We start from the raw sequence: 111,542 nt of genomic DNA on the forward strand, positions 1-111,542 counted from the left end.
ATACGAGATCCTATGACTCGTCTCGTGGGCTCGGAGATGTGTATAAGAGACAGCCCTGGACCCGCCCGCGCCTTCGCGCGCAGGCGTTCCCTTGGCACGGACCGGACCCTGCTTGGGAATGCCGAGTTCGGGCGGAATCGGGTCGAGGTCGAGCACGTCGCGAATGAAAAGGCGAAGCGATACCACCAGTTCAGCCGTTTCCACGGGCCGTCCCGCCACCATGTCGTTGGCCGCGCCGGCGGCAAGGCGCACCTGCGTCTCGGTGCCCAGCAGGATCACGTCGGACAGCGCCGCCTCGACCGTGTCCCGAGTGCGCCGGCGCCGGTCCGACGCGGCAAGGGCGGCGGCCTCGGCGCCTTCGCGCGTGCGCAGCTCGCGCAAGTGGCTGGGGTCCACCGACAGGTCCCCGGTGAAAGAGCCACCCAGCACCTTGTAGGCAGCGATGAGCGTCTTGAGCCGCTCGTTGATCTGGCGGTTCGCACGCTCGCGCCGTTGCTGCACGCCGTGCATCACGGCGAGGCGGATGCCCACGGCCACCAGGGAGACGACGATCAGGCCGAGCAGCGTGGTCAGCAGGCCTTGCCAGGAACTGAAGTCGAGTGAATTGCGCATGGTCCCGAACGATCATAGGCGCGCATGCCCCGGGGCAGCGCCCGGCGGTCGCAACCCGCGCCACGGTCCTACACAGCCGCGGGCGCGGCCGCCACCTCGGCCAGCGCCCTAGCGAACAGTTCGTTGCGGTGGTGCAGCCCCATGCGTTCGAAGGCGCGGTTGCGGTAGGTCTTCACCGTGCCGGCCGAGATGCCGAGGTCGGCGGCGATGCCGTCGTAGGTCCAGCCGCGCAGCAGCCGCTGGCACACCTCGCGCTCGCGGCGCGGCAGGTCGGCCAGCGCGGCGGGTTCGGGGTTGAGCGTGACGTCATGAGCCGCCTGCGTTGCTTCCAGGTGCTGCGGCGCCGTGAGCCGCAGATGCAGTTGCACCGTGGCCAGCAGCGGCGGCGCCAGGCTGCACAGCAGGTCGACCTCGTCGTCACGGAACGACGGCTGTTCCATGCCACGGTAGAGGTTCACCGCCAACACGCCGCCTGGGCCGCCGCCGCCGAGCGCATCGCCCGCCACCAGCGACACGCGCTCGCGCAGGCCGTGGCGGATGTAGATGGCCTTGCGGTGCTCCAGCGGAATTTCGCGCGCATGCCAGCGCGTGACCACGGCGTCGCCGCCCTCGGTGACCTCGCGGGCCGCGAGAAAGGTGCGGTCGCGGCTGTACAGGCCCTGGCGGTACACGCGCCACGAATCGCGCGTGCCGTCGGCGATGCCGAAGGCGCCGCCGCCGTAGCTCTGCGGCGGCGCATCGGGAAACAGCTTGTAGATCGACATCCAGCACATCGGCAGAATGCGGTTGAGCTCGATCAGCGCCTTGGCGCTGAAATCGGGCTGGCCGGTGCAGCCGATGACGCCGGCCAGCGCCAGGCTCGCGCGCTCCGACGCGGTCGCGAGGGGGGCCGGCGCGGGTCGGTGCTTGAGGGGTATCAGGTCCATGGGGCCAAGCTAGCGCGTGCCGCGTGTTCTTCCATCGGGATTGACCCTGTTCCAGCCTGTTCCGGCGGCCCTCAACGGCAACCGAAGCTGGCCGCGTCCTCGATGCTGCCGCTGCCGTTGTAGCGCGACTGCTTCGGCCATGCGCACAACGGACGCGTGCGGCCCGGCGTGGTCACCTCGCGGTTCTCGGGCCGGGCGCGCGCCACGATGCGCTCGGGCGGCTGGCCTTTCTCGACCCAGTTCACCAGCGCGCCCAGGCCGTCGTACTGGTCGGTGGCCGGGCCGCCCGCGCAGTGCGCCATGTTGGGCACGGTGAACAGGCGGGCCATGGCGTCGGTCCTGCCGCCGTAGCGGTCGCGCAGCTGGCCCAGGTAGCGCACCGTGTCCTTCACCGAGAACACCGGGTCGCTCACGCCGTGGAAGAAGAGCATCTTTCCGCCGTGGCGCGCAAAGGCGTCAACGTTCGGCGAATCGGCCACCTCCCATTGGATGGCCGACTGCGTGAAGGTGGCGTTCGACGCATGCACTTTGGCGCTGTCGCGTGCCACGTCGTAGGCCAGCGCGTGGCCGTAGAAATCGGCCGTCACCGTGGGCGGGGTACTGAAAACCATGGCCAGAGCGCCGGTCATCAGCGTGATGTTGCGCGCATTGGGCACGGCGCCAGGCGCGTCGCCGAACTTCCAGCGCGTCCACTCCTGCGAGTGCAGGCCGGCGTCGAAGGTCCAGTCGCTGTAGATCGGGCGGCCGTTCGCGTCCTTCGGGCCCGCGAAGGACTTCGCGAGCGCATCGACCTGCGTGCCGCTCAGGCATTGCGCGGTCTTGCCGCCGGTGCACCGCAGTGCCTCGGGCTTGAACTTGCAGGCGGGCCAGTTGTCGACGATGCCGTCCCGCAGGCCGTCGAGCGCGTCGCACTGGTTGAGCACCTCGGTCGTCAACAGCTTCATGTCGGCCGGCGAGAACGCGGCCGAGAGCACCGGGCGGCCGTTCACCAGGGGCGCATTCTCAGCGGCGGCCCTGGCGTAGAGCTGCGTGTCGTACACCGCCTGCACCGAGGCCAGCGGCACGCGGTAGGCCGGCGCGGAGGCGATCACGCCGTCGAACATGTCGGGGTACCGCTGCGCCATCATCAGGGCCTGCCGCCCGCCGTTGGAGCAGCCCACGAAATAGGAATGCTCGGGCGCCTTCGCGTAGTGCGCGGCAATCAGCGCTTTGGCCACGCGGCCGGTCTGCGCCATCGAGTTGTAGCCGTTGTCCAGCCGCGCCTGCGGGTCGAGGCCGAAGCGGTACGGGCCGTCGGGACCGGGCTCGTCGATGTGGCCCGTGTCCGTGAACACCACCGCATAACCCTGAAGCAAGGCGTTGCTCGTGTTGCCGCCGCCGGTGAGCTGGCCGACCGCGTCGCGCAAGGTGCCGTCGGTGCCGCCGCCGCCCTGGAAGAAGAAGCGGCCGTTCCAGGCCGCGGGCATGCGCAGGTCGAAGCCGATGGCGTAGGGCTTGCCGTCGATGCCGGTGCGCTCGTTGATCTTGCCCTGCACATGGCAATGCGCGGGCACCGGCGCCGTGGAACCGGGCGCGCCGGGCTGCACGCCGGTGAGCTGGATGTCGCCTGCGGGCACCGTCTCGCTGAGCGTGAGGCGCGTGCCCGTGGGCACTGCGGCGGCCAGCCGTGCGCAGGCCAGCGGCGCGTTCGATGCGCCCGTGGAGACGGACCCACCCGTGTCGATGCCCGAGCAACCCGCTACCAGCAGCACACCGGCCGCGAGAAGGTGCGCTCGCATGCTCAGTCTCCCTTGAAGCCGGTGGCCGCCACCACCTTCTGCCAGCGCACGGTCTCGGTGGCGATCATGCGGCGCGTGTCCGCCGCGCTGGTGCCCGCGATGCTGAAGCCGGCCTCCTCCAGCCGGCGGCGCACCTCGGGCGACTGCACGGCCGCCACCACCTGCACGTTGAGCTTGTCGATCACCGCCTGCGGCGTGCCCACGGGCACGAACAGCGCGAACCACGCCGAGAAATCGGCCTTGGGAAAGCCCGATTCGGTGAACGTGGGCACCGCCGGCAGCAGCGGCGAACGCTGCGGCGCGGTGGTGGCCAGCGCGCGCATCTTCTCGCCCTTGACCTGCGCCATGGCCAGCGCGGTGGACACGAAAGCCGCCTGCACGTCGCCCGCGATGATGGCCGTCACCGCATCGCCGGTCGCGCGAAAGTGCACCGGCTCCACCTTGAAGCCGCCCTGCTCCGCGAACATCTCGGCGCCGAAATGGCCGGGCGTGCCCGCGCCGAAGGTGCCGAAGTTGACCTTGTCCTTGTCCGCCTTGGCCATCTTCACGAAATCGGCCACCGTCTTCGCGGGCGACGAGTTGGGCACCACCAGGATGAAGTCCGTGCGCACCACCTCCGACACCGGCACCAGTTCGCGCGCCGGGTCGTAGGGCAGCCTGGAGAACGCGGCCGGCGCGATGCTGATGGCGCTCACGTCGGCAATGAGCAGCGTGTAGCCGTCGGCCGGGCTCTTGGCGACGAACTGCGCGGCGATCTGCCCGCCCGCGCCGGCGCGGTTCTCGATGACCATCGGCTGCCCGATGGTCTCGCCCAGCCGCTGGCCGAGCACGCGCGTGAGCACGTCGGGACCGGTGCCGGGCGCAAAGCCGACGGCCAGGCGCACCGAACGCGACGGGTAGGCCTGCGCGGTCTGGGCAAGGGCGAGCGGTGGGCAGGCCAGCGCCAGGGACGCCGCGGCGCCCGCGGTGAGGCACGCTCTTCTGGACATCGGCTTGGGGTTCATCGGTTTGTCTCCGTTGGTTCTTGAATCGAATGTGCGCGAAGGGCCGGGCTCACCGGCCCTTGTAGTCGGGGCTGCGCTTTTCCATGAAGGCGCGCGGCCCTTCGCGTGCGTCGGCGCTGGCGAACACGGCCTTCTTCGCACGGTCTTCGAGCCGGTAGCCGACATCCAGCGGCACGCCGTTGGCTTCCATCACCGTCTGCTTCACGGCCTGCACCGCGAGCGGCCCGTTGACGGCGATCTGCTGCGCGATCTCGTTCGCCTTGGCCATGAGCCGGTCCGCAGGAACCACGTGGTTGACCAGCCCGCACTGCAACGCGGCCTCGGCGTTCATGGGCCGGCCCGTGAGCATGAATTCCATCGCCCGCGCATGCCCGATCTGCCGCGGCAGCCGCACCATCGAGCCCGCGAAGGGAATCAGCGCGCGCTGCACTTCGGGCAGACCGAAGCTCGCATGCGCGGCGGCAATGCGGATGTCGGTGCCCAGCATCGTCTCGAAGCCCGCGGCCATGCAGGCGCCATTGATGGCCGCGATCACCGGCTTGTGCAGCGCGAAGTCGCGCAGCGACGAGGCCGCCAGCACCAGCGGGTCGGCGAGCATGCGGTGCTCGAAGGCATCGGCCGGCGCGCGGTCACCGGTCATCAGCGGCAGCGTGGTCGCCAGGTCGCCGCCCGCGCAGAAGGCCAGCTCCCCCGCGCCTGTGAGGATGGCCACGCGCAGGGCTGCGTCGGCGCGAAAATCGACGAAGGCGTCGGCCAGCAGGCACAGCATGCGCGGCGTGAGCGCGTTGCGCGCCTGCGGCCGGTCGAGCGTGATGGTGGCGACGTGGCCGTTCTTCTCATAGCGGATGTCATCGTTCATTCGACGACCTCCGCGCCGCGCACGGCGGTGCACTCTTCGACGCGCGCTTGCTCGGGGCGGCCCGGCGCGGCGCTCATGCCTCGGCTCCTTCGGCGGTGCCGACACGGCAGTTCAGCGCGAACACACCGAGCAGCCTGCGCACCTGCGCGGCGGTGCCGGGGTCGTCGCCGGCGAGCGTGCAATGCACCACCAGCCCCTTGCCCTCGGCGCGCACGTCGACGTGCACCTTCGACGCCAGCGCGCTGCGCGCGAGCCGGTCTTGCACCACCCAGCGGATCGCCATGGCGCGCAGCGTGGGCTTGTAGAGCTTGCCGATCGCGGTGACAGGTAACGCGTCGAGGATGAAGATGGCTTTCGGAAACGCGGGGCGCTCGGGAATGCGCGCCTGCGCGAACGCGGCCAGCTGCTCGCTGCCGACCGAGCGGCCCGGGCGCAGCGACACATAGGCCACCGGCACCTCGCCCGCGTATTCGTCGGGCGCGCCGACGGCCGCGGCCAGCAGCACGTCGGGGTGGGCCATGAGCGCGTCCTCGATCACCACGGGGTCGATGTTGTGGCTGCTGCGGATGATCAGGTCCTTCGAGCGCCCGGTGACGAACACCCGCCCCTGCGCATCGATGCGGCCGACGTCGCCGGTCACCAGCCAGCCACCCTCGACGAGCACGCCGGCGTTGTTGTCCGCATCGGTGTAGCCCGGCCCCACGTTCGGGCCTTGTATCTGCAGGATGCCCTCTTCACCTTCCTTGCCAGTCGCCAGTGGGGCGCCCGTGTCATCGGCCACGCGCACGCGGGTGAACGGCAGCGGCCAGCCGACCGAGCCCGCCACGCGCGGCGCGCCCACCGGCTCGATGGCGATCACGCCGCCGCACTCGGTCATGCCCAGGATGTTGCGCACCGCAATGCCCAGCCGCTGCTCGAAGGCCTCGGCCAGGTCCGACGGCAGCGGCGAGCCGCCCGTGAGCAGGCAGCGCACGCGCGACAGGTCTTCGCCGTTGCGCGGCACTCCCAGCAGCGTGGACATGACGGTCGGCACCGCCGCCAGCAGCGTGACGCGGTGCAGCGCCACGAACTGCCAGTAGGCCTGCATGAAGGCCGTGTTGCGCAGGCCCAGCAGCGTGGGCAGCACCACCTCGCCGCCTGAAAGCAGGGTCGACAGGCCGTAGACGAAGGAGCCCGCCACATGGAACAGCGGGAAACCGTTGAGCACCACGTCGTGCTCCGTGGTGCCGTACATGCGCGCCCCGCCCCAAGCCGCATGCAGCTGGTTGCCGTGCGTGTGCTGCGCGAGCTTGGGCCGGCCGGTGGTGCCGCCGGTGTGGAACAGCGCGGCGATGCGGTGGGCATCGGGTTGGCGCGTGCGCTGCAGCGGCGCGTCCGAGTGGGAGGCCAGCAGCGCATCGAAGTCGAGCGTTCCTTGCGCCCCTGCCGCACCTTCCGCACCTTCCGCTCCGCCGACCGCGATCACATGCGCCAGCGACCTGCAGCGGCTGCGCAGGCCGGGCACGCGGCGCCAGATGTCCAGCTCGGGGTTCGGCCCCAGCGCAACCAGCACGTTGACCTGCGCGGCGTCGATCAGTTCGGCGATGTGTTCCTCGCCCAGCAGGTAGTTGATGGGGCAGGCCACGCCGGCCGCCTCGGCGCCCCACAGCGTGAAGTAGGCCTCGGGAATGGCGGGCAGCAGGAAGGCGACCCGAGGCTCGGCGTCGCCGCACAGCGCGGTGAACGCACGGGCCGCGCGGCGCACCTGCGCCACCAGTTCCGCGTGCGTCCAGCGCGCGGGCGGCACCGAGGGGTCGGCGCTGCGGATGTAGGTGATGGCGGCCCGCTCGGGGTGCCGCCGCGCCGCGTCCTCCAGCGCATCGAGCACATCCGCATGCGGCATGAAGTCCGCATAGGGTGCATGTTCGATCCGCCGGATGTCTTCCAGGCTGCCGATGCCAGTTGCTGCTCTCAAACGCGCGCTCCCAAGTCGGGGGTGACCCGTTGCCGGGCAAATGTCTGACGGGAGCGTAAGCAGGCGGCGACGCGGCGTCTGTCCGCCGCGATGGGGACAGGCTTACCCTGGGACGGCCACGCCTTCGCTCGCACGCACGCCGTAGCGCGCCGCGGGCGCGGTGCTCGACAGCCGTGCCGACATCGCGCGGCGCGCCGCCTCGAAGGCGTTCCACTCGTCCTGGTCCGGCAGCGCGGGAATCGTGACCTGCTCGCCCAGGTCGAGCCCCGCGAGCGCCGCATCGACCATGTTCTCGGCCGTCATCACGATCTCGCTCGGCAGGTGCTGCACCGGCAGGCCGGCGATGCCCCAGAACTCGGTGGCCGTGGCGCCCGGCAGCACCGCCTGCACGCGCACGCCCTTGCCGGCCAGTTCGTGCTGCAGCGACTGGCTCAGTGCGAGCACGAAGGCCTTGCTGCCGCCGTACACGCCGTTGAGCGTTTCGGGCGAGACGGCCACGATGGAGGCGATGTTCACCAGCGTGCCCGCGCCGCGCGCCACGAAGCCCGGCACCGCCGCATACGTGAGCCGCGTGAGCACGTTCACGTTGAGCGCGATCATGTCTTCCATCTTGTCGATGTCGGACGCGAGCAGCGGTGCGGTGGCGCCCACGCCGGCGTTGTTCACCAGCAGCGTGATGTCGCTGCGCGTGCGCAGCACGGCCTCGACGCGCGCGATGTCGCCCTTGTTCCTGAGGTCCGCGGGCAGGACCTCGACCTTGCGCCCGGTCTCGCCCGCGAGCCGGTCCGCCAGCGCGGCCAGGCGTTCGCGGTTGCGCGCCACCAGGACCAGGTCGTAGCCGCGGCGCGCCAGGCGGTCGGCGTACACGGCGCCAATGCCCGACGATGCGCCGGTGATGAGGGCGGTGCCCTTTGTCGATGCAGTCATGAAAACTTCCTTTGTCGCCACACGGTGGTGCGGCCGTGGGGGAAGTTTGTTCCTTGGAGGCGATGGCGTAAATGTCATATAAGCCACCTTTCAGGACATCGGGTGTTTCAGGCCCCGGCCCCCTGCAGGCGCGCCACGCGGCGCACGCTCTGCGGCGGCTGGCCCAGCGTGCGCAGGAAGGCGCGGCGCATGCGCTCGGGGTCGCCGAAGCCGGTCTCGAGCGCCACCACGCCCAGCGCAAGGCTGCCTTCGTCGATCAGCGCACGCGCAGCTTCCACCCGCAGGTTTTCCACGGCGTGCGCGGGCGACTGCCCCGTCTCGGCCTTGAAGGCGCGGCTGAACTGGCGCGGGCTCAGGTGCGCCACCTCGGCCAGTTCTTCCACCGACAGCGCGTCGCGCAGGTTGGCGCGCGCATGCACCAGCGTCTGCTGGATGCGGTCGGAGCGGGGTTCCAGCGCCAGCAGCGCCGAGTACTGCGACTGCCCGCCCGCGCGGCGGTGGTACACGACCAGCTTCTTCGCGATGAACCGCGCCGCCTCCACGCCCAGGTCTTCCTCCACCAGCGCCAGCACCAGGTCGATGCCCGCCGTCATGCCGGCGGAGGTCCACACCGGCCCGTCGTTGATGAAGATGCGGTCGGGCTGCACCTTGATCGCCGGATGGCGCTTCTGCAGCTCCTGCGCAAAGGCCCAGTGCGTGGTGGCGCGGCGCCCGTCGAGCAGCCCCGCGTCGGCCAGCCCGAAGGCGCCCGTGCAGATGCTGGCCACGCGGCGCGCGCGGCGCAGGGCCGCGCGCAGGAAGCGGCACATCTTCTCGGAGGTGGGCTCGATGGTGAGCGCGCCGGTCATCAGCAGCGTGTCGAACCTGGCCGCGGTGAAGCGCTTGCTGTCGGTCGACAAGCCCGACGAGCTGGCCACGAGGCCGCCCTCTTCCGACAGCAACTCGACCTTGTAGAGGGTCTTGCCCGCATGCATGTTGGCAAGCTCGAACGCCGCGATGGCCGCAAGGTCGAGGATCTGGAAACCGGGGAAGACGAGCACGCCGATGCGTTTCATGGCCATGTCCTGAAAAGGGGGTTGTCTGTCATTCGCGACGAGAGGGTAAGCCTTGCCGCCCGACCGGGCCGGCGGCAGGGCCATGCGAAGCGCGCTTGCGCACAATGGCCGCATGCCCGATCTCCGCGAATTGACCCGCCAGTTTCCCCGCCCCGGCCGGCTCGACGCCGTGCTGCTGCGGCCCGCACGCCGTGCGCCCGTGCAATCGGTGGATGAAGCGGTCGCGCTCGAAGGCCGGGGCCTGCAGGGCGACCGCAGCAGCGGTGCGGCGCAGCCTGGCGGGCGCCGGCAGGTCACGCTGCTGCAGGCGGAGCACCTGCCGGTGATTGCAGCGATGTGCGCGCGGGCCGAGGTCGGGGCGGACGTGCTGCGCCGCAACCTGGTGGTGTCGGGCCTGAACCTGATCGCCGCGCGCTCGCTGTTTCGCGACCAGCCGCTGGTGCTGTGCATCGGCGCCGAGGTGCTGCTGGAAATCAGCGGGCCGTGCGAGCCCTGCTCGCGCATGGAAGAAGCGCTCGGGCCCGGCGGCTACAACGCGGTGCGCGGGCACGGCGGGCTGACGGCGCGGGTGCTGCGGGGCGGGGTCTTGCGGCGGGGAGATGCGGTGGTGTGCCGGCCGGGCGCAGCGGCGGGCATGTCCATGGAGGACAGCAGATCCACCGGGAACTGAACCGGATGTTCCGGCCTTCGCATCTGCGCCCGGGCTTGCAGACCGAGGCCCACGCCCCCCGCGATGGGTGCCGCCGCCATCCGGCAGGCGCCAACCGGGCCGCCGCGTCACACAATGGCCGCTCCCCATGACGCACCCGACCTCAACGAACGCGCCCGCGGCAGAAGCCGCAGCGGCCACCACCCCTCACATCCACACCCACATCCACTGGCAGCGCAACCTCGCGGTGTGCATGTTCGGCTCCTTCACCACCATCATCGCGATGACGCTGCTGCTGCCCTTCCTGCCGCTGTACGTCGAGCAGCTGGGCGTGAAGGACCATGCGGCCATCGTGCAGTGGTCGGGCGCGGCCTATGGCGCCACCTTTCTGAGTGCCGCGCTGGTGGCGCCGCTGTGGGGCCGGCTGGCCGACCGCTACGGGCGCAAGCCGATGCTCATTCGCGCGAGCCTGGGCATGTCGGTGGCCATGGCGCTGATCGGCCTGGCGGGCAACGTGTGGCAGCTCGTGGGGCTGCGGCTGCTGGCCGGCCTGCTGGGCGGCTATGCCTCGGGCTCGATGGTGCTTGTGGCTACGCAAACTCCCAAGGAGCGCACCGGCTGGGCGCTGGGCACCATGTCCTCGGCCATCATGGCGGGCAACCTGGTGGGGCCGCTGGTGGGCGGCGTGCTGCCGCCGCTCATCGGCATTCGCGCGACCTTCTTCGCGGCGGGCGCGATGATCTTCGTGGCCTTCCTGGCGACGGCCTTCCTCATTCGCGAAGACAGGAAGACGCCGGCCGGCAAGAAGCAGCCGCACGCCGCCGACAGCGGCTGGGCCGCCGTTGCGGACAAGCGCCCGCTCGTCGCCATGCTGTTCACCGGCATGCTGCTGATGCTCGCCAACATGTCGATCGAGCCGATCATCACCGTGTACGTGGCCACGCTGGTCGACGACCCGAACCGCGTGACGATGATGGCGGGCCTGGTGATGTCGGCCGCCGCGCTCGGCAGCATTCTTTCGGCCTCGCGGCTGGGCAAGCTGGCCGACCGCGTAGGGCACTGGAACGTGATCGTCGGCTGCCTGGCGGTGTCGGCGCTGCTGCTGGTGCCGCAGGCCTTCGTCACGGCGGGCTGGCAGCTGGTGGTGCTGCGCTTCCTGATGGGGCTCTCGCTCGGCGGGCTGCTGCCGTGCATTGCCAGCGTGATCCGCCACAACGTGCCCGAGCGCGTGGCCGGCAACATGCTGGGCTACTCGACCTCGGCGCAGTACACCGGCCAGGTCGCGGGACCGTTGCTGGGTGGCTTCGTGGGCGGGCACATCGGCATGCGCGCCGTGTTCCTCGGCACCTGCGTGCTGATGGCCGCGGGCGCCGGGTGGAACTGGCTGGCCAAGCGGCGTCATCCATAGCGAGACGGCGAGACGGCGAGACAGCGAGCGGCGCGCGCAGCTACTCGCGGATCGTCACGCTGCGGTAGGCCGCGTCGGCCTCGATCTGCGCTTGCGAGAACGGCATGCGCAGCCACTGCCCCGCGCTGTAGGCGCGCGTGTAGTCGGCGTGGTGCGCCGAGGCGGGGTCGTCCGACAGCGAGAAAGTCAGGAAGGTGTGGGCTTCCACACCGCCCTGAGGGAACCGCACGATCTGCATGTAGCTGTTGCCGTTCGGGTTGCCGTCCATGCCGTAGCCGCCCCGGTCGAGGCGGTTTTCCGAACACACGATGGTGAAGTAGCCCTGGTCGTCGCAGCCGCCCGACAGCGGAATCTTCCGGCCGTTGCGCGTCACGAACAGGGTGTCGCCGCGCGGGGCGTCCAGCGCGTAGCCGCTCGCCTGCACGCGCAGCAACGCCGCGCCGAAGGCCTGGCGCAGGTCCTCGGCGGCCGATGCCTGAAGACCGCGCGGCGTGCCGAGCGGGTCGCTCGCGCTGAAGGGCACGGCGTAGAGCCGGGCCGCGGGCAGCAGTTCGGCGCGCGCCCAGAACTCGTCCCACACGTGGGCGCCGCGCGCCGACGCCGTGCCGGTGTCGTTCCAGGCCTTCAGCACCGCGCAGGCGGGGCCGGTGTCGACGCTGCGCGGCGGCGAGAACGCCTCGCCGGTCTGCGGGTCGGCCTTGACCGCGATGCGGCGCACGTTGCACACCATGGCCAGCGCGCGGGCCTTGAACAGCTCGGCGGTGTAGGCGCGGCTGTTCAGCGCGGCCCGCTTCACGCCGTCGACCGTTGCGCCGTCAAGCGCCAGCCCCTGCGCGAGCAGATGGCCCAGCCGCGTGCGGAAGGTCTGCGCATTGCTGCCGGCCGGCCCGAAGATGTCCGGGTAGCCCATGAGCGGCGCCTTCGGGTTGGCGAGCCAGTGGCTGTCGTTCATGTTGGCGACGTAGTCGTCGCGCAGCAGGCCGGGCATGCGCGAAGGGCCGATGGCGCCCTGCTGCACCGAGTCGGCATCGCCTTGCCAGTCGCAGGCGCTGCGCGAGCCGTCCAACACCGGCACGCGCGGCATCGCCGCGCCGAGGGCCTGGCCGGCGGGCGGGGTGCAGTCCTTCACCTGCGCGCCCGACACGTTGGGCACCGCGCCGATGTCGGCGTACCAGGCCTGAGCGCTGCCGCGGCCCACGGCCACGGTGTTGACCCAGGGAATGGCGGCCTCTTCGCGCTGCACCGACATCAGCTCGTCGAGCGACTTCGCCTGCCCCCAGCGCAGCCAGGTGCGGAAGGTGCGGTAGTTGTCGGCGTTGATGTCGCGGATGGCGAATGCCGTGGCGGAGTTCCACGCGAGCGCCGGGTCGATCGCGCCCAGATTCACCAGCGGTCCGTAGGCCGAGGTGTAGAGCGTGCGCGTCACGGGCTCGACCGCGCCCGAGGGCTGCTTCACCTGCACCGTGATGACGCGGGCCTGCATCTTCACCGGGCGGCCGTCGCGCAGGTAGCGGGTGGCGTCGCCGGGCGCGAGCTGCAACTGGTACAGGCCGAAGCGCCGCGCCGCCGACACCGTGTGGCTCCACGCCACGTTCTCGTTGAAGCCGATGAGGATCACCGGCACACCCAGGAAAGACGTGCCGCTCACGTCGATCTGCCCCGGAATGGTGATCTGCGCCTGGTAGAAGCGGTCGGGCCCGCGCCAGTACCAGTGCGGGTTGCCGAACAGCAGCGGGCTCGCGTCGCCGGTGGCCGCGGTGCCGAAGCCGATCATGTTGCTGCCCACGCCGGCGGTGCCGCCGACTTCCATCGCCAACTGCCGCGGCGCCGTGTCGCTCAGGCCGTGCGACGACACCTGGGCGCCGGGCGGCACCGCGGTCGCGATGTTGGCGACGAAGTTGCTGTAGCCCGCCGCCAGGTTGGTGGCGTACATGCGGCGGTAGATGTCGCGGGCGGTCACGGGCCGCACCCATGTCTCGTTGCGGCAGGCGTCGTGCGCATGGGCATCGGTTGCCAGGTCGCGCAGATAGCGGTTGTAGCCGGCGGCAAAACCTTCGACCAGGCGCTGGATGCTGGCGGGTTGCGCGCGGGCCATGGCATCGACGTGCTCGGCGTCGAGCACGTGCCTGTGGAAGAAATCGGCATCGATGTTCTTCGGCTGGCCGATGGTGCTCCTGGCCGGCACCTGGGCCTCGGCGCCGAAGAACCGCGAGCGTTCCCCGCCGTAGCTCAGGAAGGCGTCGGCCAAGGTGCAGAGGTTGTCCTGCGCCTGCGCGTAGCCATAGCCATAGCCTGCACCGGCCCAGTCGTCGGCCTTGATGTGCGGCACGCCCATGGCGGTGCGGCGAATCTCGGCCTTGTAGGCGCCATGGGGCGCGGGCGCCGGACGATCGTCGATAGCCGCGCATGCCGCGAGGGCCAGGGCAACGGACACGAGAGAAAGCGGCCGAAGGCCGCGCGAAAATTTGGCGCGCATGCCTGCTGACGTTCTGGCTGCGCTTTTGTTCAGGCGACAGCGCCGCAGCCGGCGCCCAAAGCCTCAGTGCAACGCGCGCTGTCCCCAGGCGTGCGAAGCCTGCGCATCCGCCGTCACGCGCACCTGGCTCGCCAGGAAGGACGGCGCCAAGCCGAAGTAGCGCTGAAAGGTCCGGCTCATGTGCGCCGCGTCGGTGAAGCCGCTGACCAGCGCCACGTCGGTCAGCGCGCGCTGCCCGGTGAACTGCTGCACCGTGCGGCGCACCTTGGTCCACAGCGCATAGCGCTTGACCGACACGCCCACCTGCCGGGCGAACAGGTGCGTCAGCCGGTCGGGCGACAGGCAGGCCACGGCCGCCAGTTCGCGTAGCGCGATCTGCCCCGCGTGCGCGCGAATGGCCCGCAGCACGCGTTCGATGCGCGGGTCGACGGGCGCCTCGCACTCGGGCCCTTCGGTGATGGCCTCGACCATCTTCGCGCTGAGCATCTGCAGGCGGTCGTCTGCCAGGGCGCCGCACTGCGCCGGCGCGAAATCGTCGCGCAGGCGGCCGAAGCGCCGCGCGTCCAGCGGCTGGATGCCGTGGCCGCCCATGCGCCTGGCGAGCATGCGGTAGGCGACGGAGGCCGGGTCGAGGTTGAGCGAAAGCAGCCCGCAGCCGTCGACGTCGAGCCGGCGCGACACATGCGGCGCCACCAGCGCAGCGGTGCAGCGCACGCGCGTGCCGTCGACCGCCTCCAGGGTGAACGGGTGGCCGCTGACCGAGGCCAGCAAGGTGGCCGACGAGCGGGCCGTCAGGCCCGACTGGATCGCCGGCGTGATGTAGAGGAACCGGTCATCCCACAGATGCAGGAAGTTGTGCGTTGCCATGCGGTCTCGCTTCTGTCGTTGCTTTTGTCTTTGTCTCCAGCGGCGGATTCTCACGCATCGGCACCGCCACGGGCTGCACATGCTGGCGCACCGCCTCCAGCAGCAAGGTGGCCAGCCGGCTGGCCGGCGCCTCGGCGTGCGCCTGCGCGCGGTACAGCACGAGCGAGATCTGCGGCAGCGCCGGCAACGACAGCACCGAGCGGTCGAGCGTGCGCACATGCGAGGGCAGCCCGAACGGCGTGCGCACGGTCAGGCCCAGCCCGGCCGAGGTGGCGGCCCACAGCGCGGCCAGGCTGGCGCTGCCGAAGGCCCGGCGCCAGGGCAGGCCGGCGCGGTCGAGCGCGGCGATGACGATCTCGCGCAGCGGGCACGGGGCGTCGAGCATGACGAGCGGCAGCGGCTCCTTGCTCCGGGGCTGCCGCGCGCCGGGGCCGCGGTGCTCGCGCTCCGTCCACCAGGGGGCGTCGACCCGCTCGGGCGCCGTCGGGCCGATCCACAGGAGCGGCAGCTGCGCCACGCGCTCGGCATGCGGCGACAGCGGCTGGTCGCCCACGTCCCACGCCAGCGCCAGGTCGAGCTCGCCGAGCTCGAGCCGCTCGCGCAGCTCGCCGCTGCGCGCCACGCAGGCCTCGATGCGCACCTTGGGGTGGGCGCGCGCAAAACGGCCGAGCACGGCCGGCAGCAGCGTCTCGCCGAAGTCCTCCTGCAGGCCCAGCCGCACCCAGCCCTGCAGGTCGGCGCCGCGCATGGCGGCGCCGGCCTCGTCGTTGAGTTCGAGCATGCGGTGGGCGTAGGCCAGCAGGGTTTCGCCGGCGTCGGTGAGCGCCAGGCCGCGCCCGTCCTTGCGGAACAGCACGGTGCCGGCCTGCGCCTCCAGCTTCTTCAGCTGCGCGCTCACGGCCGAGGTCGAGCGGCCCAGCCGGTCGGCCGCGCGCGCATAGCTGCCGAGCGCGATGCCGGTGGAAAAGGTGCGCAGCACGTCGAGATCGAACATCACCTGGCTCATGTCGTGTCCTTGGAGGGGCTTGGAGGGGCCTGTTTGATCGTCCTGATTTTCAGGACGATAAGCGCATTATTTTCTGATTTTCAAAAGCTTTGCACCAGCGGACACTGCACCGCAACATGACAAATTCGCCCTCTTCCTTATCGCCATCGCCGCGCCACCGCTGGAAGGTGCTGGCCGCCGGCGTGGCCGCCAACGCTGCGTTTTCCGTGGCCTTCAGCGGCATCCCGATGACCGCCGTGCTCATGCGCACCGGCTACCGGCTCGACAACGCCACGCTCGGCCTGGTGCTGGGCCTCATGGGCCTGGGTATCGCGGTGAGCGAGCTGCCCTGGGGCCTGCTGACCGACCGCTGGGGTGACCGGCCGGTGCTGCTCATGGGGCTGGGCAGCACGGCGCTGGCGCTGGCGGCGATGGCGCTGTGGGCCGCGCCGGTGGCGGGGCACATTCCCGGCCTGGGCTGGCTGGCCGCGGGGCTGCTGCTGGTGGGCCTGCTGGGCGGCAGCGTGAACGGTGCGAGCGGGCGGGCGGTGATGACGTGGTTCGACGCCAGCGAGCGCGGCCTGGCAATGAGCATCCGCCAGACGGCCGTGCCGATGGGCGGCGGCATCGGCGCGCTGGTGCTGCCCTTCGTGGCACTGCACTTCGGTTTCGCCGCGCTGTACGGCCTGCTGGCGCTGCTGTGCGTGCTGAGCGCGGCGATGAGCTGGGCCTGGGTGCACGAGCCGCCTATAGCGCCCCGCACCGGCAAGACCGTGGAAGCCGCGGCACCGAAGAGCGGCCCGCTGCGCGACGCACGCGTGTGGCGCATCGTGGCGGGCATCGGCATTCTCTGTGCGCCGCAGTTCGCGGTGCTGTCCTTCGGCACCGTGTTCCTGCACGACTTCGGCCATGCGGGGCTGGCGACGATCACCGCCACCATGGTCTTCACGCAGGTCGGTGCGATGGTGATGCGCGTGTGGAGCGGCCGCTGGACCGACCGCCGGCGCAACCGTCCCGCCTACCTGCGCGCCTGCAGCGCACTCAGCGTGCTGCTGTTCGCCGGGCTCGCGGTGCTGGTGCTGGCCGCGGGCCATGCGAACGGCAGCGCCGCCGATTCACCGGCGCTGCGCATCGCGCTGGTCGTGCTTCTGGGGGTGAGCGGCGTGTGCGTGTCGGCCTGGCACGGCGTGGCCTACACCGAGCTGGCGACGATGGCCGGCGCGGCACGTGCGGGCACCGCGCTGGGCATGGCCAACACCAGCGTGTTCCTGGTGTGCTTCGTCACGCCTTTTTCCATTCCCCACCTGCTGGCGCTGCAGGGCTGGGCGCTGGTGTGGCTCGCGGCGAGCGCGTGCGCGCTGGTGGCGATGCCGCTGCTGGTGCCGCGGCCCGTTGCCACGGACGTCTCTGCAGATCAGAAGCTCGCGAAGACCGCGTTCAGCCGGTCGACGTAAGACCGCTTGGCGGCCTCGTCGATGAAGCTGCCTTCGAAGCTGTTGGCCGCAAGCTGCCAGGCGTGCCGCACGCTCAGGCCGGTGGCAGCGAAGGTCTCGAGAAAATTCTGGTTCATGTAGCCGCCGAAGTAGGCCGGGTCGTCCGAGTTCACGGTGGCGACCAGGCCCGCGTCGAGCAGCGTTCCCAGGTTGTGCTGCGACAGGTCGGGGAACACGCAGAGCTTGAGGTTGGACAGCGGGCACACGGTGAGCGGAATGCGGTCTTGCGCGAGCCGCGCCATCAGCGCCGGGTCTTTCGCGCTCTGCACGCCGTGGTCGACGCGCTCGACCTTGAGCACGTCGAGCGCGCTACACACATATTCGGGCGGCCCCTCTTCGCCCGCATGCGCGACGAGGTGCAGGCCCAGTTCGCGGCAGCGCGCGAACACGCGCGCGAACTTCTCGGGCGGGTGGCCCACTTCGCTGGAGTCGAGCCCCACGCCGATGAATTTTTCGCGAAACGGCAGCGCCTGTTCCAGCGTTTCGAAAGCTTCTTCCTCGCTCAGGTGGCGCAGGAAGCACAGGATGAGCGAGGCGCTCACGCCGAGCTTCGGTTGCGCATCGACGCACGCGCGGTGCAGGCCATTGACCACCGTTTCCATCGGCACGCCACGCGCGGTGTGCGTCTGCGGGTCGAAGAACATCTCGGTGTGCACCACGTGATCGGCCGCGGCGCGCTCCAGGTAGGCCCAGGCCATGTCGTAGAAGTCCTGCTCCTTCAGCAGCACGCTGGCGCCGGCGTAGTAGATGTCCAGAAAGGTCTGCAGGTTGGTGAAGGCGTAGGCGCGGCGCAGCTCTTCGACGCTGGCATAGGGAATGCTTACACCGTTGCGTTGCGCGAGCGCGAAGATGAGCTCGGGTTCGAGCGAGCCTTCGATGTGCATGTGCAGCTCGGCCTTGGGCATGGCGCACAGCAATTCGGGCAGGCGGTCGGCGGCAATGCGGTCGAAGCGCTCGTCGTAGGCGGGACGGAAATCGGTCATGGTGGGGAACGTTGGAACGGACAGCGTGAGGGTGGCGAACAGCATAAAGGCTGTGGTCCCCTGCGGCATACACGAAACCTTACAGCTTCCATCGATGGCAAACCCGCATTTTCAACAAATCGGACAAAGCTTCTATCCATAATCGGCCGCAGCACCGCCAATCGGGTGCTTCACCACTCCTCATCCCGCCCGCCCCTTCATGCGCGCCGAAAGCAGCCCCGTCCCGGCCCCAGGCCTGGCATTTCAACCGGCTTTCCAGCCCGCGGGTGAACCCGCGCCCAAGGACGGGCTCGGCTGCTCGGCCGGTCACCTGAGCAAGGACAGGGACCTGTCGGCCAACGGCGTGCGCATCTACCGCAAAACGGTGGACACGCAGGAGCGCCAGCACGTGGAGACGGCCGCAAGCGGACGCGGCGTGCTCGTGGGCATTTCGCTGCGCGACGGCCACCGCCGGCGGGTGCTGCACACGCACCACGCCGAGTGCCACGACTTCCGCCAGGGCGACATCTACATCCGCGACTTCTGCGACCGCTACCGCGCGGACATGCACAGCGGCTTCGACTTCGTGCTGCTCGAGATCTCGCATCCGGCGCTGGAGCGCGCCATCGACGACAAGCCGGGCCCGCGCGCAGGCGGCCTCGCGGCGGTGACGGCCGTGCGGGACGAGGTGCTCGCCCATCTCGCGCTCGCGCTGGCGCCCGCGCTCGAACACCCCGCGCAGGCCAGCCTGCTGTTCGTCGACCAGGTCTGCCTGGCCATGACCAGCCACCTGGTCGATGCGCACGGCCACACGGCACCGGCCGCCGAGCCCCGCACCCAGCGGGTGCTGTCTCGCTCGCACGAGGCACGCGCCAAGGAAATGCTGCGCGACAAGATCGACGGCACCATCTCCATCGCCGAGATTGCGGACGCCTGCAACCTGTCGCGCAGCTACTTCATCCACGCCTTCCGCGAAACCACCGGCCAGACGCCGCACCAGTGGCTGATCGCGCAGCGGCTGGAGCGCGCGCAGACACTGCTGATGGACTTCGAGCGCCCGCTGGCGGACGTGGCCGCGGCCTGCGGCTTCGCGGACCAGAGCCACTTCACGCGCGTCTTCTCGCAGTACACGGGCACGCCGCCGGGCACCTGGCGGCGAAAGATGCGGGTCGAGCGATAGACGGCCCTTCTTCCCACCCACTCACTCACCCTGCGAGGCCTTGATGAGCGCACTGCCCCACGCGAACCCCCTTCTCGTGCCCGACCGGGCCACCGAGCACATCCTCGGGCCTGACGCGGCCCCGGTCACCATCATCGAGTTCGGCGACTTCGAATGCCCCTCGTGCCGGCAGGCGCACCCGGCCGTGCAGCTGCTGCTGTCGCACTTCGCGCACCAGGTGCGCTTCGTGTTCAGGCACTTTCCGCTGCGCGAGGTGCATCCGCACTCGGAGCTGGCGGCCGAAGCCTCCGAGGCGGCCGGTGCGCAAGGCAAGTTCTGGCCGTACGCCGAACTGCTGTTCAACCACCAGAGCCATCTGGACGCCAGCCACCTGGACACCTATGCCAAGCAGCTGGGCCTGGACATGCCGCGCTTCGACAACGAGCTGAAGGACAGCGTGTACCGCCAGCGCGTGCAGGAGCAGATGGAAATCGGGCGCCGGCTGACCGTGCGCGCCACCCCCGCCTTCTATGTGAACGGCACCTTCACGGATGTGTCTTTCGGGCTACAGCAATTGCGCGACGCCGTCGAGCGCGCGCTGAAGTAGCAACGCTTCAACCGGTGGCCTTCACGGCCTCCACCAGGAAGCGCACGAAGGCCTTGCCCGCATCGGGCAGCGGCCGGCCGGCCATGGTCTCGATCTCGAGGTGGCGCTCGTTCATCTCGCGGTCTTTCAGGGGAATGGCCACCAGCGCCTTGCTCTGCAGCAGCGTGCGCATCGACAGCGCGCCATAGAAGGCGATGCTGCCGCCGCCGGCCGCCGCGAAGCTCAGCAGCGCATTCGCATGGTTGCTGGACATGGCCTGCGCATAGCGCAGCCCCTGCCGGGCGCAGCTGGCGTCGAGCAGGCGCCGTATCGAGCTGTCTTCCTGCGGCAGCCCCAGCGGGTAGGCCACCACCTGGCGCAGCGCCAGCTGCCGCTGCACCGCCAGCGGATGGTCCTTGGCCATCACGGCCAGGATGGGGCTGGGGTGCCGCAGCTCGATCTCGATGCCGGGCTCGGGCGCCGCGCTCAGGGTGATGCCCACGTCGGACTCGCCGTCGCGCACCCGCCTGGAAATGTCACCCGGCGAACACACCTCCAGGTGGAAGCGGATGCCCTCGTGCTTGCGCCGGAAGCGCGCGATCAGCGTCGGGATGAAGTCGAACGCGAAGCCCTCGGTGCTCGCCACGCGCACATGCCCGCTGCGCAGCCCGCGCAGGCCGGCGATGTCGTTGGCCACCCGCTCGATGTCGTGCTGCGCCCGCTTGGCGTGCGCGGCCAGCAGCTCGCCCGCGGCATTGGGCACCATGCCGCGCGCGTGGCGGTCGAACAGCAGCGTGTCGAGCTCGCGCTCCAGCCGCGCCACCTGCCGGCTCACGGCCGAGGGCGCGACGTTGAGCCTGAGCGCGGCGTCCTTCACGGAGCCGGTTTTCACGACCTCGAGAAAGTAGCGCACGGCGGTTTCCTGCAAGGCGCGAAGCGACATGAAGTGTCCTGTGTGCGGGGTCTGGTGCGACCCGTGTCGATTGCCGATTCGGCAACGCAGGATTCTAAACATTGCGCTTGTGGCAGCTGCCTGCGGCTCCTAGGATGGCCTTGCACTTCCCTCGATTCCCAGGAGTTAACCGATGAACCGTCTCCCGCTCATGGCTGGCATGGCACTGTTGTGCGGCCTTGAACTCGGCGCCGTGCCGCTGACCGCCGCTGCCGCCGAGACGGCCTTTCCCACGCGACCGATCACGCTGGTCATACCGTTTCCGCCCGGGGGCGCGACCGACGTCAACGGCCGCGTCATCGCGCAGCGGCTCGGCAAGGAGCTGGGCCAGCCCGTGGTCATCGAGAACCGCGCCGGCGCGGGCACCGTGATCGGCGCGAGCTACGTGTCGAAGGCGGCACCCGACGGCTACACGCTGCTGGTCAGCTCGGGCACCACCTTCACCGTGAACCCCGCCATCCGCCCCAACCTGCCGTACGACCCGGTGAAGGGCTTCGACCCGATCGGCATCGCCGGGCGCACCGGCCTCATCCTGCTGGCCAACAGCGACGTGCCGGTCAAGACCGTGCAGCAGTTCGTCGACTACGTGAAGGCCTCGCCCGGCAAGTACTCGTACGGCTCCTTCGGCACCGGCACCACCGCGCAGTTCGCCGGCGAAAGCGTGCTGCATGCCGCCGGCCTGAAGATGACGCACGTGCCCTACAAGGGCAGCGCCCCGGCCATGACCGACCTGATGGGCGGGCAGATTCCGTTCAGCATCGACACCGTGAGCGCGGCGATTCCGCAGCTCAAGAGCGGCAAGATCAAGGCCATTGCGCTCACCACCGCCAAGCGCTCCGCGCTGCTGCCCAACGTGCCCACCATGGCCGAGAGCGGCTACCCCGGCATCGACATGGACACCTGGCTCGCGCTGGTGGCCCCCAAGGGCCTGCCCGCCGACGTGAAGGCAAAGCTCGAGAAGGCGCTGGCCGTGACCATTGCCGACCCCGACACGCGCGCCAAGCTGCTGGCCCAGGGCCTGGAGCCGGCCTACAGCAACGCCGCCGCGACGAGCGAGCTCATCAACCGGGAGCTGCCGGTGATGCGCGCCGTGGCGGCGCGCGCGAACATCACGGCCGACTGATGAACCCGACCGACACATCGCACGACTCCGGCGCAACGGGCACCGAGCTCGTCGAGCAATCCGCCGTCGAGTTGCGCCGCCTGATCGGCACCAAGCAGGTCTCGCCCGTCGAACTGCTGGAGGCCTGCATCGCGCGCATCGAGCGCGTGAACCCCTTCGTCAACGCGGTGACCGCCACCTGCTTCGAGCGTGCGCGCACCGAAGCCGCAGCCGCCGAAAGCGCCGTCATGCGCGGCGACACGCTCGGCCTGCTGCACGGCCTGCCGCTGGGTGTGAAGGACCTGGAGCCCACCGAGGGCCTGCTCACGACCTGGGGCTCGGCCATCTACCGCGACCACGTGCCGACCGAGGACATCGAGCTCGTGGCGCGCCTGCGCCGCGCGGGCGCCATCGTGGCGGGCAAGACCAACGTGCCCGAGATGGGCGCCGGCGCCAACTCGCGCAACGAGGTGTGGGGCGCCACCGGCAACCCCTTCGACCCGAACCTCAACGCCGGGGGGTCGTCCGGCGGCTCCGCGGCCGCGCTGGCGTGCGACATGCTGCCGGTGTGCACCGGCTCCGACACCGGCGGGTCGCTGCGCATTCCGGCGGCCAAGTGCGGCGTGGTGGGCTTTCGGCCGTCGCCCGGGGTCGTGCCCAGCGTGCGCAAGCCGCTGGGCTGGACGCCCATCTCGGTGGTCGGCCCCATGGGCCGCACCGTGGACGACGCGTGCCTGCAACTGGCGGCCTCCGCCGGCATGCACGCCGGCGACCCGCTCACCTATCCGCTGGACCCGCTGTCGTTCCTGGCGCCGGCGCACGTCGACCTGGCCACCCTGCGCGTGGCATGGACCGAAGACTTCGGCACCTGCGCCGTGGACGACGGCATCCGCGCCGCCTTCCGCCAGAAGATCGAGGCCATGCGGCACCTGTTCCGCCGCTGCGACAAGGTCGAGTTCGACCTGGGCGAGGCGCACCGCTGCTTCGACGTGCTGCGCGCCGAGGCCTTCGTGGCCGGCATGCACGCGGCCTACGAGCGCGACCCCGACAGCCTGGGTGCGAACCCGCGCGCCAACTACGAGATGGGCGCGCGCATGAGCCTGCTCGACAGCGCCTGGGCGCAGGCCGAGCAGACGCGCCTGCTCAAGCGCTTCCAGGCCACCTTCGCCGACTACGACCTGGTGCTGTCGCCCACCACGCCGGTCACGCCCTTTCCCTGGACGCAGCCGTACGCCAGCCACATCAACGGCGAGCCGCAGGCCAACTACTACCGCTGGCTGGCGCTGACCTATGTGGTCACGCTGACCACGCACCCCGCCATTTCACTGCCCTGCGGGCTCGACCATGCGGGCATGCCGTTCGGGCTGCAGGTGGTGGGCGGCTTCAGGGCGGACCACCGGGTGCTGGGCGCGGCGCGGGCCATGGAAATGGCTTTCTCGGCGCATGCGCAGTTGCGCCGTCCGCGGCCCGACCTGTCGGCGTTGCGCGCGGCCGAGCCCGCGCTGACGTCGATCGTCAGGACACCGCCGATCTACCAGGGCGCGGGCACGGCGGCGGCCGCTATCTCGGCCGTTTGAAGGCCGTCTGAAGGCCGTCTGAAGGCCCGCCATTCAGCGCAGCAGGTGCGCCGCCACGTCCTCGCCCAAGGCCGCATCCACCAGATGGAAGTGCGCCACCTGCCGCCGCTGGATGGTCTCGGGCACGCCGTCCATCGACGCCGCGATGTTGGCGGCCAGCCGCTGCCGCTCGCCGTCGTCCATGCGCCGGTACAGCGCGGCCGCCTGCGCGTAGTCGCCCAGCCCCTGCCGGTCGTCGAAGCGCGCGGCATCGCCGCTCAACGGCAGCGCGGGCTCCGCCAGCCGGCGGTCGGGTCGCGGGCCGCCGAAGGAGTTGGGCTCGTAGTAGGCATCGGTGCGCGCCGGCACATCCATGCGCATGGCGCCGTCGGCGTGGTAGGTGTGCACCTCGGACCTCGGCCGGTTCACCGGCAGCGCCGCGTGGTGCGTGCCCACGCGGTAGCGCTGCGCGTCGGCATAGGCCAGCAGGCGTCCCTGCAGCAGCTTGTCGGGCGAGATGCAGATGCCCGGCACCAGGTGCGCCGGGTCGAAGGTGGCCTGCTCCACCTGCGCGAAATAGTTGTCGGGGTTGGCGTCCAGCGTGAGCAGGCCGAGCTCGACCAGCGGAAACGCGTCCTGCGGCCACACCTTGGTGGGGTCGAAGGGGTTGAAGGGCAGCCCCGCCGCCTGCGCCTCGCTCATCAGCTGCACATGCAGCGCCCAGCGCGGATGCTCGCCACGCTCGATGGCCTCGAACAGGTCGCGTTGCGCGCTCTCGCGGTCGCCGGCGATGGCTTCGCGCGCCTGCGCGTTGGTCAGGTGGCGAATGCCCTGCTGCGTCTTCAGGTGGAACTTGACCCAGGTGCGCTCGTTGGCCGCGTTGATCAGCCCGAAGGCGTGCGCGCCGTAGCCGTGCATGTGGCGGTAGCTCAGCGGCAGGCCGCGGTCGGAGAACAGCATCACGATCTGGTGCATGCTTTCCGGCGAGAGCGACCAGAAGTCCCAGATGGCGGTGGGCGAGCGCAGGTGGCTGACGGGGTGGCGCTTCAGCGCGCGCACCAGGTCGGGAAACTTCTGCGGATCGCGGATGCAGGCCACCGGCAGGTGGCTGCCGACCAAGTCCCAGTTGCCTTCCTGCGTGTAGGCCTTCAGCGCAAAGCCGCGCATGTCGCGCTCCGCATCCGCACTGCCGCGTTCGCCCGTGAGGCCCGAGAAGCGCACCAGCACCGGCGTGTGCTGGCCCGGCTGGAACACGCTCGCACGGGTGTGGCGCGCAATGTCCCCGGTGATGCGCAGCGTGCCGAAGGCGGCCGCGCCCTTGGCGTGCAGCACCCGCTCGGGAATGCGCTCGCGCGCCAGGTAGGCGAGCTTCTCGGCCATCTGGTAGTCCTGCAGCAGGATCGGCCCGCGCGGCCCCGCGGTGATCGAGTGCTGGCTGTTCGCCACGGGCGCGCCGCCGGTGGTGGTCAGGGTGGGCGGCCTGCTGCTTTCGGGGGGCATGGGATGGGCTTGGGTCGGTGGCTCGGGGCAGATGCCCGTGCGATGTGTACCGCGGGGCGGCCGGCGCGTCTTGAAGAAGAGTCGCGCGGGTTGAACGCCGTGGCCGGGGCGCTTCTCGGCGAGGCAAGCCATGCGAGCAGCCCCGCGCGCACGCCCATCGCCTGGTCAGCATGCGGTAAGCATCCGCAAACTAGTTTCGAGCGCGGCAGTCTGCGTCGCAGTGCCACCTTTTGTGCTTTTCGCGGACCGCCATCAAGATCATGAGTCGTCGTTTGCCCAGTGCCGGGAAGAATGCAGCCTCGCGCACCCGTCGCGCTGCATCCAACAGGCGAAACGCCGTGGCCGCTGCCTGCGGCACCGTCACCTGGGCCCTGCTTGGACCGGGCATCCTCGCCAGCGCGCCAACGCTCTCCCATGCCATGTCGGCGGAGGAGCTGTTCCAACGCGCGTCACCTTCGATCTGGGTCATCACCACGCTCGATCCCCAAGGCAAGCCTCTCAGCACAGGGACCGGCGTCGTGATCGAAAGAGGAAGGCTGGTCACGAACTGCCATGTACTCGCGAAAGCCGGGGCGATCATGGTGAAACACGAGAACGTGACGTTCCAGGCGCAACTCGAATATCCCGACACGGAACGCGACCTGTGTTCGGTCAAGGTCGACAATTTCACGGCGCCTGCCGTCACGACGGCGTCCGTTGCCACGCTGAGAGTGGGGCAGAAGATCTACACGATCGGCACCCCGCGCTCGCTCGAGCAAACCATGAGCGACGGCCTGGTCTCTGCGCTCCGGCGAAACAGCAGCGGAGCCATCGAGTACATCCAGATCTCCGCACCGATTTCGCCCGGGTCGAGCGGCGGCGGCTTGTTCGATGAACAAGGCCGACTGGTGGGAATCACGACGTCGGGCATCACCGGCACGGCCCAGAACCTCAACTTCGCACGACCGGCCGATTGGATTCTCGACCTGCCCGAGCGGGGCCGCCTCGCCCTGGCGGCGTACAACAAGCCGTCAAGCACGCTCCCGGTGGTGCAGCAAGGCTCGGCACGTCCCGAAGTGCCAGGTACACCCAGGTTGCACCTGGAGATGCCGATGCTGCTCGGCAAGACCTGGACGTATCGACATCCGCGCGATCCAGCGAACTTCGGCACCGTCGAGTTGACGTTTTCAGCCGGCCGCATCTATGCAAGGAACGCAAAGTCGACCGCATGGGGCTACTGGGAGGTGCGAGACGACACCATGTGCGCGACGTTCAACGCGCCCGGCTGGAGCCGTCTGTGCTACTACACCGTGAAGGATGGGGAGGACGTTCAACTGGTCAACGCTGCGAGCGGAGAACGAACGAAGCTGATCGTGCGATAGAGCGGGCCCTTTTCCCTTTGCGCGAGCGCGGCGCCGCAAATGTGCAAAGCGCAAGCCAACACGACAAGACCGCACTGGCGCCATGGCGCACCATTCACACCGCGCGCTGCGAGCTTCCTCGCCGCCCTCACGTGAAGGTCTTCCATGAAACCCACCCTGCCCCAGCTCATGAGCCTCAACGGCGGCTTCGTCGACACCGCGGGCTTCCTGGCGCTGCACGGCCTGTTCACCGCGCACGTGACGGGCAACTTCGTGACCATCGGCGCGGCGCTGGTGCACGGCACCTCGGGCACGCTGACCAAGCTGCTGGCACTGCCGGTGTTCTGCGTGGTGGTGATGCTCGCGCGCTGGCTGAGCTACGGCCTGCCCGGGTTCGGCCTGCCGGTGCTGCGCACGATGCTGATCCTGAAGGCCGCGCTGCTGCTGGCCGGCGGCATCCTCGCCATCCACTACGGCCCGTTCGCCGACGGCGACAGCGCCACCGCGATGCTCACGGGCCTGGTGCTGGTGTCGGCCATGGCCATCCAGAACGCGGTGCACCGCATCCACCTGGGCAGCGCGCCGCCGACCACCCTGATGACCGGCACCACCACGCAGGTGATGGTCGACCTGGCCGACCTGCTGCGCGGCGGACAGGCGCCCGAAGAAGCCGCCGCCGCACGCACGCGCATGCGGCGCATGGCGCTGGCCGTGGCCTGGTTCGCCGCCGGCTGCGCGGCGGCGGCGCTGATCTACGCGCGATGGAACGTGTGGTGCTTTGCGGTGCCGCCCGTGCTGGCCGCGCTGTCGGTGGTGCTCCAGCGCAGCACGCACGAGGGCGACCCCACCGCGCCACCGGCGGTGCCGGCACTCAAGGCCTCACCCGGTCACTTGTAGAGCCAGCGCGCCATCAGGCGCGTGTACCTGGGCATGACGACATACACCATCAGCCCGACGATGGCCGCCGAGGCAACAAGGTGCTCCACCCAGTAGTTCGACACCACCGGCACCGGCGCCAGCAGCCGGTGAAACACCGCCGGCACCGCCACGGTCAGCGGGTAGATCACCGACAGCGTCAGCAGGAACTGCTTGTAGCGCCTGGCCGGCGGTTGCCCGGCGGGCGGGTGAAACCAGAACTCGAGGCCGGTGCGCGTTTCGACCTTCTCGTCGGCGTCGAGCAAGGGAGCCACCTCTTCGACCAATTCCCGCCGCGCCCCCGAGGCGAACCAGTCCTGCGCGTGCGCGAGCGAATCGAAGCGGATGGTGATGGTGTACTGCAGGCCGCCCGCCGCCGGGTGGATGACGTTCACGCCGCGGTGCCCCGGAAAGCGTGCGGCGATCGGCACCACCTTCTTCAGCCATTGCTCGTAGGCGGCCACGGCCTCGCGCCTGACGGTCTGCTGGATCACGGCGGTGACGGTTTCGGCGCCGGGCAGCGCGCGCCCGGCAATCTCGTCCAGCGTGGCGGTGCGCAGCTCGGGGTGGCGGTCGTCGGCGGTCATGCGCGCGCTCCTTGTCAAAGGCCGAGCAGCGTGCGGCCCTCGTCGGCCAGCAGGTCGTGCGTCTCGGGGTGCGCACGCATGTAGGCGGCGAACACGGGGCACTGCGGAATCACGCGCAGCCCGCGCTCGCGCGCCGACGCCAGGCCCGCGAGCACCAGCTGCTTCGCAATGCCCTGCCCCTGCAGCGCCTCGGGCACCAGCGTGTGGATGAAGGTGATGACGTCGCCGTCCAGCGAATAGATGGCGACCGCGCGTTCGCCCTGCGACGCGTACTCGAAGCGGTGCTTCGCGGGGTTGTCCTGAACCGAAGAGGGCGTGGAAGAAGTGGTCATGAAAGATTCTCTATAGGGGCGCTTCAATGCAGATGCGGCAGTGGCCGCACGGCCTGCGGCGCCGTGGTTCCGGTGTCGCCATTGTTTCCGAACCGGTGCACCAGGTGGGCGCAGATGGCCAGGGCCAGGTGTTGCTGCACGGCCGATCCTTCGGGCTCGCGCCGCTCGAACAGGGCCAGCACGGCCGCGCCCAGGTTGCACATCACCGGATCGACCAGGCCCGGCGCGCAGGCCAGGCCGCTCACGCGCGCCAGGCCCGCCGCGTCGGCCACGCCGCGCACCAGCGCGCGCGGCACATAGAACTGCAGCGCGTCGAGCGGCGTGCCCAGGTAGCTCGCCACCTCGTCGCGCAGGTCGACGATGCTGATCGCGCCGGGCGCATAGCCGCGCACCACCGAAGGCCGCCCGCGCACCCAGAGTTCGTGGTGTGCCACACCGGCGAGATGCAGCGTGACCGCGAAAGCGTCTTCGGGCGGAATCTCCTGCTTCATGCCCAGCTGGTCGGGCAGGCAGGTGATGCGCGTGGCGACGAACGGCGTCGCGGATGCTGTCGGCAACATGACGAGCGCGGGCGCGCACGGCACTTCGAAGTACCGTCCCAGCAGGTCGCCGTAAGCGCCTGTCGCGTGCATCTGGGAAGACGGTCGCCTCAGATCTTCTCAGCCCTGGCGCACCGACTCGAACAGGAACCAGGTGCGCCGCTCGGCCTCGTCGATCCAGTTCTCCAGCACGCTGGCGGTGGCCACGTCGCCGTATTCGTCGCACACCGTGTGCGTGGCGCGCATGAAACCGGCCAGGCGCTGGTTGTCCTCGCGCAGCTCGGCCAGCATGCCGATGGGCGTCACGAAGTCGGCGTCGTTGTCGGACAGGCGCTGCAGCCGCGCGGCATGGCCGGTGGAGCGCAGCGTGGTGCCGCCCACCTTGCGCACGCGCTCGGCAATGGGGTCGACCGTGGCGAAGATCTGGTCGGCCTGCTCGTCGAGCAGCAGGTGGTAGTCGCGAAACGACGGGCCCGACATGTGCCAGTGGAAGTTCTTGGTCTTGAAGTACAGCGCGAACACGTCGGCCAGCAGCACGTTGAGCGCCGCGGAAATGTCGCGCGTGGCATCGGCGCCGAGGTCGCTGGGCGTATGCAGCGACGCGGTGCGGCGTGCCTTGGTGCTGCCGGCCAGTGCCTTGACGGACCTGGCTGTCTTGAGGGGTTTGGAGGTGGCCATGAGGTTGTTCCTTGGAGGTCTTGGGTTTCAGAGAGAAAGAAAGTGATGCACCACGGGCTTCTCCGGCCCGATGTGGAAGCGCACGGCCTCGCTTTGCAGATCGGCGTCGGCATGCGACACGCGGTGGTGCTGGCGCAGGTGCTCGGCCCACGACTCCACGAGGAACCACTCCATCACGCGCTCGGCGTCACCGGTGTGCTCGGTCACGCCCCAGGCGTAGGCACCGTCGCGGCGGCGCTCCAGCGACAGGCGCTTCATGGCGTCGAGGAAGGCCGGGCGGTCTTCCTTGCGGATGCGGTACTCGACCTGCACCATCACCGGGCCGCGGTCGTGCGCGATGGGTTCGGCCACCAGCGGCTCGGGCCAGTGGTTGGAGGCCTGCAGGTCCGACTCGCCCGTGGGCAAACGTGCGCGATGGAACAGCAGCGCCACGATGACGAGGCCGACGGCGCCGGCCACCAGCGTGTAAGGCACGCCGATTTCCTGCGCAACGAGCCCCCAGCCCAGGCTGCCGGCCGCCATGGCGCCGTTGAACACGGTGAGGTACACCGCCAGCCCGCGCCCGCGCACCCAGTTCGGCAGGATGGCTTGCGCCACGCCGTTGAGCGTGGTCAGCGCAATGATCCAGCCCAGGCCCAGCAGCAACAGCAGCAGCACGGCCAGCCACTTGGGCGGCGCGAACACCAGCGCGCCCATCACCGCGGCGGTGATCACCGAGGCCAGCAGCACCAGCCCGTCGGCGTCCAGCCGCGCGCGCAGCCGCGGCATGACCAGCGCACCGGCGATGGCGCCCGCGCCCACCGCGCCCAGCAGCACACCGTAGAAACCGGCCGTGCCGCCCAGCATCTGGCGCGCCACCAGCGGCAGCAGCGCCCACACCGAACTGGCGAACAGGAAGAACACGGCCGCGCGCAGCATCACGCGGTGCAGCTCCTTGCTGGCGCGCGTGTAGCGCAGGCCGGCGCGGAAGGCGCCCAGGAAGTTCTCCGACAGGCCGCTGTCCACCGCGGCCGGGCGCTTCCACCACAGCAGCGCCGCGATGACGAACACATAGCTGAGCACGTCGGCGCCATAGGTCATGGCCGCGCCGAAGCTCGCGAGGATCAGCCCGCCCGCGGCCGGCCCGATGGAACGCGCGATGTTGATGCCCAGCGAGTTCAGCGCCACGGCGCTCTTCAGGTCGGACCTGGGCACCAGCTCGGGCACGATCGACTGCCAGGTCGGCCCCATCAATGCCGCGCCGATGCCGCCGACGAAGGTCAGCCCGATCAGGTATTCGACGGTGAGCGAGCCGGTGTGCGACAGCACCAGCAGCGTGCCGCTGACACTGGCCAGCACCAGCTGCACGAAGATCAGGAAGCGCCGGCGGTCGAGGATGTCCGACAGCACGCCCGCCGGAATGGCGAGCAAGAAGATGGGCAGCGTGGCCGCCGTTTGAATGAGCGCCACCGCCGTCGGGCTGGCCGACAGGTCGGTCACCAGCCACGAACTGGCCACGTCGCGCATGAAGCTGCCGATGTTGCCCAGCACGGTGGCGGCCCACAGCACGGCGAAGACCGGCTGGCGCAGCGGCGCGAAGCTGCCGCCGGCCTTTTCGGCTTTTTTGGTCTTTGCGGTCGTGGCGGCCTCAGCCATGCGCACGCTCCTTCAGGTCGTGCCAGGCCACCAGCACGAAGCCGCCGACCAGGCCCAGGTGCTCGAAGAACGAGTTCGCGGCCATGAAGCGCTCCTGCCCCACAGGCATCTGCCAGAAGCGCAGCGCCACGAAGGTGGCGAACAGCGTGAACGCGCCCAGCGCCAGGGCGCCCAGCCAGCGGTAGAAGCCCGTGAGGATGAGCACCGAGGCGCCCAGCTCCAGCACGATCACCGCCGCCGCCATGGGCGCCGCAGGCGACACGCCGAAGTGGTTCATCTCGGCGATGGCCGAGCCGAAGTCCAGCGCCTTGTTCAGGCCGCCCTGCAGGTAGGCGGCGCACAGCAGCAGCAAGGCAATCCAGCGCAGCGCGGGAGCGGTCACGAAAGAGGGGGTCCAGCGCATGTTCATACCGCCCAGCAGGCGCAACCCAGCGCGCCCCAGAAGCTCTTCAGGTCCGCAATGGGCAGCTTGCTGCTCCAGGCCGTGGCGTGCTGGTGGCCGTGCACGTTGCAGTCGTTCGCGCAGGCGCAGGCCGCTGCCGCGTTGCGCAACACCTTCTGCAGCGGCGCACCTTCCTTCGTGTCGGCCCAGCCGCCGTAGCCGCCGAAGGTGCGCGCGGGCGACCAGTCGGGCATGGCCGCGGGCGGCGTGCCTTCGTCCAGCGGCGCGAACGGGCCGGCGCCGTAGACCACCTTGCCGCCGACCATCGTCAGCAGCGCGGTGGTGTCGGCGATGTCCGATTCGGCGCAGCCGAAGAAGTCGCGGTCGGGCACCATCAGGTCGGCCAGCTGGCCGGCCTCGATGCGACCCTTCTTGCCGACCTCGTTGGAGAACCAGGTCACCTTCTCGGTCCACATGCGCAGGGCGGTCTCGCGGTCCACGCAGTTGCGCTGCGGGTACAGCTGCATGCCGCCCACGGTGCGCCCCGTGACCAGCCACGACAGCGACACCCACGGGTTGTACGAGGCCACGCGCGTGGCGTCGGTGCCGGCGGACACGTTCACGCCCTTCTCCAGCATGCGCTTGACCGGCGGCGTGGCCTCGGCCGCACCGGCGCCGTAGCGCTCCACGAAGTACTCGCCCTGATAGGCCATGCGGTGCTGCACGGCAATGCCGCCGCCCAGCGCCGCGATGCGGTCGATCGACTTCTCGGAGATGGTTTCGCAGTGGTCGAAGAACCAGTTCAGGCCGGCCAGCGGCGTGTCCTGGTTGACCTTCTCGAACACGTCGAGCGCACGCTCGATGGTCTCGTCGTACGTGGCATGCAGGCGCCAGGGCCAGCGGTTCTGCGCCAGCACGCGCACCACCTCTTCGAGCTCGCCTTCCATCTCGGGCGCCATGTCGGGGCGCGGCTGGCGGAAGTCCTCGAAGTCGGCGGCCGAGAACACGAGCATTTCGCCCGCGCCGTTGTGGCGGAAGTAGTCGTCGCCCTGCTTGTACTTGGAGGTCGCCGTCCAGTTCAGGAAGTCCTGCTTTTCCTGCTTGGGCTTCTGCGTGAACAGGTTGTAGGCCAGGCGAATGGTCAGCTGGCCGGCGTCGGCCAGCTGCTGGATCACCTGGTAGTCCTCGGGGTAGTTCTGGAAGCCGCCGCCCGCGTCGATGGCGCCGGTCACGCCCAGGCGGTTCAGGTCGCGCATGAAGTGGCGCGTGGAGTTGACCTGGTAGTCCAGCGGCAGCTTCGGGCCCTTGGCCAACGTGGCGTAGAGGATGGACGCGTTGGGCTTGGCCAGCAGCAGGCCGGTGGGGTTGCCGGCGCCGTCGCGCACGATCTCGCCGCCGGGCGGCGCGGGCGTGTCGCGGGTGTAGCCCACGGCGCGCAGGGCGGCACCGTTGAGCAGCGCGCGGTCGTACAGGTGCAGGATGAACACCGGCGTGTCGGGCGCCACGGCGTTCAGCTCCTCGATGGTGGGCAGGCGCTTTTCAGCGAACTGGTGCTCGGTGAAACCGCCCACCACGCGCACCCACTGCGGCGCGGGCGTGATGGCGACCTGGCGCTTGAGCATGCCCATGGCATCGGCCAGGCTGCGCACGCCGTCCCAGCGCAGCTCGAGGTTGTAGTTCAGCCCGCCGCGAATGATGTGCAGGTGGTTGTCGATCAGGCCCGGCAGCACGGTCTTGCCCTGCAGGTCGACCACGCGGGTGCCGCTGCCGGCCAGCGGCAGCACGTCTTCGCCGCGGCCCACGCGAAGGAAGCGGCCGTCCTTGATGGCCACGGCACTGGCCGTGGGGTTGGCGCGGTCCAGCGTGGTGAAGCGGCCGTTGTGCAGGATGAGGTCGGGGGCGGTGGTGCCAGCCATGTCGGGTTTCCTTTGTGTGGTTTGGACGCCTGCCGTCCCGGTCGCCTGCGCACTTGCCGTCCCTGCAAGGGCCGCGGCGCCGAGCGTGCCCAGGCACAGCCGGCGGCGTTGTTCGTCCAGCGGATCGTTCATGCGTCTTTGCGCGCAGCGGCGCCCGGCTCGGCCTTGGTGCATTGCGGCAACTCGCCGAACACGTGCGGCTTGACCTGGTGCTGCAGCCATGAGGTCGCGGTGGCCTGCGGCTTGATCACGCTCTTGATGAGCGGCGGCAACTGCTCGCCGAGCAGGATGCCCAGAAGCCCCACGAGGGCGATGACCGGCGGGGCCGGCGAACGCACCTGGAACAGTGCGTAGATCACACCGACCAGCAGGCCGAGCGCGAGCGACAGAACATAGGGCTTCATCTTCGTCACCGCCGGGTTCAGCCTTCGTGCGCGCCGAACATGGTCTTGGCGTAGGTCACGCCCAGGCCGTAGGCGCCGCCGAACTTCTTCGCGATGCCGGTGGTCATCTCGTAGGTGTCGGTGCGGGCCCAGTCGCGTTGCAGCTCGAGCAGGTACTGCAGCGAGGTCATGGGTTGCGCGCCGGCCTGCACCATGCGGTCCATCGCGCGGTTGTGCGCCTCGGCCGACACGTCGCCGCAGGCGTCGGCAATCACGAACACCTCGAAGCCCTGGTCGATGGCCGACAGCGCCGGGCCGACGATGCACACGCCGGTCCACAGGCCCGACAGCACGATGCGCGGCTTGCCGATCTCGTTGATGCGGGCGATGACGGCCGCGTCTTCCCAGGTGTTCATGGAGGTGCGGTCGAGCATCTTCTGGCCCGGGAAGGCATCGGTGATCTCGCTGAACATCGGGCCCGAGAAGCTCTTCTCGGCCACGGTGGTGAGCACGGTCGGCACGCCGAAGCCGGCGGCCGCGTTGGCCACGAGCGCGGCGTTGTTGCGCAGCGTGATGGCTTCGATCGAGTGCGTGGCGAAGGCCATCTGCGACTGGAAGTCGATCATGACCAGCGTGTGGTCCTTGGGGGTGAGGAGCTTGGCGCCGGCGGTGGGGGTGGCTTTGATGGACATGGGTTGACTCCGTGACGAGGTTGAGGTGAGAGCGAGAAAAAAAGCGGGGCGTGGCCCCTTGGAAACGGTTGCTGGCCTCTGGCGTGCATCCTCGTTTCAGCGAGGGTGCCTGTCTTGTCGATTAATGAGGCCGTTTGGACATTTGCCGCCGCTCAGAACGCGGGCAGCTCGTTCGGGCGCAGGTCGAACACCAGCACCTCGGCGCCTTCGCCGCGCGCCAGTTCGATCTGCTGCGCGTTGCGCACCCGTGCGCCGTCGCCTTCGGACATGCGCTGCCCGTTGACCTCGACGCTGCCGCGCGCCACGTGCACGTAGGCGTTGCGCTCGGGGCCGAAGGCCAGCGAGGCGGTCTCGTCGCCGTCGAACAGGCCGGCGTACACGCGGGCGTCCTGGTGCACCGCGAGCGAGCCGTCGGTGCCGTCCGGCGAAATGATCAGGCGCAGGCGGCCGCGCTTGTCCTGAGGCGCGAAGTGCACCTGCTGGTAGCGCGGTGCCACGCCCTTGGCGCCCGGCACGATCCAGATCTGCAGGAAGTGCAGCGGCTCGGTGGCCGACGAGTTGAACTCGCTGTGGCGCACGCCGGTGCCGGCGCTCATCATCTGCACGTCGCCGGGGCGGATGACCGAGCCCGTGCCCATCGAGTCCTTGTGCTCGAGCGCGCCGTCGAGCACGTACGAGAAGATTTCCATGTCGCGGTGCGGGTGGGTGCCGAAACCGCGGCCGGGCGCGACGCGGTCGTCGTTGATCACCAGCAGGTCGGAGAAGCCTTCCTGCTTCGGGTCGTGGTAGTGGCCGAACGAGAAGGTGTGGCGCGACTTGAGCCAGCCGAAGTCTGCGATCCCACGGTCGGCGGCGCTGCGAATGTCCAACATGATTCACTCCTTGGCAGTGTTTGAATTCGATTGAATTCACAATTGGCGTCGGAGGTATTTCCGAGGCATGGGATGAATCTTCGGGCTTCACGCTGGGGCTGTTGGCGAAACCTTTTGCCGTCTATGATCGAATTTTTCGATCATTGATTCGGCCCGGCTTTTTCGAAGGAACCACACGTGCTCAAACTCAGCCTGGAAGCCATCGAGGTGGTCGACGCCATCGACCGCCACGGCTCGTTCGCGGCCGCCGCCGCGCGCCTGAACAAGGTGCCCTCCACCATCTCGTATGCGGTCGGCAAGCTCGAGGAGCAGTTGGGCATGCAGCTGTTCGAGCGCAACGGCCCGCGCGTGACGCTCACCGCCGCCGGCAGCCAAATGCTCAAGGAGGGGCGCTGGCTGCTGAGCGCCGCGAGCGACCTGGAATCGCGCATGCGGCAGATCGCCACCGGCTTCGAGTCGGAGCTGCGGCTGGTGCACGACTCGCTCATTCCCACGCAGGCGCTCATCGACGACGTGCGCGCCTTCGAAGACCTGCGCTGCGGCACGCGGCTGCGCATCGGCTGCGAGGCGCTCACCGGCAGCTGGGAGGCGCTGCGCGAGGGCCGCGCCGACGTGGTCATCGCCGCGGGCGAAGGGCCCGCCGGCGGCGGCTACCAGGCCGTGATGGTGGGCAGCCTCGACTTCGCCTTCTGCGTCGCGCCCACGCATGCGCTGGCCCGGGTGACGCACCCGCTGCAGCGCGGCGACCTGCTGGAGCACAACGCCATCGTGGTGAGCGACAGCGCCCGCACGCTGTCGGACCGCACCGTGGGCCTGCTCGCGGGCCAGCCGCGCATCGCGGTGCCCTCCATGCCCGCGAAGATCGCCTGCCAGGTGGCCGGCCTCGGGCACGGCTTCCTGCCGCGCGCCTGCATCGCGGGCGAGCTGGCGCGCGGCACGCTGGTCGAGCTGCAGACCGAGGAGCCGCGCGCGCCCGAGGCGTTCTGGCTGGGCTGGAAGACCGGCGTCATGGGGCAGGCGCTGAAGTGGTGGGTGAAGCAGTTGAACCGGCAGCTGGTGCCGGCGTTGTTGCCGCGGTCGGTGTGAACGCCGGTTGCTCTTCTTGCGTCGACCCGCCCGCCCTGCTAATCTGGTCGCTATGACCAGATTCAATCAACCGGGAAATCGACCGCCCAAACGGCCAGCGCCTCCGCCGGGATACTGGTTGCTCCAGGATGCCAAGGCACGCTTCAGCGAGTTGGTGCGGCTGGTCCGCAGCGAGGGGCCGCAGCACGTGACCGTTCACGGTCGCGATGAAGTCGTCGTCATCGCCGCCGAAGATTTTCGGCGCCTGCAGGGAGCGCAAACAGGCAAGGCCTTGGTGGACGCGCTGCAAGCCTCGCCGCATCGCGACATCGATCTGGTTCTCGCGCCGTCCGAAACCTCTCCGGTTCGGGACGTGCAGTTGTGAAAGGCTGGCTGCTCGATACCAACATCCTGTCCGAGTTGCGGCGTGCTCGACCGGAGCCGGGGGTCGTGGCCTTCATCAGCGCGCAGCCGCTCGACAGCCTGTTCGTAAGTGCCGTCACCTTTGCAGAAATCCGGTTCGGCATCGAATTGATCGAGGACATGCACAAACGCGCGTCCCTCAAAGACTGGCTGAATCTGCAACTGCGCCCAATGTTCGAGAACCGCGTTCTGCCGGTCAGCGAAGACATCATGTTCAAGTGGCGGCTGCTGGTCGAGGAAGGACGCAAATCCGGCCACACCTTTCCGCAGCCTGATCTCATCATTGCCGCTACAGCCTTGCATCACGGGCTGACCATCGTGTCGCGAGACACCGGTGGATTTGTCAAAACGGGCGCAATGCTCGTCAATCCTTGGCTGGAGCAGTAGATCATTTCTTATTCGCGCCGCGCCGACTTCCTGCGCGCCAGTTCCGCCGCCTGCGCGCCGATCAGCCGGGCCCTCTCGCGCATCTGCGCAACCACGCTCTCGACCCGCGCATCGGGCAGCCGCTCGGTGATGGTGGCGATCGCCAGTCCGGCGACGGTGCGGCCGTCGGCCAGGCAGACCGGCACCGCGACCGCGCGCGAACCCGGCACCACGCCGACCGGCGCGTAGGAATAGCCCTGGGCGCGGGTGCGCACCGCGCGTGCCAGCAGGTCGGCCGGGTCCACATGCAGGGCCGCGAGCCGCCGCGCGTTGCGCCGCACCACGTCCGCCGCCTCTTCGGCGGGCAGCGACGCCAGCAGCACGAGGCCGCTCACGCCCACGCCCAGCGGGCGCCGCGCGCCGATCTCGATCGACAGCACCTTCACCGGAAAGCTGCCGGGCCGCCGGTCGATGCACACCGAGTCGGTGCCGTTGCGGATGGTGAGGAAGGCCGTGTCGCCCAGGCTCTCGCTCAGGTGGCGCAGGTGCGGCTCGGCGATGGCCTGGATGGGGAAGCGGCTCGCGCGCGCCAGGCCAAGCAGCGAGACCTCGCCGCCGACCAGGTAGCGTCGGGTGGACGCGTCCTGCTCCACCGCGCCTTCTTCCACCAGCACGCGCAGCAGCCGGTGCACCGTGGGCCGGTTCAGGCCGGTGTGGCTCACCACGTCGGTCAGGCGCACGCCGCGCTCCTGGCCGGTGGCCAGCACGCGCAGCACCGCGAGCGCGCGGCGCACGCTCTGCGCGCCGGCGGTGGCGGCGGCGTTGTCCTTATCCGCCGCCGCGGCCATCCATCACCGCCTTGGGCGTTTGCTGCATGCCGCGCAGCGTGACGATCTCGCCGAGGGTCGCGTAGTTCGGCCCGCCGATGCGGCACACAGGATCGAGCGCGCGCGTGTCGACCTTGCCCTCGCGCATGAGGCCGTCGCGCAGGTGGAAGGCCGTGACTTCGCCGACGAAGAACTCCGCGCCCGTGTCGCCGAAGGAGATGACGCGCTCCAGCCTGCACTCCATGCTCACCGGCGCGTCCGCCAGGCGCGGCACCCGCACCGTGCTGCAGGGCACGGTGCCCAGGCCGAGCAGCTCGGTCTCGCTCACGTCGGGGGCGTGCTCGGCGCTGCTTTCGTGGATGGCGACCATCTGCGAGGCGGTGCCGATGTTCACGACGAACTCGCCCAGTGCATGGATGTTGGCGCCCGTGTCCTTGCGAAGGCCCGCCTTGCGCCCGATGTTCACGCCCAGCAGCGGCGGCTTGTTCGACACGAAGGTGAAGCAGGAGAACGGGGCGAGATTGACCACCCCGGCCTCCGACACGGTGGTGATCCAGGCGATCGGGCGCGGCACGACGATGCCGCTCATCAGGCGGTAGGTGGCTTCGGGCGAAAGATCGCCGGCATCGAGAAACATGGGTGGGCCTTGTGGGTTGGCTGGGCCTCGATTGTCGGCAGCGCCGCGGCGGCACCGGGCGCCGACTTTTACAAAACGTCCACCATATGGAACAACCCGAGGATATTGCATTGCAGCATCCGGCGCCGGATTCTTAGAGTGGACGGGTCGCCGATCAAACCGCAGCCAACTCGCGGTGCCGGCGCCGAATTCAGGAGACATGACTTGAAGACACTCATCGCCACCGCCGCCGTGGCCGCATGCACCACCCTTGCCGCACTGCCCGCCATGGCGCAGGCCGATTGGCCCGACAAACCCGTGAAGCTGGTGCTGCCCTACCCCCCGGGCGGCAACGTGGACGGCGCCGCGCGCATCATCAGCGAGCAGCTGCAGGCGGTGTTCAAGCAGCCTTTCATCGTGGACAACCGCCCCGGCGCCGGCGGCATGATCGCGGCCGAGTACGCGGCCAAGGCTGCGCCCGACGGCTACACCTTCTTCATGGGCGCGAACGGGCCCATTCTTTTCTCGCCGACCATCTTCAAGCGCAACGCCTACGACTGGAAGAAGGACTTCGCGCCGGTCAGCTCGGTGTCGTTCACGCCGCTGGTGCTGCAGGTGCATCCGTCCACGCCCTACAAGACCGTGGCCGACCTCGTGGCCGAAGGCAAGAAGCCCGGCAACACGCTGACCATGGCCTCGCCCGGCGCAGGCACGCAGAACCACCTGGTGAGCGAATACCTGCAGCGCGAAAGCGGCGCGCACTGGACCACCGTGCACTACAAGGGCAACGCGCCGGCCACCACCGACCTGCTGGGCGGCCAGGTGCAGTTCAACTTCGACCAGATCTCGGTGGCCGGGCCCTTCATCCAGCAAGGCCGCACGCGCGCGCTCGCGGTCACCTCGCCCAAGCGGCTGCCGCAGCTGCCCGACGTGCCGACGCTGCAGGAGGCCGGCTTCAAGGACTTCAGCACCGAGACCTTCACCGGCATCCTCGCGCCGCGCGCCACGCCCAAGGAAATCGTCACGCGCCTGTCCGAGGCGCTGCAGAAGATCCTTGCCGACAAGGCCGTGCAGGCCCGCTTCCAGACGCTGGGCTCCGAGGCCCGCGGCAGCACGCCCGCGCAGTTCACCCAGTTCCTGACCAAGGAAGACGCGCGGTGGATGCCCGTCATCAAGCAAGCCAACATTTCCGCCGAATGAGCACCCCGACCACATCCCTCCTGGTGCGCGCCGCGCCCGCCGCGCGCACCAGCGTCTACATCGACGGCTTCGGCCACAAGAACCCCATTCCGGCGGCCTGCCGCATCGGCCCGCTGCTGGAGAGCGGCAGCATACAGGGCAACGACCCGGCCACGGGCAAGCCTGCAGAGACCATCGAGGCGCAGTGCCGCTTCATGCTCGACAACGTGCGCCGCATCGTGGAAGCGGCGGGCGGCGGCACGCGGGACATCGTGAAGCTCACCGTCTGGATGAAGGACCGCAGCCAGCGCCCCGCGCTCAACGTGCCCTGGCTGGAGATGTTCCCCGACGCCGCCTCGCGGCCCGCGCGCCACGCGATCGTCGCGCCCGAGCTCGACATGGGAAAGCTCGTCGAGTGCAGCTTCACCGCCTGGATCGCCTGACCGGCGCCCCACACGAACGCACACACAACCACCCCGACACCATGCCCGACTACCTCCCCTTCGACCCCCATCCGCGCGCGCCCGCGCCACTGCCGCCGCCGCTGTCGTGCGACAGTCAGTTCCACGTGTTCGGCCCGCGCGAGCAATACCCGGTGCGGCCCAACGCCGCCTATGAAATGCCCAGCGCCACCTGGCAGGTCGCGCAGAAGCTCCATGCCACGCTGGGCATCCAGCGCGGCGTGATCGTGCAGGCCACCACCTACGGCGCCGACCACTCGGTGGTGCTCGACGCGCTGGAAGGCCTGAACGCCGGCGGCGGCCCGCGCCGCTACATGGCGTGCGCCAACGCCGCCGTGCTCACCGAGCGCGACGACGCCTACCTGCACAAGCTGCACGACGCCGGCGTGCGCGGCGCGCGCTTCACCCGCGGCGGCTTGGGCATCAGCCTGAGCGCGGCCGAGCAGGCGCGCGCCTTCGCCCGGGTCAAGGAACTGGGCTGGTACGTGAAGGTGCAGCCCGAACCCCAAGGCATCGCCGAACAGCTCGCGGCCTTCGAGTCGCTCGACGTGCCGGTGCTGCTGGACCACATGGGCCGCGCCGACCCCTCGCGCGGCGACGCCGACGCGAGCCTCGCGCGCATGCTCGCGCTGTTCGAACGCGGCAACTTCTGGGTGATGCTGTCGCTGTCCGAAAAAATCTCGAAGACCGGCGCGCCGTGGGACGACGTGGTGCCGCTGGCGCAGCGGCTGATCGCGGCCGCGCCCGAGCGCTGCGTATGGGGCAGCGACTGGCCGCACCCCATCTCCGTGAAGCAGCCGCCCAACGAGGGCGCGCTGCTCGAGCTGCTCTACCGCTTCGCGCCCGACGCCGCCGTGCGCCAGAAGATTCTTGTCGACAACCCCGCCCGCTTCTTTGGATTCGAGACCGCATGAAACTCATCAGCTACCTGCACGGCGCAGCCTCGCACTGGGGCTGCGTCACCGACAACGGCATCGGCGTCGTCGACCTGGGGCGGCGCCTGCCCGCCTTCGCCTCGCTGTCCGCGCTGCTGGAAGGCGGCGAGGCCGCGCTGGCCCAGGCCCGCCAAGCGGCCGAGGGCGCCGCGTCAGACCATGCGCTGGCCGACGTTCGCTTCGAGTTGCCCATCGCGCGGCCGCGCCGCGTGTTCTGCATCGGCGTGAACTACGCGCACCGCAACGCCGAGTACAAGGACGGCAGCGACCTGCCGAAGTACCCGAGCATCTTCATGCGCGTGGCCGAATCGTTCGTGGGCCATGCAGAGCCGCTGCAGCAGCCGCTCGAATCGACGCAGCTCGACTACGAAGGCGAGATCGCCATCGTCATCGGCCGGCGCGCGCGCCGCGTGAAGGGCGACGAGGCGCTCGCCTGCATCGCCGGCCTCACCTGCATGAACGAAGGCACGATCCGCGACTGGGTGCACCACGCCAAGTTCAACGTGACGCAGGGCAAGAACTTCAATGCGTCGGGCGCCATCGGGCCGTGGATCGTCACGGCCGACGAATTTGCACAGGGCTACGGCAATCTGCGCGTGCGCACGCGCGTCAACGGCGAGCCGCGCCAGGACGACACCACCGCGCACCTGATGTTCGACTTTGCGTACCTCATCGGCTACCTGTCGACCTTCACCACGCTGGAGCCCGGCGACATCATCGCCACGGGCACGCCGACCGGCGCGGGCATCCGCTTCGAACCACCGCGGTTCCTGCAACCGGGCGACGTGGTCGAGGTCGAGGTGGACGGCGTGGGCGTGCTGCGCAACGTGGTGCGCGCTGAAGAGGCCACCGCATGAGTCTCGACGCCAGCACCCTCTCGCAGGCCGCCGAGCGGCTGGAGCAGGCGCAGCGCACGCGCGTGGCATGCCGCCAGTTCTCGCTGGACTACCCGGACATGACCATCGACGACGCCTACGCAATCCAGCATGCCTGGATGCAGCTCAAGCTGCGCAACGGCCGCACGGTGAAGGGCCACAAGATCGGCCTCACGTCCAAGGCGATGCAGCGCGCGGTGAACATCGCCGAACCCGACTACGGCACGCTGCTGGACGACATGTTCCACCGCGACGGCGCGGTGATTCCGACCGAGCGCTTCCTGCAGCTGAAGATCGAGGCCGAGCTGGCCTTCGTGCTGGCCCGGCCGCTGTCGGGACCCGACTGCACGCTGTTCGACGTGCTCGACGCCACGGCCTACGTGACGCCTGCGCTCGAGATCCTCGATGCGCGCATCCAGCGCATCGACCCGGAAACCGGACGCACGCGCAACGTGTTCGACACCATCTCCGACAACGCGGCCAACGCCGCGCTGGTGCTGGGCGGCCGGCCCTTCAAGCCGGCGCTGGTCGATGCGGACATGCGGCGCATCGGCGCCATCGTGAGCCGCAACGGCGAGGTCGAAGAGACTGGCCTGGCCGCCGGCGTGCTCAACCACCCGGGCTACGGCGTGGCGTGGCTCGCCAACCGGCTGCACCGCTTCGGCGTGACGCTGCAGGCCGGGCAGGTCATTCTGGCGGGCTCGTTCATCCGGCCGATCGAGGTCGTCAAGGGCGACACGGTGGTGGCCGACTACGGCAGCTTCGGCACCGTGTCGTGCCATTTCGGGTGAACGCCATGCCGGTGCCACCCAACCATTTCAAGCGTGCGCTCGCCGCCGGCGTGCCGCAGATCGGCCTGTGGTCGACACTGCCCGACCCGTATGTGTCCGAGATCGTCGCGGGCGCCGGTTTCGACTGGGTGCTGCTGGACACCGAGCACACGCCGACCGACGTGCCGCACATGCTGCACCAGCTGCAGGCGGTGGGCGCCGCGGTGCCGGCCGACACGGCGCGGCGCACGTCGGCCGTGGTGCGGCCCGACTGGAACGACACGGTGCTCATCAAGCGCTACCTGGACATCGGCGCGCAGAGCCTGCTGCTGCCCTTCGTGCAGAACGCGGCCGAGGCGCAGGCCGCGGTGCGCGCCACGCGCTACGCCCCGCAAGGCCTGCGCGGCATGGGTGGGTCGATGCGGGCATCGAACTTCGGGCGCATTCGCGACTACGTGAGCAGCGCGCAAGACGAACTCTGCGTGCTGCTGCAGGTGGAAACGCGCGAGGCGCTCGACCATCTCGACGAGATCCTGGCGGTGGACGGCGTGGACGGCGTCTTCATCGGCCCGGCCGACCTCTCGGTGAGCCTGGGGCATCCGGGCGACCCGGGGCACCCCGAGGTCCGCAGCGCCATCGACGACGCCATACGCCGCATCCGCGCCAGGGGCAAGGCGCCCGGCATCCTGATGCTGGACGAAGCGCGGGCACGCGAATGCCTGGACCTGGGCGCGCTCTTCGTGGCGGTGGCGATGGACCTGCAGATACTGGCGCGCGGCGCCGAAGCGGCGGCGGCGCGGTTCCAGGACCGGAACCGGTCCGCGCAGGCCGGCCAGGCCGGCCAGGTCGCCTACTGATCAGCCCGTGTTCAGCCGCCGCCAGCGCGCCGGCGACGTGCCCACGTGCGCCGAGAACACACGCGTCAGGTGGCTCTGGTCCGAAAAGCCGCAGGCGGCGGCGATCTCCGCGATCGGCAGGTCGGCCTGGCCCAGCAGGCGGCGCGCCGCCGCGACGCGCTGCGCCACCAGCCATGCGTGCGGCGTCTGCCCGGTGCTCTGCTTGAAAGCCTTGCTGAAATGGCTGCGCGACAGCGCGCACTCGCGCGCCACCTCGGCCAGCGAAACGTCGCCGGCCAGGTGCGCCAGCAGGAACGCCTTGGCGCGGCGCTCCTGCCACGGCGCGAGGCCGCGCGGCTCGGCAGTCACCGCGCCCGCTGCCCCGCCGTAGGCATGCAGCACGTGGGCCTTCAGCGCCAGCGTGAGGTGGTCGACGAACAAGGTGCTCGCCGCCTCGGGCTGCATCAGCGCCGGCAGCATGGCGCGACCGAGGCTGGCCACCACGGTGTCGACGGTGCCGGCCTCGCAACGCAGCGCGCCGACACGCGGCACGTCCATCTCCTGCGCGAAGGCGTCGATGGTGGCGCGCGGCATGTGGAACAGCATGGAACTGAAGGGGCTGCACACATAGGCCGAGGCGCACTCCGACAGGTCGGTGATGTGAAAGGCGCCCTCCTGCTGCAGGCCGAGCTGCTGCGTGGTGCCGCCCTTGCAGATGCGCCGGCTGCCGCCCGAGGCGATTTCCACGCGCAGCAGAAAGGCGTCTTCGCTCGGCAACGGGGGCAGCACGAACAGATGCGGCTGGTCGTAGTGCATGCGCGCAATGCCGAGCTCCGAGCCCCAGCGCGAGGTGGTGACCAGCGAGGGCACCGCATCGACCCCGTACTGCCTGGCCAGGCGTTGGCCGAAGCGGGTGTCGTGGCAGGTGGTGGGCGGCATGCGGCAGATGTTATGCCCGCACGCCTGCCCTGTGATGACACCGGGGCATCGGCACCCGTTCGCCCATGAAAAAGGCCGCCTTGCGGCGGCCTTGATGGCGTTACGGTTTTTTCGTGAAACACCGAGGAACCGGCTTCGCCGGGCCTCAGGTGTTGCCCCCGGTAGGGGGAAGGAGAAGCGACACGAAGTGCGCGAAGCCTGGGGGCGAGCCTTACTTCTTGTCGCCGCCTGGCACCTTGCCTTCGACGCCCTTGACGTAGAAGTTGACACCCGACAGGAACTTGTCGTCGGCCACGGCGTCCTTGGCGACCACTTCCTTGCCGTCCTGGCCCAGGATCGGGCCCTTCCAGATCACGAAGCTGCCGTCCTTCAGGCCCTTCTTCACTTCCTCGACCTTGGCCTTAGTTTCGGCCGGCACGTCCTCGGCGATCGACACGAGGTCGATGGCGCCTTCCTTCACGCCCCACCACGCCTGGCCGGTGGTCCACTTGCCGTCCAGGGCTTCCTGGGTGGCCTTGATGTAGTACGGCGCCCAGTTGATGGTGGCCGAGGCCAGGTGGGCCTTGGGACCGTAGGCGGTCATGTCCGAATCCCAGCCGAAGGCGCGCTTGCCTTTTTCCTGCGCGGTCTTGAGCACGGCCGGCGAGTCGGTGTTCTGGAACAGCACGTCGGCGCCGCCGTTTATGAGGGCGGTGGCGGCTTCGGTTTCCTTGGGCGGGCTGAACCACTCGTTCACCCACACGACCTTGGTCGTGATCTTCGGGTTGACCGATTGCGCGCCCAGCGTGAAGCTGTTGATGTTGCGCAGCACTTCGGGAATCGGCACCGAGCCGACCACGCCCAGCGTGTTGCTCTTGGTCATGGCACCGGCGATGACGCCGGCCATGTACGCGCCTTCGTACGTGCGGCTGTCGTAGGTGCGCATGTTGTCCGAGGTCTTGTAGCCGGTGGCGTGCTCGAATTTCACGTCCTTGCTGTCGGCCGCAACCTTGAGCATGGGTTCCATGTAGCCGAAGGTGGTGCCGAAGATGAGCTTGTTGCCCTGGCCGACCATGTCGCGGAACACGCGCTCGGCGTCGGCGCCTTCGGGCACGCTTTCGACGAAGGTGGTCTTGATCTTGTCGCCGAATTCCTTCTCGAGCGCCTTGCGGGCGTTGTCGTGCGCGAAGGTCCAGCCGCCGTCGCCGACCGGGCCGATGTAGGCGAACGCGATGTTCAGTGGCGCCGCCGGTGCCGGCGCGGCTGCGGCGGGTGCCGGTGCAGGCGCGGGGGCCGCTGCCGGTGCTGCCGCTTCTTCTTTCTTGCCGCAGCCGATCAGGGCAGCCGAAGCAACCGCCGTGAGGGCAGCCAGCTTGAGCAGGGAGCGCTTGTTCAGATCATTCATTGTCGGAAATCCTCAGAAAAGGACGGGTTGGCGGGAAAACGAAAAACGCGATTATGAGCCGGGGTAGAACGGTTTCCCGATGGAAGCCGGCATGTTGACGCGAATGAAAGTCGGGTTGCGCGAGATCAGCGCCAGCACCACGATGGGCGCGATGTATTGCAGCATGCTGAGAAACTGCGCCGGCACGTCGACACCGCTGCTCTGCAGGTGAAAGCCCAGCATCGACACCCCGCCGAACAGGTAGGCGCCCAGCAGCACGCGCATCGGGCGCCAGGTGGCAAAGGTGGTGAGCGCCAGCGCGATCCAGCCGCGCCCGGCCACCATGCCTTCGACCCACAGCGGGGTGTACACGGTCGACAGGTAGGCGCCCGCCAGCCCGCACAGCGCGCCGCCCGCAATCACCGCCATGAAGCGGATGCGCCGCACGGGGTAGCCCAGCGCGTGCGCCGACTCGGGCGATTCACCGACCGAGCGCAGCACGAGGCCGGCGCGCGTGCGGTACAGGAACCAGATCAGCGCAAAGGTCAGCACCACCGCGAAGTACACCATCGGGTGGTGGCGGAACAGCGCCGGGCCGAGGAGCGGAATGTCGCCCAGCACGGGAATGGCGTACGACACGCTTTCCGGCAGCTTGGCCTGCACGAAGTTGATGCCGGCAAAGGCAGAGAAACCCACGCCGAACAGGCTCAGCGCGAGCCCGGTGGCGTACTGGTTGGTGTTGAGCCAGATCACCAGCACGCCGAAGAAGGCCGCCAGCAAGGCGCCCGCGGCCATGCCGGCCAGGAAGCCGAGCCAGGGGTTGTGCGTGGTGACCACTGTGGCGAAGCCGGCGATGGCGGCGCACAGCATCAGGCCCTCGGCGCCGAGGTTGACGATGCCGGCCTTTTCGTTGATGAGCAGGCCCAGCGCCGCGATGGCGAGCACGGTGCCTGCGCTCAGCGTGGAACCCAGCAGAAGTGCGTAGCTGTCCATGTCAATGGCTCCCTTCGGTGGCGCCTGCGATCGGCGCCGTCAGCGGTGTGCTGGCCTGCAGCGAGCTTGTCGTCAGCGTGGCGGCCTTGGCCGAGGCCTTGCGCCGGATGCGGTAGGCAATGAAGGTGTCGCAGGCCAGCAGCGTGAACAGCAGCAGGCCCTGGAACACGCCGGTGAGCGACTTGGGCAGGCCCAGGCGCGACTGCGCGAGTTCGCCGCCGATGTAGAACATGCTCATCAGGATGGCCGAGAAGATCATGCCCACCGGGTGCAGCCGCCCCACGAACGCCACGATGATGGCCGCGAAGCCGTAGCCCGCGGGCACGTACGGCGTGAGCTGGCCCAGCGGGCCGGCCACTTCGAGCGCACCGGCCAGGCCGGCCGCGCCGCCCGAGGTCAGCAGTGCGATCCAGACCGCGCGCCGCGCCGAGAAACCCGCATAGCGCGAGGCCGCCGGCGCAAGGCCGCCAACCTGCTGCGCGAAGCCCGCCCGCGTGCGGAACAGGAACACCCACAGCGCGCCCGCGCCGACCAGCGCGATCACCAGCCCGATGGTCACGCGCGAGCCCTTGAAGAGCCGCGGAATCTGCGTGACCGCCTCGAAGGTCTTGGACTGCGGAAAGTTGTAGCCGTTCGGGTCTTTCCACGGCCCGAAGACCATGTAGCCCAGCAGCAGCGTGGCCACGTAGACCAGCATCAGGCTCACCAGGATTTCGTTGGCGTTGCACTTGTCGCGCAGGAACGCCACGATGCCCGCCCACACCATGCCGCCCAGCGTGCCGGCCAGCAGGATGACCACCACGATCCACTGCCCCGTGGTCTTGTCGGCCAGCAACGCCACGCCGCCCGCCGCGATGGCGCCGAACACAAACTGCCCTTCGGCGCCGATGTTCCACACGTTCGAGCGGAAGCACACGGCCAGCCCCAGCGCGATGATGAGCAGCGGCGTGGCCTTGACCATCAGCTCGCCGATGGCATAGCCGTTCTTGATGGGCTCGTAGAAGAACACCAGCAGGCCCTTCACCGGGTCCTTGCCGAGCGCGGCGAACAGCGCCACGCCGATGAGCACGGTGATCAGCAGCGCCAGGATCGGCGAGGCATAGCTCCAGAAGCGCGAGAGCTCCGGGCGGGGTTCGAGCTTAAACATGGGCAGCTTCCTTGGCGGCGGTGGTGTCCCACAGGCCGCTCATCCATTCGCCGATCTGCGGCAATGTGGCCGCGGCGCGGTCGATGGACGGCGACAGCCGGCCCTTGGCGATCACGTGCAGGCGGTCGCAGATGTTGAACAGCTCGTCGAGCTCTTCGCTGATGACCAGCACGGCGCAGCCGGCGTCGCGCAACGCCAGGATCTCGGCATGGATGAGCGCCGCGGCGCCCACGTCCACGCCCCAGGTCGGCTGCGAGACGATGAAGAGCTTGGGGTTGGCGTCGATCTCGCGGCCGACGATGAATTTCTGCAGGTTGCCGCCCGAGAGCGAACGCGCCGCGGCGCGGGGTCCGCCCGCCTTCACCTTGAAGCGCTCGATGATGCCCCGGGCCTGGCGCTCCAGCGCGCCGGTGCGGATCCACCCGCCCCGGCCCACCGCGTCGCTGCGCGTGAGCAGCAGGTTGTGCGCGAGCCCCAGCGTGGGCACGGCCCCCCGGCCCAGCCGCTCCTCGGGCACGAAGTGCAGGCCCAGCGCGCGACGCGAGCGCGGGCGCAGCCGGCCGGCCGGCTTGTCGAACACCTGGACCATCGACGCCTCGGCGCGCACGTCCTCGCCCGACAGCGTGTACAGCAGCTCCCGCTGGCCGTTGCCCGAGACACCGGCAATGCCGACGATTTCGCCCGCGCGCACGTCGAACGAAATGCCGTCGAGGTCCACGCCGAACTGGTCTTCGCGCGCCAGCGTGAGTGCCTTCACGCGCAGGGCCACCGCACCCGCGTGCACCGGCCGGTGCTGCAGCGGCGGCGGCTCGCTGCCGATCATCAGCCGCGACAGCGACTGGGTGCTTTCGTTCTGCGGGTTGCACACGCCTGTGACCTTGCCGCCGCGCAGCACGGTGCAGGCGCTGCACAGCTCCTGGATCTCGTGCAGCTTGTGGCTGATGTAGAGGATGCTGCAGCCCTCGGACGACAGCTTCTTCAGCACGTTGAACAGCTTGACGACGGCCTGCGGCGTCAGCACCGAGGTCGGTTCGTCCAGGATCAGCAGCTTGGGGTTGGTGAGCAGGGCGCGAATGATCTCCACGCGCTGCATCTCGCCCACCGACAGCGTGTGCACCGGGCGCGCCGGGTCGATGTCCAGGCCGTACTCGCTGGCCTTGGCGGTGATGCTGCGCGCCACCTCGGCCAGCTGCAGCGACTTGTCCAGGCCCAGCCACACGTTCTCGGCCACGGTGAGCGTGTCGAACAGGCTGAAGTGCTGGAACACCATGCTGATGCCCAGCGCCCTCGCCTGCTGCGGGTTGCGCAGGTTGACGGCCTGCCCGTCGAAGGTGACGGTGCCTTCGTCGGGCTTGACCGACCCGTAGATGATCTTCATCAGGGTCGACTTGCCGGCCCCGTTCTCGCCGAGCACGGCGTGGATTTCGCCGGGCTGCACGGCCAGGGAGATGTCGCTGTTGGCCACCACCGCGGGATACCGCTTGGTGATGTGCGCGAGCTGGAGTCTGGGGGTTGTCATGCCGGTTCTTCGTGGGTTGTCTCGTTCAACATCGACAAGGCGGTGTACAGCTATAAGTTTAATAGCGTGACCGTCGCCCGCTCACCCCGGCTTTCCCGGTTTTCCCCGGCCGTGGCCCCAGGGGCGGCCACGGTGACGAGCGCCTCAGTGGGCGCCGACGTAGGCGAACTTGAACAGGAACACCGCCGCGATGATCCACACCGACACATGCACTTCCCGTGCCCGTCCGGTGAACAGCTTGAGCACCGCGTACGAGATGAAGCCGAAGGCCAGCCCCGTGGCAATCGAGTAGGTGAACGGCATGGCCAGCGCGGTGAGCGCGGCCGGGATCACCTCGGTGGTGTCGTCCCAGTCGAGTTCGACCAGGTCGCGCAGCATCAGGCAGCCCACGAAGAACAGCGCCGGTGCCGTGGCGTACGCCGGCACCGAGCCCGCCAGCGGCGAGATCATCAGGCAGGCCAGGAACAGCAGCGCCACCACCACCGCCGTGAGGCCGGTGCGCCCGCCCGCCTGCACGCCGGCCGCGCTCTCCACATAGGCCGTGGTGCTCGAGGTGCCGAGCAGCGAGCCCGCGAAGATCGCGCCGCTGTCGGCCAGCAGCGCCTTGTTCATGCGCTCCATCTTGCCGGGCACCAGCAGGCCCGCGCGCTTGGCCACGCCCATCAGCGTGCCGGTGGCGTCGAACATCTCGACCAGGAAGAACACCAGCACCACGTTCAGGATGCCGCCCTTGAGCGCGCCCATCACGTCCAGCTGCATGAAGGTGGGCGCCACCGACGGCGGCGCCGCGAACACGCCATGGAACTTGTTGTCGGCCACGAAGAACGACAGCACCGTCACCGCCAGGATGCCGATGAGGATGGCGCCGCGCACCTTGAGCCGGTCGAGGACGACGATGACGAAGAAGCCCAGCGTGGCCAGGATGACCGGCGGCGTGTGCAGGTCGCCCAGCGTGACGAAGGTGGCCGGCGAGGCCGCCACCACGCCCGCGCTCTTGAGCGCCACCAGCGCCAGGAACATGCCGATGCCCACGGTGATCGCCGTTCGCAGCGAATGCGGTATGCCGTCGATGATCAGCTTGCGCAGCCCCGTGACCGTGACCACCAGGAACAGGCAGCCCGAGATGAACACCGCGCCTAGCGCCACCTGCCACGTGTAGCCCATGCCCAGCACCACCACGTAGGAGAAGTAGGCGTTCAGCCCCATGCCCGGCGCCATGGCGATCGGGTAGTTGGCGTACAGCCCCATGATCAGCGTGCCCAGCGCCGCGATGATGCAGGTGGCCACGAACACTGCGCCCTTGGGCATGCCCGCGTCGCCGAGGATGCTCGGGTTCACGAAGATGATGTAGGCCATCGTGAGGAAGGTGGTCAGGCCCGCCACCAGCTCGATGCGCACGGTGGTGTTGTGCTCGCTGAGCTTGAACACACGCTCCAGCAGGCCCGAGCCGCTTGCGCCGCCCACAGCCGCACGCGGACGTGCGGACTCGACATGCCCCGGGATGCGGGGCTCGGCGCCTTTGGGCGCCTGTTCCAACGTACTCATTTCGCTTGTCTCCAGCTGTTGTAGTGGCGGTTGCTTCATCGTTGCCCCCGCTCACGACGCCGGCGCAAGCGGGGATCTCTCAGGGATCGGAAGTCTCAGGGTCGGCAGGCGGGCGGCCGGGTGCCACGGGCAGCGCCGACACCGGCGGACGCAGCGACGCCGCCACGTCCTTGATGCATTCGCGCAGCCAGCGCGCGGAGCTCGACGAATGGGTGCGTTCGTGCCAGAGCTGGTAGTACATGAGGCGCGGCAGCCCCACCGGGCAGTCGAGGATCTTCAGCGGCAGCCGCGCGGCGAAGCGCTCGCAGTACTGGCGCCCGGTGGTCAGCACCAGCAGGCTGGAGGCCACCATGTCCGGAATGAGGCCGAAGTGCGCGCAGCGCGCCGTGATGTTGCGCTGCCGCCCCAGCTCGTCGAGCATCTGGTCGATGATGCCGCGCCCGCCCGGGTGCATGGGCGTGGGCGCGATGTGCTCGGCCGCCAGCCAGGTCTCCAGGTCCCAGCCGCGGCGCACCGCCGGATGGTCCTTGTTGACCAGCGACACCACGTCGTCGCCGAAGAGCTGCGCCATGTGCAGGTCTTCCGGCGGCTTGAGCCAGTTGCCGATCACCAGGTCGACCTGGCCGAGCGCCAGGTGCCCGTGGTAGTCGGAGTCGGGCGAGAGCGCGTGGATCTCGATCTGGCACAGCGGCGCGTCGCGCTTGACCTGCGCCACCAGCATGGGCAGGAACAGCGGGTCCATGTAGTCGCTGGCCGCGATGCGGAAGGTGGTGGCCGCCGACTGCGGATCGAAGCCGCGTGCGTCGGAGAACAGCATCTCGGCCGCGCGAAGAATGCTCGCGGCGGGCTCGACCATGCGCAGCCCCGCGTCGGTGGGCACCATGCCCGAGCCTGAGCGCACCAGCAGCGGGTCGCCTGACAGCTCGCGCAGGCGCTTGAGCGCGGCCGAGACGGCCGGCTGGTACATCCCCAGGCGAATGGCGGCGCGCGAGACGCTGCGGTCGGTCAGCACGGTGTGCAACACCCGTATGAGGTGCAGGTCGATCTTGTCGAAAAGCGCTTGGTCTCTCATGGCTGTTCACACCTTTCTTGTCTGTGCGAACAGTTATACAGCGCGACATTGGGCAAGACCGGGTGTGAAAAGGAAGCTCGGACCGTGCGAGCACGGCCCGCTGTCATTCGGCCGTTGCGCCCTGCACCGCCGTGATGGCGCGCAGGATCGACTCGCTCGTGGCCGGCGCCTTCAGCGGCGGATCGACCTTGTGGTCGCCGGCCGCGGACACCGCGTCGCGGATCGCGAAGAACACCGAGAACGGCAGCAAGAGCGGCGGCTCGCCCACGGCTTTGCTGCGGTGGATGGAGTCTTCGAAGTTCTGGCCCTCGAACAGGCGCACGTTGAACACCGGCGGGCAGTCGTTGGCCGTCGGAATCTTGTAGGTGCTGGGCGCGTGCGTGGTGAGCTTGCCGCTTTGCGGGTGCCACACCAGCTCTTCGGTGGTGAGCCAGCCCATGCCCTGGATGAAGGCGCCTTCCACCTGGCCGATGTCCACGGCAGGGTTCAGCGACTTGCCCGCGTCGTGCAGGATGTCGGCGCGCAGCAGCTTCCATTCGCCGGTGAGCGTGTCCACGATCACCTCGCTCACCGCCGCGCCGTAGGCGTAGTAGTAGAACGGCCGGCCCTGCATCTTGTCCTTGTCCCAGCTCAGGCCCGGCGTGGCGTAGAAGCCGTCGGACCACAGCTGCTTGCGGTCCAGGTAGGCCTCGCCCACCACGGTGCTGAAGGCCAGCGTGCGGCCGTTGACCTCGACCTTGTCGTTCGCGAAGCGCACCTCGCTCGCCTTGCCGCCGTGGCGCTCGGCGGCGCAGTCGGCCAGGCGCTCGCGGATCTGGCGGGCGGCGTCCTGCGCGGCCTTGCCGTTCAGGTCGGCGCCGGTCGAGGCCGCCGTGGCCGAGGTGTTGGCCACCTTGGTGGTGTCGGTGGCGGTGACGCGCACGCGCTCGAAGCTCACGCCCAGTTCGTGCGCCACCACCTGCGCCACCTTGGTGTTGAGGCCCTGGCCCATCTCGGTGCCGCCGTGGTTCACCAGGATGGAGCCGTCGGTGTACACGTGCACCAGCGCGCCGGCCTGGTTGAAGTGCTTCACGTTGAACGAAATGCCGAACTTCAGCGGCGCCAGCGCCAGGCCGCGCTTGAGCACGGTGCTCTTGCTGTTGAAGGCCGCGATGTCCTCGCGCCGCGCGCGGTAGTCGCTGGTGGCCTCCAGCTCGGCCACGAGTTCGTGGACGATGTTGTCGGTCACGGTCTGGCGGTAGGGCGTGACGTTGTTCTCGGTCTTGCCGTAGAAGTTGACGCGCCGCACGTCGAGCGGGTCGCGCTTCAATTCGCGCGCCACCGAGTCGAGGATGTTCTCGATGGCAATGGCGCCCTGCGGGCCGCCGAAGCCGCGAAACGCGGTGTTGCTCTGCGTGTTGGTCTTGCCCGAGAAGCCGTGCATGGCCACGTTGGGCAGCCAGTAGGCATTGTCGAAGTGGCACAGCGCGCGGGTCATCACCGGGCCCGACAGGTCGGCCGAGTGGCCGGCGCGCGAGACCATGGTGATCTCCGCGCCCAGGATGCGGCCCTCGTCGTCGTAGCCCACGTCGTATTCGTACCAGAAGCAGTGGCGCCGGCCGGTGACCATGAAGTCGTCGTCGCGGTCCAGCCGCAGCTTCACGGGGCGCTGCAGCTGGCGGGCCGCGATGGCGGCCACGCACGCGAAGATGGCCGACTGCGACTCCTTGCCGCCGAAGCCGCCGCCCATGCGCCGGCATTCCACATGCACCTCGTTCGACTGCAGGTGCAGCGCATGCGCCACCAGGTGCTGCATTTCGCTCGGGTGCTGCGTGGAGCAGTGGATGTGCAGCGCGCCGCCTTCCTTGGGAATGGCGTAGCTGATCTGGCCCTCCAGGTAGAACTGCTCCTGCCCGCCCACGTCCAGCGTGGCGGTGTGGCGGTGCGGCGCCTGGGCGATGGCGGCGCGCACGGCCGCCTCGTCACCCTCGTTGGCGGCGCCGCCGCTGCGCACGATGTGCATCGGCGGCACCACGTACTGGCCGCGCGCATGGGCGTCCTGCGGCGTGATGACGGGCGGCTGCGCCTCGATGGTCAGCGCGTCCTTCGCCTTCGCGGCGGCGCGGCGGGCGGCGTCGCGCGTCTCGGCGATCACGGCGAACACCGGCTGGCCGAGGTAGCGGATCTGGCCGCCGTCGTTCACGGGCAGCAGGATCGGGTCGTCGTGAATGATCGAGCCGCAGTCGTTGGTGCCCGGAATGTCGTCGGCCGTGAGCACCGCGACCACGCCCGGCATGGCGCGGATGGCGTCCAGCGACAGGGCCGTGACGCGGCCGGCGGCGGCCGGCGACAGCCCCAGCGCGCAGTGCAGCGTGCCGGCCAGCTCGGGAATGTCGTCGATGTAGGTGGCCTCGCCGGCCACGTGCAGGTGCGCCGATTCATGCGGGCGGCTGATGCCCACGCGCATGCCGCGATCGTGCGCCAGCGCCTCGGCGCCCACGTCGATGCGCGCGGCGGTGTTGCTCAGGTAGTCGGCAAAGGCCTCGGCGGGCTGCAGCAGGCGGGCGTCGATGGGTTTGTTCATGGTCAGACTCCTTCGGCAGCCGCTTTGGCCGGGGCATGGGGCATCACGCTCCAGACGCTGGTTTCTTCCAGCGACAGTGCGTCGTCGGCGCGGGTTTCCAGCCACAGGCGCTGGATGAGGTTCTGCGCCACCAGCAGCCGGTAGTCGGCCGAGGCGCGCATGTCCGACAGCGGCTTGAAGTCTTGTGCCAGCGCCAGCTTGGCGGTGGCCACGCTGGCCTGCGTCCAGGGCTTGCCGAGGATGGCGGCCTCGGCGTTGGCCGCGCGCCGCACGGTGGCGGCCATGCCGCCGAAGGCCAGTCGCACGGCCTTGACCGTGTCGCCGCCGGCTTCGAACTCGATGGCGAAGCCCGCGCACAGCGCCGAGATGTCGCAGTCGAAGCGCTTGCTGATCTTGTAGGCGCGCACCTGGCGCTTCAGCGCCGCATGCGGCACCGCCAGCCCCTGGACGAACTCGCCCGGCTGCAGCTGGTTCTTCATGTAGTCCAGGTAGAACTCGCTCAGCGGCATGCGGCGCACCGCGTCGCCGCGGCGCAGTTCGATCTGCGCGTCGAGCGACATCAGCACCGGCGGCGAATCGCCGATGGGCGAGCCGTTGGCCACGTTGCCGCCCATGGTGCCGGCATGGCGGATGGGCGGCGAGGCGAAGCGCAGCCACACGTCGGCCAGGCTGGGCACGCGCGCCACCAGCGTGGCGAAGGCCGATTCGAGCGAGGCGCCGGCCCCGATGTAGAGCTCCCCGCCCGCGTCGTTCTCGCGGTCTTCGATGGTCTTCATTTCGGCCACGTCGCCCACGTAGATGATGTCGCCCAGGTCGCGGAACTGCTTGTTGACCCACAGGCCCACGTCGGTGGAGCCGGCTAGCAGCTGGGCGCGGGGCTTGCGCTCGCGCAGCGCGGCGAGCTGGGCCAGGGTCCTGGGGGCGTGGAAGTGGTCGATGCGGGCGCCCAGGGGAGCGGCATAGTCCAGGCCGTCGTTCTGCAGGGCGGCGAGCGCGGCGACCACGGGCTTCGTGTCGAGGCGCACCGAAGGCAGGTCGAACATGCGCTGGCCGGCGTCCAGGATGGGCCGGTAGCCGGTGCAGCGGCACAGGTTGCCCGAAAGGTCGTCGGCCAGTTGCTGGCGCGTGGGCTGGGTGCCTTCGGCCTGGTGGTGCTCGTAGGTGGACCACAGCGACATCACGAAACCGGGGGTGCAGAAGCCGCATTGCGAACCGTGGCAGTCGACCATGGCCTGTTGCACCGGGTGCAGCGTGTGGACGGCGTGGTGCTTCTTGTCGGCGGCGTTTTCGGTGGCCTTGTCGGTCTTGCCGGCGGCGCTGGCCTTGAACTGGCCCTTGAGGTCTTCGACCGTGAACAGCGCCTTGCCGTGCAGCGTGGGAAGAAACTGGATGCAGGCGTTGACCGTCTGCAGGTTCAGCCCGCCGACCACGCCCGGCGCGCCGGGGTCGGTGGCCAGCTCGCCGATGACGACGGTGCAGGCGCCGCAGTCGCCCTCGTTGCAGCCTTCCTTGGTGCCGGTGCAGCGGGCGTCGTCGCGCAGCCAGTCGAGCACGGAACGGGTCGGGTGGACGCCGGACACGTCGACGATCTTTCCGCGATGGAAGAAGCGGATCGGCTGGACCGGCGGAAGGGAGGGGCTGCTGCTCTCGGTGCTCATGCTTTTTTGGGGCTCGTGGGCGACCCGTCGTGGGTCAGTCATGGACGTTAGCGGCTTGTTCGGCGTCGTGCATACGGGGTCGCCCATACAGCGTATGTGGGGGCCGGTATGCCACGTACGGAAAAACCCTTGGGCGGTGCTGCAATTCCCGGGCCAAGCCCGGCGGCGGGCGCGGCGGTCAGGCGTGCGCGATGGCAACCCAGGCGGTGGCGATCAGCGTCGTGCCCGCGGCCGCCAGCAACCCGCCGACCAGCCATTTCAGCGTGCGCGGGCGCAACTTGTTCGGCAGCCGGTGGTGCAGCCGGGTCGCGCCGTAGACGACCGGCATCGCGCACGTGGCGAGCAGCGCCGAATGCGCCGAGAAATGCCCCGTCGGCACCACGATCACGAGCCGCACCAGCGAGTTGAACCCGAACATCAGCAGCAGCGCGCGGCGCACGAGTTCGCGCTCCAGCGGCTGGCGGTACATGTGAAAGACGATGGGTGGCCCCGAGCTGGAGAACAAGCCGCCCAGCACGCCCGACAACCCGCCGATGACGGCGAAGCTCGCGGGGCCCGACACCGCGGCCAACGGCCGCCCCTGCAGCACCAGCAGCGCCGCGCAGGCCAGGATCGACACGCCCAGCAAGCCCCGCAGCCATTCCACCGCGCCGCCGCTGAGCCAGGTGAGCAGCACCAGGCCGACGATCACGCCCACGGTGCTGCCGTTGAGCGCCGGCTTCATCAGCTGCCAGGGCACTACGCCGGGCCGGGCGCGGAAATAGGTCCAGGCGTTGACCAGGCTGAGCACCGTCGCGGCGTTGGCGGTGTCGCTGACGCTGGCGACGCCGAACACCGACACCAGCCCGAGCAGGATGAGACTGAAGGCAAAACCGGTCAGGTTCTGCGCGTAGGTGGCCAGCGCCACGCAGGCCATGAAGACCGCCACGGGGCCGGCCTGGGAAAGGATCGCTTGCACCGGAAACGTCGTCAGAGGGAGGTGGGGAACGCGGGACGGCGGCGCAAGGCCGGAAAGAGACGAAAACAGGGGTGCGAAACGAACATGCGGGGGGATCGGAAGAGCGAAAAGGCGCGGCGCGCCGGCCGCCCAAGAATACCTCGTGGATACCGCGTGGATACCGCGTGGCTGCCGGGGGGCTCAGCGCACCAGGTCCCACCCCATCATCAGCGCCGCGAAGCCCATAAGCGCGGTGCCGCCCCAGCCGAGCCAGCGGGTGCGCCGGCCCGAGGTGAACACGCCCATCACCTTCTCGCGCGTGACCAGGATCATCATGGCCGCCATGATCGGCACGGCCACCACGCCGTTGATGACCGCGCTCCAGTAGAGCGCCTTCATGGGATCGATGGGCGTGAAGTCCAGCGCGGTGCCCACCAGCGTGGCCACGGCGATGATTCCGTAGAACTCCTTGGCCTCGCGCCAGTGCCGCTCCAGCCCTTCTTCCCAGCCGAAGGCCTCGGCCACCGCGTAGGCCGCCGAAGACGCCAGCACCGGCACCGCCAGCAGGCCGGTGGCGATGATGCCGCCGGCGAACAGCCAGAACGCGAAGTCGCCGGCCAGCGGGCGCAGCGCCTCGGCCGCCTGCGCGGCGGAGGTCACGTCGTGCACCCCGGCCGTAAACAGCACCGAGGCCCCCACCACCATCACGAAGAAGGCGATGAGGTTCGAGAAGGTCATGCCCACCCAGGTGTCCAGCCGCACGCGCTTCAGGTCGCGCCGCACCTCCACGTCGGTGCCGCGCTGCCCGCCCTTCAGGCGAAGCTCTTCCACCTCTTGCGAGGCCTGCCAGAAGAACAGGTAGGGCGAGATGGTGGTGCCCAGCAGCGCCACGATCATCATCCAGTAGTCACCGCTCCACTGCAGCCTGGGCACCACCAGGTCGTGCAGCACATGCGCCCACTCGACCTGCACCGCGAACACCGCCGCCACGTAGGCAAAGAGCGTGAGCGTGAGCCACTTGAGGATGTGGGCCAGCTTGCGGTAGGGCACGAACACCTGCAGCAGCACCGTGACCACGCCGAACACCAGCGAATGAAAGTGCGCCCCGCCGCCCACCACCAGTTGCAGCGCCTCGCCCATGGCCGCGATGTCCGCCGCGATGTTGATGGTGTTGGCCACCACCAGCAGCGCCACCAGCACGATCAGGAAGCTGCGCGGCATGTGCTCGCGCAGGTTGGCCGCCACGCCCTTGCCCGTGACGCGGCCGATGCGCGCCGACACCAGCTGGATGGCCACCATGAAAGGCAGCGACAGGAACACCGTCCACAGCAGCCCGGTGCCGAACTGCGCCCCGGCCTGGGTGTAGGTCGCGATGCCCGACGGGTCGTCGTCGGCCGCGCCGGTGACCACGCCAGGGCCGACGTGGCGCAGGAAGGAGGGAATGCGTTTTTTCATGTTCGCCCCGATGGTTGCATGACCAGCCTGACCTGCACATGAACCGCGCGCCGATTCATGCCTTTGCCTTGTCCGAGAACAAGGCCTCAATGACCTGCCGCAGCCACCGGTTGCCCGGGTCGGCCTCGAAGCGCTTGCTCCAGTGCAGCGACACCGTGAAGTCGCGCAGCGGGAACGGCGGCTCCACGATGGCGTAGTGGCCGTCCTCGGCAAAGCCGCGCGCGATGTTGCGCGGCATCACCACCGCCAGGTCGGTGGCGCGAACGATGGCCGGCAGCACCATGAAATGCTCGGTCGTCAGGCGCAGCCGGTCTTCCAGGTTCAGCAACTGCAGGATGCGCAGCGTGTCGGCGTGCGTGCGCACGGCCACGTAGTCGAGCTCCTGCAGGGCCTCGAGCAGCGCCTGCCCGCTGCGGCGGCGCTTCACGAAGGGGTGGTCGCGGCGCAGCAGCACGATGTAGCGGTCGCGCAGCAGCTGGGTGCGCTGGGTGTCCTTCACGCGGGGCAGGAAGCCGAAGGCGAAGTCGACCTTGCCGCTGTCCAGCGCAGCGGCGATGTCGCCCGTGGCCAGCGGCATGGTCTCCACGCGCACGCCCGGCGCCAGCTCGCGCAGCCGCGCCATCAGCGCCGGCAGGAAGCGCCCCTCGCCGATGTCGCTCATGTGGATGCGAAACAGCTTGCGCGAGGCCGCGGGGTCGAAGCGCTCGGGCTCGCTCAGCGCCTGCTGCAGCGTGGCCAGCGCCGACTGCACCGGCACCGCCAGCCGCTCGGCGCGCGGCGTGGGCGCCACGCCGCCGGGGCCGCGGGTGAACAGCGCATCGCCCAGCAGCAGGCGCAGTCGCGTGAGCCCGTGGCTGGCCGCCGGCTGCGTGAGGCCGAGCGCCTCGGCCGCGCGGCTCACGTTGCGGGTGCGATAGACCGCATCGAACAGCCGCAGCAGGTTGAGGTCGACCGCATCGATATGCACAGATTTCATATTGGATAGCCGGATTATTTTATTGAAGTATGGCCCGTGCGTGACCACACTCCCCTGTCCCCGCTCCCTCCCTGGAGCCAAACAACAACAACGAGACACGATGGAAGTTTCATTCAGCAAGGAAGTGGAAATGCTGCGCCTGGGCGCCGGCGACACCTTCCACGGCGAGGGCATCCTCGCGATCACCAAGGGCCTGCTGCAGTCGGGCGTGGCCTACGTCGGCGGCTACCAGGGTGCGCCGGTGTCGCACCTGCTGGACGTCATGGTCCAGGGCAAGGCCTACATGGACGAGTTGGGCGTGCACGTGGAAGCCTGCGCCAACGAGGCCTCGGCCGCGGCGATGCTCGGCGCGTCCATCCACTACCCGCTGCGCGGCGCGGTCACCTGGAAGTCCATCGTCGGCACCAACGTGGCGGCCGATGCGCTGTCGAACCTGTCGTCGCCCGGCGTCACAGGCGGCGTGCTGGTGGTGGTGGGTGAGGACTACGGCGAAGGCGCCAGCGTGATCCAGGAGCGCACGCATGCCTATGCGCTCAAGTCGAGCATGTGCCTGCTCGACCCGCGGCCCGACCTGGGCGTGATGGTGCGCATGGTCGAGGAAGGGTTTCGCCTGTCGGAAGCCTCGAACATGCCCTGCCTGATGGAGCTGCGCATCCGCACCTGCCATGTGCGCGGCAGCTTCGAATGCAAGGACAACATCGCACCGGCGGTGTCGACCCGCGCGCCGATGACGGAGCCGGCCGGCTTCGACTACATGCGCCTGGCGCACCCGCCGGTCACCTTCCGCCACGAGAAGCTCAAGGGCGACGAGCGCATTCCGGCGGCGCGGCGCTACATCGTGGAGAACGGGCTGAACGAACTGATGCCGGGCAGGCGCCACCCGGACCTAGGCATCGTGGTGCAGGGCGGCCTGTACAACGCCCTGGTCCGCAGCCTGCAGCAGCAAGGCCTGGCGGACGCCTTCGGCGATACCGACATTTCAATCCTCGTGCTCAACGCGACCTATCCGCTGGTGCCCGAGCAGGTCGCCGACTTCTGCGTGGGCAAGCGCGCGGTGCTGGTGGTGGAAGAAGGCCAGCCCGAGTACATCGAGCAGGACATCGCCACGCTGCTGCGCCGGCGCGACATCCAGACGCCGCTGCACGGCAAGGACCTGCTGCCGGCGGCGGGCGAGTACGGCGTGGAGGTGCTGTCGGGCGGCATCGGCGCCTTTGCCGCGAAGTACATCGTGGCCAGCGATGCGTCGGCCTCCGCCCAGGCCTGGCTGGCCGGCAACCGCGAGCGCCGCGAGGCGGTGGCCCGCCAGCTGAGCGCGCCGCTGCCCAACCGGCCGCCGAGCTTTTGCATCGGCTGCCCGGAGCGGCCCGTGTTCTCGGCGCTGAAGCTGGCGCAGCAGGAAACGGGCCCCGTGCACATCGCGGCCGACATCGGCTGCCATGCCTTCGGCACCTTCGAACCCTTCTCGATGGGTCACTCGATCCTCGGCTACGGCATGAGCCTGGCGAGCCGCGCGGGCGTGGCACCCATGATGAACCGGCGCACGCTGTCGATCATGGGCGACGGCGGCTTCTGGCACAACGGGCTGCTCACCGGCGTGCAGAGCGCCCTCTTCAACGGCGACGACGCGGTGCTGCTGATCTTCAAGAACGGCTACACCTCGGCCACCGGCACGCAGGACATCATCTCCACGCCCGACGACAAAACGAAGGAACGTGCCGTCGACAAGCAGCAGAGCCTGGTCGACAAGAACCAGACCATCGAGGACACCCTGAAAGGCCTGGGCGTGAAATGGCTGCGCACCGTGACCACCTACGACGTGGAGCGCATGCGCAAGACGCTGACCGAGGCGCTCACCAGCGACTTCAACGGCCTGAAGGTGGTGATTGCGGAAGGCGAATGCCAGCTGGAGCGGCAGCGCCGCATCAAGCCCTGGATTGCCGGCCTCTTGAAGAAAGGCGAGCGCGTGGTGCGCGTGAAGTACGGCGTGGACGAGGACGTGTGCAACGGCGACCACGCCTGCATCCGCCTGTCGGGCTGCCCCACGCTCACGCTCAAGGACAACCCCGATCCGCTGAAGGTGGACCCGGTGGCGACCGTGATCGACGGCTGCGTGGGCTGCGGCCTGTGCGGCGAGAACGCGCATGCGGCCACGCTGTGCCCGAGCTTCTACCGGGCCGAGGTGGTGCAGAACCCGAAGTGGCATGAGCGCCTGCTGCACGGTCTGCGCGGTGCGGTCGTGCGCGCGTTGCAACCGGCTTGAGGGGCGACGACATGGAACAGAACCGCCAGAACCGCCCCATCACCCTGCTCGTCTGCGCCCTCGGTGGCGAAGGCGGCGGCGTGCTCACCGAATGGCTGGTCGACATCGCGCGGCATGCCGGCTACGCGGCGCAGAGCACCTCCATTCCCGGCGTGGCGCAGCGCACTGGCGCCACCACGTATTACATCGAGGTGTTTCCGGTGCCGCTCGCGCAACTCGGCGGCAAGCGCCCCGTGTTCAGCCTGAGCCCGGTGCCCGGCACGCTCGACGCGATCGTGTCGTCGGAACTGCTGGAAACTGCGCGCCAGGTCGGCAACGGCATGAGCGCGCCGCTGCGCACGCTGGTCATCAGCTCGTCGGCGCGCATCTTCACGACGGCCGAACGCATGGAGCCCGGCGACGGCCGCGCCGACGCGCAGCGCCTGCTCGACGTGGTGAAGGCCTTCAGCCGCGAGCACCATGTGTTCGACATGAACGCGATGGCGCGCGACGCCGGCACGGTGGTCAGCGCGGTAATGCTGGGCGCCGTCGCGGGCAGCGGGTTGTTTCCGTTCCCGCGCGAGGCCTACGAGCACGTGGTGCGCGGCGGCGACACCAGCGCGCCCGAAAAGCTGAGCAAGATGGCCGCGGCCAGCCTGCGCGGCTTTGCGGCCGCCTTCGACGCGGTGAGCGCGCCGCGTGCGCAGGCCGCCTTCGTCAGCAGCGTGCTGGCCGGCGACACGAACGACGCGCCGCCGCCGGCGAGCGCCCTGCCCGCCGAGCTGGCGCGGCGCTTTCCGCCCGCCGTGCACGACATCCTCACGCTGGGCCATGCGCGCGTGCTCGACTACCAGGACGCCGCCTACGCCGCGCTCTACGCCGAGCGGCTGGGCCGCGTGCTCGACGCCGAGCGCGCCGCCGACCCGGCCGGCGCGCAGGGCTTCGCCATCACCCGCGAGGCCGCACGCTGGCTCGCGCTGTGGATGGCCTTCGACGACATCGTGCGCGTGGCCGCCCTCAAGGGCCGCGCGAGCCGCGCACAGCGCGTGCGGCAGGAAGTGCGCGCGGGCGACGAAGACATCGTGAAGGTCTACGACCACTTCAAGCCCGGCGCCGCCGAGTTCGCCGCGCTGCTGCCGCCAGGCCTCTCGCGCCGCGTGACGGCGTGGGACCGCGGCCGCCAGGCGCGCGGCCTGGCCCCGTGGGCGCTCCCGCTGAAGGTGGGCAGCCATTCGGTGATCGGCATGGCATCGCTGCGCATGCTGGCCTCGCTGCGCTGGCTGCGCCGGCGCGGCAGCCGCTTCGCCGAGGAGCAGGCACTGATCGAACGCTGGCTCGCAGCCGTGGAAGCGGGCACCCGCGATGCCTGGGCGCTGGGGCATGAGCTGGCACTGTGCGGCCGGCTCATCAAGGGCTACGGCAGCACCAACGAGCGCGGCAAGGAGAACCTGCTGCACATGACCGACCACCTTGCCGCCCGACCCGGCGTGGCGTTCGCCGAGCGCGCGCGGGCCGTGGCCGCGGCGCGCACCGCCGCGCTGGCCGACGATGCCGGCCGCGCGCTCGACGCCGCGCTGGTCGAACACGGCGCGCCCGCACGCCCCGTCAAGGCCCAGCCCATCCGCTGGATGAAGCGCAAGCCCACCGGCGGCGCCTGACACGGAGCGGCCCGCGATGACGCCACTGCTCAACGTCGAGGACTACCGGCGCCGCGCGCGGCAGGTGCTGCCGCGCCTGGTGTTCGACTACGTCGACGGCGGTGCGGAGGACGAGCGCTGCCTGCGGCGCAACCGCGACGCGCTGGAGGCCCTGCCGCTGGTGCCGGAATGCCTGCGCGACACCAGCGCGATGGACATCGGCATCGAACTCTTCGGGCGCCGCTGGAACGCGCCCTTCGCCGTCGCGCCCATCGGGCTGGCGGGCCTGGTGCGCCCGGGTGCCGACGCCCTGCTGGCCAGCGCCGCGCAAGCCGCGCGGGTGCCTTTCATTCTCTCGACCGCGTCGAACACCCGCATCGAGGACGTGCGCACCGCCGCACCCGACGCCACGCTGTGGATGCAGCTGTACGTGATGGGCGAGCGCGCCATTGCCGAGCGCATCGTGCGGCGCGCGCGTGCCGCCGGCTTCGAGGCGCTGGTGCTCACGGTGGACGTGCCGGTCAGCGGGCTGCGCGAGCGCGACCTGCGCCATGGTTTTCGCGTGCCGATGCGGCTCACGCCGGGCACCGTGCTCGACATGGCGCGGCATCCCGCCTGGTTGCTGCGGCTGGCCCGCGGCGGCATGCCGCAGTTCGCGAACCTGCTGCCCGACGACGACGACAGTGCGCCCGTCTCCGCGCAGACCCAGGCCGCCCTGCTCTCGCGCACCATGGACCGCACGCTGAGCTGGGACAGCCTGGGCTGGCTGCGCAGGCTGTGGGACGGGCCGTTGCTGGTCAAGGGCCTGCTGGGTGCGCAAGACGCGAAGCGCGCCCTGCGCCATGGCGCGGACGGCATCGTGGTCTCCAACCACGGCGGCCGGCAGCTCGATGCGGCACCGGCCAGCATCGCCGCGCTGCCGCGCATCGTCGATGCGGTCGACGGCCGCATTCCGGTGCTGATGGACGGCGGCATCCGGCGCGGCAGCGACGTCGTGAAGGCTCTGGCGCTCGGCGCGCGCGCCGCGCTGGTGGGCCGCGCACCCGTCTACGGCCTGGCCTGCGACGGCCGGCAAGGCGTGCTCTCGGTGCTGCAACTGCTGGCGCAGGAGACCGAACGCACGATGACCTTGCTGGGCGCAGCGCACGTCGACGAACTTGGGGGCCGCCACGTCGACCGGCCCGAATTGCGTTCGCCTTCCGAACAAGCCGCTGCTGCAGCCGGCCTCAAGGAAAACACGCACGGGAAACCCTCCATATACCCGAAGCACGCGACTGCCTAGATTGCGCAACCAGTTCAAACACATAACGAAGGAGACCATGAAAACCGCCCACCACCCTCGCCGTACCCGGTTCCCCGCCCTGGCCCTGATCGCGGCCAGCACCGCGCTGTCGCTCGGCATGCCCGCCGCGCAGGCGCAGGACAAGCCCGTGCAACTCAAGCTGTCGAGCTGGGTGCCCGCGCAGCACCCGCTCAACCCCGCGCTGCAGGCGTGGGCCGACGACATCAAGAAGGAATCGGGCGGGACGATCACCGCCATCCTGTTCCCGTCGGAGCAGCTCGGCAAGGCCTTCGACCACTACGACATGGCGCGCGACGGCATCGCCGACTTCGCCTACATCAACCCGGGCTACCAGCCGGGCCGCTTCCCGGTGATGGCGGGCGCCTCGCTGCCCTTCCTGTTCGCCAACGGCAAGGAAGGCTCGGCCGCCATCGACGCCTGGTACCGCAACTACGCGGCCAAGGAAATGAAGGACGTGAAGTACTGCTTCGCGTTCGTGCACGACCCCGGCACCTTCCACGCGCGCAAGAAGATCACCGTGCCCACCGACATCAAGGGCATGAAGGTGCGCCCGGCCACCAGCACGGTGGGCCAGCTCATCACCTCGCTGGGCGGCACCAACGTGCAGGCCTCGGCGCCCGAGTCGCGCGACATGCTGGAGCGCGGCGTGGCCGACGCCATCACCTTCCCGTGGGGCTCCATCGGCCTGTTCGGCATCGACAAGGTGGTGAAGTACCACATGGACGCGCCGCTGTACGTCACGCCTTTCGTGTGGGCGATGAACAAGGGCAAGTACGACGCCATGTCCGTCGCGCAGAAGAAGGTCATCGACGACCACTGCACCAGCGAATGGGCGCAGAAGGTGGCCGGGCCGTGGGCCGACTTCGAGTTCGCGGGGCACGCCAAGATGGCCGCGCTGCCGGGCCACGAGATCTACAAGCTCACGCCGGAGCAGCTCGACGCATGGCGCAAGGCGGCCGCACCGTCGGAAGCGCAGTGGGCCGACAGCGTGAAGAAGGTCGGCGAAGACCCGAAGGCCGTGATGGACGCGCTGAAGGCCAGCCTCGTCAAGTACAAGTCCGCGCTGTGACTCGGAGTCCGTATTGCCAGGGGGCCGCCGCGCACGGCCGCCCGAAGCGGCCGGCCCGCCCCCCGGCAGGGGGGAAGGAGAAGCGACACGAAGTGCGCGAAGCCTGGGGGGCGAGCCAATGAAGCGAAGCGTCATGGACCGCGCGATCAACACGATCGAATGGCTCGCCGCCATCTTCGTGGGGATCGTCGCGCTCAACATCTTCGCGGCCGTGGTGCTGCGCAAGTTCTTCGACGCTTCCATCCCCGACGCCTACGACTTCGGACGCATGCTGCTGGGCATCCTGATCTTCTGGGGCATCGCGGCCACCAGCTACCGCGGCGGCCACATCACCGTCGACCTCGTGTGGACCGCAGCGGGCCCGCGCATGAAGCGCGTCATCGATGTCTTCGCCACGCTGGTGCTGCTGTTCGTGGTGGCGGTGCAGACCGCCATGCTGTTCGACAAGGTGCGCGGCACCTACGTCGACAACGTGCAGACCTACGACCTGAACATTCCGACCTGGCCCTTTTATGCCGTGGCCTGGGCCGGCGACGTGTGCGCGGTGCTGCTCATCGCCATTCGCACGTACCGGCTGATCTTTCATCCCGAACAACTCGAAGAAGTTCACGCAGAACAGAAGGCGGACGAATGAGCCCGGATGCAGTGGCAGTGCTGGGCTTTGTCGCCCTGTTCGTATTGATGTTGTTGCGCGTGCCCGTGGGCATGGCAATGGGCCTGGTGGGCGTGGTCGGCTACAGCTACCTCGTCGGGCCCGGGCCTGCGCTGAAGCTGGTGGGCCAGACCTCCATGCGCACCGTGACCGACTACACCTTCGGCGTGATCCCGATGTTCATGCTCATGGGGGCGCTGGTGTCGGTGTCCGGCGTGAGCCGGGAACTCTTCAAGGCCGCCAACTCCATGATCGGCCACCTGCGCGGTGGCCTGGGCGTGGCCACGGTCATCGCGTGCGGCGGTTTCGCGGCCATCTGCGGCTCGTCGGTGGCCACGGCCGCCACGTTCTCGGCGGTGGCGTACCCGGAGATGCGGCGCTTCAACTATCCGCAGTCGTTCTCCACCGGCGTGATTGCCGCGGGCGGCACGCTGGGCGCCATCCTTCCGCCCTCGACCGTTCTCGCGGTCTACGCCATCCTCACGCAGCAAGACATCGGCAAGCTCTTCATGGCGGGCATCGTGCCGGGCATCCTGGCCATGGCGATGTACGTGATGACCATCGCGATCATCGTCAAGCTGCGGCCCGACTGGCTGCCCGGCGGCGAGGTCAAGCCGTGGCCGGAACGCATCAAGGACCTGAAGAACGTGTGGGCGCCGCTGGTGCTGTTCGTGTTCGTCATCGGCGGCCTGTACGGCGGCTTCTTCACGCCCACCGAGGCGGGCGGCGTGGGCGCGAGCGGCGCGTTCATCCTCGGGCTGGTGCGACGCAAACTCGACGGGCCGAAGATCCGCGAGGCGCTGCTGTCGGCCACGCGCACGGCGGCGGCGGTGTTCACCGTGCTGATCGGCGCGCTGCTGTTCGGCTACTTCCTCACCATCACGCAAAGCCCGCAGAAGCTGACCGAGATACTCACCGGCCTGGGCATCGGGCGCTACGGCGTGCTGGCGCTCATCATGCTCATGTACCTGGTGCTGGGCTGCCTGATGGATGCGATGGCGATGATCATCCTCACGGTGCCCATCATCTACCCGGTGATCGTGCACCTGGGGTTCGACCCCATCTGGTTCGGCGTGATCATCGTGATGACGGTGGAGCTGGGGCTCATCCATCCGCCGGTGGGAATGAACGTGTTCGTCATCAAGAGCGTGGTGAAAGACGTGAGCTTCACCACCATCTTCAAGGGCGTGCTGCCGTTCATCGTGACCGACATCGTGCGCCTGGTGATCCTGATCGCCTTCCCCATCATTGCCTTGTGGCTGCCGACGAAAATGGGCTGATGAGCACCATCAAAGAAATCACCTACACCGCGCGCGTCGAGTTCGGCGACTGCGACCCCGCCGGCATCGTCTGGTTTCCCAACTTCTTCCGCTGGATCGATGCGGCCTCGCGTCACTTCTTTGCCGAGTGCGGCGTGCCGCGCTGGGAAGAGACGACCGAGACGCTGGGCGTGATCGGCACGCCGCTGGTGGACACGCACACGCGCTTCGTGAAGACGGCGAGCTACGGCGACACGCTGCAGATTGCGGTGCGCATCACCGAGTGGCGCGACAAGAGCTTCGTGCAGGCCTACCGGGTGACGCGGGGCGAGGACCTGATCCTCGAATGCGAAGAGGTGCGCATCTTCGGGGCCAAGCGCGAAGGCGGCGGAATTCGGGCGGTGGCGATTCCGCCTTCGATCCGCGCGCTCTGCGAATAGGGGCCGGTCAGCGCGGCTGGGCCTGCAACCTGGCGAGCAGGCCGTCGACGCCCAGGTCGATCAGGTCGAAGACTTCGACGAAGTCTTTCTGGCCGCCGTACCAGGGATCGGACACATCGCCCTCGACGCCGTGCGCAAACTCGGTGAACAGATGGATCTTGTGCTCCGTTCCCGCCGGCGCGAGCCTGCGCAACGCGGCGCAGTGCTGGGCCGTCATGCCGATGATCAGGTCGAAATGCTGGAAGTCGGCCTTGCGCACCTGACGCGCAGCGTGGGCATGCATCTCGATGCCACGGCGCCTGGCCTCGGCCACCGAGCGCCGGTCGGGCGGGTTGCCGCGCTCTTCGTCGGAGATGGCGGCGCTGTCGACTTCGATGGGGAAGCCTGCGGCTCGGGCCTTGTGCAGGAGCAAGGTGTGGGCTGTGGGGGAACGACAAATATTGCCGGTGCAGACGAACAGAACTGCCATTTTTTTGTGCGAAGAAGACTTGAAAGATTTTCAACAAGGGTCTGGAGCAAGCTGAAACGATGCACCTCGCTCCAACGGAATCCATCGCGTGCGCGTGCGTTCCTGCCGCGCTGAATGATGCCTGAGCACTTGTCATGGACAGCGGCCCTGCGCGCAGGCCACACCACATCGCGACGCTACGATGGACCCATGCCCCTTCATCAAGCTCGACACATCACCGCCATGCTCTGTGCCACCGTCCTGCTGGCGGCCTGCGCCACGCCTTCCGGTGGCGACAAGACTGCGGCGCAGCCACCGACGCGCGTGGCAGACCGCGACGCCAATCGACCTGGGCGCACACCTGAAAACCTGGCGCCCACCCTCTCGCCGGCCCAGGCATTGGCATCCGGGACGCAGGGCGCGCGCGTGCGCTGGAGCGGTGGCATCAATGCCATCGATGCGCAAGAAGGCGGGCGCCAGTGCTTCACCCTGCTGCACGCCACTTTCGATGCGCTGGGCGTGCTGCAGTGGCCCGGGGACGCGCAGCAGTTCATCGCCTGTGGCGCGGGGCCCTACGACCGGGCGCTCGTGACCCAGTTCAGTCTGGTGACCTTCGACGGCCGCGTGGCCGGGCAGCAAGTTCTGGCGGGCAAGCCGGTCCCCGTGATCGAGATCGAGGCGCTGTTCAGGCACTCGGACTGTGTGCAGGGCAGCGAGAAAAGCCCCGAGTGCTACGCGGGCTACCTCCAACCGCAGAAGCAATGACGGCTCGACCCTCGGTCTCCCGCGCCGACAGCCTCAGAGCCGGTGCTATTGACCGGTGCTATTCTTCGCGCCGACCTCACTCCAGGTACTCCAGATGCGGCTTCTTCCCCTGGTCATGACGGTGCTGGTGATGTCGAGCGCGGTGTCCGCGGCCGAAGAATCCGCCACGACAACGACGCTCTACAAATCCACCGGCCCCGATGGAAGGACGATCTACAGCGACCTCCCGCCGACGCATGCGCGCGACGCCAAGACCTTGACGTTCAAGAACCTGCCGGCGAGCGCCTTGTCCGCTGAAACCCTCGCGTATGTCGAGCAATTGCGCAAGTCGGCGAACGCACGGGCCTCTGCCCCACCGCCCCGCGACACCGTGCTTTTTTCCACCAAGTGGTGCGGCTACTGCCGCCAGGCGAAGTCGTACCTGGCCGCCAAACAGATCGGCTATCGGGAGATCGACATCGACACGGCGGATGGAAAACTGGCTTATGTCCAACTGGGCGGCAACAGCGGCGTGCCGCAGTTGTTCGTGAATGGTCGAGGCGTCACTGGCTTCACCGCTGCCGCCTACGACGCCGTCTTCTAGGCGCGCAGATAGAGAACGGAACGGTTGGCAAGACGGGCGACGCCAACGCCCCTGTCCACATCGCGGGAAACCATCCCAGGAGTTGACTCGCCCTGTGCCGCAGTGCAACAATTGGCAATCTTCATTTCGGAGCCTCGTGCGTGGACAGTGCCAGTTGGATCAGTGACAAGACGCGTGCCTCGGCAGGCGTGACACCCCAGGCTCTCTAGCGCAGGCTTCCCCGCGCTGTGTGGCCCTGGTGCACGCAGCGTGACCCTCTTGCCCTTCGCGGCAAGCGGTTCTCCCCTTCCGAATTTCATCGTTCTCGTCACTGACTTTTTCAGTCAGCTTGCGTGCGTCCGTGCGCGAGGTTCCTTCAACGCGAAGGAGCCTTGCCATGCGTCACTTTCATCTTCGTCGTCAGCCTCACGAACAACTCGTTCGCGCCTCGGCACACGTGCCGAACGGTGCGCCCGCGGCTGCGACAGAGGCACCGGCCGTCGATGCCGCGCTGGACCAGGCCGCGGCGCTGTGGACCACGCGGCGCATCCGCAACTTCCTGGTTCTCCAGCCCGCCCACGGCACGCGCCGCTGAGCCTGTCCGCGCACCTCTCTTTCCCGATCAGCACAGCACAGGAGCACAACGTGGACCCCGCCTCTCATTGGCGCCGTAGCGCGCCCCCTTCGCTTCGATCGATTGCAACCACGCGGCCCGCCGCCGTGCTTCGCAAGGGGTTGACCACCGCGCGTTGACGCCCGGAGGTTCTCCCCGGGCGGGCGGCGGCCGCCCCGAAGGAGAACCCCATGAAAAAGAACGTCCTGAAGTCTTTCTTCGAAAGCTTCCTGCGCAGCCGCCACATGCTGCATCACTTCGAGCGCTGGCAATCGATGCTGGGCTCGAAACCGGTCGCCGGCGGCTCGCTGCAGATGCCGCCCGACATCGCGAAGGCACTGAACACCGCCTCTCGCACCGACGCCGGCGAAATGCTGCTCCGCCTCGACAGCTCGCCGCGCGGCCTCAGCGAAGGCCACGCCCAGGTGCTGCGCAAGCGCCTCGGCAGCAACGAGGTGCGCCACGAGCAGCCCCTGCCCTGGTGGCAGCACCTGTGGCAGTGCTACCGCAACCCGTTCAACCTGCTGTTGACGGTGCTGGCATTGGTTTCGTACGTCACCGAGGACATGAAGGCCACGCTCGTGATCGGCAGCATGGTGGTGCTGTCGACCGTGCTGCGCTTCCTGCAGGAGTCGCGCTCCAACAAGGCGGCCGACCGGCTCAAGGCCATGGTGAGCAACACCTCCACGGTGCTGCGGCCCGCGCCCGGCCAGAAGCCGGGTGCCCCAGGCGACGAGGGCTTCGACACCACGCACACCGGCTCGGTGCGCGTCGAGGTGCCGATGCGCGACCTGGTGCCGGGCGACGTCATCGCGCTCTCGGCCGGCGACATGATCCCGGCCGACTGCCGCCTGCTCACCGCCAAGGACTTGTTCATCAGCCAGTCGGCGCTGACGGGCGAGGCCATGCCGGTCGAGAAGTTCGTGGCGGACCGCGGCGAACACGACGCCGGCGTGCTCGAGCGCGAGAACCTGCTCTTCATGGGCACCAACGTGATCAGCGGCACGGCCAGCGCGCTCATCGTGCACACGGGAGACCGCACCTTCTTCGGTGCGCTGGCCCAGCGCGTGACGGCCACCGACCGCGGCACCAGCGCGTTCCAGGCCGGCATCAACCGCGTGAGCTGGGTGCTGATCCGCTTCATGCTGGTGATGGCGCCGCTGGTGCTGGTGATCAACGGCGTGGCCAAGGGCGACTGGTGGGAAGCGGCGCTGTTCGCGCTGTCGATCGCGGTGGGCCTCACGCCCGAGATGCTGCCGATGATCGTGACGGCCACGCTGGCCAAGGGCGCGGTCGTGCTGTCGCGCCAGAAGGTGATCGTGAAGCGGCTGGAGGCGATTCACAACTTCGGCGCGATGGACGTGCTGTGCACCGACAAGACCGGCACGCTGACGCAGGACCGCATCGTGCTCGAGCGCCACACCAACGCCTGGGGCGAAGACTCCGACCATGTGCTGCAGTTCGCCTACCTCAACAGCTTTCACCAGACAGGGCTGAAGAACCTGCTCGACAAGGCGGTGCTGAGCCATGCCGAGATGCAGCTCGAGACGCGCCTGCAGACGGCCTACCGCAAGATCGACGAGGTGCCCTTCGACTTCTCGCGCCGCCGCATGTCGGTGGTGGTCGCGAACGGCGGCAGCGAGCACCTGCTGATCTGCAAGGGCGCACTGGAGGAGATCCTGTCGGTGTGCACATCGGTCGAGCGCGGCGCCGAGGTGCTGGCGCTCGATGCCGAAGTGCTCGCGCGCATCCACCGCGTGGCGTCGGAACTCAACGCGATGGGCCTGCGCGTGGTGGCCGTGGCCAGCCGCGCGCTGAAGACCGAGGCGCAAAAGCCCGCCTACGGCGTGGCCGACGAGTCGGGACTCACGCTGCTGGGCTACGTGGCCTTTCTCGACCCGCCGAAGGAGTCGACCGCGCCGGCATTGCGCGCGCTGGCGGAGCACGGCGTGGCGGTGAAGGTGCTGACGGGCGACAACGAACTGGTCACGCGCAAGGTGTGCGCCGACGTGGGCCTGGCGGTGGGGCGCATCGTGCTCGGGCGCGAGATCGAGGACATGGCCGACGCCGACCTGGCGCTGGTGGTCGAAGCGCACAAGGTGTTCGCCAAGCTCACGCCCGCGCACAAGGAGCGCATCGTGCACGCGCTGCATGCCAACGGCCATGTGGTGGGCTTCATGGGCGACGGCATCAACGACGCACCGGCGCTGCGCGCGGCGGACATCGGCATCTCGGTGGACGGCGCGGTGGACGTGGCGAAGGAGTCGGCGGACATCATCCTGCTGGAGAAGAGCCTGATGGTGCTGGAGCAGGGCGTGATCCAGGGGCGGCGCACCTTCGCGAACATGCTCAAGTACATCAAGCTCACGGCGAGCTCGAACTTCGGCAACGTGTTCTCGGTGCTGGTGGCCAGCGCGTTCCTTCCGTTCCTGCCGATGCTGCCGCTGCACCTGCTGGTGCAGAACCTGCTGTACGACGTGTCGCAGATCGCGATTCCGTTCGACAACGTGGACGACGAGTTCCTGAAGAGCCCGCAGCGCTGGAACCCGGCGGACCTGGGGCGCTTCATGGTGTTCTTCGGGCCGCTGAGCTCTGTGTTCGACATCCTGACGTTCACGGTGATGTGGCACGTGTTCGCGGCCAACACGGTCGGGCACCAGACGCTGTTCCAGTCGGGCTGGTTCGTCGAGGGACTGCTGTCGCAAACGCTCGTCGTGCACCTGATCCGCACGCGCAAGATCCCGTTCCTGCAAAGCCGCGCGGCGTGGCCGCTGCTGATCATGGGCGGGGCCATTGCGGCCGTGGGCATCTGGCTGCCGATGGGGCCGCTGGCGCACTACTTCAAGCTGGAGGCGCTGCCGCTGATGTACTTCCCCTGGCTGGTTGCGATGCTCGTTGGCTATGCGGTGCTGACCCAGGCTGTGAAGGGGTGGTATGCGCGGCGGTACGGGTGGCAGTGACGATGTGACGCTCTTTGTTCAGGGCGGTCCTGTGACACGCACATGACACCCAAGCTCGCAAACTGACGGGCACCCGATACCGGACGAACCGCCGACGGCCGACCGCCGTCGCACATCGAAGACACAAGAACAAGCAAGGAAGCCATCGATGCAAGCCATCCAGAACATCAACCTGCTTTCGCTGCTGGACACCTTCGTGAGCGTGTCTGCCGCCTTCATCCTCGGCTCGCTGATCGGCCTGGAGCGCCAGATCCGCCAGCGCACCGCGGGCCTGCGCACCAACACGCTGGTGGCCGTGGGCGCCGCGGTGTTCGTCGACATGGCCAACCGGCTCGACGGCAGCGGCGGCGCGGTGCGCGTGGTGGCCTACGTGGTGTCGGGCATCGGCTTCCTGGGCGCGGGCGCGATCATGAAGGAAGGCGCCAACGTCACGGGGTTGAACACGGCGGCCACGTTGTGGGGGTCGGCGGCCGTGGGCGCCTGCGCGGGCGCGGACCTGCTCGGCGAAGCATTGATTGCGGCGCTGTTCGTGCTGGCCAGCAACACGCTGCTGCGGCCCGTGGTGAACCGCATCAACCGCCAGCCGATCAGCGAGGAAGCGAGCGAAGCCACGTACGTGGTGCGCGTGATCTGCTCGCGCGCGGCCCGGCCCGAGGTGATGGACCAGTTGCTGCTGTTGCTGGAGGCCGCGAACTACCCGGTGCGCGATGTCGACCAGCACCCGTTCGGGCCGGCCGACACCGAGATCGGTGCGACGCTGTATGCGACAGCGGTCGAGCCCGCGGAGCTCGACCGTGTCATTGAAGATCTCGAAAGCCTCGACGGCGTGCAGCAGGCGTTCTGGAATGCCACCGCCGAGGAGTGAGTGAACCCGAACCCAGCGTGAGCCGGTTCAGACACCCATGATCGACACGGCCTTGGTGTTCAGGTAGGCCTCGAGCGCTTCCGGGCCGCCTTCCGAGCCGTAGCCCGAATCCTTCACGCCGCCGAAAGGCATTTCCGGCGAAGGCGTGGCGGGCTGGTTGATCCACAGCATGCCCAGCTCGAGCTTCTGGCTCAGCAGGTGCGCGTTCTTGATCGACTTGGTGAAGGCGTAGCCGGCCAGGCCGAAGGGCAGGCGGTTGGCTTCGGCAATCGCTTCTTCGAGGGTGTCGAAACCGCGGATGGCGGCGATGGGGCCGAAGGGTTCGTTGTTGAACACGTCGGCGTCCAGCGGCACGTCGGTCAGCACGGTGGGGGCGAAGAAGTTGCCGGTATCGCCAATGCGTTCGCCGCCGGCCGCCACGGTGGCGCCCTTCTTGCGCGCGTCGTCCAGCACATGGGCCATGGCCGTCAGGCGGCGGGCGTTGGCCAGCGGGCCGATGGTCGTGCCTTCGGCCAGGCCGTCGCCGAGCTTCAGGCCTTCGGTGTACTTCACCAGCGTGCGGGCGAACTCTTCGCGCAGGCTGTTGTGCACCAGGAAGCGGGTCGGCGAGATGCAGACCTGGCCCGCGTTGCGGAACTTGGCGGCGCCGGCGGCCTTGACGGCCAGCGCCACGTCAGCGTCCTCGGCCACGATCACCGGTGCGTGGCCGCCCAGTTCCATCGTCACGCGCTTCATGTGCGAGCCGGCCAGTGCGGCCAGCTGCTTGCCGACCGGGGTCGAGCCTGTGAAGGTGACCTTGCGGATGATCGGATGGGCGATCAGGTAGTTAGAGATTTCAGCCGGGTTGCCGAACACCAGGCCCACGGTGCCGGGCGGAATGCCGGCGTCGACGAAGGCCTGCAGCAGCGCGGCGGGCGACGCCGGGGTTTCTTCAGGCGCCTTCACCAGGAACGAGCAGCCCGTGGCCAGTGCGGCGCCGAGCTTGCGCACGATCTGGTTGATCGGGAAGTTCCACGGCGTGAACGCGGCGACGGGGCCCAGCGGCTCCTTCAGCACGAGTTGCTGCGCGGCCAGGTTGCGCGAGGGCACGATGCGGCCGTAGACGCGGCGGCCTTCGTCGGCGAACCATTCGATGATGTCGGCGGCAGCCAGGGTTTCGCCCTTGGCTTCGGCCAGCGGCTTGCCTTGCTCTTGCGTCAGCAGCTTGGCAATGTCGCCGGCGCGTTCGCGGATCAGGCCGGCGGCGCGGCGCATGACGGCGGCGCGCTCGTTGGCGGGGGTGTTGCGCCACTTGTCGAAGCCGCGCTGGGCGGCGGCCAGGGCACGGTCGAGGTCGGCGATGCTGGCATGCGCCACTTTGCCGATGACCTTGCCGGTGGCGGGGTTCACGACGTCCAGCGTCTTGCCGCCGGTGGCGTCGACCCATTCGTTGTCGATCAGCAGGCGGGTGTCGGTGTAGGAGGCGGTCATGCGAATTTTTCCTTCGAGGACTGGGGGATGAAAAAAGGGGAATCTGGGTCTGCGGTGCGGCACCCGGCAGGGCGCGCTGGCGACAACGGCGGCAAAGACGGCCCCGGGGCCGCCGGGTGCATAGATTAACCCGAGTTCACGACGCTCGCCCGGCAGGGGCCAAGCCCCCCTGTCGCCTACAGGATCAGCAACGCGCGGAAGTCGTTGACGTTGGTGTGCGTCGGCCCGGTCACGAAAAGGTCGCCCACGGCGTCGAAATAGCCGTACGCGTCGTTGCGGTCGAGGTGGTCCGACAGCTTGCGGCCCGCCGCGGTGGCGCGTACCAGCGTGTCGGGCGTGACGAAGGCGCCGGCGTTGTCCTCCACGCCGTCGATGCCGTCGGTGTCCGCCGCCAGTGCCCACACCTGCGGCTGGCGCATGAGGGCCCCCGCCAGCCCCATGCAGAACTCGCCGGCCCGTCCACCCCGGCCCTTGGCCTGGCCGGGCTGGCGCGGACGAATGGTGACCGTGGTCTCGCCGCCCGAAAGAATCACGCAGGGGCGCGCGAAGGGCTCGCCGCGGTGCGCCACGGCGCGCGCCAGCGCGGCATGCACCTTGCCGACTTCGCGCGACTCGCCTTCGATCTCGTCGCTGAGGATGTGCGCCTCGACACCGGCTTCGCGCGCGGCCTTGGCGGCCGCTTCCAGCGACTGCTGGGGCGTGGCGATCATGTGCGTCTCATGGCCTTCGAACACCGCGTCGCCCGGCTTGGGCGTTTCGAGTTCGCCGCTTGCCAGTCGGGCGCGCACCGGCGCGGGCACCTCGATGGCGTAGCGGTCGAGGATGGCGAGCGCATCGGTGCAGGTGGTGGCGTCGGGCACTGTCGGGCCGCTGGCGATGACGGCGGCGTCGTCGCCCGGCACGTCGCTGATGGTCAGCGTCACCACGCGCGCCGGTGCGCAGGCCGCGGCCAGCCGGCCGCCCTTGATGCGCGACAGGTGCTTGCGCACGCAGTTCATCTCGCCGATGCCGGCGCCGCTGTCGAGCAGTTGCTTGTTGATGCGCTGCTTGTCGGCCAGCGTCAGGCCTTCGGCCGGCAGCACCAGCAGCGAGGAGCCGCCGCCGGAGATCAGGCACAGCACGAGGTCGTCGGCCGTCAGGCCCTGCGTGAGCGCCAGCATGCGCTCGGCGGCCTGCTGCCCCGCCGCGTCGGGCACCGGGTGCGCGGCCTCGACGATCTCGATGCGCTGCGGCACGCCTTCAGGGCGCGGCGGAATGTGTTCGTACCGGGTGACGACGAGCCCCGACAGCGGGGCATCGGCCGGCCACAGCGCTTCGAGCGCCTGCACCATCGAACCGCCCGCCTTGCCTGCACCCAGCACCAGCGTGCGGCCCTTGCGCGGGTCCGGCGGCGGCGGCAGGTGGGCGCCCAGGGTGGACAGCGGCAGCGCGCGGTCCACCGCCACGCGGTAGAGATGTTCGAGAAAAGCGCGCGGCGCTTCGCGCGGATCGGGGGCGGTGCGGAAGGATGGTGTCGGTGCGGTCATCTGCTTTGTCTCCAGTCCGGCGATTGTGCTGCGGACCTTGACCCGCCCCCGCCGGTCTGCTTGTGTCGTGTCTAGTTGGTTTTTGCGCCGGCCTGGAACCAGCGGCTGATGAGCGCGCGCTCTTCGTCGGTGATGCCCGTGGCGTTGTTCATCGGCATGATCTTCGTGACCACCACCTGCTGGTAGATCGCCTGCGCATGCGCGGCCACCTGCTCGGGCGAGTCGACGCGCACGTTCTTCATCTGCACGGCCGGGCCGTGGCACATGAAGCAGCGCTGTTCGAGCACCTTCTGCACCTGCGAGAACGGCACCGCGGGTGCCGCGGCAGATGCCACCGGCGCCGCCACCGGCTCGGGCTTCATCCACACGATGGTCAGGCCCAGCACCACGATGCCGACCAGCGCATAAGGCAGCGGGTTGCCGGCATTGCCCAGCTTGAAGCGGTGGCGCACCACGAAGAACTGGCGAATGGCCGCGCCGCCGAGCATGATCAGCAGCAGCACGATCCAGTTGTACTTGTGCGTGTACGTGAAGCTGTAGTGGTTGCTCAGCATCGCGAACAGCACCGGCAGCGTGAAGTAGGTGTTGTGCACGCTGCGTTGCTTGCCGCGCTGGCCGTGCACCGGGTCGACCGGGCGGCCTTCGCGCAGCGCCTGTACGTTCTTGCGCTGGCCGGGAATGATCCAGAAGAACACGTTGCCGCTCATGGTCGTGGCCATCATGGCGCCCACCAGCAGGAAGGCCGCGCGGCCCGCGAACCACTGGCAGGCCAGCCAGGTCGCGAAGACGATGAACAGGGCGATCAGCACGCCGACGATGGTGTCGCCGTTCTTGCGGCGCCCAAAGACCTGGCAGATGCCGTCGTACACCATCCAGAACACCACGAAGAAGGCCAGCGCCACGGCAATGGCGGCGCCGGGTTGCCAGTCCATCTTGGACTTGTCGATCAGGTAGGTGCTCGCGTTCCACAGGTACGACATGGTGAACAGCGAGAACCCGGTGATCCAGGTGCTGTAGCTTTCCCAGTACGACCAGTGCAGGTGGTCCGGCAGCTTCTTGGGCGCCAGCGCGTACTTCTGCATGTTATAGAAGCCGCCGCCGTGCACGGCCCATTGCTCGCCGCCCACGCCCTTGTCGAGCGATTCGGGGTCCTGCGGCTTCTCGAGGCTGTTGTCCAGCATCACGAAGTAGAAGGAGGCGCCGATCCATGCGATGGCGGTGATGACGTGGACCCAGCGCAGCAGCAGGTTCGCCCAGTCGAGGTAGTAGCTTTCCATGTGCTCTCTCTCAACCCAGCCGGCGCGTGGGGGCGCCGGTAAGGGGTTTCAGCCTGCTCACCACCGCGGGCACTGTAAGCAGAGAAAGTGCCGCGAACGCAGGCTCCATGAAATGGGCCTCGCTCCGCTGCGGCTTGTTGTGGACCGAAAGTGTATACAGTTTTGGCAAGGGACGGGTGGGTTTTTAAAAGCGTCGCCGCCGGGAAAACCCTGTTCAACCGAGCGATTGCAACAACTGTGCCGCCACCGCCACGGCGATCACCTCGGGCTCCTTGCCGGTGATGCCCGGCACGCCGATCGGGCAGGTGATGCGGGCCAGTTCATCGGCACCGAACCCACGCGCTTCGAGCCGGTGGCTGAAGGTGGCCCACTTCGTCTTGCTGCCGATCAGGCCGATGTACGGCAGGTCGTTGCGCTCGCGCAGGCGCTTCAGGCAGGCGATGACGATGTCGAGGTCTTCGGCATGGCTGAAGCTCATGATCAGCACGCGGCTGCCCGGTGCCAGCGCGGCGACGGAGTCTTGCACGGGCTCGGAATGCTCGGTGTCGATCTGCGCGGGGAGTTCGTCGGGGAACACGCCGTCGCGGCTGTCGATCCAGCGCACCGCGAACGGCAGCGCGGCCAGCAGGCGCGCCAGCGCGGCACCCACGTGGCCGCCGCCGAACAGCGCCACGGGCCGGAGCTGCGCGACCAGCTCGCGCTGCAGCGCCGGCGCATCGGATGCGGTGATGCGCTGGTAAGAAAGGAACATCACGCCGCCGCAGCACTGCCCCAGGCTCGGGCCGAGCGGGTAGCGCTGGATGCCGTCGAACGGGGCGCGCGTGCCGGCCAGCAGGTCGCGCGCTTCCTTGGTGGCCTGGAACTCGAGCTGCCCGCCGCCGATGGTGGCCGTGAGGCCGTCGGCCCACACCGCCATCCAGGTGCCGGCCTCGCGCGGCGCCGAGCCCTGGGTGGACTCGACGCGTACCAGCACCGCGTCTTCATGGCGAAGACGCGCAAGCAACTGGTCGACTGCGCCACTCATGAGCGATACCTTCGGTTGCCCGGGCCATGAAGACTCACGGTATAAACCCGGCGATGAATCGCCAGCTTACCCCCCGCCGCCTTGCACTTGCTGCTTCCGTTCTTTCCGCGTTGTGGCTCGCCGGCTGCGGCAGCACCGGCCCGGGGGCCGTTCCCGGCCAGCTGAGCAGTGCGTCCGCGCCGGGCGCAGCCGCCTCCGGCCGCGTGCCGCGCGCTTCGAGCGCCGCCACCGCGCGCGAGTACCGCCGCGATGCGGCGCGCCACATCTACGACATCAACCGCTCGCGCATCTACGGCGGCCAGTTGCCACCCATTCTTTATGCGGTCGGCACGTTGCAGGTGAACCTGGACGCGGGCGGCAAGGTGGTGTCGATGCACTGGCTGCGCGCGCCGCAGCATGCGCCCGAGGTCATTGCCGAAATCGAGCGCGCCGTGCTGCAGGCCGCGCCCTTCCCCGCCGCCACCCGCCTCGGCGCGGTCACGTGGACCGACACCTGGCTGTGGGACAAGAGCGGACGCTTCCAGCTCGACACCCTGACCGAAGGGCAGCAGCAAGGCGACTGACCTCAGGAGCCCCGGTAGGTGGAGTAGCTCCACGGGCTCACCAGCAAGGGCACGTGGTAGTGCTGGTCGGTGTGCGCCACGCCGAAGTCCAGCGACACCTTGCTCAGGAAGTTCGGCTCCGGCAGCGTCACGTTGCGGGCCTTGAAGTAGCTCGCCACGTCGAACACCAGGCGGTAGGTGCCGGCCTTCAGCGAGTGGTTGTCGTACAGCGGCCCGTCGCTGCGGCCGTCCGCATTCAGCGTGAAGCGCTTCACCAGCGTCGCGGCGTCGCCGTCGGTGGTGTACAGCGCCACCTCCATGCCCGCGGCGGGGCCGCCGTGCATCGTGTCCAGTACGTGGGTGCTCAGGCCCATGAGGCGCTCCTTGAAAGTACGAAAGTCGGTTCGGTGGATGCGGGATATTCCGGTGGACAAAAGTGTATACAGTTCCCGCCTTTGGGTCTATCATGAAAAACATGGAGTCCTCCACCACACGTTCGATCGTCGACGCGCTGACCAAGGCCATCGTCGAGCACCGGCTTCAGCCCGGCACCAAGCTGGCCGAGCAGAAGCTGGCCGACCACTTCGGTGTGTCGCGCACGCTGGTGCGCCAAGCCCTGTTCCAGCTGTCGCAGAACAAGCTCATCCGCCTGGAGCCCGCGCGCGGCGCCTTCGTGGCGGCGCCCGCGGTCGACGAGGCCAAGCAGGTGTTCAAGGTGCGCCGCATGCTCGAGGCCGAGATGACACGCGAGTTCGTGCGCACCGTCACGCCCGCCAAGATCAAGGCGCTGAAGGAACACGTGGCGCTCGAAAAATCCGCCGTGTCGGGCGAGGACATCTCGGGCCGCACCGAGCTGCTCGGCGACTTTCACGTGCGCATGGCCGAGCTCATGGGCAACACGGTGCTGGCGCAGATTTTGGGCGAGCTCATTTCGCGCTGCGCCCTCATCACGCTGATGTACCAGAGCACCAGCGCGGCCGAGCACTCCAACGACGAGCACGCCGACATCGTGAAGGCGCTGGCCGCCCGCGACGAAGAGCGCGCGGTGCGCCTCATGACCGAACACCTGGAACACGTCGAGGCCAACCTCACGTTCGACCGCAAGGTTCCCACCAACGACATCTCGCTCGCGCTGGCCTGACCCGCAACGACCCCATGACTGCCTACGACACCACCCTGCCCTACCCCCGCGACCTCGTCGGCTACGGCCGCAACCCGCCCCATGCGCAGTGGCCGGGCGGCGCGCGCATTGCGGTGCAGTTCGTGCTGAACTACGAGGAAGGCGGCGAAAACGCCACGCTGCATGGCGACGCGGGCTCCGAGCAGTTTCTCTCCGAGATGTTCAACCCGGCCAGCTACCCCGACCGGCACATCAGCATGGAAGGCATCTACGAGTACGGCTCGCGCGCCGGCGTTTGGCGCATCCTGCGCGAGTTCGAAAAGCGCGGCCTGCCGCTCACCGTGTTCGGCGTGGGCATGGCGCTGCAGCGCTACCCCGAGCTGACCGCCGCGTTCAAGGAGCTGGGCCACGAGATCGCCTGCCACGGCTGGCGCTGGATCCACTACCAGAACCTGGACGAAGCCACCGAGCGCGAACACATGCGCCTGGGCATGGAAGCCATCGAGCAGCTCACCGGCGAGCGCGCCCTGGGCTGGTACACCGGGCGCGACAGCCCGCGCACCCGGCGCCTCGTGGCCGACTACGGCGGCTTCGAATACGACAGCGACTACTACGGCGACGACCTGCCCTTCTGGATGAAGGTGCGCAAGACCGACGGCACGGTGGTGCCGCAGCTCATCGTGCCCTACACGCTCGACGTGAACGACATGCGCTTCGCGCTGCCGCAGGGCTACTCGCACGCCGACCCGTTCTTCCAGTACATGAAGGACACCTTCGACGCGCTCTACGCCGAAGGCGATGCGAACGGTGACGACAGCCCGAAGATGATGAGCATCGGCATGCACTGCCGCCTGCTCGGACGGCCCGGGCGCATCACCGCGCTGCAGCGCTTTCTCGATCACATCGCGCAGCACGACCGTGTGTGGGTCTGCCGGCGCCTGGACATCGCGCGCCACTGGAAGCAGGCGCACCCCTTCGACGCCGGAGCCGCATCATGAGCCTGACCCCTCTCACCATTGCCCAACTCAACGCCGCCGTGCCCGCCGCGGCCGTCGCGCTGCTCGACGGCATCTACGAGCATTCGCCGTGGATCGCCCAGCGCGCGCTGGCCGCGCGGCCCTTCCGCTCGCTCGTGCACCTCAAGCATGCGATGGTGCAGGCACTGGCGGCGGCGTCCACCGACGAGCAGATCGGCCTGATCCGCGCCCACCCCGAGCTCGCCGGCAAGGCCATGGTCAGCAAGACGCTGACGGCCGAGTCGACCAACGAACAAAGCAAGGCCGGCCTGACCGACTGCACGCCCGAGGAGTTCGCGCAGATCCAGCAGCTCAACGCCGACTACAACGCGAAGTTCGGTTTTCCGTTCATCCTGGCGGTGCGCGGCCCGCGCGGCACGGGCCTGGCCAAGCGCGAGATCATCGACACCTTCGCGCGGCGGCTGCATCACCACCCGGCCTTCGAGCTGGGCGAGGCGCTGCGCAACATCCATCGCATTGCCGAGATTCGCCTGGACGACAAGTTCGGCGCCGACCTCACGCTGGGCAACGACGTGTGGGACTGGCAGGAACAGCTCTCGGTGCACACCGACCCGGGCTATGCCGAGAAGGGCCAGCTCACCGTCACGTACCTGACGGACGCGCACCGCGCCTGCGCCGCGCAGATCAGCGCGCTGATGCGCGAGTGCGGCTTCGACTCGGTGCACATCGACGCGGTCGGCAACGTGGTCGGCCGCTACGAGGCCACGCAGCCGGGCGCGCGCACGCTGCTCACCGGCTCGCACTACGACACCGTGCGCAACGGCGGCAAGTACGACGGGCGCCTGGGCATCTTCGTGCCGATGGCCTGCGTGCGCGAACTCGCGCGCCAGGGCCGGCGCCTGCCCTTCGCCTTCGAGGTGGTGGGCTTCGCAGAAGAAGAAGGCCAGCGCTACAAGGCCACCTTCCTGGGCTCGGGCGCGCTCATCGGCCACTTCGACGCGCGCTGGCTCGATCAGAAGGACGCCGACGGCGTCACCATGCGCGAGGCCATGCAGCATGCGGGCCTGAAGGAAGAAGACATTCCGAAGATCCAGCGCGACCCGTCGCGCTACCTCGGCTTCGTCGAGGTGCACATCGAGCAGGGCCCGGTGCTCACCGAGCTCGACCTGCCGCTGGGCATCGTCACCTCCATCAACGGCAGCGTGCGCTACGTGGGCGAGGTCATCGGCATGGCCAGCCACGCCGGCACCACGCCCATGGACCGCCGCCGCGACGCGGCCGCCGCCGTGGCCGAACTCATTCTGTACACCGAGCAGCGCGCAGCCAAGGACGGCGACTCGGTCGGCACCGTCGGCATGCTCGAAGTGCCCAGCGGCTCCATCAACGTGGTGCCGGGCCGCTGCAAATTCAGCCTGGACCTGCGCGCGCCCAACAACGCGCAGCGCGACGCGCTGGCCACCGACGTGGTCAACGCGCTGAAGGACATCTGCGAGCGCCGCGGCGTGCGCCACGAACTCGAGGAGACCATGCGCGCCGCCGCCGCGCCGAGCGCGCCCGCCTGGCAGCAGCGCTGGGAAAAGGCCGTCGACGCGCTGGGCATCCCGCTGTTCCGCATGCCCAGCGGCGCCGGCCACGACGCCATGAAGCTGCACGAAGTGATGCCCCAGGCCATGCTGTTCGTGCGCGGCATCAACTCGGGCATCAGCCACAACCCGCTCGAATCGAGCACCAACGACGACATCCAATTGGCGGTGCAGGCCTTCCAGCTCCTGCTCGACAACCTCGCCGCCGAACACGCCCACTGAACGATTGACCGACAGAAGAACAACCATGACCGACTACACCAAGCTCGACGCCTGGATCGACGCCCACTTCGACGAGGAAGTGCAATTTCTGCAGCAGCTGGTGCGCGTGCCCACCGACACCCCGCCCGGCAACAACGCACCGCATGCCGAGCGCACCGCCGAGCTGCTGAAAGACTTCGGCCTCGACGCCGAGAAGCACGCCGTGCCCGCGCAGGACGTGAAGGACTACGGCCTGGAGTCGATCACCAACCTGATCGTGCGCCGCAAGTACGGCAGCGGCGGCATCACCGTGGCGCTCAACGCCCACGGCGACGTGGTGCCCCCGGGCGAAGGCTGGACGCACGACCCCTACGGCGGCGAAATCGCCGACGGCAGCCTGTACGGCCGCGCCACCGCGGTGAGCAAGAGCGACTTCGCGAGCTTCACCTTCGCGTTGCGCGCCCTCGAGGCCGTGGCCAAGCCGACCAAGGGAAGTGTCGAGCTGCACTTCACGTACGACGAAGAGTTCGGCGGCATCCTGGGCCCGGGCTGGCTGCTGAAGAACGGGCTGACCAGGCCCGACCTGATGATCGCGGCCGGCTTCAGCTACGAAGTGGTCACCGCGCACAACGGCTGCCTGCAGATGGAGGTGACGGTGCACGGCAAGATGGCGCATGCCGCCATTCCCACCACCGGCATCGACGCGCTGCAGGGCGCGGTGAAGATCCTGAATGCGCTCTACGCGCAAAACACGCTCTACCAGCAGGTGACGTCGAAGGTCGAGGGCATCACGCACCCGTACCTGAACGTGGGCCGCATCGAAGGCGGCACCAACACCAACGTGGTTCCGGGCAAGGTGGTGTTCAAGCTGGACCGCCGCATGATCCCGGAAGAAAACCCGGTCGAGGTCGAAGCGAACATCCGCCAGGTGATTGCCGATGCCGCGGCCGAAAGCGCGGGCATCACGGTGGACATCAAGCGCCTGCTGCTGGCCAACTCGATGAAGCCGCTGGCCGGCAACAAGCCGCTGGTCGACGCCATTCAAAAGCACGGCCAGGACGTGTTCGGCGAGACCATCAAGGCCATGGGCACGCCGCTGTACACCGACGTGCGCCTGTACGGCGAAGCCGGCATTCCGGGCGTGATCTACGGTGCCGGCCCGCGCACCGTGCTCGAGTCGCACGCCAAGCGCAGCGACGAACGCGTGGTGCTCGAAGACCTGCGCCGTGCGACCCAGGTGATTGCGCGCACGCTGAGCGACCTGCTGGCCTGATCGCCGCGCTTGGCCTGGGCCTGACCTGCGTACAGGTCGGCGCCAGGCTCAGGCCGCGTCTGCGCTGGCTCCGGCGGACACCAGCGGCGCCCGCGCGGCGTCCCAGGCCATCACATCGACCAGCGGGGCCGGGCGCGCCAGGTGGTAGCCCTGCACCAGCTTGCAGCCCAGGGCGCGCAGGGCATCGAGCTCGTCCTGCGTTTCCACACCCTCGGCCACGACCTGGATGTTCAGCGACCGGCCCAGCTGCACGATGGCATCGACCAGCACCACGTTGCCCGGCGACGACGACAGCCCCAGGATGAAGCTGCGGTCGATCTTGACCTGGCGCACGTACTCGCTGCGCAGCGACGCCAGCGACGAATAGCCCACGCCGAAGTCGTCCACCACGATGGCCACGCCCGCGGCCGACAGCGCGCTGAGCCGGCTGCGCGTGGCGTGCGTGTCGAGCGCCACTTCCTCGGTGATCTCGATCTGCAGCCGGCGCGGCGCGATGCCGCGCGACTTCAGCAAGCCCAGCACGATGTCGTCCACCGCCAGCTGCGCCATTTCGCGCGGCGACACGTTGATGGCAATCGGCACGCCGGCCAGGCTGGAGCCCCCGGCCTCCAGTTGGCGCATGCCGCGGCAGACCTCGTCCACCAGGTGGCGCAGCAGCGGCTCGGCCAGGCCGGTGTTGGCGGCCGCGAAGATGACTTCCTCGGGCGCGATCTGTCCATGGCGCGGGTGATGCCAGCGCATCAGCGCTTCCAGGCTGTGCACTTCGCGGACGTCGCTGCTCATGATCGGCTGGTACCACACGCCGATGGCGCGCGCCTCGATGGCGTGCAGCAGGTCGCGCTCGACGTCCCGCCGCGTGGCCAGCCGCTGGTTGAGCGCCGTGTCGAACACCTGGAAGCGGTTGCGCCCGGTGCGCTTGGCTTCGTACAGCGCCTCGTCGGCAAAACTGATCATGTCGGCGATGTCGGCATCGTCCGTCACCGCAATGCCGATGCTCACGCCCAGGTGGCCGCCGTAGTGCGCCGTGGCGAAAGAAATCGAGCGAATGAGCGCCTGGGCGATGGCCGTGGGCGTCTCCCGCTCCACCTTCAGCGTGTAGAGCACCGCGAACTCGTCGCCGCCCCAACGCCCGAGGATGGCCTCCATGTCGGCGGTTTCTCGCCGCAGCCAGCCGGCCACGTCCTGAAGCACGCGGTCGCCGGCCTTGTGGCCGAAGGCATCGTTCACCGCCTTGAAGCCGTCCAGGTCGAGCAGCAGCAGGCCGTGCTGGCGGCCGTCCGGCGCGGCGATGTGCAGCGTGGCGGCCTCGGTGAAACCTTCGCGGTTGAGCAGCCCGGTGAGCGTGTCATGCGAGGCGCGGAAGGCCAACTGCTGCGTGGCGTCGAGCGACAGCGCATGCACCTGGCGCAATTGCGCGGCCAGGACGGTCGCTTCGTTCCTCAGGCGGCTGCCTTCGCGGAACGCCTTCTCGCTCTGCAGCGCGCCGCGCGCCAGCGCAGCGAGGTACAGCATCACCATGGCGGCCAGGGCCAGGTTGTCGAAGCCGCCCGCATAGGCCAGGCAACCCACCACCGACAACAGCGCGGGCGTGATGAAGCTGATGGGCACGAGCGCGTAGGCGCTGCCGTAGGTGACCGCGCCCGCGCTGATGCCGCACACCACGGTCAGATAGAACACGGCCTGCGGCGACGAGTAGCCGCTGCACAGCAGCGGAATGAGCGCCCAGACGAGGCCCGACACCGCGGCCATGACCGCCGCCAGCCGCAGGTGCCACTCGACCGGGCGGCCGGTTGCCGAGACCGCGACGCCGTTTTCGACCACCACGCCCGGCGAGGGCGCGAAAGCCCAGCGGCAGATGTAGCTGCGCACGCCGTTTGCCACGAGCGCCAGCAGCAGCCAGCTCAACCCCTCGAAGGCGCGGTTCGAGTTGAGGGCCACCAGCGTCGCGGTGAAGCTGAGCACCACGTTGATCGGAATGGCCGACAGCACGCTGCGGCGCACCGCCACGAGTTGATCGGTGCGCACCATGCGGGACAGCACGCCGCCGTCGACGGAAGCAGGAAGAGAAGGAGTGGGCGCGCTGGAATTCATGGAGGAGCCACAGTTTATAGAGCGCGCACCGGCCCACGGCTCGTTTCGGGCCTTTGGCGACCAAATATAGAAGGCCCCGGCAGCTGACTTTCGTTTCGCTTTCATCGGGGCGTCACGACGCAAATCCAGACTCGGCGGCTTCGCTGGACGCGTGCATTTCACGCACGTGTCATCGTTTTCAAACGCCATGTCTCATCTTTCAAGCGCTCTTTCCCTCCCTGCCGCCCTGCCGTTTCGCCGCACGCTCTTTTCCACCCTGGCCGTCGGTACGCTGCTGCTGGCCGGCTGCGGCGGTGGCAGCTCCAACGGCGCCGCCTTCATCCCCTTGACGCCAGCCACGCCCACCGCCGCGGCACCCGCCGCGCCCGCACCGCCGGTCGACCCCACCCCTGCGACCCCACCCGGCCGCTGGACCGTGGGCGACCTGCACGTCCACACCATGCAGTCGGACGACACGCAGCAGATCTCCACGCTCGACCAGGTGCTGGCCAAGGCCTTCGACCAGTTCGGCCTCGACTGGATCGCGCTGTCCGACCACCTGCGAACCTCCAAGTACGACAACGACGGCGTGCTGCTGCCCGCGCCGATTCCGTTTTCGCAGGGCATGGCCACCTACCAGGTGCCGCGCATCAAGGCGCTGCAGGCCGGGGGCAAGTACGCCGACAAGACGATCTTCACGTCCTTCGAGTGGGACATGCCCGCGCACGACCACGGCAACGTGGGCATCCTGACCGACGCGCCCATGTCGGCGGCCGCGCTGAAGGCGGCCAGCCAGTTCGAGTACCTGTTCACCAACCGCGACCCCGCCCTGTTCCCGGCCGGCGACGTCACCGCCTGGGGCCCGAAGGCCGGCACCACCTACACCACCCACGCCGAGACGCTCGCGGCCATCGCCTGGCTCAAGGCGAACTACCCCGAGAGCAGCTACCTGCAGATCAACCACCCCTCGCGCAACCCGGGCAAATACACGGCCGCGCAGCTGCGCGAAATGAACGACCTGGCGCCGAACATCGTGTTCTCGCTCGAAGGCATGGTCGGCAACCAGATGGAGCCCGACCGCGGCGGCTACGTCAGCCCCTACATCCCCGCCAACCTGCCCTCGCGCACCTACGGCGGCGTCGACTACCTGGTGGCCAGGCTGGGCGGCACCTGGGACGCGCTGCTGTCCGAAGGCCGCCATATCTGGAACGTGGCCGATTCCGACTACCACTTCACCACATCCCTCGGCGTGAACAGCAGCGGCTACGCGCCCGGCGAGTACGCCAGGAACCACCTGTGGGGCGACATCAAGGAGCCGAAGTCGCTGCTCGCGGCCATGCGCTCGGGCAAGCTCTTCGCGGTGAACGGCGGCCTGATCGACGCGCTCGACTTCAAGGTGCAAAGCGCCAAGGGCGCGGGCGAGATGGGGTCGGCCGTGGCGGCCAAGGCGGGCGAAGACCTGAAGATCACCATCCGCTTCAAGAGCCCCGAGCGCAACAACTTCGAGTACCAGCTCGGCAGCGGCGTGTATGCCAACGTGAAGCCGGTGGTCGACCACATCGACCTGATCGCGGGCGACGTCACCGGCCTGGAGGCGCCGGGCACGCCGGGCTACGCGCGCGACACCAATCCGTCGACCCGGGTGGTCAAGCGCTTCACGCGCAGCGACTGGAAGCTGGACGCCGACGGCTACTTCGCGCTCAGCTACACGGTGAAGGCCGGCGGCAACCAGTACTTCCGCCTGCGGGGCACCAACCTGGGCACCGACGTGCCCAACGAAACCGCCGCCGGCGAACCGCTGCCCGACGCGCAGACCACCGGCACCGACAACGTGGCGCGCTTCAATGCCATCAATGCGCGCAACTACGCCGACCTGTGGTTCTATTCGAATCCGGTGTTCGTGAAGGTCGCGGCGCTGTAGATCTCGACGCACGCGCTCATTCGCCGGTTGGCGGCGACTTCGCCGGTGAAGCAACGGCCGATGCGAGCATCCCGTGCTTCAGTTTCCATATGCAGGCGGCCAGGCGCAGCAACTTCTCGACCTCGGCGTCGTGGAGGTCGCTCCGCGGGTCCGCCTCGCCGATCATGGCGGCGATGCAGTCGAGCGCGTCGGCCGGCGTGAAGCCCAGGCCCGCGCGCGCCATGTCGATCGTTGTCGCCAGTATTTCTGTCCGGTTCATCTTGCACATCTGGTTGAAAACAAAGGCCCGTCCCGCAGGGCAACCCGTCGACTAGACCATGGCTGGCCCCGCATCCGCAAGCCTGAACAGGCTCACCGACTGCACCAGGCTGGCGGCCTGCTCCTGCATCGACCGGGCGGCATTGGCCGCTTCTTCCACCAGCGCCGCGTTCTGCTGCGTCACCTGATCCATCTGGCCGATGGCGTGGCTGATCTGCTCGATGCCCGTGGTCTGCTCGTGGCTGGCGGCCGAGATCTCGCCCATGATGTCCGTCACGCGCCGCACACTGCCCACGATCTCCTGCATCGTCCGGCCGGCTTCGCCGACCAGCTCGCTGCCCTCGCCCACCTTCTGCACGGACTCGTCGATCAGGCCCTTGATCTCCTTGGCCGCCGCCGCCGAGCGCTGCGCCAGGTTGCGCACCTCGGCCGCCACCACCGCGAAGCCCCGGCCCTGGTCGCCCGCCCGCGCCGCCTCGACCGCCGCGTTCAGCGCCAGGATGTTCGTCTGGAACGCAATGCCGTCGATCACGCCGATGATGTTCGCCACCTTGCGCGACGACGCATGGATCGAGTCCATGGTCTGCACCACCTGGCCGACCACCGAGCCGCCCCTGACGGCCACCTCGGACGCCAGCACCGCCAGCTGATTGGCCTGGCGCGCGTTGTCGGCATTCTGTTTGACCGTGCCGGTGAGTTCTTCCATCGCCGCGGCCGTCTGTTCCAGCGAACTGGCCTGCTCTTCCGTGCGCGACGACAGGTCCTGGTTGCCCGCCGCGATCTGGCTGGACGCCATGGCGATCGTGTCCGTGCTGCTTCGCACACCGCCCACCACGTGGGACAAGCTCTCGTTCATGGTCTTGAGCGCGCGCATCAGCTGGCCGGTCTGGTCGTCGCTGCGCACGTCGATGCGCGAAGTCAGGTCGCCCGCGGCCACCGTCTGGGCGACCCGCACTGCCTCGCCAACCGGGCGCGTGATCGAGCGGGTCAACAGCACCGCGATCACACCCGCCAGCACCGAGGCCAATGCGCCGATGCCCAGCATCAGCACCGTGGCGCCACGGGCGATGTCGGCCGCCTCGGCGGTGAACTGTTCCATGCCTTGCACCTGGGTCCGGGAGAACGCCTCGATGGCCGACAGGTAGGCTGTTTGCGGCGCGAGCATCTCCTTGACCAGGTAGTCGCGTCCCTCGTCGATCCGGCCCGCCTGGATATGCGCGACCAGGCGCGCTTCATGCGTGCGGAAATTGCTGCGTGCCTCCAGCAGCGCACGCAGTGCTTCCTTGCCGGCTTCGGTGTGAATGACGAGCTTCAGGCGCTCGGTGGCCGCGGCGATCTGCGGCGCGGATTCCTCGATCTTGGCGAGCTCCCCTTTCACCGCCTCCGGATCCCGCGCGATCAGCGCCGTGCGCAAGGCCCGGGCCTGCCTGTTCACCTCGTTCTCGATGGTCTGGGCCAGCGCCACCTTGGCATAGCGGTCGTGCGCAATCACCTCGGTGTTGTGGTCCACCGCACGAATGCGGCTGATGCCGACCGCGACCATGGCCATCAGCAGCACGATGACGGCTGCGAACCCTGCCCCCATGCGGGTGCCGATCCTGAAATCCTTGAACTGTTTCATTGCGTTCTCCATGAGAAAGAAAGGCGGGCTGAAAAGCGGGGGTTCGAACGGCGTGGCGCTTCAAGGCTTTCTGGGATATCGACAGGGAGAAGCAATTGTTTAGTACAAAAGAATGAAATTTTTCAAGCTGTCCGGTCGGATAGAGTCCGGAGTTCATTTGCCCGGCAAGGCGCAGCGCGAGCCGGACGCTGCCCGCCACGGGCGACGGCAGGAAGTCATGAGAACAAGTTCGTCCGAGGGATTGCGCCCATGAAGCGCGATGTTCGCCTTGCCAGGTTTCTGCTGCTGGCTGTCCTGACCGCGGTGCTGTCGGCCACCGTGTGGCAGGTGTGGGAAACGCGCAAGCGCACGCTGAGCGAGATCGACACCAACAACCTCAACCTGGCGCAGGCATTGAACATCTATGCCGAGGGCATCTTTGCCCAGAGCGCCATGCTGCTGCTGGGCGTGGTCGAACGGCTGGAAACCGAGGGCCGCGGGCCCGAGAACCTGCGGCGCATGCAATTGCTGGTCGGCCGCCAGGAGCAGTTGCTGGACCAGCTGAGCGGCCTGTCCATCCTCGACGCCCAAGGGGACTGGGTGATGCAATCCAGGGTGGGCCTGCTGACGGGAACCGACAGCCTCGAGCGTGCCTACTTCACCCACCACCGCAGCAACCCGTCGCGCGACATCTTCATCGGCTCGCCGATCCGCAGCCGCGCCACCGGTGAATGGGTGATCACGGTCAGCCGGCGCCTGGAGGACGGCGACGGCAAGTTCACCGGCGTGGTCGTCGTGACGCTGGGCATCGAGAACTTCCTGCGCCCGTTCGGAGCGATCGACCTCGGCAGCAGCGGCGCCATCAGCCTGGCCACCACCGGCGGGCAGTTGCTGGTGCGCTACCCCTACCGCGAGCAGGACATGGGCCGCGACTTCTCCAGGTCGCCCAACTTCCTGCGCCACTTCATCGACACCGGCACGGCGGGCACGGCGTCCTTTCGCTCCGAGCTGGACGGCACGCAGCGGCTCTATGCTTTTCGCAAGAGCGACCGCTACCCGGTGGTGACCACGGTGGCGCTCGGCAGGGACGAGGCGCTGCTGGCCTGGCGGCACCAGGCACTGCTGACGCTGGCCGTGGTGGGTGCCTTGCTGGCGGCCGTGGCGGCGGTTGGCCGGCGGCTGATCATCAACATCCAGCGACGCGTCAGTGCGGAAGCTTCCTTGATGTCCACCCGCGAGGCCCTTCTGAAGGCCAACCGCCGGCTGGAAGTGCTGGCGACCCGGGACGAGCTCACCGGCCTGGCCAACCGCCGCAGTTTCGACGAGGCGCTGAGCGTCGAGGCCCGACGGGCGGCAAGGGAAGGGACCGCCCTGTCGCTTCTGCTCTTCGATCTGGACTACTTCAAGCGCTTCAACGACACGTACGGCCATGTGGCCGGCGACCGGTGCCTGACGGCTGTCTCCGAGGCGCTTCAGCATCGCGCCAGGCGCCCCGGCGACCTGGTGGCGCGGTACGGCGGCGAGGAACTGGCGATCATCTTGCCCAACACCGACCTGCAGGGCGCACGCAACGTCGCCGACCTGCTGATCGAGCGCATCCATGCGCTGAACATCCCGCATCGCGCCAGCCCGCACGGACGCGTCACCTCCAGCGTCGGTGCCGCGACGCTGCAGGGCGCGCAGGCGCACGGATGGGAACTGCAGCTGATCGAGGCCGCCGATCGCGCGCTCTACAGGGCCAAGGAAAGCGGGCGCAATCGCTCGATGGTCTGAGCCGTCTCAGCGGCCCGGCGCCCGCTGCGCCGCATGCCCGCCGTCGTGGAGATCGGGAAAAGTCGGGCGCTTGCCATCAAAGGGCGTGGCGTTGCAGGCGAATGGTGAAAACACAGCCCGTGCCCGGCACATCTCGAACCGTCAACGTGCCAAGGTCGGCCTCGACGCTTTGGCGCGCGATGGAGAGCCCCAGGCCCAGACCGGATTTGTCATGGCTGTGCTGATTGAAGGGGGCGAACATCGTAGCGGCGCTTCCCGACGGCAGTCCGCCACAGCGATCTTCGACTTCGATCATCACGTGCTCGTCTAGCACGTAGGCCTTCAAGGCGACCGCCGTGCGAGGGTGAGTGAACTTGAACGCGTTTTGCAGAAGATTCGCCAAGGCGGCGAGCAGCAGCTCGCGATTTCCACGCACGCCCAGCAAGGCGTCGACCGGGGCCACCTCGAAGGGACAGCCCGCGGCGCTCGCCACGAGCTGGGCCGCGGTTTCAGCGTCCTTGATGAGTGAGGCGACGGAAAATGTCTGCCGCTGTTCGGCCGTGCCGCTGCGCACCTCGGCGAGCGCTCGGCTGATCAGGGTGCCCATTGCCGACAGGCTGCGTTTCAGCACGGCTCCGGTGGCCCCTCCCACCGGCATGCTGCCGAGCTCGAGGGCGTGGATGGCAAGCGTGGCCGTCCCCAGGGAATTGCGCAGCTCGTGAACGAGGAAGCCGAGGCGCGCGTTGGCGTCGAAGTCCTGCTGGCGCGCAATTTTTGCGTCGCGCTGGTAGCTGAACTCGGTGACGGCATCGGCAATGGCGTTGTCCAGGCATCGGTTCAGCGTGCGGAACTCGCCGACAGCGAAGGGGGCGTGCGCTCGAAGGCCATGTCCGTGATGGCCTGGCAAAGGTCGCCGTAGTCGTGGACGACCTGGTCGACGGTGTATTCCAGCGTGAGCAGTTCCTTGCCATGGGCGGTGGCCGTCACGCCCATTTCCGACAAGGCCTGCGAATCTCCGCCCGAGGGCCCCGAGATCCTGATGCTTTCCGCCGGCTTGTCGTCTTCTTCCGCGGCGAATGTTCTGATCAGCTGGTCGAGAAACAACGGGATGCCGTTGGCCAGCTGTTGTTCGGTTGCGGCGCGTCGAGGCCTGAGCGCAACCTTTGCCTTGCACCGTGAAATCAGCTCATCCCGGTTGTGGGTCAAAAAATTGCGCATGCTCGAACCTCGATGGCTTTCGCCGTTTCATCCAGTGAACACCGCCGCCTGTACTCCAGTAGTGCATTGCGCCATCGTCACCCGTGCAGGCAGGCCCCGTCTGTACGGCAACGGACAGACCAGGCACTGATTTGCCCGCGCATCTCGCACGGTCCACACGGCCAAGTGACACGCGGCAGTTCGCGCAGGCTTTGCTCAGTACTTGACCAGGTTCTGCAGAATCAGCGGGCCGCCCATGCCGAGCAGCGCTCCGCCTTCGGCGATCTTTCCCAACACCACGGCGGCAAAGCCGAGGTCGTCCACCAGCTTTGCGATGGCTCCCGAGGCGGCTTGCGAGTCGCCGGCAACGAACATGACTCGCCGGCCACCCTGGGCGGCCGGGTTCATCGCGAGCAGCTTGGCCGGCAGCTGATTGAAGGTCTTGACGACATCCGCGCCCGCAAACGCGGCTGCGACGACATGGCTGGATGCCTGGCCTTTCAGTTCCTCCGGCGAAATGCCATAGGTGTTCATGGCATCGACGACGACCTTGCCGGACCAGTCCGGCAATGCGGCCGCAACGCTGGCATGCGCGCGAAACGGCACCGCAAGAATGACGACCTCCGCTTTCAGCGCGTCCTCCAGCGCCACGGGTGTGACGTGGCTGCCCAGTTCGTTGGCAAGCTCTGCCAGCGAGTCGATGCCGCGGGTGTTCGCGATGCTCACGGCAATGCCGCTGCGGGCGAACTGGCGTGCGAGGGCCGTGCCGACATTGCGGCGCCGATGATGGAATAGGTCATGGTGATTTCCTTGTGATGGTTGAAGGTGTGCGTGTCACGCGGAGATGGCGCCGATGTCGTCCAGCGCGCGTTGCATGGCGGCGTCCCTGGCTTGCGCACTGATGGCAAGGCCCTCCGCGCGCACGACGGTGACGTCGGTCACGCCCAGGAAGCCGAGGAGGCCGATGAGGTAGCTTTCCTGGTGCTCGAGTGCAGCCCCGGGGCTGCCCGCCGAATACACCCCGCCGCGGGAGGACGCGATGAATGCCTTCTTGTTCTTGAGCAGGCCTTCCGGTCCGGTCGCGGTGTAGCGAAACGTCTTGCCCGCTACGGCGATGCGGTCGATCCAGGCCTTCAGGGGCGTGGGAACCGAGAGGTTGTACATGGGCGCACCCATCACCAGCACGTCGGCAGCGAAGAGCTCTTCCATGTAGGTGTTGCCCTTGAGCAGGTCGGCGTTCAGGGTGGCGTCGTCGCTCGCCATGCCTTGCCACGCAGCCATGTGCGTGCCGGACAGATGCAACGCAGGATCGGCGGCCAGGTCGCGGTACACCACGTGCGCCGTGGGGCGAAGCGCGCGATGGCGCTCCACGATGCGTGCTGAAAGAAGCCGGCTCGCCGAGGCGGGACCGAGAACGCTGGAGTCGAGATGAAGGATCTGCATGGGGTTCTCCTTGGGGGTGAATGAAATGGGAGGGATGCCGGCGCGAGACCGCGGTGAACCCACGCGCGCTGCCGCAGCGCGCAGAAGGTCAGAGATGGATGAGGGCACGATGTATCTTTCAAGGAGATGTTTGGATGGCGGGAATGATGCTTTTCCTACATCGATCTGAATAGACGATTTATTGAGATGCAAAGCATCTCCATTTGAGATACTCTGCGCGCCATGCTCGACGGCGTCTCACTCGACCAACTCAGAACCTTCATCGCAGCAGTCGACGAAGGCAGCTTTTCCGCAGCGGCAAGAAAGCTCAACCGCGTGCAGTCAGCGGTGAGCGGCTGGATCGCGTCGCTCGAAGACCAGGTAGGGGTGGTGCTCTTCGACCGGTCCGGGCGTTTCCCCAGGCTCACACCCGAGGGCGTGCTGCTGCTGGCCGACGCGCGCAATGTGGTCGCGGGCGTCGATACCCTGAAGGCCAGGGCAAGACTCATGTCCTCGGGGCTGGAAGCGGAACTGTCCGTGGTCGTGGATGTGTTCTTCCCCACCGCCGTCATCAGCGAAGCAATCAAGGCGTTCGCCGGCCGGTTTCCGTTCACGCCCCTGAGGCTTTTTGTCGAGGCGCTGGGCGCGGCCTACCAACCCATACTCGACGGGCGCTGCAACATGGGCGTCCTGGGTGCGCTCCCCATGGAGTTTCCCTCGTTGCTCAGGGAGCGCCTCTGCGACATCTCCCTGGTGATGGTGGCTGCGGCCGAGCATCCGCTCGCGAGCTTCGATCGCCGAATTCCCCGAAGCGAACTCGGCAAGCACGTGCAGCTGGTGCTCACGGACCGCTCCGAGCTGATGACGGGGCGCGACTACGGCGTGGTGTCGCCCACGACCTGGCGCCTGGGCGATCTGTCGACCAAATACGCATTCCTGAAGGACGGCATGGGCTACGGCAGCATGCCAAGGCACATGGTGGACAGAGACATCGCGCGAGGCTCGCTCGTCGTGCTCGATGTCGACGACATCCCGCCCGGCGGCTTTCCGCTGACGACTTCCGCCGTCTATCCCGCCGCCCAGCCGCCAGGCCCCGCTGGCAGATGGCTCATCGACCATCTGAAGCGGCAGTGTGCCGAGGTGTCTTCGGCACCGGCCAACCTCAAGCCGACGTATTGATGACGCTTCCGCTGGTGAGATTCGCCCCCCGTGACGGCAGTCCTGCGGAAACAGCCTGCACCTGCTTCATCGCTCCCTTGATCCCCTCGATCTGTGGGTCTACAGGCATCTGCAGCCGCATCATCTGCTCCTGGATCGTCTGGATTTGCATCTGCAGCGCCTGAAGCTGCTGCTGGATCATCCGGCGCGCATCGCGGTCCGTCGTGTTCTGCAGTTGATCCGTCAGCGAGCGCATCTGCTTTTGCAGCGACACAAGTTGCGTCTGGAGCTTGGCTATCGCCGAATCATTTCCGCCCTTTGAAGCTGCGGGCGTACTCACTTCGATCTTCATCGTTGTCCTGTTTCAATCGGTTTGACCAGGATCTATCGGCAAGGAAAGCAAAAACTTCAGCGTCGCGCGCGAGACGCCTGCACAGCCGATGCATCCAAGGTCTTCGCGTCGACCTCGCGAAGCAGTTCTATGAAGGCGCGCAGCCCTGCCGGCACGTGGCGGTGGCCAGGGTAGTACAGGGCCAGCCGTCCCATGGAGGGCGTCCAGTTCTGCAGCACCTGCACCAGGCGCCGCGAACGGATGTGTTTTCGGGCCGACCATTCGTTCATGTAGACCAGGCCGATGCCGGCCAGGGCCGCCTCCAGGCGTGCAACGTTGTTGTCCAGTGTCAGCGGCCCTGCAACATCGAGCGAGATGGCTTCATCCTGCCTGCGGAACTCCCAGCGCCAGATGCTCCCGCTCGACAGCCGATTGCGCACGCAGGCATGTGCACCGAGGTCATGGGGGGTTGTGGGTACGGTTCTGCCCTTGGTCTTGAAATAGGCTGGCGCACCGACCACCACGAAGCGCTGTTCCGGCCCGAACAGCGCGGCGATCATGTCGCGTGGCACGGCGTCGGCCAGCCGAATCCCGGCATCGAATCCGTCCGCCACAACATCGACCAGCTTGCCCTCCGTGACCAGGTCGACCTGCATGTCCGGATAGCGCCTGAGGTACTCGGGCACGTAGGCCGCCAGCGCCTGTTGCGCCGCTGCCTCCGACGTGTTGATGCGCAGGGTTCCGGCAGGGCGCGGGCTCGAAGCGCTGGCCGCGTCGATCGCGCCCTCGATCTCCCGCAGCGCCGGCGCGACGCGCGCCAGGAATTCCCGGCCCGCCTCGGAGAGGGCAACGCTGCGCGTGGTCCGGTGAAAGAGGCGCACGCCCATTCGCTCTTCGAGGGCGGAGACAGCATGGCTGACTGCTGAAGCAGAAAGCCCCAGGTCGGCCGCCGCGCTTCTGAAATTGCTGTGCGATGCGACCGCGACGACGGCTTGCAAACCTGAGAGTTCGGTGCGCTTCATGGGCCGGGGTCCGTCATTGGGGCTGCGCTTTATTGATGAATTCGATGCACTTCTTCGTGCGGCATTGTGCTACTTATCAGATGAGTGCGCGCTGCCTAAGCTCGACCCAGTTCCACTTCCTATTGGTGTTTGCTCATGTCTCCCCTCAAAACCCCCTTCGGCTTCCAGTCGACTGCCAGCGATGTGCTGCGCAACGTGGACCTTTCAGGAAAACGAGCCATCGTCACCGGTGGCGCGTCAGGCATCGGCCTGGAAACCTCCCGCGCGCTGGTCGACGCGGGCGCCGAGGTGACGCTCGCCGTCAGGCGACCCGAGGCCGCCCAGGACATCGCTGAAGAGCTCAGGGCTTCTGGCCGAGGCGCTGTTCACGTTGCCGCGCTCGACCTGGCAGACCTCGACTCGGTACGCCGGTTTGCCGCCGGCTGGACCGGCGCGCTTCACATGCTCGTGAACAACGCCGGCGTGATGGCCATTCCTGAGCTGCAGACAACGGCTCAAGGATATGAAATGCAGTTCGCGACCAACTTCCTGGGACACTTTGCGCTGGTCAACGGCTTGCACGACGCGCTCAAGGCGGCACAAGGCGCCCGCATCGTGGCCCTGAGCTCCAGCGCACAGTTGCTCGGGCCCGTCGTGTTCGACGATCTGCATTTCCGGTTTCGCGCCTACGAGCCCATTGCTGCCTATGCGCAGGCCAAGACAGCGTGCGTGCTCCTGGCCGTCGAGGCAACGCGCCGATGGCAGCACGAGGGGATCCATGCCAACGCTGTTCATCCGGGCGCCATCGCCACCAATCTGCAGAAGCACACCGGCGGTCTCAAGACGCCTGCAGAGCGCCGAAAGAATCCCGAGCAAGGCGCTGCCACATCGGTGCTGCTGGCGGCTTCGCCATTGCTGGAGGGCATTGGCGGCCGCTACTTCGAGGATTGCAACGAGGCGCCGGTTGTAGACCGCCGTTCGGCAGACTTTACGGGCGTCGCGTCCTACGCCGTGGACGCGCAGAACGCCCGCCGGCTGTGGGAGATCGCAAGCCAGCTCATCAGCGTGCAGGCTTGAATTGCCGTGCGGTGATGCGCGTGGGTTTCATCGGGCCGGGAGACCTGGGCGGTCCCATGGCACGCGCGGTCTCCCAGGCTGGCCACCACGGCGAATTTCGAAAGTCACCGGCAACCTGGGCCTTTCGCTGGCACTCACGACGCGGACGGGGAAGAGGCACGCCGAAACGCGCCATCAGAGGCAGTGGCAGGCGGACCGTTCCGCACACCGTAAGGATCCAGCAGGGTCCTTAATTGATCGCAGGTGGCTGCGCCGGTAACTTCGGATCCCGGAACGGCGCCTTTCTCCCCCATCTGTCCGGGGCGCTGTCACCGAAAGCGAAACTCATGACCACCTACCGCCTGCCGCCGCCGGCCTTCGACGCCGGAACCTGCCGCGACGACCGCTCGGGCCATTCGACGCCGCGCGAAGAAAGGGCTTCCCAATGACAACCTGGGACACCGCCCAACGCGCACGAAACGCACGGCTGCAAGCCGGCGCGCCTTATGCCAAAGGCAAGCACGTCGCGGCCAGCGACGCGACGGCGTTGCTGGAGGCCGTGCTCCAGCCGGGCGACCGCGTCTGCCTGGAAGGCGACAACCAGAAGCAGGCTGAGCTGCTGGCGGCCGCGCTGGCCGCCGTCGACAGCAGCAAGGTCCACGACCTGCACATGGTTCAGTCCGGCGTGGTGCTGCCCGAGCACCTGGACGTGTTCGAGCGCGGCATCGCCAAACGGCTGGACTACGCCTACTCGGGCCCGCAGTCGCAGCGCATCGCCAGGATGCTGTTCGGCGGAAAGATCCAGCTCGGCGCGGTGCACACCTACCTGGAGCTGTTTGCGCGCTACTTCATCGACCTCACGCCGCAGGTGGCGCTGATCGCCGCCGTGAGCGCCGACCGCGAAGGCAACCTCTACACCGGCCCCAACACCGAAGACACGCCCACCGTGGTGGAAGCGACGGCGTTCAAGGACGGCGTGGTCATCGCGCAGGTCAACGAGATCGTCGACAAGCTGCCCCGCATCGACATTCCGGCCGACTGGGTGCACTTCGTGGTCGAGAGCGGCAAGCCCTTCTACGTGGAGCCGCTGTTCACGCGCGACCCGGCTGCCATCACCGAGACGCAGATCCTCACCGCCATGCTGGCGATCAAGGGCATCTACGCGCCCTACGGCGTCAAGCGCCTGAACCACGGCATCGGCTTCAACACGGCGGCCATCGAGCTTTTGCTGCCGACCTACGGCGAGCGCCTGGGCCTGAAAGGCAAGGTGGCCAGCCACTGGGCGCTCAACCCGCACCCGACCATGATCCCGGCCATCGAGTCGGGTTGGGTCGAGCAGATCCACAGCTTCGGCTCCGAAGTGGGCATGGACGACTACATCCGCGCGCGCCCCGACATCTACTTCACCGGGCCCGACGGCTCGCTGCGCTCGAACCGCGCGTTCTGCCAGACGGCAGGGCTCTACGCCTGCGACATGTTCATCGGCTCCACGTTGCAGATCGACCTGCAGGGCCACTCCTCGACCGTGACCGCCGACCGCGTGGCCGGCTTCGGCGGCGCGCCCAACATGGGCAGCGACGCGCGCGGACGGCGCCACCCCAGCGCCCCCTGGCTGCAGGCCGGCAAGGAGGCCGACCCCGACAGCCCGCCCGCGCTGCGGCGCGGCCGCAAGCTGGTGGTGCAGATCGGCGAGACCTTCGGCGACAAGAACGTGCCGCTCTTCGTGGAGCACCTCGACGCCCTGCGCCTGGCCGAGAAGCTCGACCTGGACCTGGCGCCGGTGATGGTCTACGGCGACGACGTGACCCACATCGTGACCGAGGAAGGCATCGCCAACCTGCTGCTGTGCCGCGACCGCGACGAGCGCGAGCAGGCCATCCGCGGGGTTGCCGGCTACACCGAGATCGGCCGCCGGCGCGACGCGACGATGGTCCAGCGCCTGCGCGAGCGCGGCGTGATCCGACGGCCGGAGGACCTGGGCATCGACCCGATGGACGCCGACCGCCGCATGCTCGCTGCGCGCTCCATCAAGGATCTTGTGAAGTGGTCCGGCGGCCTCTATGCGCCCCCCTCCAAGTTCAGAAACTGGTAAGGAAACACATCGATGGAACAACTCAATTTTCGACACGCGGCGCGCCAGCGCGCGGCGGGGTCCAGGCCCCAGGCCATCGTCGGCGTGGTCGCCTCCGGCAACCTGGAAGTGCTGGTGGAGCGGCTGCTGCCCGACAGCGAATGCGAAGTCGACATCCGCACCGCGGCAGAGGGCTTCGGCGAGGTGTGGCAGGCCGTGGTCCAGGATTTCGTCGAACGCCGTTCGCCCGGGGGGCTGAAGCTGTCCGTGAACGATGGCGGTGCCCGTCCCGACACCGTCGCGCTCCGGCTGGCACAGGCGGTGCGCGCCGTGGAAGGAGACCCGTCATGAACGCCCTCGTGCACCACGACGACCAGCGGCTTGCGGCCAGCTGGTACGAAGCGTCCGCGCGCCAACGCGTGGACGGCCTGCTCGACGCGGGCAGCTTCGAGGAGTTCATCGGCCCCGAACTGCGCGAGACCAGCCCGCACCTGCCGCTGTTCGACCTGCCGCAGCAGTTCGACGACGGCATGGTCGTGGGCCGCGGCCGACTCGACGGTGCGCCGGTGCTGGTGGCTGCGCAGGAGGGCCGCTTCATGGGCGGCGCCTTCGGCGAGGTGCATGGCGCCAAGCTCACGGGCCTGCTGCGCGCCGCGCGCGACATCGGCACGGTGCCGGTGCTGGTCCTGTTCGACACCGGCGGTGTGCGGCTGCAGGAGGCCAACGCGGGCGAACTCGCCATCGCGGAGATCATCCGGGCCCTGCTGGACGCGCGCCTGGCCGGCGTGCCGGTGGTGGGCCTCATCGGCGGGCGCGCCGGCTGCTATGGCGGCGGCGGCCTGATCGCGGGGTGCTGCTCCGCACTGGCTGTCTCCGAACAGGGCCGCATCAGTGTGTCCGGCCCGGAAGTCATCGAGACCAACCGCGGCGTCGAAGAGTTCGATGCCAAGGACCGCGCGCTGGTGTGGCGCACCATGGGCGGCAAGCACAGGCGGCTGATCGGCGGCGCCGAGCGGTTCGTGGACGACACCATGGCCAGCTTTCGCACGGCAGCGGGCGAGCTGGTCCAGCTCGCCTCTACACCCGACGAGGCCACCCTCGAGGCCGAGCAGGCCCGCCTGGAGCGGCGCATCGAACGCTTCGGCGAGTGCCATGACGCACTGGACGTCTGGCAGGCGCTGGGCGCCGATCACCCCGCCGCCATTCCCGGCATGCCCTTCGAGGCGTTCGTCGCCCTGGCCAACCGACTGGAGGAGCCTCGCCATGACGCTCGCTGAAATTCTCGCTTCGCTCTTTCCGAAAGGCCATCAGGTGGTGCGCGAGGACGGCCTGCTGTCGGGCAAGGGCCCGCGTGCCGACGGCACGGACATCGCCGTCATCGGCGTCGACGGCCGCAAGGCCATCGGCATCGACGAGGCGGCCTGGCTCGCGCGCAAGGTGCTGGACACGCTCAGAGCCGGGGGAACCACACCGATCCTGGTGCTGATCGACAGCGACAGCCAGCGCATGAGCAAGCGCGACGAGATGCTGGGGCTCAGCGAGTACCTTGCGCACCTCGCCAAGTGCCTGAACCTCGCCGACGCGCGCGGCCACGCGACCGTCGGCCTGCTCTACGGCCATACCGCCGCGGGCGCCTTCATCGCCACCGCGCTGTCGACCCGGACGCTGTTGGCACTGCCGGGGGCGGAGCCGATGGTGATGGACCTGCCGTCCATGTCGCGCGTGACCAAGCTGCCCATCGAGGTGCTGCAGAAGAAAGCCAGGTCCACCCCGGTCTTCGCGCCCGGCCTGGACAACCTGATGCAGACCGGTGCGGTGGCGTCCGTGCTGGACCCCGGGCGCCCTCTGGCCCCCCAGCTCGACGACGTGCTGAAAGCCCTGCCCCCGCAAGGCGCGCAGTCACCGGACCTGCGCGACCAGCTCGGCAAGGCGCGCAATGGCCGCCCCAAGGCCGTCGACATTGCAAGGCGTGTGTATGAACTTGCCCACCCTGCCCTCTGACTCGCGCCTGCCGAGGCACCATCTGGTGCGGGTTGCTCCGCCCGCCTGGGCCGTGCTGATGGCATCGCGCAAAGACCTGGCCAATGAGCCGCTGCTCGACAGCTGGGCACACCGTGGCTGGCCACTCATCGTGCGGCGTCGCTCACCGGGCGAACGCGGCGACGCATCATGGCTGCCGCTGGGCCTGCCGCTGCCCCCCAGCGCCGGCAAGAGACGCATCGCGGTGCAGGTGCAGGCGAGCCACATCGCCTCGGTCTCGGCGCTGCCACAGCTGTGCGAGGTCGTCACGTCGGCCCCGCGGGCGTGGCACCCTGCCCTGCAGCAGCTCCTGGCCGTCGGTGATCACTTCGGCGTGCAGACCCGGGTGTTCGGCAGCCTCGCCTGGCAATGGCTGACCGGGCTGGACTATCTGAACCAGGGCTCGGACATCGACCTGACCTGGACGCTGCCCCGCAGCGAGCGCATCGAGGAATTTCTGGGCGCAGTGGCCGACATCGACGCCACAGCACCGATGCGAGTGGACGGCGAACTGGTCCTAGCCGACGGAACGGGCGTCAACTGGCGCGAACTTCATGCGCGCAGCGCCGAGGTGATGCTCAAGACCGCGACCGACCCGCTGCTGTGCCCCCGTTCGCAGTTCCTGGAGCCCCTCGCATGAACGCGGCAGCGACAAGATCGGCCGCGCTTGGCCACGGCGCAGCACGCGCCTACGCGGAACATCTAGGTGCAGTGGCCGAGCGCAGCCTTCAACTCGAGGTGCGCACCTGGCCGAAGCCGGGGCTGGTCAGCCACGTCGACGCGGGCAGCCACACGGACATGGACGCAGGGACCTTTCACCGCAGCGCCGCGGCACTCCGACCCTTCTTCACGGAGCTGGCCGAGGCCGGCCTGCAGGACCAGGGCATGACCGTGCTGAGGAAGATCGGCTTGCGCGCAGAGTGTGCGATGACGGCCGCGACCGGTGGGGTGAACACACATCGCGGGGCCATCTTCGGGCTGGGCCTGCTGTGCGCCGCAGCGGGCCTGCGGGCTCGCCGCGGCATGGCGGGTGACGCCCAGCACTCCCTGGGCGACACCGTGGCGCGCCGCTGGGGCCCGGACATTCTTGCCGGGCCGCGGCCCAGCGACAGCCATGGCGAAGCTGTGAAGCGCCGCTACGGCGCAGGCGGCGCCCGGCAGGAAGCTGCACTGGGCTTTCCGGGCGTCTACAACGTCGGCATGCCCGCCTTGCGCCGGGCCGCGCAACTGGCACCGCACGATGCACAGGCCGCACGGGTGCAGGCATGCTTTGCGCTGATTGCCGCTTTGGAGGACACCAACCTGTTGCACCGCGGCGGTGCCGCCGGCCTGCGCTTCGCCCAGCGAAGCGCGCTCGCCTTCCTGGCCGCCGGCGGCGTCGGGCACCCCGGCTGGCGTCAGGCCGCGGAGAAGATTCACCGCGCTTTCGTGGCACGCCGACTGAGCCCAGGCGGCGCAGCGGACCTGCTGGCGATGAGCCTTTTTGCAATGGCGATCGAACAGGACCCGGCGCCGTGATCGCGATCATCCTGCTCGCACTGGTGCCGATCTACTTCGTGCTTCTGCTGGGCTACACCGCCGGCAAACGGGGTGTGATCAACAACACGCACGTCGGCGAGCTCAACACCGTCGTCATGACCTATGCGCTGCCTGCCTCGCTGTTCGCCGCCACCGCCGCCACGCCGCGCGACACTTTGCTGTCGCAGTGGCCGCTGCTGGTCATCCTGGGGGGCGCAATGATGCTGGTCTATCCGCTGTGGTACTTACTGCAGCGCCGGTTGCTGCGGCGCAGCGCCAGCGAGGCCGCGCTGCAGTCGCTCACCGTGGCGCTGCCGAACTATGCGGCGGCAGGCCTGCCCATCGTCGTGGCGCTGCTGGGGCCGACGCACACGGTGCCCGTGGCCGTCGCCATTGCGGCGGGCTCGCTGCTGCCCTCGCCCGTGACCCTGGCGCTGCTGGAGCTCTCCGCGGCGCGGCCAGGCGAAGCGGCAACGGCCAGCTTCAAGGCCGCGCGGTTTGCGCGTGCCATGGGGCATGCGCTGGTGAAACCCATCGTGCTCGCTCCGATCGCCGGCACGGCAATCGCCCTGCTCCAATGGAAGCTGCCGACCATCGCCGCTGCGTCGCTGGGGCAGATCGGCCAGGCCGCGGGCGGCATGGCGCTGTTCGTCACCGGCTTGATCCTTTCGGCGCAGCGTTTCCGCTTGAGCTGGAACACCACGCTGGCGACCATCACGGTCACCGTCGCCCAGCCACTGCTGGCACTCGGCATCGCCAAGGCCATGGGCGCGCCCGCGGACATCACGCGGATCGCGGTGCTGATGGCGGCACTGCCTTCGGGCTTCTTCGGCGTGCTCTTCGGCGCCAACGCGGGCGTGAAGTCGGAGGAGTCAGGCTCCACCGTGATCGCCAGCACACTGACCGCCATGCTCACCGTGGCCCTGACCATCGCATGGCTCTATGGGCCGGGCAGCACGCCATGACGCTCGCCATCCTGTGTCCCGGGCAAGGCAGCCAGAACGCCGGCATGTTCTCGTTGACGGGCGCGGCCGCCGAAGCACAAGGGCTTTTCACCCACGCGACCGACCTGCTCGGGCACGACCCGCGCACCTGGGTGCGCGAAGCCACCACCGACGCACTGCACGAGAACCGTTCGGCGCAGTTGCTCTGCACACTGCAGGCCCTCTGCGCCTGGGCCGCGCTGTCGGACGCGTTTCCACAACGCTGCTGCATCGCGGGCTACAGCGTGGGCGAAATGGCGGCGTGGCACATCGCAGGCTTGACGAGCGCGACCGACACGCTCGAGCTCGTCGCCGCGCGCGCCGACGCCATGGACGCCGCACAGCGGGCCAGGCAAGGCGAGCAAGGTCTTCTGTTCGTGCGCGGCCTCGAACGGGCCGACATCGACCGGCTGTGCGCACACCGTCAAGCCGCGGTCGCCATCGTCAACCCCGGCAACGCATGGGTGCTGGGCGGCGTGCGCGATGCGCTCGCGGACATCGCTGCGCAGGCTCTGGCCCAAGGTGCGGCACGGGTCGTGCCGGTCGATGTGAAGGTGGCCTCGCACACCTTCCTGATGGGTGAGGCCACGGCCTCCTTCAGGAACACCCTCGCCGGCGCCGCCATGGCACGCTCCCCGCGCCCGGGCGCGCGCCTGTTCAGCGGCATCGACGGCGAAGTGGTGCTGGGCGCCGCGCAAGGCGCAGAGAAGCTGGCACTGCAGATCTCCCAGACCGTGCAATGGGCCTCGTGCCTGGAAGCCTGCGTCGAAGCCGGCGCCACGGCCTTCTTCGAACTCGGCCCGGGGCGCGCACTCAGCGAGATGGTTTCCGGTGCGTACGCGGGCGTCGATGCGCGCAGCCTCGACGATTTCAAGACCCTGCAGGGCGCGCGCGACTGGCTTTCGCGCACGCAGTTACGCACCTAGAAGAGGTGCTCCAGGCGGCCGCTACATGTCGACGGCCTACCCCTTTGCGATGATGAGCAGCCCGACAACCATCATGGTGCCGCCGACGATCTTCGCCGTGGACAGTGTTTCGCCGAGCAACAGCCAGGCCAGCAGCAAGGCCACGACCACACTGCCCTTGTCGATCAAGGCAACCGTCGAGACTTCGCCGAGCTTGATCGCCTTGTAGTAGAAGATCCATGACCCGGCGGTCGTCACTCCCGACAGCCCCAGCCACATCGCGTTGCGCCAGGTCAGGGCCCGTAGCTGGTCCAGCGGCACGACGACGCCGGCAAACACCAGAACGAACGCGAACACGAAGCACGTTCGCACAGCCAGCCCCAGGTCACCGGAAATCCCCGAGAGGCCGAGTTTGGCAATCACCGACGTAAAGCCGGCGAAAGCCATCGAGATCAGGGCGTACAGGATCCACTTTTCCATCGGTTTCCCTTGGTTTGGAGCCTGCGCATGGGCTCAGGACAACTCGGCCTTCGCGCCGCGGCACACCGCCAGCAGCGCCAGCAGGTTGGGGTCGCGCTCCCGCGTGCGCAGGAAGCTGACCGCCAGCGTCTGGCGCATCAGGTACTTGGGCTGCACCGGAATCAGCTGCACGTTCTGCGAGAACACGTCGCGTACGCGCCCCGGCAATAGCGTGCAGCCGATGCCGCCGCTCACCAGGTTCATCAGCGAGAAGATGTCGCCGGTCTGCATCACCACGTTCGGCGTGAAGCCGGCCACGCGAAACGCCTCCACGAAGCCGTTGTACGTGGCGAAGCCTTCCTTCAGGCTGACGAATTTCTCTTCGGCACAGGTGCTCAGGTCCACGCGCTTGTGGCGCGCATAGCGCGAGCCCACGGGGGCGGCGAAATGAATTTCGTCGTCGAACAGCGGCTCCGACACCAGGTCGGCCTCGCCTTCGGGCAACGCCATCAGGGCAGCATCGATGGCGCCGTCGCGCAGCTTCTGCAGCAGGTCGGCGTTGGAGCCGAGCACGAGTTCGGTCTCCAGGGCCGGCTTGCGCACCTTCATGTGGATGAGCACCGTCGGCACCGTGCGGATGGTGAGCGAATAGAGCGACCCGATGCGGATGCGGTCGGCCGAATAGCCGGCCACCTCGCGCGTGGCCCGCACGCCCTGCGCCAGCGTCTGCAGCACCTCGCGTGCCACCTCGGCCAGCGTTTGCGCGGCCTCGGTCGGATGCAGGTTGCGGCCCTCGTGCCGGAACAGGGCACAGCGCACCCCCGACTCCAGCGAGTGCAGGGCACGATGCACGCTCACGGGGCTCACGTCCAGCAGCTCGGCGGCGCGCGCCAGGTTGCCGGTTTCCATGAACGCGATCAGCGTTTCGAGCTTGCGGAAGGTGATTTCTTCATCGATGCGAGGTTGCATGCTGGGCCCGGGAGTGAATGGCGCATCGTAGCGATTCGAGGTGTTTCCTGAGGTGTCGAAGGCCAGGCCCCATCGGCTGCCGGCGCGCCCGGCGGTTCGCGCACTCGCTCAAGGCAAATGCCTCACCGATCCGGCCTGCCAGCCTTGCGTCGACCCGCGGGCAAAGTCCGCCCAGATCTGGCGCATGCCCCTGCCGAGTGCTTCGATGTCTGTCCAGCGGGCCTTGCCAAGTTCCGGTGCCGCCGACCAGGCTTGCGCGCTGCCGAGCAGGAAGGGCAGATCGATGCAATGGCAGGCACCGAATCCGGTCTCCGGCGATTGCCAGTCGAAGCGAAACAGGTAGGCATTGCGGCCCCTTGCGGCGACCTCCTGAACCAGGCTGCGCGCGCCTCCTTCGAACAGCACGTTCATCCGGGTCGTCTCGGCCGCGTAGCGCACTTCGGTCCCGGGTGCCGCGGCGACGTGCTTGTTCAGAAGAACGAAAGGCAGCGCGTCGTCCTTGCACCATCCAGCGATGGTGTCGACGGCAGACCCCGAAGGCGTGTCGGGTGAGACAGGGGCCCAGACGATCAGCTGGTTCAACGTTGCAGCGAGCCGGCCCTGGGCGGCAATGAGGTCGTCGACCCCCGCAGCGCGAGGGTCCTGCCCGAGTTCGGCGAGGAACATCGCCGACACCCGGTCTGCTTCTTCCCGCGTGCGGGCGGCGCCGTTGGCTCCGCTGTGCAGGATGGCACGCTGAAACAAGCTGCCTCCGTGGCCCCAGGCCAGCATCGCCACGATCGAGAACCCGCCTGCCGACTGCCCGAACACCGTCACGTTGTCCGGATCGCCACCGAATTGCGAGATGTGCGTCTTGACCCATTGCAGCGCCGCAACCTGGTCCGCCATGGCGGGGCTGGGTCCGGTGCTCGACGGAAACTGCAGGTAACCGAACACGCCGAGGCGGTAGGTCACCGACACCACGACGACGTCCTGCTCCGCGGCCAGTTTGTCCCCGTCGTGCCACGGCAACTCGCCGCCCCCTGTGACGAAGCCCCCGCCATGGATGAACACCATCACCGGGCGCCGGCCCACGGCGCCCGGCGTGAACACCGACAGCACCTGGCAGTGCTCGTCGACGTCCATGGGTGCAAGCGGTCCTTGCACGACTTCCAGGCGCGAAGGCGACTGCGGGCAGATCGGACCGCGTTCGGTGTGACGCCTGCCGTCCCAGGCCAGGACTTCGGGCTGCTCGAATCGCTCGGCATGCGCATATCGGATGTTGCGAAAAATTTCGACTTCGGTGGTCATTGCTCGTCCTTCACGATCATTGAGGTTTGGGAAACGCCGGCAACGCGGCGCAGTTGGCTTTTCCTGAACACGATCGTGCCGGCCCGGCGCGATGCCATCAATATCGGTCCCGGCCGGAAAGTTAGCTTGAGAGAAACGGTTCGGGCGTTCGCGAAGCGCCGCCCGTGCGCGGCGCACTCAGCGGGTCGCAGCCCTCATGCTGCGACACACGGCGAGAAAGGCGAGCAGATTGGGATGGAGCTCCCTTGTGCGCAGGAAGCCGAGAACGACACGCTGACGCAGCAGGTCCCTGGGCTGCGGGGGGATCAACTTGACCCTTTGCGGAACGCTACACGGCAGCTGGCCCCGAGGGATTGCTACAGCAAAATTCGCCCGCCGGAATCAACACGCTGCAGCGGCGAGTCCAAACGGGATGCGCAGCACCGTCTGCGACGTTCGGCAACTCGATTCAGTTGTACGGGATGAAAGAAAACGCCATGGGCGCATCGAATTCGAAATCAAGCGGGAGCCCCACGATGCGCGGAGGCTGGGTCTTCCCGTGGACGCCCATCACGTTGGGAACGTAGGAATCCGGATTGGCAATCGGCGTGTTGCTGGCGAAGTACTTGCTCTGGATGAAAAAGTAGCCGAGTTCCTCTGTAGAGACCAAGTTCCAGAGCTGCCGATCCTTGATGGCCTCCGCGGCGGACTCCATCGTGATCTTCGGTTCGGCCAGTGCGTCGCTTGCCTGTGCGTCACTGGCCTGGATGGTCATGACGAGGCCCGAGCCCATGGTGGTCTGGAGGTACCACCACCCGGAGTCTTCGAGCGAGGGAATGAACTCCCAGAGCTGGTTGTGCACGCCGGGATCCCCCAATCCTTTTTTGGCGTAGAGGATGACGTCCGCGCCGGGTTTGCTGCTGGCAGCGTCGACGTCGAGCACCTGGTTGTCTCCACCCTTGTGCTGGATGAAGAACTGCTGCCCATGGCCGGGAGTCGGTTTGGGTTTCACATCGCTCTCAGGAGCGGATGGCGTTCTGGCCGCCGGCGCGGGGGTACCTGCAACCGACCTGGTCACAGGCTTCGACGGCGTCTGGCTGTCGATGTTCCAGTACGTCCCGATCAACGCAACCGCATCGTCGATGTTCACTTCCTTGCCGTGGCGCTGCAGCAGGGCGATCGCCTGGGCGTTGGTCGAATTCTCGGGAATGAAACAGGGCAGCCGCGGGTTGATGTTGACGTAGCGTTCGCCCAGCAGCATCTTGGCGAGGTTCGGCATGACCTCCGCCGATGTGCCGTTGAGGCTGAGGTCCAGAACCGGCGAAGAGACGCTCTGGTTCATGAGAAAGGGCGTCACGTTGTCGAACGGGTTGCCATCGCCCTGCATCCACTGCCTGGCGCCCCAGTCGTGCGTGTCGCTTTGCAACCAGTAGGGCATGAGTCCGGTGCCGATCGTGATGGCGACGATGTTCTCGAGCGGATGGCCGTTGCGTACTGCCAGGCAGATCGCAGCGACCGTCGGATCGTGGTTGAAGAACGCCCCATCGACGTTGCCGTCCATCGATCCGAGTTGACCTGGCATCGCGCCGCTGGACGTTGCCGCCTTCGCAATCGTCGTGTCGCTGTTCCCGAACAGGCCGTCAAGCTTGTCGCGCTCGGTTCCGAGCATGTTGGTGAACATCATCGGACCCCAGGGCGTGGGCATCATCTTGTTGTCGATGTCGGTCGTGACCTTGCCGACGTTGAACGACACCAGAAGTACATCCCGCCCGAGCTCGGCAACTGTCGGAACCTTGCGACCCAGTTTCAGGTAGGCGTCTTCCTGGGAGGCAAGAACCTTGTCGATGGAGTAAGCGGGGGTACTCGGATCGGGATTCATGGCGTCGTAGAAGCCAAGTTCCCCGCCCGTGAACAGGTCCACCAGGTCCTTCGGCGACTTGCCAGCAAGCAGCTCGCTCGTGATGATCGCGCCCGTCGAGCATCCGGCCAGCATCTGGGTCCGGTTCAGAACGCCGTTGTGCACGGCATCGAGCCGCTCCAGGATGGTGGCCGACATCAGACCACGAATGCCTCCGCCGACGAACGACAGAATGGTATAGACGGGTTTCGATGGGTCCACGAGCACTCCTTCAGCGGGGTCAACCCCAAGACGGGGAGCGAAGTGTCCGGCAACGTGC

Annotated in this window: 102 protein-coding genes and 1 pseudogene; 47 read left to right on the forward strand and 56 right to left on the reverse strand. The window is 68.5% G+C overall.

The genetic code is table 11. From position 1 onward, the window contains the following. From AC0IYU_RS25680 to AC0IYU_RS25715, 8 genes are all read right to left on the reverse strand, one after another. A partial coding sequence (locus AC0IYU_RS25680; RefSeq protein ID WP_472122739.1) for a hypothetical protein occupies positions 1–612 on the reverse strand: 612 nt, incomplete at its 3' end. A 68-nt stretch (positions 613–680) separates the two neighbouring features. Further along, the gene (locus AC0IYU_RS25685) at positions 681–1,538 is read right to left on the reverse strand and encodes a helix-turn-helix transcriptional regulator (protein WP_472122742.1); all 858 of its coding nucleotides are present in this window, start codon (positions 1,536–1,538) and stop codon (positions 681–683) included. 71 nt (positions 1,539–1,609) lie between these two features. After that, the gene (locus AC0IYU_RS25690) at positions 1,610–3,316 is read right to left on the reverse strand and encodes a tannase/feruloyl esterase family alpha/beta hydrolase (RefSeq protein ID WP_472122744.1); all 1,707 of its coding nucleotides are present in this window, start codon (positions 3,314–3,316) and stop codon (positions 1,610–1,612) included. A gap of 2 nt (positions 3,317–3,318) precedes the next feature. Further along, complete coding sequence (locus tag AC0IYU_RS25695) at positions 3,319–4,320, reverse strand: Bug family tripartite tricarboxylate transporter substrate binding protein (protein ID WP_472122747.1); 1,002 nt, start codon at positions 4,318–4,320, stop codon at positions 3,319–3,321. A 49-nt stretch (positions 4,321–4,369) separates the two neighbouring features. Then, complete coding sequence (locus AC0IYU_RS25700; RefSeq protein ID WP_472122750.1) at positions 4,370–5,179, reverse strand: enoyl-CoA hydratase-related protein; 810 nt, start codon at positions 5,177–5,179, stop codon at positions 4,370–4,372. Between the two features lie 73 nt (positions 5,180–5,252). Next, the gene (locus AC0IYU_RS25705) at positions 5,253–7,133 is read right to left on the reverse strand and encodes an acyl-CoA synthetase (RefSeq protein WP_472122753.1); all 1,881 of its coding nucleotides are present in this window, start codon (positions 7,131–7,133) and stop codon (positions 5,253–5,255) included. Between the two features lie 102 nt (positions 7,134–7,235). Then, positions 7,236–8,060 (reverse strand): SDR family NAD(P)-dependent oxidoreductase, encoded by an 825-nt coding sequence (locus AC0IYU_RS25710; protein WP_472122756.1) that lies wholly within the window; start codon positions 8,058–8,060, stop codon positions 7,236–7,238. Between the two features lie 107 nt (positions 8,061–8,167). After that, positions 8,168–9,115, reverse strand: a complete 948-nt coding sequence (locus AC0IYU_RS25715; RefSeq protein WP_472122759.1) for a GlxA family transcriptional regulator — start codon at positions 9,113–9,115, stop codon at positions 8,168–8,170. Positions 9,116–9,227: 112 nt separating this feature from the next. On the opposite strand from AC0IYU_RS25715, the gene AC0IYU_RS25720 reads away from it, so the two are divergent. Together AC0IYU_RS25720 and AC0IYU_RS25725 are read left to right on the forward strand one after the other, a co-directional pair. Next, on the forward strand, positions 9,228–9,785 hold the full coding sequence (locus AC0IYU_RS25720) for an MOSC domain-containing protein (RefSeq protein ID WP_472122762.1): 558 nt from the start codon (positions 9,228–9,230) through the stop codon (positions 9,783–9,785). Between the two features lie 127 nt (positions 9,786–9,912). After that, positions 9,913–11,172, forward strand: coding sequence for an MFS transporter (locus AC0IYU_RS25725; RefSeq protein ID WP_472122764.1), 1,260 nt, complete (start codon positions 9,913–9,915; stop codon positions 11,170–11,172). Between the two features lie 40 nt (positions 11,173–11,212). Here AC0IYU_RS25725 and AC0IYU_RS25730 read toward each other — a convergent pair whose 3' ends face one another. The 3 genes from AC0IYU_RS25730 to AC0IYU_RS25740 all read right to left on the reverse strand — a co-directional run bounded on the left by AC0IYU_RS25730 (position 11,213) and on the right by AC0IYU_RS25740 (position 15,521). Then, entirely contained in the window at positions 11,213–13,648 is a 2,436-nt protein-coding gene (locus AC0IYU_RS25730) for a penicillin acylase family protein (RefSeq protein WP_472122766.1), read from the reverse strand. A 63-nt stretch (positions 13,649–13,711) separates the two neighbouring features. Continuing rightward, positions 13,712–14,515, reverse strand: a complete 804-nt coding sequence (locus AC0IYU_RS25735) for a helix-turn-helix domain-containing protein (RefSeq protein WP_472122769.1) — start codon at positions 14,513–14,515, stop codon at positions 13,712–13,714. Continuing rightward, entirely contained in the window at positions 14,481–15,521 is a 1,041-nt protein-coding gene (locus tag AC0IYU_RS25740; RefSeq protein WP_472122771.1) for a LysR substrate-binding domain-containing protein, read from the reverse strand. Before AC0IYU_RS25740 ends, AC0IYU_RS25735 begins: the two co-directional genes overlap by 35 nt. 116 nt (positions 15,522–15,637) lie before the next feature. On the opposite strand from AC0IYU_RS25740, the gene AC0IYU_RS25745 reads away from it, so the two are divergent. Further along, on the forward strand, positions 15,638–16,954 hold the full coding sequence (locus AC0IYU_RS25745) for an MFS transporter (protein ID WP_472122773.1): 1,317 nt from the start codon (positions 15,638–15,640) through the stop codon (positions 16,952–16,954). Here the strand turns inward: AC0IYU_RS25745 and AC0IYU_RS25750 are convergent. Beyond that, positions 16,915–17,976, reverse strand: coding sequence for an adenosine deaminase (locus tag AC0IYU_RS25750; RefSeq protein ID WP_472122777.1), 1,062 nt, complete (start codon positions 17,974–17,976; stop codon positions 16,915–16,917). The genes AC0IYU_RS25745 and AC0IYU_RS25750 overlap by 40 nt on opposite strands. A gap of 199 nt (positions 17,977–18,175) precedes the next feature. Here AC0IYU_RS25750 and AC0IYU_RS25755 point away from each other — a divergent pair, with 199 nt between their 5' ends. Together AC0IYU_RS25755 and AC0IYU_RS25760 are read left to right on the forward strand one after the other, a co-directional pair. Next, positions 18,176–19,135, forward strand: a complete 960-nt coding sequence (locus AC0IYU_RS25755) for a helix-turn-helix domain-containing protein (protein ID WP_472122780.1) — start codon at positions 18,176–18,178, stop codon at positions 19,133–19,135. 43 nt (positions 19,136–19,178) lie between these two features. Then, entirely contained in the window at positions 19,179–19,721 is a 543-nt protein-coding gene (locus AC0IYU_RS25760; protein WP_472122783.1) for a DsbA family protein, read from the forward strand. A 7-nt stretch (positions 19,722–19,728) separates the two neighbouring features. Here the strand turns inward: AC0IYU_RS25760 and AC0IYU_RS25765 are convergent, their stop codons facing one another. Then, positions 19,729–20,643, reverse strand: coding sequence for a LysR family transcriptional regulator (locus AC0IYU_RS25765; RefSeq protein WP_472122786.1), 915 nt, complete (start codon positions 20,641–20,643; stop codon positions 19,729–19,731). A 142-nt stretch (positions 20,644–20,785) separates the two neighbouring features. Here AC0IYU_RS25765 and AC0IYU_RS25770 point away from each other — a divergent pair, with 142 nt between their 5' ends. Beyond that, the gene (locus AC0IYU_RS25770; protein ID WP_472122789.1) at positions 20,786–21,775 is read left to right on the forward strand and encodes a Bug family tripartite tricarboxylate transporter substrate binding protein; all 990 of its coding nucleotides are present in this window, start codon (positions 20,786–20,788) and stop codon (positions 21,773–21,775) included. Continuing rightward, positions 21,775–23,331 (forward strand): amidase, encoded by a 1,557-nt coding sequence (locus tag AC0IYU_RS25775; RefSeq protein ID WP_472122793.1) that lies wholly within the window; start codon positions 21,775–21,777, stop codon positions 23,329–23,331. The genes AC0IYU_RS25770 and AC0IYU_RS25775 overlap by 1 nt, the downstream gene beginning before the upstream one ends. Before the next feature lie 33 nt (positions 23,332–23,364). Here the strand turns inward: AC0IYU_RS25775 and AC0IYU_RS25780 are convergent, their stop codons facing one another. Continuing rightward, on the reverse strand, positions 23,365–24,810 hold the full coding sequence (locus AC0IYU_RS25780; RefSeq protein ID WP_472122796.1) for a catalase: 1,446 nt from the start codon (positions 24,808–24,810) through the stop codon (positions 23,365–23,367). Between the two features lie 338 nt (positions 24,811–25,148). Between AC0IYU_RS25780 and AC0IYU_RS25785 the strand changes: the two genes are divergently transcribed. Continuing rightward, positions 25,149–26,171: a S1C family serine protease gene (locus tag AC0IYU_RS25785; protein WP_472122799.1), complete on the forward strand. Its 1,023-nt coding sequence runs from the start codon at positions 25,149–25,151 to the stop codon at positions 26,169–26,171. Between the two features lie 144 nt (positions 26,172–26,315). Then, entirely contained in the window at positions 26,316–27,047 is a 732-nt protein-coding gene (locus tag AC0IYU_RS25790; protein WP_472122801.1) for a DUF1275 family protein, read from the forward strand. Here the strand turns inward: AC0IYU_RS25790 and AC0IYU_RS25795 are convergent. From AC0IYU_RS25795 to AC0IYU_RS25840, 10 genes are all read right to left on the reverse strand, one after another. Then, the gene (locus AC0IYU_RS25795; protein ID WP_472122804.1) at positions 27,038–27,652 is read right to left on the reverse strand and encodes an antibiotic biosynthesis monooxygenase; all 615 of its coding nucleotides are present in this window, start codon (positions 27,650–27,652) and stop codon (positions 27,038–27,040) included. The genes AC0IYU_RS25790 and AC0IYU_RS25795 overlap by 10 nt on opposite strands. 14 nt (positions 27,653–27,666) lie before the next feature. Further along, a complete protein-coding gene (locus AC0IYU_RS25800; protein WP_472122807.1) occupies positions 27,667–27,984 on the reverse strand; it encodes a GNAT family N-acetyltransferase in 318 nt (105 codons plus the stop codon). Between the two features lie 23 nt (positions 27,985–28,007). Next, the gene (locus AC0IYU_RS25805) at positions 28,008–28,616 is read right to left on the reverse strand and encodes an AraC family transcriptional regulator (protein WP_472122810.1); all 609 of its coding nucleotides are present in this window, start codon (positions 28,614–28,616) and stop codon (positions 28,008–28,010) included. A gap of 27 nt (positions 28,617–28,643) precedes the next feature. Further along, the gene (locus AC0IYU_RS25810; protein ID WP_472122813.1) at positions 28,644–29,201 is read right to left on the reverse strand and encodes a Dps family protein; all 558 of its coding nucleotides are present in this window, start codon (positions 29,199–29,201) and stop codon (positions 28,644–28,646) included. Between the two features lie 27 nt (positions 29,202–29,228). Next, entirely contained in the window at positions 29,229–30,836 is a 1,608-nt protein-coding gene (locus AC0IYU_RS25815; protein WP_472122816.1) for an MFS transporter, read from the reverse strand. Continuing rightward, positions 30,829–31,239 carry a DoxX family protein gene (locus AC0IYU_RS25820; protein WP_472122818.1) on the reverse strand — a complete coding sequence of 137 codons (411 nt, stop codon included), beginning with the start codon at positions 31,237–31,239 and terminating at the stop codon, positions 30,829–30,831. Before AC0IYU_RS25820 ends, AC0IYU_RS25815 begins: the two co-directional genes overlap by 8 nt. A gap of 2 nt (positions 31,240–31,241) precedes the next feature. Beyond that, positions 31,242–33,134: an amidohydrolase gene (locus tag AC0IYU_RS25825; protein ID WP_472122821.1), complete on the reverse strand. Its 1,893-nt coding sequence runs from the start codon at positions 33,132–33,134 to the stop codon at positions 31,242–31,244. 128 nt (positions 33,135–33,262) lie between these two features. Next, entirely contained in the window at positions 33,263–33,538 is a 276-nt protein-coding gene (locus tag AC0IYU_RS25830; RefSeq protein ID WP_472122824.1) for a DUF1427 family protein, read from the reverse strand. 17 nt (positions 33,539–33,555) lie between these two features. Further along, complete coding sequence (locus AC0IYU_RS25835) at positions 33,556–34,209, reverse strand: hydrolase (protein ID WP_435485511.1); 654 nt, start codon at positions 34,207–34,209, stop codon at positions 33,556–33,558. Positions 34,210–34,361: 152 nt separating this feature from the next. Continuing rightward, positions 34,362–35,081 (reverse strand): pirin family protein, encoded by a 720-nt coding sequence (locus AC0IYU_RS25840; RefSeq protein ID WP_472122827.1) that lies wholly within the window; start codon positions 35,079–35,081, stop codon positions 34,362–34,364. A 177-nt stretch (positions 35,082–35,258) separates the two neighbouring features. Here AC0IYU_RS25840 and AC0IYU_RS25845 point away from each other — a divergent pair, with 177 nt between their 5' ends. Genes AC0IYU_RS25845 through AC0IYU_RS25855 form a run of 3 tightly spaced genes read left to right on the forward strand, consistent with a single transcriptional unit; the run spans position 35,259 to position 36,956 of the window. Then, positions 35,259–36,167, forward strand: coding sequence for a LysR family transcriptional regulator (locus AC0IYU_RS25845; protein WP_472122830.1), 909 nt, complete (start codon positions 35,259–35,261; stop codon positions 36,165–36,167). Between the two features lie 52 nt (positions 36,168–36,219). Next, positions 36,220–36,531: a type II toxin-antitoxin system Phd/YefM family antitoxin gene (locus AC0IYU_RS25850; protein ID WP_472122833.1), complete on the forward strand. Its 312-nt coding sequence runs from the start codon at positions 36,220–36,222 to the stop codon at positions 36,529–36,531. Continuing rightward, positions 36,528–36,956 (forward strand): PIN domain-containing protein, encoded by a 429-nt coding sequence (locus AC0IYU_RS25855; RefSeq protein ID WP_472122836.1) that lies wholly within the window; start codon positions 36,528–36,530, stop codon positions 36,954–36,956. Before AC0IYU_RS25850 ends, AC0IYU_RS25855 begins: the two co-directional genes overlap by 4 nt. 8 nt (positions 36,957–36,964) lie before the next feature. On the opposite strand, the gene AC0IYU_RS25860 is transcribed toward AC0IYU_RS25855, so the two are convergent. Next, positions 36,965–37,783 (reverse strand): IclR family transcriptional regulator, encoded by an 819-nt coding sequence (locus AC0IYU_RS25860; protein ID WP_472122839.1) that lies wholly within the window; start codon positions 37,781–37,783, stop codon positions 36,965–36,967. Continuing rightward, positions 37,764–38,399 (reverse strand): flavin reductase family protein, encoded by a 636-nt coding sequence (locus AC0IYU_RS25865; RefSeq protein ID WP_472122842.1) that lies wholly within the window; start codon positions 38,397–38,399, stop codon positions 37,764–37,766. The genes AC0IYU_RS25860 and AC0IYU_RS25865 overlap by 20 nt, the downstream gene beginning before the upstream one ends. A gap of 267 nt (positions 38,400–38,666) precedes the next feature. On the opposite strand from AC0IYU_RS25865, the gene AC0IYU_RS25870 reads away from it, so the two are divergent. From AC0IYU_RS25870 to AC0IYU_RS25895, 6 genes are read left to right on the forward strand one after another with little or no spacing between them, the layout of a single operon-like run. After that, positions 38,667–39,578: a Bug family tripartite tricarboxylate transporter substrate binding protein gene (locus AC0IYU_RS25870; RefSeq protein ID WP_435439726.1), complete on the forward strand. Its 912-nt coding sequence runs from the start codon at positions 38,667–38,669 to the stop codon at positions 39,576–39,578. Then, positions 39,575–40,000, forward strand: a complete 426-nt coding sequence (locus AC0IYU_RS25875) for a RidA family protein (RefSeq protein ID WP_472122845.1) — start codon at positions 39,575–39,577, stop codon at positions 39,998–40,000. The genes AC0IYU_RS25870 and AC0IYU_RS25875 overlap by 4 nt, the downstream gene beginning before the upstream one ends. Positions 40,001–40,041: 41 nt before the next feature. Then, positions 40,042–40,932 (forward strand): amidohydrolase family protein, encoded by an 891-nt coding sequence (locus AC0IYU_RS25880; RefSeq protein ID WP_472122848.1) that lies wholly within the window; start codon positions 40,042–40,044, stop codon positions 40,930–40,932. Next, positions 40,929–41,810: a fumarylacetoacetate hydrolase family protein gene (locus tag AC0IYU_RS25885; protein WP_472122851.1), complete on the forward strand. Its 882-nt coding sequence runs from the start codon at positions 40,929–40,931 to the stop codon at positions 41,808–41,810. The genes AC0IYU_RS25880 and AC0IYU_RS25885 overlap by 4 nt, the downstream gene beginning before the upstream one ends. Then, positions 41,807–42,619: a 2-oxo-hept-4-ene-1,7-dioate hydratase gene (gene hpaH / locus AC0IYU_RS25890; protein WP_472122855.1), complete on the forward strand. Its 813-nt coding sequence runs from the start codon at positions 41,807–41,809 to the stop codon at positions 42,617–42,619. Before AC0IYU_RS25885 ends, hpaH begins: the two co-directional genes overlap by 4 nt. 5 nt (positions 42,620–42,624) lie before the next feature. Further along, the gene (locus AC0IYU_RS25895) at positions 42,625–43,455 is read left to right on the forward strand and encodes an aldolase/citrate lyase family protein (protein ID WP_472122857.1); all 831 of its coding nucleotides are present in this window, start codon (positions 42,625–42,627) and stop codon (positions 43,453–43,455) included. Here the strand turns inward: AC0IYU_RS25895 and AC0IYU_RS25900 are convergent, their stop codons facing one another. The 12 genes from AC0IYU_RS25900 to AC0IYU_RS25955 all read right to left on the reverse strand — a co-directional run bounded on the left by AC0IYU_RS25900 (position 43,456) and on the right by AC0IYU_RS25955 (position 59,601). Beyond that, on the reverse strand, positions 43,456–44,373 hold the full coding sequence (locus AC0IYU_RS25900; protein ID WP_472122860.1) for an AraC family transcriptional regulator: 918 nt from the start codon (positions 44,371–44,373) through the stop codon (positions 43,456–43,458). Positions 44,374–44,584: 211 nt separating this feature from the next. Then, on the reverse strand, positions 44,585–45,757 hold the full coding sequence (locus AC0IYU_RS25905; RefSeq protein WP_472122863.1) for a BMP family ABC transporter substrate-binding protein: 1,173 nt from the start codon (positions 45,755–45,757) through the stop codon (positions 44,585–44,587). 51 nt (positions 45,758–45,808) lie between these two features. Continuing rightward, positions 45,809–46,729 (reverse strand): ABC transporter permease, encoded by a 921-nt coding sequence (locus AC0IYU_RS25910; protein WP_435485500.1) that lies wholly within the window; start codon positions 46,727–46,729, stop codon positions 45,809–45,811. 1 nt (position 46,730) lies between these two features. Continuing rightward, a complete protein-coding gene (locus AC0IYU_RS25915; protein WP_435485499.1) occupies positions 46,731–47,876 on the reverse strand; it encodes an ABC transporter permease in 1,146 nt (381 codons plus the stop codon). Then, positions 47,869–49,395, reverse strand: a complete 1,527-nt coding sequence (locus AC0IYU_RS25920) for an ABC transporter ATP-binding protein (RefSeq protein ID WP_435439517.1) — start codon at positions 49,393–49,395, stop codon at positions 47,869–47,871. Before AC0IYU_RS25920 ends, AC0IYU_RS25915 begins: the two co-directional genes overlap by 8 nt. A gap of 144 nt (positions 49,396–49,539) precedes the next feature. Continuing rightward, positions 49,540–50,940 (reverse strand): NCS2 family permease, encoded by a 1,401-nt coding sequence (locus AC0IYU_RS25925; RefSeq protein WP_435485498.1) that lies wholly within the window; start codon positions 50,938–50,940, stop codon positions 49,540–49,542. A gap of 79 nt (positions 50,941–51,019) precedes the next feature. Next, positions 51,020–52,012, reverse strand: coding sequence for a LysR family transcriptional regulator (locus tag AC0IYU_RS25930; protein WP_472122866.1), 993 nt, complete (start codon positions 52,010–52,012; stop codon positions 51,020–51,022). A gap of 103 nt (positions 52,013–52,115) precedes the next feature. After that, positions 52,116–54,575, reverse strand: a complete 2,460-nt coding sequence (gene xdhB / locus AC0IYU_RS25935) for a xanthine dehydrogenase molybdopterin binding subunit (protein ID WP_472122869.1) — start codon at positions 54,573–54,575, stop codon at positions 52,116–52,118. A 2-nt stretch (positions 54,576–54,577) separates the two neighbouring features. Beyond that, positions 54,578–56,233, reverse strand: coding sequence for a xanthine dehydrogenase small subunit (gene xdhA / locus AC0IYU_RS25940; RefSeq protein WP_435485495.1), 1,656 nt, complete (start codon positions 56,231–56,233; stop codon positions 54,578–54,580). Positions 56,234–56,411: 178 nt separating this feature from the next. Further along, a complete protein-coding gene (locus AC0IYU_RS25945) occupies positions 56,412–57,191 on the reverse strand; it encodes a TSUP family transporter (RefSeq protein WP_472122872.1) in 780 nt (259 codons plus the stop codon). Between the two features lie 180 nt (positions 57,192–57,371). Continuing rightward, positions 57,372–58,625, reverse strand: coding sequence for an NRAMP family divalent metal transporter (locus tag AC0IYU_RS25950; RefSeq protein WP_472122877.1), 1,254 nt, complete (start codon positions 58,623–58,625; stop codon positions 57,372–57,374). Positions 58,626–58,680: 55 nt separating this feature from the next. Then, a complete protein-coding gene (locus AC0IYU_RS25955; RefSeq protein ID WP_435439510.1) occupies positions 58,681–59,601 on the reverse strand; it encodes a LysR family transcriptional regulator in 921 nt (306 codons plus the stop codon). A 100-nt stretch (positions 59,602–59,701) separates the two neighbouring features. Between AC0IYU_RS25955 and AC0IYU_RS25960 the strand changes: the two genes are divergently transcribed. The 7 genes from AC0IYU_RS25960 to AC0IYU_RS25990 all read left to right on the forward strand — a co-directional run bounded on the left by AC0IYU_RS25960 (position 59,702) and on the right by AC0IYU_RS25990 (position 68,200). Then, positions 59,702–61,861: a thiamine pyrophosphate-dependent enzyme gene (locus AC0IYU_RS25960; RefSeq protein ID WP_472122880.1), complete on the forward strand. Its 2,160-nt coding sequence runs from the start codon at positions 59,702–59,704 to the stop codon at positions 61,859–61,861. Positions 61,862–61,872: 11 nt separating this feature from the next. Next, complete coding sequence (locus AC0IYU_RS25965) at positions 61,873–63,498, forward strand: indolepyruvate oxidoreductase subunit beta family protein (protein WP_472122883.1); 1,626 nt, start codon at positions 61,873–61,875, stop codon at positions 63,496–63,498. Between the two features lie 16 nt (positions 63,499–63,514). Continuing rightward, positions 63,515–64,759: an alpha-hydroxy acid oxidase gene (locus AC0IYU_RS25970; RefSeq protein WP_472122886.1), complete on the forward strand. Its 1,245-nt coding sequence runs from the start codon at positions 63,515–63,517 to the stop codon at positions 64,757–64,759. A 37-nt stretch (positions 64,760–64,796) separates the two neighbouring features. Beyond that, positions 64,797–65,849, forward strand: a complete 1,053-nt coding sequence (locus AC0IYU_RS25975; RefSeq protein WP_472122889.1) for a TRAP transporter substrate-binding protein — start codon at positions 64,797–64,799, stop codon at positions 65,847–65,849. A gap of 133 nt (positions 65,850–65,982) precedes the next feature. Continuing rightward, on the forward strand, positions 65,983–66,483 hold the full coding sequence (locus tag AC0IYU_RS25980) for a TRAP transporter small permease (protein WP_472122892.1): 501 nt from the start codon (positions 65,983–65,985) through the stop codon (positions 66,481–66,483). Next, positions 66,480–67,781, forward strand: a complete 1,302-nt coding sequence (locus tag AC0IYU_RS25985; RefSeq protein WP_435439504.1) for a TRAP transporter large permease — start codon at positions 66,480–66,482, stop codon at positions 67,779–67,781. Before AC0IYU_RS25980 ends, AC0IYU_RS25985 begins: the two co-directional genes overlap by 4 nt. Continuing rightward, the gene (locus tag AC0IYU_RS25990) at positions 67,781–68,200 is read left to right on the forward strand and encodes an acyl-CoA thioesterase (RefSeq protein WP_472122894.1); all 420 of its coding nucleotides are present in this window, start codon (positions 67,781–67,783) and stop codon (positions 68,198–68,200) included. Before AC0IYU_RS25985 ends, AC0IYU_RS25990 begins: the two co-directional genes overlap by 1 nt. Positions 68,201–68,207: 7 nt before the next feature. On the opposite strand, the gene AC0IYU_RS25995 is transcribed toward AC0IYU_RS25990, so the two are convergent. Further along, on the reverse strand, positions 68,208–68,669 hold the full coding sequence (locus AC0IYU_RS25995; protein ID WP_472122897.1) for a low molecular weight protein-tyrosine-phosphatase: 462 nt from the start codon (positions 68,667–68,669) through the stop codon (positions 68,208–68,210). A 189-nt stretch (positions 68,670–68,858) separates the two neighbouring features. On the opposite strand from AC0IYU_RS25995, the gene AC0IYU_RS26000 reads away from it, so the two are divergent. From AC0IYU_RS26000 to AC0IYU_RS26020, 5 genes are all read left to right on the forward strand, one after another. Beyond that, positions 68,859–69,413: a Slp family lipoprotein gene (locus AC0IYU_RS26000; protein ID WP_472122900.1), complete on the forward strand. Its 555-nt coding sequence runs from the start codon at positions 68,859–68,861 to the stop codon at positions 69,411–69,413. A gap of 94 nt (positions 69,414–69,507) precedes the next feature. After that, on the forward strand, positions 69,508–69,996 hold the full coding sequence (locus tag AC0IYU_RS26005; RefSeq protein ID WP_472122902.1) for a glutaredoxin domain-containing protein: 489 nt from the start codon (positions 69,508–69,510) through the stop codon (positions 69,994–69,996). Positions 69,997–70,372: 376 nt separating this feature from the next. Then, a complete protein-coding gene (locus tag AC0IYU_RS26010; RefSeq protein ID WP_472122905.1) occupies positions 70,373–70,570 on the forward strand; it encodes a hypothetical protein in 198 nt (65 codons plus the stop codon). A 209-nt stretch (positions 70,571–70,779) separates the two neighbouring features. Further along, positions 70,780–73,548, forward strand: coding sequence for a magnesium-translocating P-type ATPase (mgtA, locus tag AC0IYU_RS26015; protein ID WP_472122908.1), 2,769 nt, complete (start codon positions 70,780–70,782; stop codon positions 73,546–73,548). 148 nt (positions 73,549–73,696) lie between these two features. Further along, complete coding sequence (locus tag AC0IYU_RS26020) at positions 73,697–74,413, forward strand: MgtC/SapB family protein (RefSeq protein WP_472122911.1); 717 nt, start codon at positions 73,697–73,699, stop codon at positions 74,411–74,413. 27 nt (positions 74,414–74,440) lie between these two features. Here the strand turns inward: AC0IYU_RS26020 and AC0IYU_RS26025 are convergent, their stop codons facing one another. The 4 genes from AC0IYU_RS26025 to xdhC form a co-directional block, all read right to left on the reverse strand. Further along, a complete protein-coding gene (locus tag AC0IYU_RS26025) occupies positions 74,441–75,883 on the reverse strand; it encodes an NAD-dependent succinate-semialdehyde dehydrogenase (protein ID WP_435439494.1) in 1,443 nt (480 codons plus the stop codon). Between the two features lie 176 nt (positions 75,884–76,059). Then, positions 76,060–77,409: a glycerate kinase type-2 family protein gene (locus AC0IYU_RS26030; RefSeq protein WP_472122914.1), complete on the reverse strand. Its 1,350-nt coding sequence runs from the start codon at positions 77,407–77,409 to the stop codon at positions 76,060–76,062. A 71-nt stretch (positions 77,410–77,480) separates the two neighbouring features. Beyond that, positions 77,481–78,686, reverse strand: a complete 1,206-nt coding sequence (locus AC0IYU_RS26035) for a urate hydroxylase PuuD (RefSeq protein WP_472122916.1) — start codon at positions 78,684–78,686, stop codon at positions 77,481–77,483. A 214-nt stretch (positions 78,687–78,900) separates the two neighbouring features. Continuing rightward, positions 78,901–79,710 (reverse strand): xanthine dehydrogenase accessory protein XdhC, encoded by an 810-nt coding sequence (gene xdhC, locus AC0IYU_RS26040; RefSeq protein ID WP_472122919.1) that lies wholly within the window; start codon positions 79,708–79,710, stop codon positions 78,901–78,903. A 53-nt stretch (positions 79,711–79,763) separates the two neighbouring features. Between xdhC and AC0IYU_RS26045 the strand changes: the two genes are divergently transcribed. Continuing rightward, entirely contained in the window at positions 79,764–80,273 is a 510-nt protein-coding gene (locus tag AC0IYU_RS26045) for a hypothetical protein (protein WP_472122922.1), read from the forward strand. A gap of 2 nt (positions 80,274–80,275) precedes the next feature. On the opposite strand, the gene uraH is transcribed toward AC0IYU_RS26045, so the two are convergent. Further along, positions 80,276–80,626, reverse strand: coding sequence for a hydroxyisourate hydrolase (gene uraH / locus AC0IYU_RS26050; RefSeq protein WP_472122924.1), 351 nt, complete (start codon positions 80,624–80,626; stop codon positions 80,276–80,278). A gap of 92 nt (positions 80,627–80,718) precedes the next feature. Here uraH and AC0IYU_RS26055 point away from each other — a divergent pair, with 92 nt between their 5' ends. From AC0IYU_RS26055 to AC0IYU_RS26070, 4 genes are read left to right on the forward strand one after another with little or no spacing between them, the layout of a single operon-like run. Next, positions 80,719–81,393: a GntR family transcriptional regulator gene (locus AC0IYU_RS26055; protein WP_435439488.1), complete on the forward strand. Its 675-nt coding sequence runs from the start codon at positions 80,719–80,721 to the stop codon at positions 81,391–81,393. A gap of 14 nt (positions 81,394–81,407) precedes the next feature. Beyond that, positions 81,408–82,370 (forward strand): allantoinase PuuE, encoded by a 963-nt coding sequence (gene puuE, locus AC0IYU_RS26060; protein ID WP_472122927.1) that lies wholly within the window; start codon positions 81,408–81,410, stop codon positions 82,368–82,370. Then, the gene (gene uraD / locus AC0IYU_RS26065) at positions 82,367–84,154 is read left to right on the forward strand and encodes a 2-oxo-4-hydroxy-4-carboxy-5-ureidoimidazoline decarboxylase (RefSeq protein ID WP_472122930.1); all 1,788 of its coding nucleotides are present in this window, start codon (positions 82,367–82,369) and stop codon (positions 84,152–84,154) included. The genes puuE and uraD overlap by 4 nt, the downstream gene beginning before the upstream one ends. Before the next feature lie 25 nt (positions 84,155–84,179). Then, complete coding sequence (locus tag AC0IYU_RS26070; RefSeq protein WP_472122933.1) at positions 84,180–85,406, forward strand: M20 family metallopeptidase; 1,227 nt, start codon at positions 84,180–84,182, stop codon at positions 85,404–85,406. A gap of 48 nt (positions 85,407–85,454) precedes the next feature. On the opposite strand, the gene AC0IYU_RS26075 is transcribed toward AC0IYU_RS26070, so the two are convergent. After that, entirely contained in the window at positions 85,455–87,497 is a 2,043-nt protein-coding gene (locus AC0IYU_RS26075; RefSeq protein ID WP_472122936.1) for a putative bifunctional diguanylate cyclase/phosphodiesterase, read from the reverse strand. A 187-nt stretch (positions 87,498–87,684) separates the two neighbouring features. Between AC0IYU_RS26075 and AC0IYU_RS26080 the strand changes: the two genes are divergently transcribed. Further along, on the forward strand, positions 87,685–89,397 hold the full coding sequence (locus AC0IYU_RS26080) for a CehA/McbA family metallohydrolase domain-containing protein (protein ID WP_472122939.1): 1,713 nt from the start codon (positions 87,685–87,687) through the stop codon (positions 89,395–89,397). Positions 89,398–89,413: 16 nt separating this feature from the next. Here the strand turns inward: AC0IYU_RS26080 and AC0IYU_RS26085 are convergent, their stop codons facing one another. Together AC0IYU_RS26085 and AC0IYU_RS26090 are read right to left on the reverse strand one after the other, a co-directional pair. Continuing rightward, a complete protein-coding gene (locus tag AC0IYU_RS26085; RefSeq protein WP_472122942.1) occupies positions 89,414–89,665 on the reverse strand; it encodes a hypothetical protein in 252 nt (83 codons plus the stop codon). 42 nt (positions 89,666–89,707) lie between these two features. Continuing rightward, on the reverse strand, positions 89,708–91,276 hold the full coding sequence (locus AC0IYU_RS26090; protein WP_472122945.1) for a methyl-accepting chemotaxis protein: 1,569 nt from the start codon (positions 91,274–91,276) through the stop codon (positions 89,708–89,710). A gap of 249 nt (positions 91,277–91,525) precedes the next feature. Here AC0IYU_RS26090 and AC0IYU_RS26095 point away from each other — a divergent pair, with 249 nt between their 5' ends. Then, positions 91,526–93,028, forward strand: coding sequence for a sensor domain-containing diguanylate cyclase (locus AC0IYU_RS26095; RefSeq protein WP_472122948.1), 1,503 nt, complete (start codon positions 91,526–91,528; stop codon positions 93,026–93,028). 76 nt (positions 93,029–93,104) lie between these two features. Here the strand turns inward: AC0IYU_RS26095 and AC0IYU_RS26100 are convergent. The 3 genes and pseudogenes from AC0IYU_RS26100 to AC0IYU_RS26110 all read right to left on the reverse strand — a co-directional run bounded on the left by AC0IYU_RS26100 (position 93,105) and on the right by AC0IYU_RS26110 (position 95,647). Next, positions 93,105–94,225 (reverse strand): annotated as a pseudogene (locus AC0IYU_RS26100) (sensor histidine kinase). A gap of 195 nt (positions 94,226–94,420) precedes the next feature. Continuing rightward, positions 94,421–94,930, reverse strand: a complete 510-nt coding sequence (locus tag AC0IYU_RS26105; protein ID WP_472122951.1) for an NADPH-dependent F420 reductase — start codon at positions 94,928–94,930, stop codon at positions 94,421–94,423. Between the two features lie 108 nt (positions 94,931–95,038). Next, positions 95,039–95,647: an FMN-dependent NADH-azoreductase gene (locus tag AC0IYU_RS26110; RefSeq protein ID WP_472122953.1), complete on the reverse strand. Its 609-nt coding sequence runs from the start codon at positions 95,645–95,647 to the stop codon at positions 95,039–95,041. Between the two features lie 222 nt (positions 95,648–95,869). Between AC0IYU_RS26110 and AC0IYU_RS26115 the strand changes: the two genes are divergently transcribed. Continuing rightward, positions 95,870–96,805 carry a LysR family transcriptional regulator gene (locus AC0IYU_RS26115; protein WP_472122956.1) on the forward strand — a complete coding sequence of 312 codons (936 nt, stop codon included), beginning with the start codon at positions 95,870–95,872 and terminating at the stop codon, positions 96,803–96,805. Here the strand turns inward: AC0IYU_RS26115 and AC0IYU_RS26120 are convergent. Continuing rightward, positions 96,789–97,136: a FlxA-like family protein gene (locus AC0IYU_RS26120; protein ID WP_472122958.1), complete on the reverse strand. Its 348-nt coding sequence runs from the start codon at positions 97,134–97,136 to the stop codon at positions 96,789–96,791. The two genes, AC0IYU_RS26115 and AC0IYU_RS26120, sit on opposite strands and share 17 nt — an antisense overlap. Positions 97,137–97,192: 56 nt before the next feature. Beyond that, positions 97,193–98,137 carry a LysR family transcriptional regulator gene (locus AC0IYU_RS26125; RefSeq protein WP_472122961.1) on the reverse strand — a complete coding sequence of 315 codons (945 nt, stop codon included), beginning with the start codon at positions 98,135–98,137 and terminating at the stop codon, positions 97,193–97,195. 135 nt (positions 98,138–98,272) lie between these two features. On the opposite strand from AC0IYU_RS26125, the gene AC0IYU_RS26130 reads away from it, so the two are divergent. The 9 genes from AC0IYU_RS26130 to AC0IYU_RS26170 all read left to right on the forward strand — a co-directional run bounded on the left by AC0IYU_RS26130 (position 98,273) and on the right by AC0IYU_RS26170 (position 106,689). Further along, positions 98,273–99,193, forward strand: coding sequence for an SDR family NAD(P)-dependent oxidoreductase (locus tag AC0IYU_RS26130; RefSeq protein ID WP_472122964.1), 921 nt, complete (start codon positions 98,273–98,275; stop codon positions 99,191–99,193). A gap of 424 nt (positions 99,194–99,617) precedes the next feature. Continuing rightward, positions 99,618–101,264 carry a malonate decarboxylase subunit alpha gene (gene mdcA, locus AC0IYU_RS26135; RefSeq protein ID WP_472122966.1) on the forward strand — a complete coding sequence of 549 codons (1,647 nt, stop codon included), beginning with the start codon at positions 99,618–99,620 and terminating at the stop codon, positions 101,262–101,264. Positions 101,265–101,276: 12 nt separating this feature from the next. After that, positions 101,277–101,594: a malonate decarboxylase acyl carrier protein gene (gene mdcC / locus AC0IYU_RS26140; RefSeq protein WP_472122969.1), complete on the forward strand. Its 318-nt coding sequence runs from the start codon at positions 101,277–101,279 to the stop codon at positions 101,592–101,594. Beyond that, positions 101,591–102,520: a biotin-independent malonate decarboxylase subunit beta gene (locus tag AC0IYU_RS26145; RefSeq protein ID WP_472122973.1), complete on the forward strand. Its 930-nt coding sequence runs from the start codon at positions 101,591–101,593 to the stop codon at positions 102,518–102,520. Before mdcC ends, AC0IYU_RS26145 begins: the two co-directional genes overlap by 4 nt. Continuing rightward, a complete protein-coding gene (gene mdcE / locus AC0IYU_RS26150; RefSeq protein WP_472122976.1) occupies positions 102,507–103,244 on the forward strand; it encodes a biotin-independent malonate decarboxylase subunit gamma in 738 nt (245 codons plus the stop codon). Before AC0IYU_RS26145 ends, mdcE begins: the two co-directional genes overlap by 14 nt. Next, on the forward strand, positions 103,219–103,902 hold the full coding sequence (mdcG, locus tag AC0IYU_RS26155; RefSeq protein WP_472122979.1) for a malonate decarboxylase holo-[acyl-carrier-protein] synthase: 684 nt from the start codon (positions 103,219–103,221) through the stop codon (positions 103,900–103,902). The genes mdcE and mdcG overlap by 26 nt, the downstream gene beginning before the upstream one ends. Then, positions 103,899–104,780: a triphosphoribosyl-dephospho-CoA synthase MdcB gene (gene mdcB / locus AC0IYU_RS26160; RefSeq protein ID WP_472122982.1), complete on the forward strand. Its 882-nt coding sequence runs from the start codon at positions 103,899–103,901 to the stop codon at positions 104,778–104,780. Before mdcG ends, mdcB begins: the two co-directional genes overlap by 4 nt. Further along, a complete protein-coding gene (locus tag AC0IYU_RS26165; RefSeq protein WP_472122985.1) occupies positions 104,777–105,745 on the forward strand; it encodes an AEC family transporter in 969 nt (322 codons plus the stop codon). Before mdcB ends, AC0IYU_RS26165 begins: the two co-directional genes overlap by 4 nt. Next, a complete protein-coding gene (locus AC0IYU_RS26170; protein WP_472122987.1) occupies positions 105,742–106,689 on the forward strand; it encodes an acyltransferase domain-containing protein in 948 nt (315 codons plus the stop codon). Before AC0IYU_RS26165 ends, AC0IYU_RS26170 begins: the two co-directional genes overlap by 4 nt. A gap of 36 nt (positions 106,690–106,725) precedes the next feature. On the opposite strand, the gene AC0IYU_RS26175 is transcribed toward AC0IYU_RS26170, so the two are convergent. From AC0IYU_RS26175 to AC0IYU_RS26190, 4 genes are all read right to left on the reverse strand, one after another. Next, positions 106,726–107,148, reverse strand: a complete 423-nt coding sequence (locus AC0IYU_RS26175; RefSeq protein WP_472122991.1) for an EamA family transporter — start codon at positions 107,146–107,148, stop codon at positions 106,726–106,728. A 33-nt stretch (positions 107,149–107,181) separates the two neighbouring features. Next, positions 107,182–108,096: a LysR family transcriptional regulator gene (locus AC0IYU_RS26180; RefSeq protein WP_435485460.1), complete on the reverse strand. Its 915-nt coding sequence runs from the start codon at positions 108,094–108,096 to the stop codon at positions 107,182–107,184. A 108-nt stretch (positions 108,097–108,204) separates the two neighbouring features. Next, a complete protein-coding gene (locus AC0IYU_RS26185; RefSeq protein WP_472122994.1) occupies positions 108,205–109,386 on the reverse strand; it encodes a carboxylesterase family protein in 1,182 nt (393 codons plus the stop codon). Between the two features lie 448 nt (positions 109,387–109,834). Beyond that, complete coding sequence (locus AC0IYU_RS26190; protein WP_472122996.1) at positions 109,835–111,484, reverse strand: patatin-like phospholipase family protein; 1,650 nt, start codon at positions 111,482–111,484, stop codon at positions 109,835–109,837. Positions 111,485–111,542: the final 58 nt, after the last annotated feature.

Source organism: Variovorax sp. AC103, assembly GCF_979254005.1.

What these genes read in the sequence shown, in the direction of transcription:
- AC0IYU_RS25905 (WP_472122863.1), bottom strand. Translation starts at nt 45,757, where the DNA reads ATGAATGATCTGAACAAGCGCTCCCTGCTCAAGCTGGCTGCCCTCACG.
- AC0IYU_RS25695 (WP_472122747.1), bottom strand. Translation starts at nt 4,320, where the DNA reads ATGAACCCCAAGCCGATGTCCAGAAGAGCGTGCCTCACCGCGGGCGCC.
- AC0IYU_RS26180 (WP_435485460.1), bottom strand. Translation starts at nt 108,096, where the DNA reads ATGCAACCTCGCATCGATGAAGAAATCACCTTCCGCAAGCTCGAAACG.
- AC0IYU_RS25760 (WP_472122783.1), top strand. Translation starts at nt 19,179, where the DNA reads ATGAGCGCACTGCCCCACGCGAACCCCCTTCTCGTGCCCGACCGGGCC.
- AC0IYU_RS25885 (WP_472122851.1), top strand. Translation starts at nt 40,929, where the DNA reads ATGAAACTCATCAGCTACCTGCACGGCGCAGCCTCGCACTGGGGCTGC.
- AC0IYU_RS25740 (WP_472122771.1), bottom strand. Translation starts at nt 15,521, where the DNA reads ATGAGCCAGGTGATGTTCGATCTCGACGTGCTGCGCACCTTTTCCACC.
- AC0IYU_RS26130 (WP_472122964.1), top strand. Translation starts at nt 98,273, where the DNA reads ATGTCTCCCCTCAAAACCCCCTTCGGCTTCCAGTCGACTGCCAGCGAT.
- puuE (WP_472122927.1), top strand. Translation starts at nt 81,408, where the DNA reads ATGACTGCCTACGACACCACCCTGCCCTACCCCCGCGACCTCGTCGGC.
- AC0IYU_RS25690 (WP_472122744.1), bottom strand. Translation starts at nt 3,316, where the DNA reads ATGCGAGCGCACCTTCTCGCGGCCGGTGTGCTGCTGGTAGCGGGTTGC.
- AC0IYU_RS26115 (WP_472122956.1), top strand. Translation starts at nt 95,870, where the DNA reads ATGCTCGACGGCGTCTCACTCGACCAACTCAGAACCTTCATCGCAGCA.
- AC0IYU_RS25875 (WP_472122845.1), top strand. Translation starts at nt 39,575, where the DNA reads ATGAGCACCCCGACCACATCCCTCCTGGTGCGCGCCGCGCCCGCCGCG.
- mdcC (WP_472122969.1), top strand. Translation starts at nt 101,277, where the DNA reads ATGGAACAACTCAATTTTCGACACGCGGCGCGCCAGCGCGCGGCGGGG.
- AC0IYU_RS26020 (WP_472122911.1), top strand. Translation starts at nt 73,697, where the DNA reads ATGCAAGCCATCCAGAACATCAACCTGCTTTCGCTGCTGGACACCTTC.
- AC0IYU_RS25830 (WP_472122824.1), bottom strand. Translation starts at nt 33,538, where the DNA reads ATGAAGCCCTATGTTCTGTCGCTCGCGCTCGGCCTGCTGGTCGGTGTG.
- uraH (WP_472122924.1), bottom strand. Translation starts at nt 80,626, where the DNA reads ATGGGCCTGAGCACCCACGTACTGGACACGATGCACGGCGGCCCCGCC.
- AC0IYU_RS25735 (WP_472122769.1), bottom strand. Translation starts at nt 14,515, where the DNA reads ATGGCAACGCACAACTTCCTGCATCTGTGGGATGACCGGTTCCTCTAC.
- AC0IYU_RS26030 (WP_472122914.1), bottom strand. Translation starts at nt 77,409, where the DNA reads ATGACCGCACCGACACCATCCTTCCGCACCGCCCCCGATCCGCGCGAA.
- AC0IYU_RS25910 (WP_435485500.1), bottom strand. Translation starts at nt 46,729, where the DNA reads ATGGACAGCTACGCACTTCTGCTGGGTTCCACGCTGAGCGCAGGCACC.
- AC0IYU_RS25795 (WP_472122804.1), bottom strand. Translation starts at nt 27,652, where the DNA reads ATGACCGCCGACGACCGCCACCCCGAGCTGCGCACCGCCACGCTGGAC.
- AC0IYU_RS25800 (WP_472122807.1), bottom strand. Translation starts at nt 27,984, where the DNA reads ATGACCACTTCTTCCACGCCCTCTTCGGTTCAGGACAACCCCGCGAAG.
- AC0IYU_RS26110 (WP_472122953.1), bottom strand. Translation starts at nt 95,647, where the DNA reads ATGCAGATCCTTCATCTCGACTCCAGCGTTCTCGGTCCCGCCTCGGCG.
- AC0IYU_RS25700 (WP_472122750.1), bottom strand. Translation starts at nt 5,179, where the DNA reads ATGAACGATGACATCCGCTATGAGAAGAACGGCCACGTCGCCACCATC.
- AC0IYU_RS25820 (WP_472122818.1), bottom strand. Translation starts at nt 31,239, where the DNA reads ATGCGCTGGACCCCCTCTTTCGTGACCGCTCCCGCGCTGCGCTGGATT.
- AC0IYU_RS26010 (WP_472122905.1), top strand. Translation starts at nt 70,373, where the DNA reads ATGCGTCACTTTCATCTTCGTCGTCAGCCTCACGAACAACTCGTTCGC.
- AC0IYU_RS25865 (WP_472122842.1), bottom strand. Translation starts at nt 38,399, where the DNA reads ATGTTTCTCGATGCCGGCGATCTTTCGCCCGAAGCCACCTACCGCCTG.
- hpaH (WP_472122855.1), top strand. Translation starts at nt 41,807, where the DNA reads ATGAGTCTCGACGCCAGCACCCTCTCGCAGGCCGCCGAGCGGCTGGAG.
- AC0IYU_RS25815 (WP_472122816.1), bottom strand. Translation starts at nt 30,836, where the DNA reads ATGGCTGAGGCCGCCACGACCGCAAAGACCAAAAAAGCCGAAAAGGCC.
- AC0IYU_RS25895 (WP_472122857.1), top strand. Translation starts at nt 42,625, where the DNA reads ATGCCGGTGCCACCCAACCATTTCAAGCGTGCGCTCGCCGCCGGCGTG.
- AC0IYU_RS26175 (WP_472122991.1), bottom strand. Translation starts at nt 107,148, where the DNA reads ATGGAAAAGTGGATCCTGTACGCCCTGATCTCGATGGCTTTCGCCGGC.
- AC0IYU_RS26035 (WP_472122916.1), bottom strand. Translation starts at nt 78,686, where the DNA reads ATGGAAAGCTACTACCTCGACTGGGCGAACCTGCTGCTGCGCTGGGTC.
- AC0IYU_RS25965 (WP_472122883.1), top strand. Translation starts at nt 61,873, where the DNA reads ATGGAACAGAACCGCCAGAACCGCCCCATCACCCTGCTCGTCTGCGCC.
- AC0IYU_RS25985 (WP_435439504.1), top strand. Translation starts at nt 66,480, where the DNA reads ATGAGCCCGGATGCAGTGGCAGTGCTGGGCTTTGTCGCCCTGTTCGTA.
- AC0IYU_RS25840 (WP_472122827.1), bottom strand. Translation starts at nt 35,081, where the DNA reads ATGTTGGACATTCGCAGCGCCGCCGACCGTGGGATCGCAGACTTCGGC.
- AC0IYU_RS26075 (WP_472122936.1), bottom strand. Translation starts at nt 87,497, where the DNA reads ATGAATTCCAGCGCGCCCACTCCTTCTCTTCCTGCTTCCGTCGACGGC.
- AC0IYU_RS25810 (WP_472122813.1), bottom strand. Translation starts at nt 29,201, where the DNA reads ATGGCCACCTCCAAACCCCTCAAGACAGCCAGGTCCGTCAAGGCACTG.
- AC0IYU_RS26080 (WP_472122939.1), top strand. Translation starts at nt 87,685, where the DNA reads ATGTCTCATCTTTCAAGCGCTCTTTCCCTCCCTGCCGCCCTGCCGTTT.
- AC0IYU_RS25975 (WP_472122889.1), top strand. Translation starts at nt 64,797, where the DNA reads ATGAAAACCGCCCACCACCCTCGCCGTACCCGGTTCCCCGCCCTGGCC.
- AC0IYU_RS26185 (WP_472122994.1), bottom strand. Translation starts at nt 109,386, where the DNA reads ATGACCACCGAAGTCGAAATTTTTCGCAACATCCGATATGCGCATGCC.
- AC0IYU_RS26170 (WP_472122987.1), top strand. Translation starts at nt 105,742, where the DNA reads ATGACGCTCGCCATCCTGTGTCCCGGGCAAGGCAGCCAGAACGCCGGC.
- uraD (WP_472122930.1), top strand. Translation starts at nt 82,367, where the DNA reads ATGAGCCTGACCCCTCTCACCATTGCCCAACTCAACGCCGCCGTGCCC.
- mdcA (WP_472122966.1), top strand. Translation starts at nt 99,618, where the DNA reads ATGACAACCTGGGACACCGCCCAACGCGCACGAAACGCACGGCTGCAA.
- AC0IYU_RS25730 (WP_472122766.1), bottom strand. Translation starts at nt 13,648, where the DNA reads ATGCGCGCCAAATTTTCGCGCGGCCTTCGGCCGCTTTCTCTCGTGTCC.
- AC0IYU_RS26000 (WP_472122900.1), top strand. Translation starts at nt 68,859, where the DNA reads ATGCCCCTTCATCAAGCTCGACACATCACCGCCATGCTCTGTGCCACC.
- xdhB (WP_472122869.1), bottom strand. Translation starts at nt 54,575, where the DNA reads ATGAACAAACCCATCGACGCCCGCCTGCTGCAGCCCGCCGAGGCCTTT.
- AC0IYU_RS25720 (WP_472122762.1), top strand. Translation starts at nt 9,228, where the DNA reads ATGCCCGATCTCCGCGAATTGACCCGCCAGTTTCCCCGCCCCGGCCGG.
- AC0IYU_RS25770 (WP_472122789.1), top strand. Translation starts at nt 20,786, where the DNA reads ATGAACCGTCTCCCGCTCATGGCTGGCATGGCACTGTTGTGCGGCCTT.
- AC0IYU_RS25765 (WP_472122786.1), bottom strand. Translation starts at nt 20,643, where the DNA reads ATGTCGCTTCGCGCCTTGCAGGAAACCGCCGTGCGCTACTTTCTCGAG.
- AC0IYU_RS25950 (WP_472122877.1), bottom strand. Translation starts at nt 58,625, where the DNA reads ATGAAAAAACGCATTCCCTCCTTCCTGCGCCACGTCGGCCCTGGCGTG.
- AC0IYU_RS25870 (WP_435439726.1), top strand. Translation starts at nt 38,667, where the DNA reads ATGGCGCAGGCCGATTGGCCCGACAAACCCGTGAAGCTGGTGCTGCCC.
- AC0IYU_RS26095 (WP_472122948.1), top strand. Translation starts at nt 91,526, where the DNA reads ATGAAGCGCGATGTTCGCCTTGCCAGGTTTCTGCTGCTGGCTGTCCTG.
- mdcG (WP_472122979.1), top strand. Translation starts at nt 103,219, where the DNA reads ATGAACTTGCCCACCCTGCCCTCTGACTCGCGCCTGCCGAGGCACCAT.
- AC0IYU_RS26085 (WP_472122942.1), bottom strand. Translation starts at nt 89,665, where the DNA reads ATGTGCAAGATGAACCGGACAGAAATACTGGCGACAACGATCGACATG.
- AC0IYU_RS25930 (WP_472122866.1), bottom strand. Translation starts at nt 52,012, where the DNA reads ATGAGAGACCAAGCGCTTTTCGACAAGATCGACCTGCACCTCATACGG.
- AC0IYU_RS25920 (WP_435439517.1), bottom strand. Translation starts at nt 49,395, where the DNA reads ATGACAACCCCCAGACTCCAGCTCGCGCACATCACCAAGCGGTATCCC.
- AC0IYU_RS25750 (WP_472122777.1), bottom strand. Translation starts at nt 17,976, where the DNA reads ATGACCGATTTCCGTCCCGCCTACGACGAGCGCTTCGACCGCATTGCC.
- AC0IYU_RS25960 (WP_472122880.1), top strand. Translation starts at nt 59,702, where the DNA reads ATGGAAGTTTCATTCAGCAAGGAAGTGGAAATGCTGCGCCTGGGCGCC.
- AC0IYU_RS26125 (WP_472122961.1), bottom strand. Translation starts at nt 98,137, where the DNA reads ATGAAGCGCACCGAACTCTCAGGTTTGCAAGCCGTCGTCGCGGTCGCA.
- AC0IYU_RS25915 (WP_435485499.1), bottom strand. Translation starts at nt 47,876, where the DNA reads ATGTTTAAGCTCGAACCCCGCCCGGAGCTCTCGCGCTTCTGGAGCTAT.
- AC0IYU_RS25725 (WP_472122764.1), top strand. Translation starts at nt 9,913, where the DNA reads ATGACGCACCCGACCTCAACGAACGCGCCCGCGGCAGAAGCCGCAGCG.
- AC0IYU_RS26145 (WP_472122973.1), top strand. Translation starts at nt 101,591, where the DNA reads ATGAACGCCCTCGTGCACCACGACGACCAGCGGCTTGCGGCCAGCTGG.
- AC0IYU_RS26005 (WP_472122902.1), top strand. Translation starts at nt 69,508, where the DNA reads ATGCGGCTTCTTCCCCTGGTCATGACGGTGCTGGTGATGTCGAGCGCG.
- AC0IYU_RS25685 (WP_472122742.1), bottom strand. Translation starts at nt 1,538, where the DNA reads ATGGACCTGATACCCCTCAAGCACCGACCCGCGCCGGCCCCCCTCGCG.
- AC0IYU_RS26120 (WP_472122958.1), bottom strand. Translation starts at nt 97,136, where the DNA reads ATGAAGATCGAAGTGAGTACGCCCGCAGCTTCAAAGGGCGGAAATGAT.
- AC0IYU_RS26090 (WP_472122945.1), bottom strand. Translation starts at nt 91,276, where the DNA reads ATGAAACAGTTCAAGGATTTCAGGATCGGCACCCGCATGGGGGCAGGG.
- AC0IYU_RS25715 (WP_472122759.1), bottom strand. Translation starts at nt 9,115, where the DNA reads ATGAAACGCATCGGCGTGCTCGTCTTCCCCGGTTTCCAGATCCTCGAC.
- AC0IYU_RS25970 (WP_472122886.1), top strand. Translation starts at nt 63,515, where the DNA reads ATGACGCCACTGCTCAACGTCGAGGACTACCGGCGCCGCGCGCGGCAG.
- AC0IYU_RS25835 (WP_435485511.1), bottom strand. Translation starts at nt 34,209, where the DNA reads ATGTCCATCAAAGCCACCCCCACCGCCGGCGCCAAGCTCCTCACCCCC.
- AC0IYU_RS26055 (WP_435439488.1), top strand. Translation starts at nt 80,719, where the DNA reads ATGAAAAACATGGAGTCCTCCACCACACGTTCGATCGTCGACGCGCTG.
- AC0IYU_RS25805 (WP_472122810.1), bottom strand. Translation starts at nt 28,616, where the DNA reads ATGCACGCGACAGGCGCTTACGGCGACCTGCTGGGACGGTACTTCGAA.
- AC0IYU_RS25995 (WP_472122897.1), bottom strand. Translation starts at nt 68,669, where the DNA reads ATGGCAGTTCTGTTCGTCTGCACCGGCAATATTTGTCGTTCCCCCACA.
- AC0IYU_RS25755 (WP_472122780.1), top strand. Translation starts at nt 18,176, where the DNA reads ATGCGCGCCGAAAGCAGCCCCGTCCCGGCCCCAGGCCTGGCATTTCAA.
- AC0IYU_RS26045 (WP_472122922.1), top strand. Translation starts at nt 79,764, where the DNA reads ATGAATCGCCAGCTTACCCCCCGCCGCCTTGCACTTGCTGCTTCCGTT.
- AC0IYU_RS25790 (WP_472122801.1), top strand. Translation starts at nt 26,316, where the DNA reads ATGAAACCCACCCTGCCCCAGCTCATGAGCCTCAACGGCGGCTTCGTC.
- AC0IYU_RS25990 (WP_472122894.1), top strand. Translation starts at nt 67,781, where the DNA reads ATGAGCACCATCAAAGAAATCACCTACACCGCGCGCGTCGAGTTCGGC.
- AC0IYU_RS26070 (WP_472122933.1), top strand. Translation starts at nt 84,180, where the DNA reads ATGACCGACTACACCAAGCTCGACGCCTGGATCGACGCCCACTTCGAC.
- AC0IYU_RS25955 (WP_435439510.1), bottom strand. Translation starts at nt 59,601, where the DNA reads ATGAAATCTGTGCATATCGATGCGGTCGACCTCAACCTGCTGCGGCTG.
- mdcB (WP_472122982.1), top strand. Translation starts at nt 103,899, where the DNA reads ATGAACGCGGCAGCGACAAGATCGGCCGCGCTTGGCCACGGCGCAGCA.
- mgtA (WP_472122908.1), top strand. Translation starts at nt 70,780, where the DNA reads ATGAAAAAGAACGTCCTGAAGTCTTTCTTCGAAAGCTTCCTGCGCAGC.
- AC0IYU_RS25860 (WP_472122839.1), bottom strand. Translation starts at nt 37,783, where the DNA reads ATGGCCGCGGCGGCGGATAAGGACAACGCCGCCGCCACCGCCGGCGCG.
- AC0IYU_RS25775 (WP_472122793.1), top strand. Translation starts at nt 21,775, where the DNA reads ATGAACCCGACCGACACATCGCACGACTCCGGCGCAACGGGCACCGAG.
- xdhC (WP_472122919.1), bottom strand. Translation starts at nt 79,710, where the DNA reads ATGAGTGGCGCAGTCGACCAGTTGCTTGCGCGTCTTCGCCATGAAGAC.
- AC0IYU_RS25780 (WP_472122796.1), bottom strand. Translation starts at nt 24,810, where the DNA reads ATGCCCCCCGAAAGCAGCAGGCCGCCCACCCTGACCACCACCGGCGGC.
- AC0IYU_RS25710 (WP_472122756.1), bottom strand. Translation starts at nt 8,060, where the DNA reads ATGACTGCATCGACAAAGGGCACCGCCCTCATCACCGGCGCATCGTCG.
- AC0IYU_RS25900 (WP_472122860.1), bottom strand. Translation starts at nt 44,373, where the DNA reads ATGCCGCCCACCACCTGCCACGACACCCGCTTCGGCCAACGCCTGGCC.
- AC0IYU_RS25745 (WP_472122773.1), top strand. Translation starts at nt 15,638, where the DNA reads ATGACAAATTCGCCCTCTTCCTTATCGCCATCGCCGCGCCACCGCTGG.
- AC0IYU_RS25880 (WP_472122848.1), top strand. Translation starts at nt 40,042, where the DNA reads ATGCCCGACTACCTCCCCTTCGACCCCCATCCGCGCGCGCCCGCGCCA.
- mdcE (WP_472122976.1), top strand. Translation starts at nt 102,507, where the DNA reads ATGACGCTCGCTGAAATTCTCGCTTCGCTCTTTCCGAAAGGCCATCAG.
- AC0IYU_RS25925 (WP_435485498.1), bottom strand. Translation starts at nt 50,940, where the DNA reads ATGAGTACGTTGGAACAGGCGCCCAAAGGCGCCGAGCCCCGCATCCCG.
- AC0IYU_RS25980 (WP_472122892.1), top strand. Translation starts at nt 65,983, where the DNA reads ATGGACCGCGCGATCAACACGATCGAATGGCTCGCCGCCATCTTCGTG.
- AC0IYU_RS26025 (WP_435439494.1), bottom strand. Translation starts at nt 75,883, where the DNA reads ATGACCGCCTCCTACACCGACACCCGCCTGCTGATCGACAACGAATGG.
- xdhA (WP_435485495.1), bottom strand. Translation starts at nt 56,233, where the DNA reads ATGAGCACCGAGAGCAGCAGCCCCTCCCTTCCGCCGGTCCAGCCGATC.
- AC0IYU_RS25825 (WP_472122821.1), bottom strand. Translation starts at nt 33,134, where the DNA reads ATGGCTGGCACCACCGCCCCCGACCTCATCCTGCACAACGGCCGCTTC.
- AC0IYU_RS25850 (WP_472122833.1), top strand. Translation starts at nt 36,220, where the DNA reads ATGACCAGATTCAATCAACCGGGAAATCGACCGCCCAAACGGCCAGCG.